The following is a 113,568-nucleotide window of genomic DNA, read 5'->3' on the forward strand; positions in this document are numbered from 1 at the left end:
GCCGATGGTCGACAGCGCCTATCGGGCCATCGGGCTTCTGCCTGCGTAGCGGACCGGTGCCGCTGACCGGATAGCCAGCCAGCCATCTGTCTAGCTAGCTGTTTCCGGAGGCCAGTTCGCGGCTGCGGTCGCGGGCTGCCTCCAGGGCGGCGATGAGTGCGGCGCGTACGCCGTGGTTCTCCAGTTCGCGGATGGCGTTGATCGTCGTGCCGGCGGGCGAGGTGACGTTCTCGCGGAGCTTCACCGGGTGCTCGCCGCTGTCGCGGAGCATGACGGCGGCGCCGATCGCGGACTGGACGATGAGGTCGTGGGCCTTGTCGCGCGGCAGGCCGAGCAGGATGCCGGCGTCCGTCATGGCTTCGACCAGGTAGAAGAAGTACGCCGGGCCGGAGCCGGAGAGGGCGGTGCAGGCGTCCTGCTGCGACTCGGGGACGCGGAGCGTCTTGCCTACGGCGCCGAAGATCTCGTCGGCGTACGCGAGATGGGCCTCGGTGGCGTGGCTGCCGGCGGAGATGACGGACATGGCCTCGTCGACAAGGGCGGGGGTGTTGGTCATGACACGGACGACGGGGGTGCCTGCGGCCAGGCGCTCCTCGAAGAAGGAGGTGGGGATGCCGGCCGCGCCGCTGATGATCAGGCGGTCGGCGGGGAGGTGCGGGGCGAGTTCGTCGAGGAGGGTGCCCATGTCCTGCGGCTTGACCGTGAGGATCAGGGTGTCGGCGGTCTTCGCGGCCTCCGGGTTGGTGACCGGGGTGACTCCGTGGCGGGTGCGGAGTTCTTCGGCGCGCTCCGGGCGGCGGGCGGTGACCAGCAGGTCGGCCGGGGCCCAGCCCGCTCGGATCATTCCGCTGAGCAGGGCCTCACCGATCTTGCCGGTGCCGAGGACTGCGACTTTCTGGCTCATGGGCCCATCCTCGCACCGGCCGTGGGGAGGGGTGGTGGCTGTCCGGCTGGCGGAACGAGACGTCCGTACTCCTCGCTCCTCGCTCCTCTATGCCGTACGCCTTCTCAGGGTGGCCGCGCCCAGGCACAGCACCAGCAGCGCGCAGCCGGCCACGATCAGGGCGTCGCGTACGAAGGTGGCGGTCATGTCGGTGTGCTTGAGGACCTCGTTCATGCCGTCGACGGCGTACGACATGGGGAGGACGTCGGAGATGGCCTCCAGGGCGGGGTGCATGTCGGAGCGGGGAGTGAAGAGGCCGCAGAGGAGGAGTTGGGGGAAGATCACCGCCGGCATGAACTGGACGGCCTGGAACTCGGATGCCGCGAAGGCCGAGACGAAGAGCCCGAGGGCGGTGCCGAGCAGGGCGTCGAGGAGGGCGACCAGGAGAAGGAGCCAGGGGCTGCCTGTGACGTCGAGACCCAGGAACCAGACGGCGAGGCCCGTCGCCAGGGCGGACTGGATGATCGCGAGGATGCCGAAGGCGAGGGCGTAGCCGGCGATCAGGTCGCCCTTGCCCAGGGGCATCGCGAGGAGGCGTTCGAGGGTGCCGGAGGTGCGTTCGCGCAGGGTGGCGATGGACGTGACCAGGAACATCGTGATGAGGGGGAAGATGCCGAGGAGTGAGGCGCCGATGCTGTCGAAGGTGCGCGGGCTGCCGTCGAAGACGTAGCGCAGCAGGACGAGCATCACGCACGGGATGAGGATCAGCAGGGCGATCGTGCGGGGGTCGTGGCGGAGTTGGCGGAGGACCCTGGCGGCGGTGGCGGTCGTGCGGGAGGCGCTGAGGGCGCTGGTCGGTGCGGGGGTGCCGGTCGTCGTGGCGGCCGTGTTCGTGGCCGTGTTCGTGCTCATCGGGTCGTCTCCTTCTGGCGGGCGGTGGCTGCGGCCTCGTCGACCAGGTGCAGGAAGGCGGCTTCGACCGTGTCGGAGCCGGTGCTGGTGCGGAGGGCGTCCGGGGTGTCGTCGGCGAGGATCTCGCCCTCGCGCATGAGGAGGAGGCGGTGGCAGCGCTCGGCCTCGTCCATGACGTGGGAGGAGATGAGGAGGGTGGCGCCGCGGGAGGCGGCGATGTCGTGGAAGAGGGCCCAGAGGTCGCGGCGGAGTACGGGGTCCAGGCCGACGGTGGGTTCGTCGAGGACGAGGAGTTCCGGGGTGCCGAGGAGCGCGACCGCGAGGGAGACGCGGCTGCGTTGGCCGCCGGAGAGGTTGCCGGCGAGGGAGTCGGCGTGGGTGGTGAGGTCGACGTCGGTGATGGCGCGGGTGACCTCGTCGTGGCGGCGGGTGGCTGCGGTGCGGCCGGGGTCGAGGATCGCGGCGAAGTAGTCCAGATTCTGACGGACCGTCAAGTCATCGTAGGCGGAGGGGGCTTGGGTGACGTAACCGATGCGGGTGCGGAGGGTGGGGTGGCCTGCGGGGCGGCCGAGGACGTTCAGGGTGCCGGTGACCTTGGCCTGGGTGCCGACGATCGAGCGCATGAGCGTCGACTTGCCACAGCCGGAGGGGCCGAGCAGTCCGGTGATCTGGCCGCGCGGGACGGTGAAGTCGAGGGCGCGGAGGACGGTGCGGGGGCCGCGGGCGACGGTGAGGGCTTCGGCTTGGACGGCGGGTTCGCGGTCCGTGCCCAGTGGGGTGTCCGGTGCGGTGTCCGGTGACGCGGACGGGCCGGGGAGGTAATTCATCATGTGATGAATAATGCTCCGGTACGGCATGGCCGTCAAGCGGGTTCGGTGGTGTCGTGCGGTGAGTTTCGGTGGTGTCGTGCGGCGGGTTTCGCTGGTGTCGTGTGGTGGGTTCGGTGGTGCCGTCGCGCGGGCGCGGTGATGCCCCGCGGCGGGCGCATGGGGCGGCGCAGGCGCGTGGTGGCGTGATCGGAGTGGGGTGCTCCGGTTTGGAGGGGTGGGTTGCTGGGCGGGAGAGGGGACGGGGGCGGGCGCGAGGGCCGGAGCGGGGTGAGGGGGTAACGGCTGTGAGGGGGGCGTGAGTTGGGGAGTCGGCGGCTGTTGGGGCGTGGCGTGGGGAGTCGGTGGCCGTCGAGGGCGGGATGTGGTCGCCGTCGGGCGACTGCCAGGGCGTGACGCGGCGAGCGGTGGCTGGCGAGGGGTGAGGTGGGCTCAGCGGGGGCGGGGCGGGGGCGATATGTGGCGATTTGGTGGCTGCCGAGGGCGTGACGGGGTGAGGCGTGGTTGCCAGGTGGTGACGCGGTGAGCAGTGGCTGCCCGGGGGCGCGAGACGTGGTGAGTCGGGGGCTGCCGGAGGCATGACGGGGTGAGGGGTGGCGCCCAGGGGCGTCACGCGGTGAACGGAGGCGGCGGGGACGGGGAGCGGTGGCTGCCAGGGGCGTCACGCGGTGGGCAGTGGCTGCCCCAGGGGCGCGAGACGTGGTGAGTCAGGGGCTGCCGGAGGCATGACGGAGTGAGGGGTGACACCCAAAGGCGTGACGCGGTGAACGGAGGCGGCGGGGGCCGTTGGCTGCCGGGGGCGACGTGTCGGGGTGGCCCTCAGGGGGTCATGGCGTGAGGGCTACGACGAGTTCCACGACGTAGGTCTCCTCCACGATCTCGTCCGGGAAGACCGTGCGCAGGTGGTCCCGTTCCTCGGTCAGGAAGGCGTCCGCGCTGGCCTTGTCGTGGACCAGGAAGGCCGAGTGGCTGCCGATGTTGGCCAGGTGGGTGTCGATCGGGATGCGGCGGCTCCAGCGGACCTTGCGGTGGGCGAAGTCGAGTCGGCCGGTGGGGTCGGCGAGGGCGGAACGTACGCCGCTGCCGTTCTGCTCCACGACGCGGTCGATGCCGAAGTGGATCCTGATGCGTTCCGACTGCTCGGAGATCCACGGGATGTCGAGGGCGTGGGTGTTCCACCACAGCGTCAGCGCGCCGCCCGGGCGCAGTACGCGGAGCGCTTCCGGGACCGAGCGGGTGGGGTCGGTCCAGTGCCAGGCCTGGGCGTAGGTGAGGAAGTCGACGGCGTGGTCGGTGAGGGGGAGGGCATTGCCGTTGCCCCGGACGATCGGGACGTCGGGGAGGGTTCGGCGGAACTGGGCCGCCATGCCGTCGCCGGGTTCGATCGCGACGACCTCGGCGCCGCGGGCGTGCAGCAGGGCTGTCGCGATGCCGGTGCCCGCGCCGACGTCTGCGACGCGGGCGCCGGTGAGGGGGTGGCCGGCGAGTTCCTCGATCGCGTCGAAGAGGGCGGGTGGGTAGGAGGGGCGGTTCTCGGCGTACTGGGCTGCGGCGGCGTTGAAGGAGTGGGCGCGGGTGGTGGGTGAGGGGGGATTGGGAGACGTGGTCATACGGCCATGGTTACTGGGGTCGGTGCGGGGTGCAGGTGGTTTTTGGTGAGAAATGGGGTTGGGGGTGGGAGGAGAGCAGGCGGGGTGGTGGGGTGGGGGTGGTTCGGCGGTCCGGTTGAGCAGCTCGGTCTGGTGGAGCAGTTCGGTTCGGTGGAACGGCTTGGTTCCGTGGAACGGCGTGGTTCGGGTGGGGTGGGGACGGTAGCGGGGCTTTGGTAGGGACTCGTGGGTCGGGGTCGTGGCGGTACGGCGAGCGCGCCGCCTGTTGCGCCCCACTGGTGTTGCCACAGTGGAACGGGTTGGTGCCGGGTACGCGGCGGGCTGCGCCGTACCGCCACGACCCGCTCCCGTTTCGTCGGCGGCTACGGGCGAGTGGGGCGAGTGCCCGGAGTACCCGGAGTACCTCGAAGCGTTATGCCCGGGGGGCGTGGCTGTTCCGGCCGAAGTCACGCGGGCCCGGGGTGTCCGTGTCCAAGGGGCCAGGGAGTGGGCAGCCTGCGCGCGCTAGCCGTGTGTGTCCAGAGGACGTAGGCCCCCGGGGCGGGGCGACCGAGACCATGCGCCCGGCGCGCCGCGAGCCATGCGCGCTCAGGAAATCGCGCAGCGCAGGAAGCCACCGTTACCCGCAGAGCCGCGAGTTGCGGTGAGCCGTGCGTGCCCAGGGAATCGCCGCTACCCGCAGAGCCGCGGGCTGCCGTACGGCCGACTCCCACGCGCCCGAAGTTCCGGGTACCCCAAGAGTTCCGCGTGCCCGGAGAACTGCCCGTACCCGAAGAGTTCCGGGTACCCGGAGGGCTGCCCGTACCTGAAGAGCTGCCCGCGCCTGGAGAGTTACCCGCGCCCGAAGACCTGCCCGTGCCCAGAGCCTCGCCCCGTAGCTCCCTCGGAACCCCTGCCCCGCCTCAGGCCCCGCGCCGCTTCTTCGACGGGTTGCGGGTGCGGCGGGATGTGCGCTTCTCGTACTGGGTCACGGCGGTCTCGTACTCCTGGCGGTGGAGTTTCTCGCCGGGGGCCTCTACCAGGGAGCGGGCGAAGTAGGCGAGGAGGGAGCCTACGAAGCCGATGGCCAGGAGGCCTCGGAGGGAGGCCTGGCGGTCGGGGTCGGGGCGTTTTTTGAAGGATTCCCAGGTGTGGCCGAAGGCGAGGGCGCTGCAGATCGCGAACATCACGATGACGAGGAGGGTGACGAAGCTGCCCACGTTGGCGATCTGGATGCCCTGGTAGGCGAAGCGGAGGATCAGGCAGGCGGCGGCTGCGGCGGCGAGGGAGCCGGCGGCCGTGGCGACGCGGCGTGCGGTGTAGCCGTCGTCGTGGTTCACCCAGGTGGTGCCGAAGAAGCGGAGGGGCTCGGGGCGGGGGCCTGTGGCCGTGGCCGTGCCTTCGCCTGGGGAGCCCGCGGGGGTGTCCTGGGTGCCGGTCGTCTCGTCGTTCACGGGACGATTATGGCTCCGAGGGTGGCCGCGGGCTCCGTTGGGGCTCAGGCGGGACGGGACGCTACGTAGCCGTCGCTACCGGTGTTCACGTACGCGTCCGCGATGAACTCACCGTTGCGGATGGTGACGGTGACAGTGACGGTGACCGCGGTCAGGAGCAGTGCGGGCGGACGTAGCCGTCGCTGCCCGTGTTCACGTACGCGTCGGAGATGTACTCGCCGTCGTCGATGTTGTCCCAGATGTTCGTCGTGCCGTAGTAGCCCGTCACCGTGGTGCCCGGCGTCTGGCAGTAGATCGGGACCTGGGAGCCCTCGGCCAGGACGCGGACGATGGTGTAGCCGGTGCCGGGGCCGCTGCGGACGTTGACGCGGGTGCCGGGTGCGATCGAGTAGTAGTGCAGCGCGGCTGCCGCGGTCGCCGCCGTGGTGACGGCTTCCGTGGTGCCCTCACCCTCTTCAATACGGTCAACAGACATGAAAAGCCTCCCCCGTTGGACCCCATGACTGCCATGGGGTCCCGTTCATTCCCCTAAAACACGCCATGAAACATATGTGCGCACCTCGCGCCCGAAGGCTGGCGAGCCACCTCTGTCCCGTAAGGGTCATCGACTAGGCTCCGTGCGTCGCGCGCGCGGACGATCAGCACGGGGGTGGTTCCATGGCGCCACAGCGCAACACCGGAGCGGGCGCGGAAGCGGAACTTCCCGAGTACGCCGGTCACTACCGTCTGGAGTCCTGCCTGGGCTCCGGCGGCATGGGCGTGGTGCATCTGGCGCAGAGCACCTCCGGGATGAAGGTCGCCGTGAAGGTCGTCCACGCGGAGTTCGCCCAGGACCCCGAGTTCAGGGGGCGGTTCCGGCAGGAGGTGGCGGCGGCCCGGCGGGTGAGCGGGGCCTTCACCGCGCCGGTGGTGGATGCCGACCCGGAGGCCGAACGGCCTTGGATGGCAACGTCGTTCATCCCGGGGCCGACGCTCTCCGAGCATGTGAAGCGGAACGGGCCCATGGCGCCCGGCGAGCTGCGCCGGCTGATGGCTGGACTGGCCGAGGCGCTGCGCGACATCCACCGCGTCGGCGTCGTACACAGAGATCTCAAGCCGAGCAACGTGCTGCTCGCCGAGGACGGGCCGAAGGTCATCGACTTCGGCATCTCTCGGCCAAAGGACAGCGAACTGCGTACCGAGACGGGCAAGTTGATCGGCACACCGCCGTTCATGGCACCCGAGCAGTTCCGGCGTCCGCGGGAAGTGGGTCCGGCCGCCGACATCTTCGCGCTCGGGTCCGTACTGGTGCACGCGGCGACGGGGCGCGGGCCGTTCGACTCCGACAGCCCGTACGTCGTCGCCTATCAAGTCGTCCATGACGAGCCGGACTTGGCCGGGCTGCCGGAGAACATCGCGCCGCTGGTGCTGCGTTGCCTCGCCAAGGAGCCCGAGGACCGGCCCACGCCCGACGAGCTGATGCGTGAACTCCGGTCCGTGTCGGCCTCGTACGACACGCAGGCGTACATACCGGCACAGCGGGCGAGTGTCGCGCCGCTGCCGGAGCACCGTACGGACGAGCCCGAACAGTCCGAACGGCCGCGCGGGCGGCGGCTGTTGGGCAAACGGTTCGCCCTCGGCGCGGGAGCGCTCGGCCTGGCCGCGATCGGCACGCTCGCCGCGCTCCAGTTGACCGACGAAGGCGAGGCGACGGCGAAGAGCACCACCCCGCACACCACGCCCAGCACCGGGTTCGGCGAGTGGAAGGCGACGCCGGTCTCCAGGAAGAGCACGCCCCAATGTTCGTACGGGGCAGGGAAGTTGCTCTGCGCGCAGCCCGGGGTGGTGTTCGCGCTGGACCCGTCCGACGGCCGTGAGCTGTGGCGGCACTCCGTCGTGACGACGCACCGCAGCGGGCCGCCGGTCCTCTCGGGCGGCCTGGTACAGCCCTCGTTGGACACCGGCCGGCGTCTGGAGGCGCTCGATCCCGCCTCGGGCAAGGTGCGTTGGCAGAGGACCGTCCCCGCGTACACCGGGCTCACGGACGCCGGCGGCATGCTCCTGCTCACCCACGCGGACGGGACGGTCACCGGCGTGGACGGCGCCTCGGGCGCCACGACGTGGAGCCACCGGATCCCGGGTCAACAGGCGCCGTACTTCACCTCGTTCGCCGGGGACACGACGGCGTACGCGACGAACACCTCGGACGACGGGACGACAACCCGCGTGACCGCGGTCGATCCGGAGACGGGCGCGGTGCGCTGGGACGCGCGGCTGAAGGGGTCGTTGAAGCCCGTCGGCGCGGCGGGCGGGTCCGTGTATCTCCTCTCGGTCGACGCCGTCTACGGGGCCACGGAGGCCGTGGTCCGCTACACCCCGGACACCGGGGCCACGCGGCGCGTGACGCTGTCCGTGCGAGTCGACCAGGCCCACGGAACCGTCCACGGGAACGTCGTCTACCTCATGGGGGCCGGCGGCTCGCTGAGGGCCGTGGACATGGCCGCGCGGAAGCAGTTGTGGAGCCTGGAGACGGCCGTGGCACGGAGTTCCGCGCCGGTCGCGGACGGACGGCAGGTGTACGTCTCCTCCGGCGACGGGCGGCTCCTCGCCGTGGACGCCCGCGCGGGACGACTCGTCGGGCAGACTCCCGCACGCCTCGACTCCAACTCCGACCGGGTCAGCGCGGCGCTGCCCGAACCCGTCGTAGCGAACGACCACGTCTACGCCGCCGCCCCCGACGGCACGGTCTTCGCCGTCAACTCCCTTGCTCCGGGCGCCTGGTAGCGGCCGTAAGCCCAGCAAGCCGAAGGGCCGTCCCACGAAGGGGGACGGCCCGAGGCCCAACGAGCTGCGGTACTACAGGAGTTACGAACTCAGCCCAGCTTGCTGACGTCCCGCACCGCTCCCCGGTCCGCGCTGGTGGCCATCGCCGCGTACGCGCGCAGCGCCGCCGACACCTTCCGCTCGCGCTGCTTCGGGGCGTACTGCCCGTCCAGCGCGGCCTCGCGGCGGGCCAACTCGGCGTCGTCGACGAGGAGTTCGATGGTGCGGTTCGGGATGTCGATGCGGATGCGGTCGCCGTTCTCGACGAGGGCGATCGTGCCGCCGGACGCCGCCTCGGGGGACGCGTGGCCGATGGACAGGCCCGAAGTGCCGCCGGAGAAGCGGCCGTCGGTGATCAGTGCGCAGGTCTTGCCGAGGCCGCGGCCCTTGAGGAAGGACGTCGGGTAGAGCATCTCCTGCATGCCGGGGCCGCCCTTGGGGCCCTCGTAGCGGATGACGACGACATCGCCGTGCGTCACCTGTTTGTTGAGGATCTTCTCGACGGCTTCCTCCTGCGACTCGCAGACGACCGCCGGACCCTCGAAGGTCCAGATGGACTCGTCCACGCCCGCCGTCTTCACGACGCAGCCGTCGACGGCGAGGTTGCCCTTGAGGACCGCGAGGCCGCCGTCCTTGGAGTACGCGTGCTCGGCGGAGCGGATGCAGCCCTCGGCCGCGTCCTCGTCGAGGGCCTCCCAGCGCTCGGACTGGGAGAAGGCCTCGGAGGAGCGGACGCAGCCGGGCGCCGCGTGCCACAGTTCCACGGCCTCCGGGGAGGGCGAACCGCCGCGCACGTCCCACGTCTTGAGCCAGTCCGCGAGGGACGGGCTGTGGACGGAGTGGACGTCCTCGTTCAGCAGGCCCGCGCGGTGCAACTCGCCCAGCAGGGCCGGGATTCCGCCCGCGCGGTGGACGTCCTCCATGTAGTACGTGCGGTTCTTCGCGACGTTCGGGGCGACCTTCGCGAGGCACGGCACGCGGCGCGAGACGGCGTTGATCTCTTCCAGGCCGAACTGGACGCCACCCTCCTGCGCCGCGGCGAGGAGGTGCAGGATCGTGTTGGTGGAGCCGCCCATCGCGATGTCGAGGGCCATGGCGTTCTCGAAGGCCGCGAAGGTGGCGACGTTGCGCGGCAGGACCGTCTCGTCGTCCTGCTCGTAGTAGCGGCGGGTGATGTCCATCACCGTGCGGGCCGCGTCCTGGTACAGGCCCTTGCGGGCCGTGTGGGTCGCGAGGACCGAGCCGTTGCCCGGCAGCGACAGGCCGATGGCCTCCGTCAGGCAGTTCATCGAGTTGGCGGTGAACATGCCGGAACAGGAACCGCAGGTCGGACAGGCGTTCTCCTCGATGTTGAGGACGTCCGCGTCGGAGATGCTGTCGTTGGCGGCGTCGACCATCGCGTCGATCAGGTCCAGCGTGCGGACCGTGCCGTCCTGCAGCGTGGCGCGCCCGGCCTCCATGGGACCGCCGGAGACGAAGACCGTCGGGATGTTCAGGCGGAGTGCCGCCATGAGCATGCCGGGCGTGATCTTGTCGCAGTTGGAGATGCAGATCAGGGCGTCGGCGCAGTGCGCCTCGACCATGTACTCGACCGAGTCCGCGATCAGGTCGCGCGAGGGCAGGCTGTAGAGCATGCCGCCGTGGCCCATCGCGATGCCGTCGTCCACCGCGATGGTGTTGAACTCGCGCGGGATGCCGCCGGCCGCGGTGATCGCCTCGCTGACGATCCGGCCGACGGGCTGCAGGTGGGTGTGGCCGGGCACGAACTCCGTGAAGCTGTTCGCCACCGCGATGATCGGCTTCCGGCCGATGTCCGCACCGGGTACACCGGAGGCCCGCATAAGGGCGCGTGCGCCCGCCATGTTGCGGCCGTGGGTGACTGTACGGGACCTCAGCTCGGGCATCGTCGATCGCTCCTTCAGGCAGATAGGGCTGCTGACGAGCGTACGCCGGTCATCCAGGGGTCGGACACGGTGTCCGCATCCCGGGACGAATGTCTCACCACGGAGACAGGTCCGAAGACAGGTCTACGGCCCGGTCAGATGCCCCTGCACCACCGGCGCCACCCGCGCGATGATCTGCTCCAGGTCCGCCGAGGCGAGCGGTTCCACCTTGATCACGTACCTCAGCATCGCCGTACCCACGAGCTGCGCCGCCGCCAGCTCGGCGCGCAGTTCGGCGTCCGGGAGGTCGAGCTGGGCGGCGACCCGGCCCAGCACCTGGGAGACCACGAGCCGCCGGAAGACGGCCGCGGCGGCTTCGTTGTTGACGGCGGAACGGACGACCGCCAGCAGGGGCTTACGGGTGGCGGGGTTCTCCCAGACACCGAAGATGAAGCGGGTCAGCCGCTCGCCGACACCGTCCAGCGGCCCGTCGGCCACCGCCGCCGGCGCGTTCGTCGCCGGGGCGAAGGCGACCTCGATCGCCGCCTCGAAAACGTGCTCCTTGGTACCGAAGTAGTGGTGCACGAGCGCCGAGTCGACCCCGGCGGCCTTCGCGATCCCCCGCACGGACGTCTTCTCGAACCCCCGCTCGGAGAACTCCTCCCGGGCCGCGGTCAGAATGCGGTCGCGGGTGTCGGCGGACTCCGTACGAGGGGGCCGGCCCCGGCGCTTGGCGGTGGCGTCGGTCACCGCCGGGGCACCTTCACGGCCGAGGCCAGATGCAGCCGCGTGAAGGCGAGCGCCTCCGCGAGGTCGGCCTCGCGTTCGGCGCTGGACATCGCGCGCCGGGTGTTGACCTCGATGACGACATGGCCGTCGAAGCCGGTCGTCGCGAGCCGTTCCAGCAGCTCGGCGCAGGGCTGGGTGCCGCGGCCGGGGACGAGGTGCTCGTCCTTGTTGGAGCCGTTGCCGTCCGCGAGGTGGACATGGCCGAGACGGTCCCCCATGCGCTCGATCATCTCGGTCGCGTCGGTGCGGGCGGTCGCGGTGTGGCTGAGGTCGATCGTGAAGTGCCGGTAGTCCTCACGCGTGACGTCCCAGTCGGGGGCGTAGGCGAGCATCTCGCGGTCGCGGTAGCGCCACGGGTACATGTTCTCTACGGCGAACCGCACATCCGTCTCGTTCGCCATCCGCCAGATCCCGCTGACGAAGTCCCGCGCGTACTGGCGCTGCCAGCGGAACGGCGGATGCACCACGACCGTGCTCGCGCCGAGCTTCTCAGCGGCCGCCTGGGCGCGCTGGAGCTTGATCCACGGGTCGGTGGACCACACCCGCTGCGTGATGAGCAGGCAGGGCGCGTGCACGGCGAGGATCGGGACCTGGTGGTGGTCGCTGAGCCGGCGCAGCGCGTCGATGTCCTGGCTGACCGGGTCGGTCCACACCATGACCTCGACGCCGTCGTAGCCGAGGCGCGCGGCGATCTCGAAGGCCGTCGCCGTCGACTCCGGATACACGGACGCCGTGGACAGCGCGACCTTCGCATCCGGGATGCGCACGACTGGTTCTGCCACGGAGGACAGACTACGGGTCGGCGCTTTGCGCGAGGGAGCCGGTTGCTGTGGCCGAGCTGTGCGGGAGACGGCAACCGGCCATCTCCGGCGCGGGGCCGCGTTGTGGCGATACTTCATGCGGATTCGATACGTCCCGTACCGTGCGGGCGTTCAGTACGGCCGGGCTGTGCCATGTGCCGGGTCGACGTTCGGTGCGGGCACGCGCGTGTGCGGTACGGGGGGCGGTACGGGGGCAGTACCCGCGCGTGCGTCGCGGACGAGCGGGCGGCGGGCGGCGGGCGGCGCGGAAGGCCACGCGCGCGTGCACCCCGACTACATGCTCACGCCTCCGCTACGGCCACACACGCGGCCCCGACGAACAACGGCACGCGCCTGCGCCACCGGCAACGGCCGCGCGCGCGTACGTCACGAGCGGCCACGCGCGCGTGCACCGCGAACGGCAGCGCACACCCCTTCCCCAACGCACCCGCACCTACGCCGACGGCATCTGATCCAGCCGTCGCAAAATGACGCCCTCGCGCAGCGCCCAGGGGCAGACCTCCAGCGTCTCGACGCCGAAGAGGTCCATCGCGCCCTCGGCGACCATCGCGCCCGCCAGGAGCTGTTCGGCGCGGCCCTCGGAGACCCCGGGGAGGACGGCGCGCTGGGCGGTGGTCATCCCGGCCAGGCGCGGGACCCAGGCCTCCAGGGAGCCGCGCTTGAGCTCGCGCTGGACGTAGAGGCCGTCGGCGGAGCGGGCGGCGCCGGCCAGGCGGGCGAGCTGCTTGAAGGTCTTCGACGTGGCGACGACGTGGTCGGGGGCGCCGAAACGGCTGAACTCCCCCACCGTGCGGGCGATCTGGGCGCGCACATGGCGGCGCAGGGCCCTTATCGCGTCCGGTTCCGGCGGGTCGCCGGGGAGCCAGCCGGCGGTGAGGCGGCCCGCGCCGAGCGGCAGCGAGACGGCCGCGTCGGGCTCCTCGTCGATGCCGTACCCGATCTCCAGGGAGCCGCCGCCGATGTCGAGGACGAGCAGCTTGCCCGCGGACCAGCCGAACCAGCGGCGGACGGCGAGGAAGGTGAGCCGGGCCTCCTCGGCGCCGGTGAGGACCTGGAGTTCGACCCCGGTCTCGGTCTGCACGCGCGCGAGGACGTCGTCCGCGTTGCTGGCCTCGCGGACGGCGGAGGTGGCGAACGGGAGGAGTTCCTCGACGCCCTTGTCCTCGGCGGCCTGCAGCGCCTCCTGGACGACGCCGACGAGTTTGTCGATCCCCTCGGGGCCGATCGCCCCGTCCTCGTCGAGGAGTTGGGCAAGGCGGAGCTCCACCTTGTGCGAGTGCGCGGGCAGCGGGCGTGCGCCCGGGTGTGCGTCCACCACCAGCAGATGCACCGTGTTCGATCCCACGTCGAGGACACCGAGTCTCATGTACGGAACGCTACTGCCACCTGCGGCTACCTCGGTCCCCGGAGCGGTGTCTCGGGCCGTCCCGGGCGACTTACCCTGGACGCGTGCCAAAGACGAAAAAGGCGAAGAACGACAAGGCGGCCAAATCACCCGGCGATTCTTCGCCGGTGACGTCGGCCAAGCCCCCGAAGCCGTCGAAGAAGGCCCTGAAAGCCGACGAGAAGGGGCTCGACTTCGCGCGCGCGTGGGTGGAGTTCCCGGATCCGGCGGACGAGGAGCAGCTGTTCCGCTGCGATCTGACATGGCTGACCTCTCGCTGGAACTGCATCTTCGGAAGCGGCTGCCAGGGCATCCAGGCGGGCCGCGCGGACGACGGATGCTGCACCCTGGGCGCGCACTTCTCGGACAAGGACGACGAGAAACGGGTCGCCGGGCATGTGGCGAGGCTCACGCCCGACATCTGGCAGCACCACGACGAGGGCGTGGCGAACGGCTGGATCTCCAAGGACGAGGACGGCGACCGCCAGACGCGCCCCTTCCAGGGCTCGTGCATCTTCCAGAACCGCCCCGGTTTCGCCGGCGGCGCGGGCTGCTCGCTGCACATCCTGGCCGTCAAGGAGGGCCGCGAGCCCCTGGAGACCAAGCCGGACGTCTGCTGGCAGCTGCCGGTGCGGCGGACGTACGAGTGGATCGACCGCCCGGACGACACGCGCGTGCTCCAGGTGTCGATCGGCGAGTACGACCGCAGGGGCTGGGGTTCCGGCGGCCACGACCTGCACTGGTGGTGCACGTCGGCGACCTCGGCGCACGGCGCGGGCGACCCCGTCTACGTGTCCTACGGCCCGGAGCTGACCGAGCTGATGGGCAAGGCCGGCTACGGCCGTCTGGTCGAGCTGTGCGAGCAGCGCCTGGCCTCGCAACTCCCGCTGCTGGCACCGCATCCCGCGGACCCGGTCGCCTGAGGGACCGCGCCTAGGACGAACTCGGGTCGCCGCCGTCGGGCGGCGGCGTCGAGCCCCCCGGGTCGGCGGAGGACGAGTCCGTCGGGGTCGGGGTCGGGTCGGCGGACGTGGGCGGCGGGTCGCTCGGCGTGGGGTCGGTGGGTGCCGTGCTCGTGGGCGTCGGGTCCGGGCTCGACGAGGGCGGGTCGCCGGGGTCGGTCGGGTGCGTGGGGTCGCCCGGGTCGGTCGGGGTGGGCGCGGTGCCGTAGCCCTCGATCGAGACGATGGCTCCGGCCGGTGAGACGGCCACGCGCGCGGTCCAGTGGCCGGAGGGCTCGCGCAGATGGTCGACGTACACCTTGATCGTCAACGATTCGCCCGGGGCGAGGGTTCCCGAGGACTGGCTGAGGTAGAGCCAGGGTGCCGCGGTGGTCGCGGACCAGCGGACCGGGGCCGAGCCGGACGCGGTGAGGGTGATGAGCGTGGTGTCGCTGCTGTTGGCGGCCGAGACGGCGAGGTGACCGGCGCCCTTCTGGCCGGCGCCGGTGACGCTGATGACCTCTACGGAGACATCGTTCTTGCCGTTCTTGCCGTTCTTGCCGGGCCGTGGGCTGGTGCCGGCGTTGCCGGTGTTCTCGTAGCCGCCGCTCGCGACCTCGCCCTCCAGGCTGCCGGGTCCGTGCCGCTCGCTCGCGGTGACGGCCCGGCCCTCGGCGCCCTCGCCGGTCGGTGTGCCCCGGTAGGCGGCCCACAGGGCGAGGACGGGCGCCGCGATGACGGTGGCGACGACGGTCGTCGTGACGGCACGCGCGCGTAGGCGGTCTCTCCGGGCGGCACGGTCCTTCGGGTCCATCGGGAAACCGCGCCGGTCGAAGCGCGGCGCGGCGGCGCCACGCGCGCGTGGGAGATGCGCCATCGCGACATGCAGGTCCGCGCGGGGTGCCTCCAGGACGGGCAGTTCGGCGGGCGTGACACTCGCGCCGGGCCAGTTGCCGGGCACCGCGCGCTCGGCGGTACGGCGGCAGTGCGGGCAGTCGTCGACGTGCCGGACGAGTTCACGGCGCAGGGCGCTGCTGAGCACCAGCTGATGGTCACCGGTGAGGCGGGCGACGCTCGGACAGCTCCCGGTCTCGACGACGGCGAGGGCGGCACGCGTGCGTTCCACCTCGCAGGCCGCGGCCGCCAGCAGCTCCCGCGCACTGGCGAGGTCCATGCCGAGTACGGCGGCGACCTCGTGGGCGGCGAGCCGGTGGCGCACGGCGAGTTCGAGCGCCTCGCGCTGCTCCGGGCTGGTCCCGGCGGCCTCCGGCCAGGCGAGCAGGGCGAGTTCACGCCCCCGCCGCTCCCTCGACTCCTCGGAAACAGCGGGCTCCTCCACCTCGCCACGCCCCACCGCGTGCGTGCCCTGACGTTTCTGCTTGGCCTCGGCGAGCTTGCGCAGGCAGGCCCAGCGGGCCAGCGCGTACAGCCAGGCCCGACGGTCACCGGCCGTCTCCGGCACCCGCGCGCCCCGGCGTTCGGCCAGCGCGAGCACGTCCCCCAGGGCGGCGGTCGCCGCGTCGTGGTCGCAGAGCACGGACAGGCAGTACGTGAACAGGCCGTCCAGATACGGCTCGTAGCGCGCGGGCGGGCGCTGCGCCAGCGTGCGCGCCGCAGCGCGGTCACGCGCCTCCCGATGCGCCCGGTGTGCGCCGGTGGTGCGGGTCGAGGTCTCCGGACTGCTGCTCATCACCCGTGCGACCGTAGGCGGCGGGCGATGCCCCCTTCCGCCCCCTTGAGTACATTTAATCCGTACGGGTGAAACGATCCCTCAAAAGGGGACAGGCACCCTGACCCGCATGGCTCGTTCCTGACGGGCAGTGGCCGGATACCGAAGAGGCACGTCCCGACCGCCGACCGCGTTGTCAGTGCGGGCGGTTACGGTTCACGCATGGCTGCCCGTACGAAGACCACCAAGGACCGACCGTCCTACCGCTGCACCGAGTGCGGCTGGCAGACGGCCAAGTGGCTCGGCCGCTGTTCCGAGTGCCAGGCCTGGGGCACGGTCGAGGAGTACGGCGCACCCGCGGTCCGGACGACCTCCCCCGGCCGCGTCACCAATTCCGCGGTACCGATCGGCCAGGTCGACGGCCGCACGGCCACCGCCCGCTCGACCGGCGTCCCCGAGCTGGACCGGGTCCTCGGCGGCGGCCTGGTCCCCGGAGCCGTGGTCCTCGTAGCGGGCGAACCGGGCGTGGGCAAGTCGACCCTCCTCCTCGACGTGGCGGCCAAGTCGGCGAGCGAGGAGCACCGCACGCTCTACGTCACCGGCGAGGAGTCGGCGAGCCAGGTCCGCCTCCGCGCCGACCGCATCAAGGCGATCGACGACAACCTCTACCTCGCCGCCGAGACCGATCTGGCCACGATCCTGGGCCACTTGGACGCGGTGAAGCCCTCCCTCCTGATCCTGGACTCCGTCCAGACGGTGGCCTCCCCGGAGATCGACGGCGCACCCGGCGGCATGTCCCAGGTCCGCGAGGTGGCCGGCGCCCTGATCCGCGCCTCCAAGGAGCGCGGCATGTCCACCCTCCTCGTGGGCCACGTCACCAAGGACGGCGCGATCGCGGGCCCCCGCCTCCTGGAGCATTTGGTCGACGTGGTGCTCTCCTTCGAGGGCGACCGCCACGCCCGCCTGCGCCTCGTACGGGGCGTCAAGAACCGCTACGGCACGACGGACGAGGTCGGCTGCTTCGAGCTGCACGACGAGGGCATCACGGGCCTGGCCGACCCGAGCGGCCTGTTCCTGACCCGCCGCGCGGAGCCCGTCCCGGGCACCTGCCTGACCGTCACCCTGGAGGGCCGCCGCCCCTTGGTGGCCGAGGTACAGGCCCTCACGGTCGACTCCCAGATCCCCTCCCCCCGCCGCACCACTTCGGGCCTGGAGACATCCCGGGTCTCGATGATGCTCGCGGTCCTGGAACAGCGCGGCAAGATCAGCGCCCTGGGCAAGCGGGACATCTACTCGGCGACGGTGGGCGGAGTGAAACTCTCCGAACCAGCGGCAGATCTGGCCATCGCGCTCGCCCTGGCCTCCGCCGCGAGCGACACCCCCCTCCCCAACAACCTGGTGGCGATCGGCGAAGTAGGCCTCGCGGGCGAGGTCAGAAGGGTCACGGGCGTCCAGCGCAGACTCTCCGAAGCACACCGTCTGGGCTTCACCCACGCCCTCGTTCCGAGCGACCCGGGCAAGATCCCGGCAGGCATGAAGGTCATCGAAGTAGCCGACATAGGAGACGCTCTCCGGGTCCTTCCAAGGTCCCGTAAGCGAGAGGCCCCACGGGACGCCGAGGACCGCCGGTAGACTTTGCCCTGGTCTCGCCTGTCCGTACGAACCAGGTACGCGAAAGGGGAGCACCGGAAAAACCTGCGACCGGAGGAGTGCAGTGGCAGCCAACGACCGGGCGTCAGCTCCCGGAAAGTCCGGCGGCGATGGCCTGATGCGCGCCTCATTGAGCGCCGCGGCCCCTGGCACGGCCCTGCGCGACGGCCTGGAGAGAATCCTCCGCGGCAACACGGGCGGCCTCATCGTGCTCGGTTCCGACAAGACCGTAGAAGCGATGTGCACAGGCGGTTTCATCCTGGACGTGGAGTTCACGGCCACGCGCCTACGAGAACTCTGCAAGCTGGACGGCGGCATCGTCGTCTCCTCGGACCTCTCCAAGATCCTTCGAGCAGGCGTCCAGCTGGTCCCCGACCCCAACATCCCCACCGAGGAGACGGGCACCCGCCACCGCACGGCGGACCGAGTGAGCAAACAGGTCTCCTTCCCGGTGGTCTCCGTCTCCCAGTCCATGCGCCTGATCGCCCTCTACGTAGACGGCCAACGCCGCGTACTGGAGGACTCGGCGGCGATCCTGTCCCGCGCCAACCAGGCCCTCGCCACCCTGGAGCGCTACAAGCTCCGCCTGGACGAGGTGGCGGGAACGCTGTCGGCCCTGGAGATCGAGGACCTGGTGACGGTCCGAGACGTATCAACCGTGGTCCAACGCCTCGAAATGGTCCGCCTGATCGCGACCGAGATCGCCGAATACGTCGTGGAGCTCGGCACGGACGGCCGCCTGCTCGCCCTCCAGCTGGAGGAGTTGATCGCGGGCGTGGAACCGGAACGCGAACTGGTAGTCCGCGACTACGTCCCCGAGCCCACGGCCAAACGCTCCCGCACGGTGAACGAAGCCCTGGCCGAACTGGACGCCCTCTCCCACGCGGAGCTCCTCGAACTCCCCACCGTGGCCCGCGCGTTGGGCTACACCGGCTCCCCCGAGGCCCTCGACTCGGCGGTGTCCCCCCGAGGCTTCCGCCTCCTGGCCAAGGTCCCGCGCCTCCCCGGCGCGATCATCGACCGCCTGGTGGAGCACTTCGGAGGCCTGCAGAAACTCCTGGCGGCAAGCGTCGACGACCTGCAGACAGTGGACGGCGTAGGGGAAGCAAGGGCACGCAGCGTCCGAGAGGGCCTCTCCCGCCTGGCGGAGTCCTCCATCCTCGAACGCTACGTGTAGCCCAACCGCCTACTGACTGAGCCCAACTGCCCCTAGTCGCTGGCCAGAACGAACGAGGTCTGCGCCTTGGCGAACCCGGAGGCCTGCGCCTCCACCAGATAGGTCCCGGTCCCGGCCGAACCAGCGGCCGGAGTGGCGCACTCGGGCGCACTCGGCTTGCGGTCCCACTTCAGGGTGTACGTGACGTTGCCCCCGGCGGACACCCGGTAGTAGACACTCCCGGCACTCTTCGGGCAGTCGGCGGACGACCAGAAATCAGCGCTGCCCCCCGCCTCCGTAATGGTCAACACGGCGCTCTTGGGCCCGAGATCGACCTTGCAGTCACTGCCGGAGGAGTTCTTGGCGGTGAGCACGAACGTAGGCGTCTGATCCGGCGAGTACGAGTTGTGCAGACTCCGCAGACTCAACTGCACAGCGCCGGCGGTGCAGTTGGGAAGCGTCGAGTCGGCGGGAACCGTAGTCCCCGTACTACTACCGCCGTTGGACCCGCCACCGGACCCACTGCCGCCACCGTCACCACCACCGGACCCGGCACTCGACCCACCGGAGCCGGACCCATCCCCACTACCACTGCCGGAGCTTCCACTGCTTCCGCCGCCCGAGTCATCGCGGCCGCCCGGGTGTTGACTGATGGCGGGACCGGATCCCGACGGCCCGGCAGTGATCGTAGGAGCGGGAGTCTTTCCGTTCTTCGCCCCATCGGCACCGTTCTTGCCGCTCCCGCCACCGGAGTTGACGATCCAGGTGATCAGCAGCGCCAACAAGGCGACCACGGACACCATGAGGACCCTCCGTCGCCAATAGATGGAGGAGGGAAGCGGCCCGACCGGATTGCGCAGTGATCCCACGGCGCAAACTGTACGAGAGATCGGCGAGTTACCTCGCCCCACCCGCCGCCCCCGCCCCAACTTTTCCGGATCATCATTCCGGCAACCCCGCCTGGAAGGGCCCGGGATGGACCACGAGCCCGCGGCCGCCGACGAAGCGGGAGCGGGTCGTGGCGGTACGGCGCAGCCCCGACCCCCCACCGGCCGTGGCAGGATCGGAACGCCATGACTGCGCCCACGAAACCCCCGCACACCACAGCCGCCACCACACCGGACGGAGGAGAGAACGGAGGCGCCCACCTCCACACCCCCGTCATCGACTGGTTCGAGGACAACGCCCGCGACCTGCCCTGGCGCCACCCCGACGCCGGCCCCTGGGGCGTGATGGTCAGCGAGTTCATGCTCCAGCAGACCCCGGTCAGCCGCGTCCTCCCGGTCTACGAACAGTGGCTCGCCCGCTGGCCCCGCCCCGCCGACCTCGCCCAGGACGCCCCCGGCGAAGCCGTCCGCGCCTGGGGCCGCCTCGGCTACCCCCGCCGCGCGCTGCGCCTCCACGGCGCCGCCACCGCCATAACGGAACGCCACGGCGGCGACGTCCCCACCGACCACGCCCAGCTCCTCGCACTCCCCGGCATCGGCGAGTACACGGCAGCCGCGGTCGCGTCCTTCGCCTACGGCCAGCGCCACGCCGTACTCGACACCAACGTCCGCCGGGTCTTCGCGCGCGCGGTCACCGGCGCGCAGTACCCCCCGAACGCCACCACCGCAGCCGAACGCAAGCTGGCCCGCGCGCTCCTCCCCCAGGACGACGACACAGCGGCCCGCTGGGCCGCCGCGTCCATGGAACTCGGCGCACTCGTCTGCACCGCGAAGAACGAGACGTGCCACCGCTGCCCCATCTCCGCCCAGTGCGCCTGGAACCTCGCCGGCAAGCCGGAACACGAGGGCCCGGCCCGCAAGGGCCAGACGTACGCGGGCACGGACCGCCAGGTCCGCGGCAAGCTCCTGGCCGTACTGCGCGAAGCGCACACCCCCGTCCCCCAGTCCGCGCTCGACCGCGTGTGGCACGAGCCGGTACAGCGAGCCAGGGCACTGGACGGCCTGGTCTCCGACGGCCTCGTCGAACCCCTCCCGGACGGCCTGTACCAACTCCCGGCGACCCGAGCCTGAAACAACCGGACACAGTCCGTCACGACCTGACACATGGTCACTTCACAGACAGAGCCCCCACCCCGACCCGCTCCACAGCCCACACCAAGCTCTTGCAACACTCCCGCACACCCACCCCGCCAGGCAAAACACCCCATAACCACCCCAACAACCCACCCCCCTTACCCCGGACCTACTTCCGTTACACAACTGACGGACAGCCGAGCGCTCTCCGCAGGCTGCTCCGCACAGTGCCGTGACAACCCCTCCGTAACTTCATTTGTGTACCGCAGACCGGCGGGACAGCAGCAGAGGACAACCGGCAGCAGGCGGGTCGGAAACGGGGATGGAGGCGGTTGATCATGGCGCAGGGCGAGGTGCTCGAATTCGAGGAGTACGTCCGCACCCGACAGGACGCGCTGCTGCGCAGCGCCCGCCGGCTGGTGCCGGACCCGGTCGACGCCCAGGACCTGCTCCAGACGGCGCTGGTACGGACGTACGGCCGCTGGGAGACCATCGAGGACAAGCGCCTCGCGGACGCTTACCTGCGCCGCGTCATGATCAACACCCGGACCGAGTGGTGGCGGGCCCGCAAGCTCGAAGAGGTCCCCACCGAGCAGCTGCCGGACGCGAGCGTCGACGACGCGACCGAACAGCACGCGGACCGGGCGCTTCTTATGGACATCATGAAAGTTCTCGCTCCGAAGCAGCGCAGTGTGGTCGTCCTGCGACACTGGGAGCAGATGTCCACCGAAGAGACGGCCGCCGCCCTGGGCATGTCGGCCGGTACGGTCAAGAGCACGCTGCACCGGGCGCTCGCCCGGCTCCGGGAGGAGCTGGAGGCCCGCGACCTGGACGCACGCGCGCTGGAGCGTGAGGAGCGGGAGCGTTGCGCGGCCTGAGCGGCGACACCCCTGGGCACGGCCCGAGCCACGACCCCCCGGGGTCGGGCCCGAGGGCGACCGCCGGGCCCGGGAGGGTGCGCGGAAGCCTGGAGGCGGCGTTCACGGCGATGGCCGTGCTCGCCGCCCTCGCCCTGTTGGTGTCCGGCTGCGCCACGGGCGGCACCGGTGCCCGTGACGAGGGCCCGGCGCACTCCGACTCGGTGGCGGGCGTGGCGGAGGCGTCCGCTCCCACCCCCTCCGCGACCGCCGACGACCATGTGAACGCGGTCAAGCTCGTCATGGACGACCCGAAGGTCTCGGCGGCGGTCAAGCAAGAGCTGAAGCCGTGCGTGGCCGACGAGTACGCGGTCGACGTGTCGTACGGCGTGCTGACCGGCGGCACCGCGACCGATGTCGTCGTCAACGTGATGACCTGCGGCGATGCGGTGGGGATCGGCTCGTACGTGTATCGCGACAAGGGCGGGACGTACGAGAATGTGTTCAAGGCCGAGGAACCCCCGGTCTACGCGGAGATAGACCGCGGCGATCTGGTCGTCACCAAGCAGGTGTACGAGAAGGGCGACCCGGTGTCGAGTCCCTCCGGGGAGAACGTGATCACGTACCGCTGGACGTCGGGCCGTTTCGTCCAGGAGTACAGCACCCACAACGAGTACAGCAACGCGGTCGGGGGCGACGCGTCGCCCACTCCGAGCAAGAACTGAACGGATCCGAACGGACCCTTTCGGAACCGAATCGATCAGACTCTTTCGGAACCGAACCGGCCGGGACTGAACCGATCGGCCGCCCCGATCCGATGCTTCAGTGAACGCGGACGCCGTCCCAGGCGTCCCATGCTTGAGAACGACCCACACGAGGACTGAGAGCACCGGGATGGCAGACCAGACCCACGTCCTGTTCGTCGAGGACGACGACGTCATCCGCGAGGCCACCCAACTCGCCCTGGAGCGGGACGGCTTCGTGGTCACCGCCATGCCCGACGGGCTGTCGGGCCTGGAGGCGTTCCGGGCCGACCGCCCCGACATCGCGCTGCTGGACGTGATGGTCCCGGGCCTGGACGGGGTGAGCCTGTGCCGCCGTATCCGGGACGATTCGACGGTCCCGGTGATCATGCTGTCGGCACGCGCGGACTCGATCGACGTGGTGTTGGGCCTGGAAGCCGGGGCCGACGACTACGTCACCAAACCCTTTGACGGGGCGGTCCTGGTGGCCCGCATCCGCGCGGTGCTGCGCCGCTTCGGACACGCGAGCGGCAGCGACCGTACGACGGACGCGGAGGCGGCCCCGGAAGGCGGCGGGGTGCTGACCTTCGGGGATCTGGAGATCGACACCGAGGGCATGGAGGTGCGCCGGGCCGGGCAGCCGGTGGCGCTGACGCCGACCGAGATGCGGCTGCTGCTGGAGTTCTCGTCGGCGCCGGGCACGGTGCTGTCCCGCGACAAGCTGCTGGAGCGGGTGTGGGACTACGGCTGGGGCGGTGACACCCGGGTCGTGGACGTCCATGTGCAGCGGCTGCGGACAAAGATCGGCCAGGACCGGATCGAGACGGTCCGCGGCTTCGGCTACAAGTTGAAGGCCTGAGCAGGGGTATGCGGGGGAATTCACGGCGCAGGGTCCCGTCGTTCATGGACAGAGCGGGCATCCGTACCGGACTGAGATGGAAGCTCAGCGCGGCCATCGCGCTGGTCGGCACGCTGGTCGCGATCGCGCTCAGCCTGGTCGTGCACAACGCGGCCCGGGTCTCGATGCTGGACAACGCGCGCGACCTCGCGGACGAGCGCGTCCAGATCGCGCAGCGCAACTACGAGCTGTCCGGGCGGCCGAACTTCCCCAGCATCAAGATCGACGACCCTCGTCTGCCGCCCGCGCTGCGCGAGAAGGTCGAGGAGGGCCGCCGGGCGACGTACGTCACCGACCGGCCGCACGGGGTGCCGGACATCTGGGCGGCCGTACCGCTCAAGGACGGTCACGTGATGTCCCTGCACACGGGGTTCACCGACCGCAGCACGGACATCCTCAAGGATCTCGACCAGGCGCTGGTGATCGGCTCGATCGCGGCCGTGCTCGGCGGCAGCGCGCTCGGCGTCCTGATCGGCGGCCAGCTCTCGCGCCGGCTGCGCAAGGCGGCGGCCGCGGCGAACCAGGTCGCCAAGGGCGAGACGGACGTACGGGTGCGGGACGCGATCGGCGGGGTCGTACGGGACGAGACCGACGACCTCGCGCGCGCGGTGGACGCGATGACGGACGCGCTGCAACAACGACTTGAGGCGGAACGCCGGGTCACCGCGGACATCGCGCACGAACTGCGCACCCCGGTGACGGGCCTGCTGACCGCGGCCGAACTCCTGCCCCCCGGCCGCCCGACGGAGCTGGTCCTGGACCGGGCGAAGGCGATGCGCACGCTGGTCGAGGACGTGCTGGAGGTCGCCCGGCTCGACGGGGCGTCCGAGCGGGCCGAGTTGCAGGACCTCATGCTGGGCGACTTCGTGAGCCGCCGGGTGCTCGCGAAGGACCCGGACGCGGTGGTGCACGTCGTGCACGAGTCGGAGGTGACGACGGACCCGCGCCGCCTGGAACGCGTCCTGTTCAACCTGCTCGCCAACGCGGCCCGCCACGGCAAACCGCCGATCGAGGTCTCCGTGGAGGGCCGGGTCATCCGCGTCCGCGACCACGGCCCCGGCTTCCCCGAGGAACTTCTCGCGGAGGGCCCGAGCCGCTTCCGCACCGGCAGCAAGGACCGCGCGGGCCACGGCCACGGCCTGGGCCTGACCATCGCGGCAGGCCAGGCCCGCGTCCTCGGCGCCCGCCTGACCTTCCGCAACGTCCGGCCTGCCGGCGCGCCTGAGTACATCCCGGCGGAGGGGGCGGTGGCGGTGTTGTGGCTGCCGGAGCATGCGCCTACGAGTACCGGGAGTTATCCGATGTTGCCGTAGGACTTTCAGGGTTCAGGGGGGCTACTCGGGACCTCGGACACCAGCCCCCCTCACGTACTCCCCACCATCACCTCCTCCCCCCGAGACGGCGCGGCCCCCTCCACCCGGCCCCCGAAATACCGCTCCGCAAGCTCTACGGCGGGCACATGCCGCACATCCCGGAACCCGCACTCCCGCCCCAGCGCCAGCATCTGTTCCGGGGTGAAGAAGCTCAGGAACGGGGTGCCCGCGGCCCGAGCCCCCCGCATCGCGACCTCCAACTGCGCGCGCTGTTCCGGTTCCACGTCGTCCACGGGTCGTAGGAACGTGGTGACCAGGGTGGAGCCCGGGGCGAGACTCGCGACCCGGCGGAACATGGTGGTGATCGCGTCCAGGGTGAGGTACATGGTCACGCCGGTCGCGGCCACGACGGCGGGGCGCCCGGTGTCGAGACCGGCGGCGGCCAGTTGCCCCCACCAGTCGCCCTCGAAGTCGACCGGCACGAAGCGCAGCCAGTCCGGGATGCCGTACCCCAGTTCCGTCAGCCGCCGCCGCTTCCAGGCCTGCGTGCCGGGCTGCTCGACCTCGAACACCCGGAGTTTCGCGCCGAGTTCGGGCCGCCGCTGGGCGAAGGTGTCGAGACCGGCGCCGAGGATGACGTACTGCTCCACACCCCTCCCGGCCTGCTCCTCCACCACGTCCTCGACGAAGCGCGCCCGCGCCACGATCGACGCACGGACCCGGCGCGTGGCCTCGACGTCCATGTCGGGACGCTCCCGCCAGTCGTCCCCGGGGTCCGCGAGCCGCAGCCCGACCTCGTCCTCGATGACATGCGGCGGCGGATCGGCCTGGACATGCAGGGCCCGCCACAGGGCGACCCGCACCGCCGTGTGGTCCGGCTCGACCTCGGCCACCGGCTGCTCCCGGGTCATCCGAAGTCCTTCGAGAAGTCCAGTTCCGCGCTGCGCTCGGTCAGCGAGTACCAGTTGCCGCTGTCGTCGCGGAAGATCGCCTCGATGCCGTACGGCCGCTCGGTCGGCTCTTGGAGAAACTCGACCCCGCGCGCCTTGAAGGTCGCGTGATCACCGCGGCAGTCATCGGTGGTGAACGCCCCGGCACCCAGCACCCCCTTGCTGATCAGCTTCTTCAGCGCCTCGGAGGACTCGGGGTCGAGGCCCGGCCCGTCCAGGCTCATCAGCGTGAGCGCGACGTCGGGCTGGCTCTTGGCGCCCACGGTGACCCACCGCATGTCGCCCATCGAGATGTCGTCGCGGATCTCGAAGTCGAGTTTCTCGGTGAAGAAGGCCTTGGTGCGCTGCTGGTCGAAGGTCCACACGGTGGCGATGCCCAAGCCTTGGATCATGACTCCGCACTCCTGTCGAACGAGGTTGATGTCGAACCGGCTTCCTGCTCATCACCGTAGGCAGGGCGGACATCGCGACGCTTCTTCAAAGTTGCGGTGGGGAAACCGCCGGCCCAGAGCATCGCGTAACACCCGGGGATCAGCGCGGCCCCGCGCCCCACATGCTTGGCTCGGTACTCACTCGGCGTGAGCCCGGTCCGCGCCTTGAACCGCGCCGAGAACGTACCGAGGCTGCTGAACCCGACCAGATTGCAGATCTCCGTCACCGACAGATCGGCGCTACGGAGCATCTCCTCGGCCCGCTCGATCCGCCGATGCGTCAGATACTGCCCGGGCGTCTCGCCGTAGGCCTCCTTGAAGGCCCGGATGAAGTGGTACCGCGAATACCCGGCATGCGCAGCCACCGCTCCCAGGTCGAGCTCCGGCTCGGCCCAGTCACGATCCATGGCGTCCTTGGCAAGACGCAACTGCCGCATTTTGTCCATGCACCCGATGGTGGCACGCGGCACTGACATCGACACCGGGCCGATGAATCCGACGGCTCCGGGGTCCGGCACCCCTCGACTCAGGCCGGCGCCATCCAGCCCGTCCAGCACCCCTCGACTCAGGCCGGCATTGATCAGCCCGTCCGGCGTTTGAGGACGAGGCCCCTTCAGGGCCGACGGGGGTCTGGGGGCGGAGCCCCCGGCAACGGCGCCGCAGACAGAGGAAGCACCCGCAGCCAACGCACGCACGCACGCGTGCCCGCACAAAAAGAAGGCCCCCCGGGGCGGACACCAACCGGGGGACCTCCAGCTCACTGTCGGCGAATCACACGGCCTCGACGATCGACGCCGGCGCCACCGCTTCCTCGCCAGGCTTAGGCGCAGCCGGCCCCGCCCCCTTCAGCGGAACCTCCTTCACGAACACCGAGGCCACCATCGCGACGACAGCGACAACCGCGCCCAGCAGGAACGCGGAGTGGACCCCCGCGGACACCGCGTGCTGATACGCCTCCCGAGCCACCGCCGGCAGCTTCGCCAGACTCGCCGCGTTGAGCGTCGCGGACTGCTCGGTCACCTTGGACCCCAGCGCACCCGCCCGCTCGGTCATGACGTGCTGCACCCGGTTGTTGAACAGCGCCCCCATGATGGCGACACCGAACGACGACCCGAGCGTCCGGGACAGGGTGCTGGTGGAGGACGCGACACCCATGTCCTTCATCTGCACACTGTTCTGCGCGACCAGCATGGTGATCTGCATCAGGCAGCCCATGCCGAGCCCGACGACGGCCATGAACACACCGGACATGAACCGGGTCGTGTCGGTGTCCATGGTCGACAGCAGATACAGCCCGACCACCATCAGCACGCTGCCGACCACCGGAAACACCTTGTACTTACCGGTGTTGGTGGTCACCCGCCCCGCGACCATCGAGGTCACGAGCATCGCGCCGAGCATCGGCAGAAGCAGCAGCCCGGAGTTGGTCGCGGACGCGCCCTGCACGGACTGCTGGTACAGCGGCAGGAACAAGGTCGCACCGAACATCACGAACCCGGTGATGAACCCGATGATCGCCATCAGCGTGAAGTTCCGGCTGCGGAAGATGTGCAGCGGTACGACCGGCTCGGCCGCCTTGGTCTGCCAGAACACGAACCCGACGAGCGCGGCCACACCGAGCCCGATCAGTTCCATGATCCGCGCGGACGTCCAGTCGTACTGCGAACCGCCCCACGTGGTGACGAGCACGATCGAGGTGATGCCGACGGTCAGCAGCCCGGCACCCAGGTAGTCGATCCGCGCCTGCGACCGCTTCTTCGGGAGGTGCAGTACGACACTGATCGCGGCCAGCGCGACGACGCCGAGCGGCAGGTTGATGTAGAAGGACCAGCGCCAGCCCCAGTTGTCGGTGATGGTGCCGCCGACCAGCGGTCCGCCGATCATCGCGAGCGCCATGACGCCGGCCATCATGCCCTGGTACTTGCCCCGCTCACGCGGCGGAATCAGGTCGCCGATGATCGCCATGACGCCGACCATCAGACCACCGGCACCGAGCCCCTGAATGGCCCGGAAACCGATCAACTGCCCCATGTCCTGCGCCATGCCGCTCAGCGCGGAACCGGCCAGGAAGATCACGATCGAGGTCATGAAGGCGCCCTTGCGCCCGTACATGTCACCGAGCTTGCCCCACAGGGGCGTGGAGCTGGCCGTGGCGAGCGTGTACGCGGTCACGACCCACGACAGGTGCTCCAGCCCGCCCAGCTCACCGACGATCGTCGGCATGGCCGTACCCACGATCATGTTGTCGAGCATCGCGAGCATCATCGTGATCATCAGCGCGAGCAGGACGACCCGCACGCTCCTCGGCTGTTTGCCGTCCACCTCTGGCCCGGGCGCCCCTGGCCCGGCCTCGACCGTCTGTGTGTCCGCCATCTTTCCCACTCCCCTAAGTACCGCTACCGTCCGGCTACTTACTTGCCGCCCGGCTAGTTGACTACACTCAGGGAAAGTAGACCCGTAACTAGCCGGGCGTCAAGTAAGTTTGCTGGAGCATGAAACGAATGGGCGGCACCATGGACGGCACCAAGCGGCAGCGTCGCGGAGACACCCGCCAGCGCATCCAGGACGTGGCGCTCGAACTCTTCGCCGAGCAGGGCTACGAGAAGACCTCACTGCGCGAGATCGCCGAGCATCTGGACGTCACGAAGGCGGCGCTCTACTACCACTTCAAGACCAAGGAAGAGATCCTCGTCGGCATCTTCGAGGACCTGACGAAGCCCATCGAGGACCTGATCGAGTGGGGCCGCGGCCAGCCCCACACCCTGGAGACCAAGCAGGAGATCGTACGGCGCTACGCCGTCGCACTCGACGGCGCGACCCCCCTCTTCCGCTTCATGCAGGAGAACCAGGCGACGGTACGGGACCTGCGCATCGGCGAGCGCTTCAAGGAGCGCATGAGCGGTCTGCGGGAGATCGTCATCGACCCGGAGTCGAGCCTGGTCGACCAGGTCCGCTCGCTCAGCGCGATCTTCACTCTGCACGCCGGCATGTTCGCCGTGCAGGACCTCGAAGGCGACCCCGAGGACAAGCGCAAGGCCGTCCTGGAAGTCGCCACCGACATGATCACGCAGGCCCACGCGGGCACGAAGCCCGCCCGGGACGGGTCCTAGACGGACACACCCTTGCCGCGCAGGAACGCGACCGGGTCTATGGCCGAGCCGTAGTTGGCGGTCGTACGGATCTCGAAGTGCAGGTGGGGACCGCTGGAGTTGCCGGTGCTGCCGGACCGCGCGATGTGCTGACCGGTGCTGACGACCTGGCCGACCTTCACGTCGATGCGCGAGAGGTGGGCGTACTGGGAGTACGTGCCGTTGCCGTGCTTGATGACGATGGCGTTGCCGTACGCGGCACCGTCACCCGCCCCGTTGCCGCCGGCCTTGACGACGGTCCCGCCGTGCGCGGCGACGACGTTGGTACCGCTGGCCACGGCGAAGTCCTGCCCGCTGTGGGTGGACTGCCACATGCTGCCGGCCTGGGCGAAGCTCGCGGACAGCGTGTACTTCTTCACCGGGTCGACCCAGGAGGCGGCGACCTTCGCACTGACGGCCTTCGGCGCGACGGTCGAGGAGGCGGCGCTGGCGACCCCGGTCCCCAGCACGGCGGTGGCCCCCAGTCCGACGGCCATGACGGCCACCCGGGTACGGAGCGAAGACGTACGGGAAGAACGGGACGTGGCGCGCTGGAACATCGAAACCTCACGGGGGACGGGGACAGAAAAACCACCCGGCACGCATACGGCCGCCGGATGGCACGTTCATTGGTAACCCCGGACCCCACGGACCCCCAAACCCCTCTTCTACGACGGAACCTAGTACTTCACCACAAAACTTCAGACTTCTTGACAGAGCACCCATGCATCCCGATTCAGCCCCCTGGAGGGCGAAATCGGTCATTCGGTTCCATGAATCCGAAGAAAAAAGTCCCTTTTGCCCCGATCGAGGCGTACGACTACCTCCCCTAGTAGGGGTCGAATCGCCTGTGCGGCTTGTCACCGGCGGGCATGATCGCCGGGCGCGGAAATGTGGCGCAGACCTCTATACACCTACCGTTCAGTAACCTTACGGTTCCCCTCACGCCACCCTCGCCCGCGACCATGCCTTCTGCACCGACCGGCAGCGCACAGACGTGAGAGGAACCCCCACCCCCATGACGAGACGACGCCCCTGGGCCCGCCGTACCGCCACAGTCACCGTGACCGCGGCCGCCCTCGCGGCGCTGACGGTCCCCGCGGAGGCCGCGACGACGACCAGCACCACGGCCGCCGCAACCGTCGACTACGCCACCTGGCAGGCCGACTGCCAGACGGTCATGAACCAGGCCCTGCCCTACCTGAAGCAGCGCATCGCGGCCACCGAGCCGGGCGAGAAGCAGGCGATCGTCTTCGACATCGACAACACCACCCTGGAGACCGACTTCGGCTTCAGCTGGCCGCAGCCCGCCAACAAGCCGGTCCTCGCGGTCGCCAAGTACGCCCAGGAGCACGGCGTTTCACTGTTCTTCGTCACGGCCCGCCCCGGCATCATCTACCTGCCGACCGAGTACAACCTCGAACACGACGGCTACGACGTCGACGGCCTCTACGCACGCGGCCTCTTCGACCTCTTCAAGGACGTCGCCGACTACAAGACGGCCCAGCGCACCGCGATCGAGAACAAGGGCTACACGATCATCGCGAACATCGGCAACAGCGCCACCGACCTGTCGGGCGGCCACGCCGAGAAGACCTTCAAACTGCCGGACTACGACGGCCAGTTGTCGTAAACCGTTAGGCTCCGTCCGTTCGCGCGACGACGGGGGTGGGGCGGCGGATGGAGCCCGCGGTACTCGGTGGCAAGCTGGCGTCAGGCCTGATCACACCGCTGCTGAAGAAGCTGTTCGTGCCCGATGCCCCCGGCGCGGGCCTGGTCGACAGACCGGTCCGCCTCTCCTCCCTCGTCTCCTTCAAGGGCGAGAAACGCACCCTGACGGAGAAGGACGTCCACAAGCTCGCCGCCCACCTGGTCGCGCGGGCGGTGGACTCCCCCGGCGAGGCCCCCTTCCCGCCCGACGAACAGACCGCCGTGGCCGACGCGTTGGCCCGCCGCCTGCTCGCCCTCGGCGACCTGGACATGGACGACCTCCAGGCCGTACGCCTCGGACACCGGGAACTGGCAAGGCAGTTGGAGTACGGCGCCCCGGCCCCCGCCGGACTCTCCACCGACGCCCGCTACTTCCTCGGCAACGCCACCGAGTGGGCCTGCCTCCAGATCCTGGAGTTCTTCACCCGCCGCTCCACATTCGTCGCCCGCACCCTGGTGGAACAGACCCGCACCCAGGCCGAACTGATCGCCCGCATCGACGAGTTGATAGCGCGCAGCCCCCGCCCCGGCTCCCAGGACCGCACCTTCGAACGCCGCTACCTCCCGTACGTCGCCGAGCGCCACAACCACATCACCATCTACGGCATCGACCTCCGCGACTCCCCGGACCGCTGGCCCCTGGAGGTGGCGTACCTGAGCCTGGAGGCAACGGCGACAGAGGAACGCCACCTCCCCGACGAACACCCCGGCGCCTCCTTCACCGTCCAACTCCCCGCCGAGGAAGCCCTGTCGACCCACGACCGCGTACTGCTGCGCGGCGACGCGGGTTCCGGCAAGACGACGCTGGTGCAGTGGCTGGCGGTGACGGCGGCACGGAACGGCGACCGCATCCCGTACGTCCTCCCCCTGCGCACCCTCATCCGAGCCGGCCAACTCCCCTCCCCCGCGGCCTTCCTGTCCTCCACCGGCTGCCCCCACAGCCCACCCGAAGGCTGGACGGAACGCGTCCTGACCGCCGGCCGCGCCCTGATCCTCGTCGACGGCCTGGACGAGATCCCGTCCGCCGACCGCCACCACGCCCGCGACTGGCTCCTGTCCCTGATCCGAGCCTTCCCGGGCAACCGCTGGCTCCTCACCTCCCGCCCTACGGCAGTCCGCCCCGACTGGCTGGCAGGGGAGGGCTTCCGTGAACTGACTCTGGCTCCGATGCGCCGCCCCGAGGTGAAGACCTTCGTCGAGCGCTGGCACACGGCGGCCCAGGCCCCGGAGTACGAGGGCCCACTCCTCGACTCCCTGCGCACGAAACGGGACTTGGCGCGGCTCGCCACGAACCCCCTTATGTGCGGCCTGATCTGTGCCCTGCACAGGGAGCGGAGGGGCTATCTCCCCACGGGGCGCAAGGAGTTGTACGACGCGGCCCTGACGATGCTGCTCGCCCGCCGGGACCGGGAGCGAGGCATGGGCGCGCTGGAGGGCGCGGAGCTGGGCGAGGAGGCCCAGCTGGAGATCCTGCAACGGCTCGCGTACGCGCTGGTGTTGAGCGGTCGTACGGAGATGGACCAAGAGACGGCCGAAGGAATCGTTGAACGATGTCTGCCCACGGTCGCCGGGCAGGGCGACGCCAGGACGGTGCTGCGGGACCTGCTGCTGAGAAGCGGCCTGCTGCGCCAACCTGCCGACGGTGTAGTCGACTTCGTCCACCGCACCTTCCAGGACTACCTGGGTGCGCGGTACGCGGTGGAGGAGGGCCACCTGGACGTCCTCACCAGCCATGCGGGCGACACCCAGTGGGAGGACGTCATCCGCATGGCGGTGGCCCACGCACGGCCGCGCGAACGGGTCGTAGTGCTAAGGCAGTTGCTGGCCCGGGACGAACCCCGGTTGACGCTGCTGGCGCTGGCCTGCCTGGAGCATGCGACGGCGCTGGATCCGGCGGTGCGCGCGGAGGTCGAGACCCGCGCGGCCACGCTGATTCCACCGCGTACGACGGAGGACTCGCTCGCGTTGGCGGAGGCGGGACCTCTGGTCCTGGAACTGCTGCCGGGGCCGGACGGGCTGACCGACGAGGAGGCGAGGGCCGTCACGGTCACCGCCTCGGTCCTGGGCGCGGGAGAGCCCGATGGCGCACTGGCGGTACTGCGCCGCTTCCGCGACCATCCGTCCCTCGACGTGCGACGCCAACTGGCTGGCACGTGGGACCGGTTCGACGTCCGGGAGTACGCGGTCGAGGTGCTCGACCAGTTGTGCCGCGACGACGACCTCTTCCTGCGTTGCTCAACCCAGGAACAGCTGAACGCGCTGCGGCTGATGCGGCCCTGGCACGGGCTGACGATCGAGGGTTCACCCACGGCGGCCGAGATCATCGACGCCGTCGACGATCCGGATGCGGTCACCGTCCTGGGTCTTGAGCGGAACGTCAGCCTCCAGGTTCTGGACGGACTGCTGGCCTTCCGGTCCCTGAACACACTGCGGCTTCAGGACTGCCCCGTCGTCCGGTCCCTTGAGCCGTTGTCCGAACTGCCCCTGACCGAGCTGACGTTCAATGGCGTCCTCGGAACGACGGGCCTGCGGAACCTGCACGGACTCACCCGCCTCTCCCTTGACCAGGTGCTCCCGAGCCCGCACCTGCGCGCCCACCTGCCGTGGAACGCGCGTCTGGAGTACCTGCACCTGGGCCGGTACACGCTCGCCTCCACGGACCTGTGCGATCTGGACCAGTGGCCGACCCTCACCACGCTCAGCCTCGGCCGGACGGACGGCGCCATGACGGCCGGGGACTGGCAGGAAGTGGGCCGGCTGCCCGCCCTGCGGAACCTCGTCCTGAACACGTCCCTCGACCGCTATGCCGTGCAGGAGATGCCGATCATCCCCTCCGTCGAGTACCTCCGCCTGCCGGCCCAGGACGCCACCCGGGACCAGCTCCTCACCCTGGCCTCCCGCCTTCCCGGCCTGCGCACGGTGAGCTTCAAGACGTACGGCCTGAAGATCCTCGACCGCTACGCCCCTCTTTTCCCCACCGCCGACGTAACCGACGACCGCTTCTGACCCCGCCCCGAACAAACGAAAAGGGGCCGGTGCCCAAATGGCACCGACCCCTTTCCCAGCCGTAAAACCCAAACCGCTGAGCCTTACGCCTCCTTGCTCAAATTCGGACCCGCGCCACCGGCGGCGGCATCCTCGATCGGCGGCACATCGGGAAGCGCCGACTTCTCCTCACCCCGGAAGGTGAAGGTCTTCGCGTCGCCCTCGCCCTCGACGTCCACGACCACGATGTGACCGGGACGCAGCTCGCCGAAGAGGATCTTCTCCGAGAGCGTGTCCTCGATCTCGCGCTGGATCGTGCGCCGCAGCGGACGCGCGCCCAGCACCGGGTCGTAACCCTTCTTGGAGAGGAGTTCCTTCGCGGCCGAGGAGAGCTCGATGCCCATGTCCCGGTCCTTGAGGCGCTCGTCCACCTTGCCGACCATGAGGTCGACGATCTTGAGGATGTCCTCCTGCGTGAGCTGCGGGAAGACGACGACGTCGTCGACGCGGTTGAGGAACTCGGGGCGGAAGTGCTGCTTGAGCTCGTCCGAGACCTTGTTCTTCATGCGCTCGTAGTTGGACTTCGTGTCACCCGTGGCCGCGAAGCCCAGGTTGAAGCCCTTCGAGATGTCACGGGTTCCAAGGTTGGTCGTCATGATGATGACCGTGTTCTTGAAGTCCACGACCCGGCCCTGGGAGTCGGTCAGACGACCGTCCTCCAGGATCTGGAGAAGGCTGTTGAAGATGTCCGGGTGGGCCTTCTCGACCTCGTCGAAGAGGACGACCGAGAACGGCTTGCGACGGACCTTCTCCGTGAGCTGGCCGCCCTCTTCGTAGCCCACGTATCCGGGGGGCGAACCGAAGAGCCGCGACACCGTGTGCTTCTCGCTGAACTCCGACATGTCGAGGGAGATCAGCGCGTCCTCGTCACCGAAGAGGAACTCGGCGAGAGCCTTGGAGAGTTCGGTCTTACCGACACCGGACGGGCCGGCGAAGATGAACGAACCACCGGGACGCTTCGGGTCCTTGAGGCCCGCACGCGTACGACGGATCGCCTTCGAGAGCGCCTTGACGGCGTCCTTCTGGCCGATGACCCGCTTGTGGAGCTCGTCCTCCATGCGGAGGAGCCGGGAGGACTCCTCTTCGGTGAGCTTGAAGACCGGGATACCGGTGGCGGTCGCGAGGACCTCGGCGATCAGCTCGCCGTCGACCTCGGCGACGACGTCCATGTCGCCGGCCTTCCACTCCTTCTCCCGCTTGGCCTTGGCGGCCAGGAGCTGCTTCTCCTTGTCGCGGAGGGAGGCGGCCTTCTCGAAGTCCTGCGAGTCGATCGCGGACTCCTTGTCGCGGCGGACGCCGGCGATCTTCTCGTCGAACTCGCGCAGGTCCGGCGGCGCGGTCATCCGGCGGATACGCATCCGGGAACCGGCCTCGTCGATCAGGTCGATCGCCTTGTCCGGCAGGAAGCGGTCCGAGATGTACCGGTCGGCCAGCGTGGCGGCCTGCACGAGTGCCTCGTCCGTGATGGAGACACGGTGGTGCGCCTCGTAGCGGTCGCGCAGACCCTTGAGGATCTCGATGGTGTGCGGCAGGGACGGCTCCGCGACCTGGATGGGCTGGAAGCGGCGCTCAAGGGCCGCGTCCTTCTCCAGGTGCTTGCGGTACTCGTCCAGCGTCGTCGCACCGATGGTCTGCAGCTCACCGCGGGCCAGCATCGGCTTCAGGATCGAAGCGGCGTCGATGGCGCCCTCGGCGGCACCCGCACCGACCAGCGTGTGCAGCTCGTCGATGAACAGGATGATGTCGCCGCGGGTGCGGATCTCCTTGAGGACCTTCTTCAGGCGCTCCTCGAAGTCACCGCGGTAGCGGGAGCCGGCGACCAGCGCGCCGAGGTCCAGGGTGTAGAGGTGCTTGTCCTTGAGGGTCTCGGGCACCTCGCCCTTGACGATGGCCTGGGCGAGGCCCTCGACGACGGCGGTCTTGCCGACGCCGGGCTCACCGATCAGGACCGGGTTGTTCTTCGTACGGCGGGACAGCACCTGCATGACCCGCTCGATCTCCTTCTCGCGCCCGATGACCGGGTCGAGCTTGGACTCACGAGCGGCCTGGGTGAGGTTCCGGCCGAACTGGTCGAGGACCAGGGACGTCGAGGGGGTGCCCTCCGCAGGGCCGCCGGCGGTGGCGGTCTCCTTGCCCTGGTAACCGGAGAGCAGCTGGATCACCTGCTGCCGCACACGGTTGAGATCAGCGCCCAGCTTGACCAGGACCTGGGCGGCGACGCCCTCGCCCTCACGGATCAGGCCGAGCAGGATGTGCTCCGTGCCGATGTAGTTGTGGCCCAGCTGAAGGGCCTCGCGGAGCGAGAGCTCCAGGACCTTCTTGGCTCGGGGAGTGAAGGGGATGTGACCCGACGGAGCCTGCTGGCCCTGTCCGATGATCTCCTCCACCTGCTGGCGGACCGCCTCAAGCGAAATGCCGAGGCTCTCCAGGGCCTTTGCGGCGACACCCTCACCCTCGTGGATCAGGCCCAGGAGGATGTGCTCGGTGCCGATGTAGTTGTGGTTGAGCATCCGGGCTTCTTCCTGAGCCAGGACGACAACCCGCCGCGCGCGGTCGGTGAACCTCTCGAACATCGTTAATCGCTCCTCAGAGCGGTCAGGCAGTAAGGGGACGCTCCCCTCCCTGTCCTTCCGCAGCTTAGTCCCGCAAGCGGGGACCGCTCATTCCAACTGCCGACACCGGACCGAGAACCAACACTGCCTCCTGAACCGTAACGCCGACATCTGCTCCAACCTGATGGTGCGAGACGATGTTCCCGCAGGCCAGGCAGTTACCCTCACCATGAGTACGCCGATGGCGAACGTGAGACGCCCTTTTCTGCGTGTCGCCCCCTCCCACTAGGGATTGTCTTACCCGTACGGACTGACACTCCATGCCGTTCGCACCGGTTCCCTCCGCTACGGGCGAACAACCTTGTGCCGCGCCGCACCCCCGAACGCCCCCGTTTCCCGTACCCAGCGCATTCGTTGGACCACCCAGCGTAACTCCCGGCCCGCTTCGGCGGTTGCTCTTGGCATGGTTCGCACAGTCCCCCCTCTCGGCACGGTCCCGCTCCCCCGCCGCCCGCTCGATCCGGACGACCGGCAGCGGGACTGGTACGAGAACGAACTGGGGTGGCGCACGGTGCCCGGAGAGCCGCTACGGCTCGTCACGGGCCTGCGTTTCGACGTCCTGGACGTGCCGGTCGAGGCCGGTGTCGCGGCGCTGTGGCGGCTGGGCCCCGACTCTCCGGTGGCCGTACGGGGCGACCGGATGCGGCTGCTGGTGGCCGCGGGCAGCGCGGAGGAAGTTCCGGGGCTGCTGGACTGGCTGGAGTGGGGCGCTCTGGCGCCGGCGCTGGATCTGGTGGCGCTCGGCGAGGGCGGGCACATGGAGGCGCCGTCGCTCCCCGGGGCGAGGCCCGCGGGGGCACCGCTGCCGGGCTCGGGGATCGCGAAGGGGCCACCGCTCCCCGCGGGCGGTCCGCGTCCCTTGCAGGGGGCCGCCGTATGGCTGCGACCCCCCGAGCCGGGGTGCGAGGTCGAGGCCTCGCTGCCGACAATGCCGGCCGTGGGGGGCGTTGGGCGCGCCCCTGATCTCGTACGACTTGTGGACACGGTGGCCACACAGTGCCACCGGGTACGGCTGCGGCGCTCGTGCGCTCAGCCGTTGGCCTTCTCGTAGGCCTCGCGAATGGCCGCCGGAACACGGCCGCGGTCGTTCACGTCGTGGCCGTTTTCCTTGGCCCACGCGCGAATCTGCGCGGTGTCCTGGCTGCCACCGGTTGCGGCGCGTGCCTTTCCACGACCACCCGAAGCGCGGCCACCGGTACGGCGCCCGCCCTTCACGTAAGCGTCGAGAAGTCCACGGAGCTTGTCCGCATTCGCGGTGGTGAGATCGATCTCGTACGTCTTGCCGTCCAGCGCGAACGTCACCGTCTCGTCCGCCTCACCGCCGTCGAGGTCATCGACAAGAAGGACCTGAACCTTCTGTGCCACCGGATTTCCTTTCATCGATTACTTGCGGGTCTGGGGTCTGCGGCGTCCGCCGTTTCGCCGTCCCCTGTTATATGCAGTACTGCAGTACGTCGGAAAGCAAACCGCTTTTGCTGGAAAAACACAAACCCCTGGGAGAGACCGAGCGACCTCCCTCGCCCAGAAAGATGCGCGTTTCGGACATAGGGAACCTGGGCAGGGCGACCCGGCCGAATTGGGGGCCGCGATCACAGATGCAGAAGCATCCGGCTGTTGCCCAAGGTGTTCGGTTTCACTCGTTCGAGACCGAGGAACTCCGCCACACCCTCGTCATAGGAACGCAACAGCTCCGCGTAGACATCGGTGTCAACAGGTGTCTCACCGATCTCCACGAAGCCGTGCTTCGAGAAGAAGTCCACTTCGAAGGTGAGACAGAAAACGCGACGAACGCCTAGCCAGCGAGCCGTGTGCAGCAACTTCTCCAGCAACTGATGGCCCACACCGGCACCCTTCAAGCCGGGCTTCACCGCGAGAGTGCGGACTTCCGCGAGGTCTTCCCACATGACATGCAGTGCCCCGCAGCCGACGACCTCGGCGTTGTCGTCCCGTTCGGCGACCCAGAACTCCTGGATGTCCTCGTAAAGAGTCACCGTCGCTTTGTCGAGCAGGATGCGACCGCGGACGTAGGCGTCAAGGAGTCGGCGCACCGCCTCGACATCGCCGGTCCGGGCCCGCCGGACGGTGATGGCTTTCGCGGTGACTTCGGGGTGCTCTGCTGACATGAGCGGACGCTATCGCCCGCCGCCCGAGGCCGCGGAGCCGGGGTTCTGGACGCCATCCGCGGGTTCGGGTGTTTCCGGTCCCTGGACGATGCGTACGGCGCTGCGGAGGGCCTCGCGCTGTTCGTCGCTCATCATCCCGAAGAAGGCGACGAGAGCGGCCGCGGGGTTGTCGCTCTGGGACCAGGCGTCGTTCATCAGGGCGGCGGAGTAGGCGGCTCGTGTGGAGACCGCCTCATATCGATAGGCCCGGCCTTCCGCCTCACGACGCACCCAGCCCTTCTGATGGAGATTGTCCAAAACGGTCATCACCGTGGTGTACGCGATGGACCGTTCCCGCTGAAGGTCTTCCAGGACTTCTCGAACGGTCACCGGGCGGTTCCACTTCCACACCCGCGTCATGACCGAGTCTTCGAGTTCTCCCAATGGGCGAGGCACAGCTCAGAACCATAGTGGAAAAGGAACAAAAAGGGCGTACGACTCGGAAAGCACGCGTGCGCGTGCGGGAGTCGTACGCCCTTGAAGGCGCCGCGGAAAACGGAAGGTTCAGGCGTCGGCGGCCGAAGAGGCCTGGCGGGCGCTCTCCGCGCGCGCGATGGCGGCGTCGACGGCCGCGTCCTCCTTGGCCTTCATGGCCCCGCCCTGGGTCTTCACGATGACCCGGATCAGTCCGATGAAGAACACGGCCATGACGACCGGAGGCACGAGCGCGGAGACATAGTCCATGCCCTCCAGAGTAGCCACGGGTCCCCAGGAGGACGGGGCGGGGTCGGTTCAGCCGGCGGCGAGTTGCTCCGACGGGTTCGCGGGAGGCGGTGCCGGTTTGCGCCGGGGGAAGACCTCGCCGGGGGTGGGGATGGGCCGGGACGGCTTCGGCGCCGCGGGCGAGGGCGTCGGCGCGGGCCGCTCCACGGGCTTGCGCACGGGCTCCTTGGCGCCCTCTCCGGAGAGGCCTCCGGGGAGCGCCAGAAGGCGGGTGCGCGAGGCGGGGACGGTCGGGGCGACGGCCCTGGCGGTCGTACGGCGGGCCAGGCGCGCGCGTACGTCCTGTTCGGCGAGAGTGAGGCAGCGGTCCAGGAGAACGGCGGCGGAGGGGTTCCCGCGCAGCGCTCTCAACGCGGAGAGGTCGTCGACGTCCGGGCGGTACCCGGCGCCGAGCGCCTCCTCAAGGAGCGTGAGGTAACCGGCGGTGGTGCCGGGCAGGGCGGCGCGGTACCGGGCGAGGTCGGCGACCAGGAAGGCACGCAGCCGAACCCCCTCGCGCACCGCCTCGTCGAGCGATTCGGCGAGCCGAAGACAGTCCTGGACATCCTCGGCCGAGGCGGTTCTGGGCTGAAGGGCGAGGGCGAGAGCGCGACGGAGCACACGCAGCTCCTCCGCACCGAACGCCATGCCGCCGCGGGATCCGTATGGCGTGGGCATGCGCCGACGATACGCGCTAATCAGACAAATTCGACATAGGGGGTGGGTGTGGCGCGGGGATTTCGCCCGGGGCGGGCGGCGGGGGCGCTGCTGCGTGCGGGGCAGGCGTACCGGGTCCCGGTAGTACGGCTCCGTCAGGCGCGACGGCACCGTGCTGGGGACGCAGTCGGCGGGAGCTCCTTGTTGGCGCGGCCTGAGCGACGCCTACGGGCAGCGAGTCGGCCCGGCACTCTCACGGCCCTCGCCGACGCGGCAGAGCTGTCGGGCGGCAACACCCTGTGGGCGAAAGCGGCGGGGGCTCCTCGTTGGCGCGTGCCTGAGCGACGCCTACGGAGTGATGTCTCCTCGGTGGGACCACGGCCCCATCGCGCGCATGCCGGCACCGTCACGCGCGGAGGCACCCTCTGCGGACGGAAGCTGCGGCGACACCCGCGGGCGCGCGTGAGCCAGGCCAGCGGGGTGGGAAGTTGCCCGCCCTGTGCGACGGCCTCATCCCGCCCCAGGAGCCGCCGTCAGACACGAGGGCACCCCGTGGGCGCAGCAGCACCCACACCACGCGTAGGCGCGCGCTTGAGCGACGCCGACAGGGCGCCACCCGCCGGTCATACGGCTCCGCCGAGCCCGGCAGCCGTCGTCAGGCGCGACGGCACCCGGTGTGCACAAGCGGCGCCAGCACCTCGTGGGCGCGCCCGAGCGACGCCGGCGAGGGCGCCGCCCGCCACCATGCAGCCTCGGCCGACACCCCGGCGCCGGTCACATCCGCGAGACGTTCCTCTCGTAGACCAACCGCAGGCCGATCAGTGTCAGCCAGGGCTCGTGTTCGTCGATGACCGAGGCCTCGCCCAGGACCATCGGGGCCAGGCCGCCGGTCGCGATGACGGTGACGTCTTCCGGGTCGTCGGCCAGTTCCTTGGCCATGCGGGTGACGACGCCGTCGACCTGGCCGGCGAAGCCGTAGACGATGCCCGACTGCATCGCCTCGACGGTGTTCTTGCCGATCACGCTGCGCGGGCGGGCCACCTCGATCTTGCGGAGTTGGGCGCCCTTGACGCCGAGGGCCTCGACCGAGATCTCGATCCCGGGGGCGATGACACCGCCGATGTACTCCCCGCGCGCGGAGACCGCGTCGAACGTGGTCGCCGTACCGAAGTCGACGACGATCGCCGGGCCGCCGTAGAGCTCGACCGCGGCGACCGCGTTGATGATGCGGTCCGCGCCGACCTCCTTGGGGTTGTCGGTGAGGATCGGGACGCCCGTCTTGACACCCGGTTCGACGAGGACGGCGGGCACGTCGCCGTAGTAGCGGCGGGTGACCTCGCGCAGTTCGTGCAGGACGGACGGGACGGTGGCGCAGATCGCGATGCCGTCGATGCCGTCGCCCAGCTCCTCTCCGAGGAGCGGGTGCATGCCCATCAGGCCCTGGAGGAGGACGGCGAGTTCGTCGGCGGTGCGGCGCGCGTCCGTGGAGATGCGCCAGTGCTCGATGATCTCCTCGCCGTCGAACAGACCGAGGACGGTGTGCGTGTTGCCCACGTCGATCGTGAGGAGCATGACTACTGCGCCTCACGGAGGTCGAGGCCGATGTCCAGGATCGGCGCGGAGTGGGTCAGGGCTCCTACGGAGAGGTAGTCCACCCCGGTGTCGGCGTACGCCTTGGCGTTGTCCAGGGTGAGCCGGCCCGAGGCCTCCAGGGCGGCGCGGCCGTCCACGATGCCGACGGCCTCCGCGCACTCGCCGGGCGTGAAGTTGTCCAGCAGGATCAGGTCCGCGCCGGCGTCCAGGACGTCGCGGAGCTGGTGCAGCGTGTCGACCTCGACCTCGATCGGCAGGTCCGGGAAGGCCTCCCGTACGGCCTTGAAGGCCTGGGCGACGCCGCCCGCGGCGACCACGTGGTTGTCCTTGACGAGGGCCGCGTCCGAGAGCGACATGCGGTGGTTGACGCCGCCGCCGCACCGGACCGCGTACTTCTCCAGGGAGCGCAGTCCGGGCGTCGTCTTCCGGGTGTCGCGGACCTTCGCCTTCGTGCCCTCCAGGGCGTCGGCCCACGCGCGCGTGGCGGTCGCGATGCCGGAGAGGCGGCACAGGATATTGAGCGCGCTGCGCTCGGCGGTCAGCAGGTCACGCGTGCGCGTGGTGACCGACAGGAGCTTCTGCCCGGCCTCCACGCGGTCGCCGTCCTCCACGTGCCGCTCGACCTCGAACTCGTCGGTGCAGACCACGGAGACCACCGCTTCGGCGACCCTCAGGCCCGCCACGACACCGGCCTCGCGCGCGGTGAAGTCCGCGGTGGCGACGGCCTCTTCGGGGATGGTCGCCACGGTCGTCACGTCGACGCCGCCGGCCAGGTCCTCCTGGAGGGCGACGTTGGCGATGTCCTCGACCTCCAGAGGGTCGAGTCCGGCGTCGGCCAGAAGCTCGGCGAGCGCGGGGTCGAGACCGCACACTACGTACGCTGCGGCCTCGGCATCGTCGCCCGCGCCACAGGCACAGCCGTCGCCGCAACCACCGCTGTCGACGAGGGGAAGGTCGTGGGTGCTCACTTCTGTCACTGCTCCTGGGGACGGTGCTGCCGGGTCGGGGGGAAGTCTGCGGTGTCCGTGGTGTGTACGGCCAGCGTGCGGTCGGGATTCAGCCGTACGACGATGTGGCGGCGCCAGGCGGTGTCGTCGCGCTCGGCGTGGTCCTCGCGCCAGTGGCAGCCCCGGGTCTCCTCGCGCTGCGCGGCGGCGGTGACCAGGACGCGGGCCACGCACAGGAGGTTGGTGGCCTCCCAGGTGTCGACGCCGGGCTCGGCGGTCTTGCCGTTCTCGTCGAGGGCGTCACGGGCGTCGCTGTGCAGCCGCTGGAGCTGTCCGGCGGCCTTGGCGAGGGAGTCGGCGGAGCGCAGGACACCCGCGCCCTCGGTCATGATCCGCTGGATCGCGAAGCGTGCCTCGGGGGCGAGCAGCGGATGCGCGGGCTTCTGGGGGTGCGGAACCGGCTCGGGCACACGCGCGTGGAGGGCGTTCTCGGCCTGGTTCCCGGTGATGTCCGCGACGATCCGCTCGGCGTAGACGAGGCCTTCGAGAAGGGAGTTGGAGGCGAGCCGGTTCGCACCGTGCACACCGGTGCAGGCGACCTCTCCGCACGCGTACAGCCCGGGGACGGTCGTACGGCCCCGTGAGTCGGTGCGGACGCCTCCGGAGGCGTAGTGGGCGGCCGGGGCGACCGGGACGGGCTCGGTGACCGGGTCGATGCCGTGGCTGCGGCAGGCGGCGAGGATCGTCGGGAAGCGGTGCTCCCACATGTCGGCGCCGAAGTGCCGGGCGTCCAGGAACATGTGCTCGGCGTCCTGCTCCAGCATGCGCCGCGTGATGCCCTTGGCGACGATGTCCCGGGGCGCGAGTTCGGCGAGTTCGTGCTGGCCCACCATGAAGCGCACGCCGTCGGCGTCGACCAGGTGGGCGCCCTCGCCGCGCACCGCCTCGGAGACGAGGGGCTGCTGGCCCTCCGCGTCGGCGCCGAGGAACAGCACGGTGGGGTGGAACTGCACGAACTCCAGGTCGGAGACCTCGGCACCCGCGCGGAGGGCGAGTGCGACCCCGTCGCCCGTCGACACGGACGGGTTGGTGGTCGCCGAGAAGACCTGCCCCATGCCACCGGTCGCGAGGACCACGGCGGGCGCGTGCACGGCGCCCACACCGTCGTGCTGGCCCTCGCCCATGACGTGCAGGGTGACGCCCGCCGTACGGCCCTCGGTGTCCGTCAGGAGGTCCAGCACCAGCGCGTTCTCGATCGTGCGCAGCCCACGCGCGTGTACGGCCTCGACGAGCGCCCGGGAGACCTCCGCGCCGGTCGCGTCGCCGCCGGCGTGCGCGATCCGGCGCCGGTGGTGGCCGCCCTCGCGGGCCAGCTCCAGTCCTCCTTCGGAGGACTCGTCGAAGTGGGCACCGGTCTCGATGAGCCGCCGTACGGCGTCGGGGCCTTCGGTGACGAGGATCCGTACGGCCTCCTCGTCGCACAGGCCCGCGCCGGCCACCAGGGTGTCGTCCAGGTGCTGTTCGGGGGTGTCGCCCTCCCCGAGGGCCGCGGCGATGCCGCCCTGGGCCCAGCGGGTGGAGCCGTCGTCGAGGCGGGCCTTGGTGACGACGACCGTGCGCAGCCCGGCCGCCTCGCAGCGCAGGGCCGCGGTCAGGCCGGCCACTCCGGAGCCGACGACCACGACGTCCGCGTCGATGGACCACCCGGGGGCGGGCGCGTGCAGTCGTATGCCTGTGCTGGTCACGAGGCGGCTCCGAGGGTTCCGAAAGCGAGTGGGATGTTGTCGATCAGCCGGGTCGTCCCGACCCGGGCGGCGACGGCGAGGACGGCCTCTCCCGTGAAGTCCTCCTCGACGTCGGTGAAGTCGGACGGGTCGACCAGGGCGAGGTAGTCCAGGACGAGCGGCGGGTCCAGGCGGGCGGCGTCGTCGAGGACCGGGCGGGCGGCCGCGCGGACGGACGCCGGGTTGCCGGGGCCGGGGGCGGCCTTGGCGACGGCGTGCGCGTCGGCCGCCGCGCGGGACTCCCCCAGGGCGCTGAGCGCCTCGGCACGCGCGTGCGTGGCGGGCACCTCGCGGGCCCGCGCGCGGAGCGCCTCCTGGGCGGCGTGCCGGTCGCGGCCCGCGAACAGGGCCTGGGAGAGGGCGAGCGCGGTACGCCGCTCCCGGGGGGACAGATAGCGGTTGCGGCTGGACAGGGCCAGGCCGTCGGCCTCGCGCACGGTCGGCACGCCGACGATCTCCATGCCGAAGTTCAGATCGCGCACCATGCGGCGGATCAGGGCGAGCTGCTGGGCGTCCTTCTGGCCGAACAGGGCGGCGTCGGGGCGGGTGAGGTGCAGCAGTTTGGCGACGACGGTGAGCATGCCGTCGAAGTGCCCGGGGCGGACCGCGCCCTCCAGGCGTTCGCCCATGGGGCCCGCCGAGATGCGGACCTGGGGTTCGCCGCCGGGATAGACCTCGTCCACAGAGGGCGCGAACACGACGTCCGCGCCCGCCTGTTCGGCGATCTTGAGGTCGGCGTCCAGGGTGCGCGGGTAGCGGTCGAGGTCCTCGCCCTTGCCGAACTGCAGCGGGTTCACGAAGACGGTGACCACGACCTCGCCGTCCGGTCCGGCGATCTCGCGGGCCGTGCGGACGAGCGTGGCGTGACCCTCGTGCAGGGCGCCCATCGTCATCACGACGGCCCGACGGCCGACACGCGTGCGTGCGTGGAGTTCGTCGGCGGTGCGCAGCAGGGTGGTGGTCATCCGGCATCTCCCTCGGTGCCGTTGGCGAGCACCCCGAGGAGGTCCTCGGCGAGCTCCGGCTTCAGCAGCCCGTGGGCCAGGGCGCGGTCGGCGGTCGCGCGGGCCATCGCCAGATAGCCGGCGACGGTCTGCGGGGCGTGCTTGCGCAACTCGGTGACGTGTGCGGCGACGGTGCCCGCGTCCCCGCGCGCGACGGGGCCGGTGAGCGCCGCGTCGCCGGAGCGCAGGGCGTTGTCCAGGGCGGCGCCCAGCAGCGGGCCGAGCATCCGGTCGGGGGCCTCGACACCGGCCGTGCGCAGCAGCTCCATGGACTCGGCGACCAGGGTCACCAGGTGGTTGGCGCCCAGCGCGAGGGCCGCGTGGTAGAGCGGGCGACTCTCCTCGGCGATCCACTCGGGCTCGCCGCCCATCTCGATCACCAGGGCCTCGGCGGCCAGCCGCAGCTCCTCGGGCGCGGTGACCCCGAAGGAGCACCCGGCGAGCCGCTGGACGTCCACAGGAGTGCCGGTGAAGGTCATCGCGGGGTGCAGGGCCAGCGGCAGCGCGCCGACCCGCAGAGCGGGGTCCAGGACCTTCGCGCCGTAGCGCCCGGAGGTGTGCACGAGCAGCTGCCCGGGGCGTACGGCCCCGGTGTCGGCGAGGCCCTCCACGAGCCCGGGCAGGGCGTCGTCCGGGACCGTCAGCAGCACCAGGTCGGAGCGCTCAAGCACCTGCGCGGGCGTGACGACCGGCACGTCCGGGAGCATCAGCGAGGCCCGTCGCCTGGACGCGTCGGACACCCCGGAGACGGCCACCGGGCGGTGCCCGGCCAGCTGGAGCGAGGCGGCCAGCGCGGGGCCCACCCGGCCGGCGCCGACGACACCGACGGCGAGCCGCGCGGGGCGGTCCTTGGGCTCTGGCTGTTGGAATGTACTCACGCGACGGCGGCCTTCCCGTTCCAGTCCGCTCCGGGTACCGGACGATTTCTCGTCATGTTAACGCGATCGGTTCGAGAGGCGTCCGGTTGTCCACAGGCTGTGGGTTGTCGCACAGCCGTGCCGTACGGGAAAGCCGGTGGAAATCCGGGTGCTCCCGCGGACCCGCGCCAGGCATGATCCGGGGCATGAGCGATACGGCGGAACAGGGCGAAGAGCAGGCGGAGCAGGACGAGCGGGGAGCCGGGGCGGCAACGGACGAGGAACGCGTCCTGGCGCTCCGCAAACGGCGCCTCAGCGCGAACCGGAACGCGGAGCGTGCCCTCGCACGCCTCGGCTTCCTGGGCACGCTCCGGGAACGGCTCGCCTTCGTACAGGAGGCGGCCGAGCTGTACGACCTCGACGAGACGTCGGACATGTACGGCGGCGGCATCGTCGAGACCCTGGAGAAGCGGGTCGCCGAACTGCTCGGCAAGGAAGCCGCGGTCTTCTTCCCCACGGGCACGATGGCGCAGCAGGTCGCCCTGCGCTGCTGGGCCGGCCGCACCGGCAACCCGACCGTCGCCCTGCACCCGCTCGCCCACCCCGAAGTGCACGAACGGGACGCGATCAGCCAGGTCAGCGGGCTCCGCCCGGTCCATGTGACGAGCGAGCCCCGACAGCCGACCGCCGACGAGGTACGCGACTTCCCGGAGCCCTTCGGGACGCTGATGCTCGAACTGCCCCTCCGGGACGCCGGTTTGGTCCTGCCCTCCTGGGAGGAACTCTCGGCCGTCGTCGAGGCCGCCCGCGAACGCGATGCGGTGGTCCACTTCGACGGCGCCCGCCTGTGGGAGTCCACCCCGCACTTCGGCCGCCCGCTCGACGAGATCGCCGGCCTCGCCGACAGCGTCTACGTGTCGTTCTACAAGTCCCTCGAAGGCCTCGGCGGCGCCGCGCTCGTCGGCCCGAAGACCCTGATCGACGAGGCGAAGACCTGGCGGCACCGCTACGGAGGCATGGTCTTCCAGCAGTTCCCCACCGCGCTGACGGCCCTCGCGGGCCTGGACCGGGAACTCCCCCGGCTCCCCGAGTACGTGGCCCACGCGCGCGTGGTCGCCGAGGCACTGCGCGAGGGGTTCGCGGCGGCCGGGGTGCCCTGGACACGCGTCCACCCCGAGCAGCCGCACACCAACGAGTTCCAGGTCTGGCTGCCGTACGACCTGGACACCGTCACGGAGGCCGCGATCCGTCAGGCCGAGGAGACGAAGACCGCCCTCTTCTCCAATCCCTGGGACGCGAAGGGCCCGGGCCTGGCGGTCACCGAGGTCTACGTGCGCGCCGCCGGCCTGGAGTGGACGGCCGACGACGTGAAGGCGGCGGTCGCGGACTTCGTGGTCCGGCTGAAGGAGGAGACGGCCGGCTAGAAGGCGGCGGGGTCGGGTCGGCAGCGGAATGCGTGCATGGCGGTCGAGGGCTGTCAGCCGGCGGAACGCGGGCACGGGCGGATCGTCCGCGGGCGGTCCGCGCGCGTTGTCACCCACCGGCACGCAGGGGCGGACAGCCATGAAGGCGTACGGAGCACGAGAAAGCCGCCGGCAGGCGGACCCGGCCGTCAGCAGGGCTGCACGCAAGCTCCGGTACCGGTGGCCGATTACGCGCGCGGGCCGACGGCAGCCGGAACGCCGACGCTGATGTCAGCCGGGCGGAACGCAAACAAGGGTGCCCATGGTCGGCACGCGCGCGGGTCGTCACGCGTAGCACCTGAACGTCTCGTGAACCCGGCGCCATGGTCGCCACGCGCGCGGGCCGTCACACGCAGCGCGTGAACGTCTCTTGGACCCGCCGCCATGGTCCGCCCGCGCGCCTGCCCTCACCAACCAGAACGCGCCCGCAGGCGCAGCCACCGGCCCAGAGCCCGCCGTAGCCGACCCTGAGCCGGACGTCCTGCGACGACCGCGCGGAACTGCCGGTACCCGCGCAGCTCGCGGGCCGTCCGCCAGTCGTGGGTGCCGGGCGGGGGCGGCAGGGTCTCGCCGAGGCGTTGGGCTCGGTGGGTGTCGAGGAAGTACTGCTGGGTGATGCTCACGACTCCACGCTGCGCCGCTCCCCCGTGGCTGTCGCGTCGATTGACGGGCGGCGTCAAACGAGGGGGCGTTGTCAGTGGCGGGGTGCACGATTGGGGACATGAGCGTGCACATCGACATCACCGGGCTGCGGCCGGAGCGGATCACCTTCGCGCCCTCGCCGCTGGGCGAGCTGTGCATGGCGCTGCACGCGATGTCCGAACCGGGGCACCACCCCGGCCTCCAGGGCTGGGTCACCGGCGTCACCGCGCGGCTCGATCCGCATCTGGCCGACCGGATGTGCGAGGCGGACTTCCTGTGGAGGTCGACGTTCTCCGACCTGTTCCTGCCGTACGCGGGCATCCCGGGCCGGAGCACGCTCCCCGGGGCCACGCTCGCCGAGGAGCTGGACCTGCTGGACAAGCTGACGGACGAACAGTTCGTGGACGCGGCAATGGAGTTCACCACCTGCGCGATCTCCTACAGCACGGGCGGGCCAGGCCCGCTCACCGACGCCGGGATCCGGCGGCGCGCCCTGGAGCAGGCAGCCGCGCGCGGGCCGCATCAACTGGCGTTCACCGAGCGGCTGTTGGCCGACCCGCCGCGGACCAGGGCGTGGCTGCGGCAGTTCCTTGAGGACTGCGACGAGGCGTTCTTCGCGGAGACCTGGTCCCGGACGCACCACCAACTCGTGGCCGACGCCCGCCACAAGACGGACCTCCTGCACCACAAGGGCCTGGCGGAGGCACTGACCTCGATGTCCACCGCGGTGACCCTCGACGAGGGCGCCACCCGCATCACGATCGACAAGCTCGGCACCGGCCGTACGGCGACGAAGGACGGCGGCCTCCTCCTGGTGCCCACGGCCCTGGGCTGGCCGCACCTGACGGTCCTGTACCGGTACGGCTGGCAGCCCGTCGTGCACTACCCCGTGCTCAACACCCCCAAGATCGCCGCACCGACCTCCCTGGAGCAGCTGACCCTGCGGATGACCGCCCTGTCCCACCCGGTCCGCATGCGCCTGTGCCGCAGCCTGGCCCGCAGCGCGTTCACCACCAGCGAGCTGACCCAGGTGCACGGCATGACCGCCCCCGAGATATCCCGCCACCTCGGCGTCCTGAAGAAGGCCGGCCTGATCACCACCCGCCGCCGCGGCCGCTACGTCCTGCACCAGCTGGACGTCACGATGGTGGCCCGCCTGGGCAGCGACTTCCTGGAGGGCATCCTCCGATGACCGCCCTCGGGCGCGGGCATCCTCCGACGCACCCCGGGTGATCGGGCGTCAGCCGTGCCCGCCCGCCCGCACCAGCCCCGTCTCGTACGCCAGGACGACGACCTGCACCCGGTCCCGCAGGCCGAGCTTGGTCAGGATGCGGCCGACGTGGGTCTTCACGGTCGCCTCGGACAGCACCAGGCGGGCCGCGATCTCGCCGTTGGACAGGCCCTGGGCGACGAGGATCATGACCTCGCGCTCGCGCTCGGTGAGGCGCTCCAGCTCCTTGTGCTGGGGCTCCTTCCCGGTGGCGGGCAGCATCGGGGCGAAGCGGTCCAGGAGGCGGCGGGTCGTCGAGGGCGCCACCACGGCGTCCCCGCTGTGCACCGAGCGGATCGCGGTGAGGAGTTCGCCGGGCGGCACGTCCTTGAGCATGAAGCCGGAGGCACCGGCCTTCAGCCCGGAGAAGGCGTACTCGTCGAGGTCGAAGGTGGTCAGGATCAGCACCTTCGGCGGGTTCTCGCCCTGGCAGATGCGGCGGGTGGTCTCCACCCCGTCCAGCTTCGGCATTCGGACGTCCATCAGGACCACGTCGACCGCGGTCGCGGCGAGCACCTGAAGGGCCTCGACGCCGTCGCCCGCCTCGGCGACGACCTCCATGTCCGGCTGGGCGGCGAGCACCATCCGGAACCCGGTGCGCAGCAGCACCTGGTCGTCGACGAGCATCACGCGGATCGCCATCGGGTCCTCTTCCGTTCCGTCAACAGGATCGTTCAACAATTGGTTCAACAGGTCGTTCAACAATTCGTTACAGGTGTCACTGCCCGGCCTACGACAGGTCAGTGCGCGGGTTTCAGCGGCAGCAGCGCGCTGATACGGAAGCCGCCGCCGGGCCGCGGTCCCGCGTCGAGCGTGCCCCCGACCATGCCCACCCGCTCACGCATACCGATCAGACCATGCCCCTGGCCGTCGGCGCCGCCCTCCTCGTACAGCTCGTGCGGGGCGCCCTTCCCGTCGTCCTCGACGAGCAGCCCGAGGCCGTCGTCGAAGTAGACCAGCCGCACACTGGCGCCCGTGTTCGGGCCGCCGTGCTTGCGGGTGTTGGTGAGCGCCTCCTGGACGATCCGGTACGCCGTCAGCTCGACGCCGCTGGGCAGCGGGCGCGGGGTGCCCTCGACCTTGAAGTCGACGGGCAGTCCGGACGTACGGCACTGCTCGACCAGGTCGTCGATCTGCTCGACGTCCGGCTGCGGCACGTACTCGCCGGCCTCCTTGTGCTCGCCGGTGCGCAGCACGCCCAGCAGGCGGCGCATCTCGGCGAGGGCCTGGCGGCCGGTGGAGGAGATCGTCTCCAGGGCCTTCTTCGCCTGGTCCGGCGCGGAGTCGAGGACATAGGCGGCGCCGTCCGCCTGGACGACCATCACCGACACGTTGTGCGCGACCACGTCGTGCAGCTCGCGGGCGATCCGGGCGCGCTCGGCGGCGACCGCGACCTTCGCCTGCGCCTCGCGCTCCTTCTCCAGCCGGGCGGCGCGCTCCTCCAGCTGCGCGAAGTACGCGCGCCGGGTGCGCATCGAGTCGCCGAGCACCCAGGCCAGCGCGAACGGCACCGTCTGGAAGATCGCCAGCGCGACCAGCCCGGCGGAACTGGTGTGCTCCTGCGGCCAGCGGATCTGCGCCAGGGTCGCCGCGGACAGACCGGCGGCCAGGGCGAAGCGGGAGGCCCAGCGGGCACCGATCGCGGCGACCGTGTAGACGATCACCAGCATGGCGAAGTCGGCCACCACGGGCTCGACGTCGAGAACCAGTTGCGCGAGGCCCGTCGCACTGGCCAGGACGAGCATCTTCTCCGGCCAGCGGCGGCGCAGCGCGATCGCCACACACATGACGGCGGACGCCGCGATCGCCCCGGCGGTCGTCCCGTGCCGGCCCGACTCGTAGCTGGTACTCGCGATGCTCACGCCGCTCAGCCCCAGCAGGAAGACAGCCCAGAAGGTGTCGACCCATGTCGGGTGTCTGCGGAGGAAGTCGTAGAGGCGCTGCACGTAACCCAGCGTAGGGATGCGTGCAGTGTGCCGGGGTCAACCGGAGGATCGATCCGTATACGTCCGGCGTACTCCCCAAGGTGGAGGCCCCGTTGTCCTGTGCACTTAGTCTGACCACGTGACGGAAGACACCACGGGCCGGTGGCGCGGCTGGCGGACGGCGGCCGAGGAGGCCCTGTACGGACCCGAGGGCTTCTACCGCAGGCCCGAGGGACCCGCCGGACACTTCCGTACGTCCGTGCACGCGTCGGCGCTCTTCGCGGGCGCCGTGGCACGGCTGCTGTGCCGCGTGGACGAGGCCCTCGACAAGCCGGCCGCGCTGGACTTCGTGGACCTGGCCGCGGGCCGCGGTGAACTGGTGACCGGCATGCTCGCCGCGCTGCCGCCCGAAGTGGCCGCACGCGTGCGTGCGTACGCCGTCGAGATCGCCGACCGCCCCGTAGGACTCGATCCCCGCGTCGAGTGGCTGACCGAGCCCCCGAAGGGGATCACCGGGCTGCTGTTCGCCAACGAGTGGCTGGACAACGTCCCCGTGGAGGTGGCCGAGGTCGACCCCGCCGGCGTACCGCGGCTCGTGCTCGTGAGGGAGGACGGCACCGAGCGGCTCGGGGAACCCCTCTCCGGCGCGGAGGCCGAGTGGCTCGCCCGGTGGTGGCCCCAGACGCCCGAGGAGGGGCTGCGAGCCGAGATCGGCCTCCCCAGGGACACGGCCTGGGCGTCCGCCGTCGCCACCGTCGACCGGGGGCTGGCGACCGCCGTCGACTACGCGCACACCCGGGACACCCGCCCCCCGTTCGGCACCCTCACCGGCTTCCGCGAGGGCCGCGAGACGGTACCCGTACCGGACGGCTCGTGCGACATCACGGCGCACGTCGCCCTGGACGCCTGTGCGGAAGCGGGCGCGACGGCGGCCAATGCGGCGGACCCGCTCCCCGGCGCACGCCTGCTCACCCAACGCGCCGGCCTGCGCGCCCTCGGCGTCACAGGCGTACGCCCCCCGCTCACGCTGGCCTCCACCGACCCCGTGGCCTACGTCCGGGCGCTCGCGGGCGCCGGTGAAGCCGCCGAACTCACCGCACCGGGCGGCCTCGGCGACTTCGGCTGGCTCGTGCAGTCGGTTGGAATTCCGGACCCGCTGCAGGAGCCGTAACGCGCCCTGCTGGCAGCCGATTTCGGCTACTTGTCGATGTCCCCGACCACGAAGAACAACGACCCCAGGATCGCCACCATGTCCGCCACCAGCGTCCCCGGCAGCAGCACCGCGAGCGCCTGGATGTTGTTGTACGACGCCGAACGCAGCTTCAGGCGGTACGGGGTCTTCTCGCCCTTGCTGACGAGGTAGTAACCGTTGATCCCGAGCGGGTTCTCGGTCCACGCGTACGTGTGCCCCTCGGGCGCCTTCAGGACCTTCGGGAGCCGCTGGTTGATCGGGCCGGGTTCCAGTTCGGCGAGCCGGTCGAGGCAGGCGTCCGCGAGATCGAGCGCGTTGTGGGTCTGCTCCAGGAGCACCTCGAAGCGGGCGAGACAGTCGCCCTCCTGGCGTGTGACGACCTTCAAGGTGTCCTGGAGGTCGCCGTACGCGAGGTACGGCTCGTCGCGCCGCAGGTCGAAGTCGACGCCCGAGGCGCGCGCGATGGGCCCGCTCACTCCGTAGGCGTGCACGGCCTCCGCCGACAGTTCGCCGACTCCGCGCGTGCGGCCCCGGAAGATCTCGTTGCCGAGCACCAGGTCGTCGAAGCGGTCCATCCGGGAGCGCACGGCGGCGACGGCCTCACGCGCGCGTGCCGTCCAGCCCGCGGGGACGTCCTCCTTGAGGCCGCCGACGCGGTTGAACATGTAGTGCATGCGCCCGCCGGAGACCTCCTCCATGACGTTCTGGAGCACCTCGCGTTCCCGGAACGCGTAGAACACCGGGGTGATACCGCCGAGTTCGAGCGGGTACGACCCCAGGAACATCAGGTGGTTGAGCACCCGGTTCAGCTCGGCAAGCAGGGTGCGCGTCCACACCGCGCGCGGGGGGACCTCCATGCCGAGCATGCGCTCCACGGCGAGGACGACGCCGAGTTCGTTCGAGAAGGCCGACAGCCAGTCGTGGCGGTTGGCGAGCATGATGATCTGGCGGTAGTCGCGCGCTTCGAAGAGCTTCTCGGCGCCGCGGTGCATATAGCCGATCACCGGCTCCGCCTGCTGGATGCGCTCGCCGTCCAGGACGAGCCGCAGGCGCAGCACACCGTGCGTGGAGGGGTGCTGGGGGCCGATGTTGAGCACCATGTCGGTGCTCTCCGCGGCGCCGCCGATCCCGACCATGGTCTCCGTCGTGGGAGTCATGGGCACAGTCTCTCGTACGTACGCTTGCGGCATGGAAACGGGGACTGCCGCCCAGGACGGCGCGGCGCGCGAGCCGGTGTGGACCGGGCTGCCGCCGGGGCTGCTGAAGATGCGACGGCTGTTGCTGGTGTTGTGGCTGGGGCTGCTGGCCGTGGCCCTGGGGGTGCCGCTGGGGCTGTTCGTCGGCTCCGGCTGGGCGGCGTTCGCGCTGCTGCCGCTCGCCCTGATGGCGTGGGGCTGGGTACTCCTGGGCCGCAACTGGCGCTCCTGGAAGTACGCCGAGCGCGCCGACGACCTGCTGATCAGCAGGGGCGTGCTGTGGCACCACGAGACGATCGTGCCCTACGGGCGGATGCAGCTCGTGGAGGTGACCTCGGGGCCCGTGGAGCGGCACTTCGGGCTGGCCAGCGTGCAGTTGCACACGGCGGCCGCGGCGACCGACGCGACCATCCCGGGGCTGGTCCCGGCCGAGGCCGAGCGGCTGCGCGACCGGCTCACCGAGCTGGGCGAGGCCCGATCGGCGGGGCTGTGACGACGCCGGGCGCCGACAAGGACGCACCCGGGGCCACCGAGGCCGTACGGGAGCAAGTGCCGGTCGTGGAGCGGCGGTTGCATCCGGTGACGCCGTTGCGCCGGGCGTGGGCGCCGGTCGCCGTCATCATCGGGTGGGCGGTGCACGACCCCAACCAGGCGCAGGAACAGCTGACGAGGCTGACCACCATCACCCTCCTGATCGGGCTGGCCGTGATCGTGCCGGCCGCCGGTCTGTACGGCTTCCTGACCTGGTGGTTCACGCACTTCGCGGTGACCGACACCGAACTGCGCATCCGTACAGGGCTGTTGTTCCGGCGCACCGCACACATCCGGCTGGAGCGCATCCAGGCCGTCGACGTGACACAGCCCCTCCTCGCGCGCGTGGCGGGCGTCGCCAAGCTGAAGCTGGACGTCGTAGGGGCCGACAAGAAGGACGAACTCGCCTTCCTGGGCGAGGGCGAGGCGCGGGCGCTGCGGGCCGAACTCCTCGCGCGGGCGGCCGGGTTCGCGCCCGAGACCGCGCACGAGGTCGGCGAGGCGCCCGCGCGGCAGCTGCTGCACGTGCCGGCCGGGGTCCTCGCGGTGTCCCTGGTGCTGACCGGCGCCACCTGGGGATCGCTGGCCGCCGCACTCGTCGTACCGCCGCTCCTGTGGTTCGCCACCCAGAGCGTGTGGACGGTCCTCGCGACCGCGCTGCCGCTGCTGGGCGCGGCGGGCGCGAGCAGCGTGGGGCGGTTCGTCGGCGAGTACGACTGGACGGTGGGCGAGTCCCCGGACGGGCTGCGCATCGACCACGGACTGCTGGACCGCACGCACGAGACGGTGCCTCCGGGGCGGGTGCAGACCGTGCGGATCGTGGAGCCGCTGCTGTGGCGGCGGCGCGGCTGGGTGCGGGTCGAGCTGGACGTGGCCGGGTCGTCCAACTCCGTGCTGGTGCCGGTCGCCCCGCGCGAGATCGCCGAGGCCGTCGTCGCGCGCGTGCTGCCCGGCGTGACCGTGCCGCCCCGTGAGGCACTGTCCCGCCCGCCGCGACAGGCGGGCAGGTGCATGCCGTTGTGGTGGCGCGGCTACGGCATCGCGGTCACCGACACGGTCTTCGCGTCCCGGCACGGCCTGCTCCGCCGGAGCCTGGCGCTGGTGCCGCACGCGAAGGTGCAGAGCGTACGGCTGAGCCAGGGGCCCTGGGAGCGCCTCTGGGGGCTCGCCGAGGTGCACGTGGACACGGGGGCCAACAAGACCGTCACAGCGCGTCTGCGGGGCGCGGAGGAGGCCGCGGAGCTGCTCCGCGGCCAGGCCGAGCGGTCACGGACGGGCCGCAGGGACGCGCGCCCGGACCGCTGGATGGCCTGAGGGTCGGTCAGGAGGCGGCGCTGCGCAGCCCGTGGAGGTTGATCTGCTCGGTCTCGTCGTGGGCCGTCAGGTCGATGACCTGGCCGGCGCCGACATCGCGCGACCGCTCGTCGGCCGGCTTGAACTGCGCCTCCGCCTCAGCCTTGTGCACGGCGATGGCCTCCTCGCCCACGACGTCGGCGAGATCCTGGTTCTGTACGGCGTCCATCGCGGCGGACGTCGTGCCCTTCTGCATGCCGAAGAAGTCGAAGCCCCCCTCGATCATCGGACGCCGTACGGGAGACGCCGGTACGACCGCCACCGCGGTCGGCACGGTGAAGTGCCCGGACGGCTTCGCGGACGGGGCGAGTTGGGCGGGCTGTGCGGGCTTCGCGGCCGGGGGGACGGCGGCCGCGTGCTCATGCCCGTCGACCGCCTCGGGCTTCCCCTCCGCCTCGTCCTCCTGCGCGGCCTCCGACTCGGTGCCACCGCTGTCGGCCCGCACCGGGGCGGGCTCGGGCCGCGCGGAGTCGTCGTCCTTCGGCGCGAGGCCCTTCGGAGCGAAGTCCTTCGGTGCGGGGTCGCTCGTCGCGGAGTCCTTCGGCGCGGGCGCCGGCGTCTCGTTGTCGTCGTCGAGCCGGACCAGCGCCGCCTTGGCGCGCAGGAACAGCTTGGACCCCTCCGGGGAGAACACCGTGGGCTCCGCGGGCTTCTCCGCGACGGCCTCGGAGGCCGCGACGACCTCGGCCGCCTCCGACTCCTCGTCCTCGGAGTCACCTTCGGCGTCGACGTCGGTCTCGCCCTCGGCGTCCGTCTCGTCCTCGGAGTCGGCCGAAGCAGCCACAGCCTCGGTGTCGTCCGTCTCGACGTCGTCGTCCTGGAGCTCCAGGTCCGCGTTCGCGTCCATGTCCGCCGAGGCGTCGTCGTCGCCGTCCGCCGGAACCGGTGGCAACGCGCGCGCGGGTTCCGCGGCCTCTATCTCCAGCAGGCGGCGGCCCTCCAGGGCGCTCGCTCGCTCGGTCTCGGCCGTGGCGTACCGGCGCAGCAGGGCCGCGTGTTCGTTGCGCAGGCCCGCCAGCTCGGTGCGCTTGGCGCGCAGCTTGTGCTCCAGCTTGACGCGGAGTTCGCGCGACTCGTCGAGGTCGGACTCAAGCTCGGCGAGCCGCTCCTCGTAGCGCCACTCGTCGCTCGTACGCGCGCGTATCAGGTCGGCCACCTGCTTGCCCGCCTGTGTGTCCCAGCGGCGCATGAACGCCGCACCGACGAGCGCGGTCGCGGCGGCGATCGCCGCGACTATGCGGAGCGCCGCCGGCTGCGAGAAGACCCAGGGCCCGAAGGCACAGACGAGCGACACGCCTGCGATCGCCGAGGGGGGCAACAACCGGTGCAACGGCGGGGAATGGCGGTGACGTCCACGTGGCATGGCCAGAAACTTACCGCGCGTAGGCGAATCATGGTGCCCCGCGCGGTAAAAACACAGCCACCCCTATTCCCTCGCACGGATTCAGCGGTCACTTCCACCAGTCGGTGAGCCGCCCGCTGATCCACTGGAGGGCCGGCGGGATCTCCCGTCGCCAGGTGTTGAAGTTGTGGCCGCCGCTGTCCAGGATGATCGACGCGATACGGGTGGAGTTCTTGGCCCTCACCTGGTCGATGAATTTCAGGGTCTCTTTGTAGTTGTGTTCCCCGATCCTGCTGCTGGTGACGAGCAGTGAGGTGGCGGGCGCTGGCCGGTGCTTGAGGTACCACGACAGGTTCGCCTCGTTCCGCAGCGTGCTGTTCCCCTGGAAGAGGTCGCCCGTGGTGGGGTCGCTCGGCGCCTTGTAGTACGGCGACAGGCCGACCCCTGCGGCGTACACCCCGGGGTGGTGCATGGCGAGCTTCAGGGCGCAGTAACCGCCCGTGGAATCGCCCATGATGCCCCAGCTCCCGGGCTTTTTGCCCACCCTGTAGTGGGCCGCCACAGCGTCGGGGAGGTCCTTGGCGAAGAACGACTCGGTCTGCGGCCCGCCCGGGACGTCCACGCACTCCGTGTCGCGCGGCGGCGCCACCGTGGGCCGCATCATCACCAGGATCATCGGCCGCATCCGGCCCGCCCTGGCCAACTGCAGGGCCGTGCGCGGGTAGTTCAGCTTGTCGACGAGCGCCTGGGCGGTGCCCGGGTACCCCGTGAGGACGACCGTCGCCGGGAACGAGCGCGTGCGGTACTGCGGCTGGAAGTACTCCGGCGGCAGGTACACGTACGCAGGGGTGGCGATGTGGGTCGTACGGCCGACTATGTCGACCCGCTGCACCTGGCCCACACTCTGTGGCCGCGAGGAGCCGCCCGGTGCGTCCACCCGCCGGGTCTCGACCACTTGGACCGGTCCGCCCTTGCCTTGGAGCGCCGAGTTGTCGACGACCACTCCCTGGTCGGTCTCCTTGCCGAACAGGTCGGCCCAGCTGGCGTAGAACCCGAAGGCCTGGTTGGCGCCGAGGCCGACGGAGACGAAAACCACCAACTGCGTTGCCAGCAGCAGGCCCACGCGTCCGCTGACGGCCCGCCAGTTGCGTCTGGCCAGGCGGGGCCACAGCCATACTGTGCCGATGAACAGCAGCACGGCGCAGACGACCGCCAGTACCAGCACTTTCCTGCTCGTGAGTCCCATCAGCTGTCCCCGCCTGCGCTTTCCGCCCATGGCGCACGCAAGTTTCGCGAACGCTTGCCCCGGGCTTTCCTCTGCCTTTGAACCGGCTTTTCGGTAAGGAAGGAACCTCCTTCCTCTAGACACCGTCCTAGAGGGCGCAATGTCGCCGGATGCCCGAATCGGGCCCGGATCCAAGGTCTCTCGCAGAACTACGGGATGCGATGTCTGTCAGGATAGATGGGGAATTGTCGGGTGGGGTTCCGAGCCGAACAGGTCGGGTCCGGCGCATAGTCCGAGGTCCGCGCCCCGAGGTCGTTCCCACGCTCGTCGCCAGGGCTTGCGCCCTCGTCGGCCTGCTGGACATCGCCGCGGGGGTGTTCCCGCGCTTCCGGCACAGCCGTATGCACACCATGGCGGAGGTGCTGCCGGGTGCGCTCGGTCCCTTCGCGGCGGCGCTCTCGCTCAGTGCCGGCGTGCTGCTGCTGCTCCTCGCGCACGGGCTCAGGCGGCGCAAGCGCCGGGCCTGGCGGGCCGCCGTCGCGCTGCTTCCGGCGGGCGCGGTGGCGCAGTTCGCGTACCGGCACTCCCTCATAGGAGTCGTCATCTCGGCGGCGCTGCTCGCGCCGCTGCTGCTGCACCGGGACGAGTTCCGGGCGCTGCCCGACCCGCGCAGCAGGTGGCGCGCGCTCGCCAACTTCGTGCTCATGGGCGCCGGTTCCCTCGTCCTCGGACTGGTCATCGTCAGCGTCCACTCCAAGCGCATGGTCGGCGACCCGAGCCTGGCCGATCGGATTACGCACGTCCTGTACGGCCTGTTCGGCTTCGAGGGCCCGGTCGACTACGAGGGCAGCACCTCCTGGACGGTCGCCTTCTCACTCGGCGCCCTGGGGCTGCTCACCGCCGTGACGACGATCTACCTCGCGTTCCGGCCCGAGCACCCGGCCGCACAGCTCACCCCGGAGGACGAGACGCATCTGCGCGCCCTCCTGGAGAAGCACGGCCGGCGCGACTCGCTCGGTCACTTCGCGCTCCGCCGCGACAAGGCCGTCGTGTTCTCGCCCAGCGGCAAGGCGGCGGTGACGTACCGCGTCGTCTCCGGAGTGATGCTCGCCAGTGGTGACCCCATCGGCGACGTGGAGGCCTGGCCGGGCGCCATCGAGCGCTTCATGGACGAGGCGAAGGCCCACTCCTGGACGCCCGCCGTCATGGGCTGCTCGGAGACGGGCGGCGAGGTGTGGACCCGCGAGACCGGTCTCGACGCCCTCGAACTGGGCGACGAGGCGGTGGTCGACGTGGCGGATTTCTCGCTCGCCGGGCGCGCGATGCGCAACGTACGCCAAATGGTGAAGCGCATCGAGCGGGCCGGCTACGAAACCCGGGTACGGCGTGTACGTGACCTCGGCGAGGGCGAGTTGGAGCGGATCCGGCTCGCCGCGGAGGCATGGCGGGGCACCGACACCGAGCGCGGCTTCTCCATGGCGCTCGGCCGTATCGGCGACCCTGAGGACGGTGACTGCTTCATCGCCACCGCCCACAAGACGGACGAACAGCCGGGCGAGTACGGCGACTTGAAGGCGATCCTGCACTTCGTGCCCTGGGGCACGGACGGCATGTCGCTGGACCTGATGCGCCGCGACCGCGCGGCGGACCCGGGGATGAACGAACTGCTGATCGTGGCCTCCCTCCAGGCGGCACCGAAGCTCGGCATCACGCGCGTGTCGCTCAACTTCGCCATGTTCCGCGCGGCACTCGCGCGGGGCGAGAAGATCGGCGCGGGCCCGGTGCTGCGCGCCTGGCGCGGACTCCTGGTCTTCCTGTCCCGCTGGTTCCAGATCGAGTCCCTGTACAAGTTCAACGCGAAGTTCCAGCCCCGCTGGGAACCCCGCTTCGTCGTCTACCGCGCCTCCGGCGACCTCCCCCGCATCGGCTTCGCCGCGATGCAGGCGGAAGGCTTCGTCAACCTGGCCCTCCCCCTCCCGCGCTTCCTCCGCCGCCGCACAGTCGCGGCCCCGGCCTGCACCCACGGGCTGGCGGAACGGGATGTACGCGCGGCCTGACCCACAGGCGCGGCCCGAGCGGGCCCCTCAGCTCCGGCTGGGGACACCGCTCGGGCCGGGCCAAGGGTTTCCGCCCGACCGCCCCGTAGGCCTCCACACGGACCACGGAGCCCTACGGCGACAGGCACGCTCCGGTCCGCCGAGAGCCACGGGCCGACGGCCGCCGACAGACCCTCCAAGGCCGCAGGCCAGCACCGCCAAGACGGGCCGCCAGCGAACGATCCACAGCCGAACGCCCCACTCACCGGCTATCGCGCCCCTCCCGCCGCGGAGCAGACCGCCCTCCGGAGCGCGGTCCGGTCCGCCGAAGGCCGCGAGCGACCGCTGCAGGGCAGGCGTCCGCCACCAGACACTCCAAGACCGCGAGCCAATACGGCGCAGCCGCGCACCACCCCCACCACCGCGAAGCCGGCCCACGGGCGAGGACCCCACCGACAGCCCCCCGCGCGCCCCTCAACCGCAACACCCCACACCCCGCCCCACCCCGAAGTCCCCCTCCCCCACCGGACCAGCCCGCCTCCACCCGGCCCGCAGGGCCGTGCCCCCTCCTCCTGGGCCTACGCTGAACGTATGAGCAAGCAGAGCGGGCGCGGGCGCGTCACGGGCCTTCCGGAGTGGGACCGGTGCGCGGTCATGGGGGTGGTGAACGTCACCCCTGACTCCTTCTCCGACGGCGGCCGCTTCTTCGACACCACGGCGGCCGTGAAGCGCGGCCTCGACCTGGTCACCGAGGGCGCCGACCTGGTGGACGTCGGCGGTGAGTCCACCCGCCCCGGCGCCTCCCGCGTCGACGAGGCCGAGGAACTCAAGCGCGTCATCCCCGTAGTGCGCGGCCTCGCCTCCGAAGGCGTCACCGTCTCCGTCGACACCATGCGCGCCTCCGTCGCCGAGCGCGCCCTCGCAGCAGGCGCCGCCCTCGTCAACGACGTCAGCGGCGGCCTCGCCGACCCCGCGATGATCCCGGTCGTCGCCGCCTCGGGCGCCCCCTTCGTCGTCATGCACTGGCGCGGCTTCCTGGAGGGCGGCAACGTCAGGGGGGTCTACGACGACGTCGTCACCGAGGTCGTAGACGAACTGCACGCACGCGTGGAGGCCGTTCTGGCCGGCGGTGTCGCCCCCGACCGGGTCGTCGTCGACCCGGGCCTCGGCTTCTCCAAGGACGCCGAGCACGACCTCGTCCTCCTCGCCCACCTCGACCGCCTGCTCGCCCTCGGCCACCCCCTCCTGGTCGCCGCCTCCCGCAAACGGTTCCTCGGCCGCGTCCTCGCAGGCCCCGCGGGCGCACCCCCGCCCGCGCGCGAGCGCGACGCCGCCACGGCCGCCGTCTCCGCGCTCGCGGCGCACGCCGGCGCGTGGGCGGTGCGCGTCCACGAGGTCCGCGCCACGGCCGACGCCGTACGCGTCGCACGCGCCGTCGAGGGAGCGCGCGCCCCGGCCGCCCGGGCGGCTTCGCACACCAGCTCCGAGGGAGCCCTGTGACCGCCCCGCACACCGACGTCGAGCAGGTGGAACTCGCCAACACCGCGTTCTACGAGACGCTGGAGCGCGGTGACTTCGACGAGCTGTCCGCGCTCTGGCTCACGCCGGCCGACCTCGGCGTCGACGAGGAGTACCACGACCCGGCGGACAGCGGCGTGATCTCCTGCGTGCACCCGGGCTGGCCGGTGCTGACCGGCCGCGGCGAGGTCCTGCGGTCGTACGCGCTGATCATGGCGAACACCGAGTACATCCAGTTCTTCCTCACCGACGTGCACGTCTCGGTGACCGGCGACACCGCGCTGGTCACCTGCACGGAGAACATCCTCAGCGGCGGCCCCTCCCCCGACGACAGCGACGAACTGGGCCCGCTGGTCGGCCAGCTCGTGGTCGCCACGAACGTGTTCCGGCGCACCCCCGAGGGCTGGAAGCTCTGGTCGCACCACGCGTCCCCCGTTCTGGCCGAAAACGACGAGGACGACAGCGAGGACACCCCCACCTGAGTGGGTAGGCGCCCATCAGGACCAAGAAGTGGTTGGAATCACGAACCCCGGGGTAGGGGCGGCTACCGACCCATGAGCCACCGGGTTCCCCAGGGGAAACACTCCATGAATCCTCTGACCCCGGGCGGCGCCCACGCCCTCGCGGCCGGGCGTTGTCAGTGCCCGCAGGTAGATTCGTTCGAGGCCGGGGTACCGCCCGCACACGGTACGAACCGGCCACCACCGACGATTGCAGGAGTGATTCGCGTGGATCGTGTCGCGCTGAGCGGCCTGAAGGCCCGCGGGCACCACGGCGTGTTCCCCAAGGAGCGCGAGGAGGGCCAGACCTTCATCGTGGACCTCGTCCTGGGCCTGGACACCCGGCCGGCCGCCGCCGACGACGACCTGGCGAAGACCGTGCACTACGGGATCGTGGCCGAGGAGGTCGTGGCCGTCGTCCAGGGCGAGCCCGTCAACCTCATCGAGACCCTCGCCGAGCGCATCGCGCAGACCTGCCTGAAGCACGAAGGGGTCGAGGAGGTCGAGGTCCGCGTCCACAAGCCGGACGCCCCGATCACCGTCCCCTTCGACGACGTGACCGTCACCATCACCCGGAGCCGAGTATGACCTTCTCGTTCACCGAGGGTCACAGCGACCCGACCGTCCAGCCGGTGCCCGCCTCCGTGGTGCAGCAGGTGGACGCCGCCGACACCACCCTCAGCAACCCGAGGCGCGCCGTGATCTCCATCGGCGCGAACCTGGGCAACCGCCTGGAGACCCTCCAGGGCGCCATCGACGCCCTGGAGGACACCCCCGGCGTCCGCATCAAGGCCGTGTCGCCGGTCTACGAGACGGAGCCGTGGGGCGTCGAGCCCGGCAGCCAGCCGTCGTACTTCAACGCGGTCGTCGTCCTCAAGACCACCCTGCCCCCGTCCTCCCTGCTGGAGCGGGCGCACGCGGTCGAGGAGGCCTTCCACCGGGTCCGCGAGGAGCGCTGGGGCGCGCGCACGATCGACGTCGACATCGTCGCGTACGCCGACGTCGTCTCGGACGACCCGGTCCTGACGCTCCCCCACCCGCGCGCCCACGAGCGGGCCTTCGTGCTCGCGCCGTGGCACGACGTGGAGCCCGAGGCGCAGTTGCCCGGCCGCGGCCCGGTCGCCATTCTCCTCGACACCGTCACGCGTGACGGTGTCGCGCCCCGCAAGGACCTGGAACTCCGGCTGCCCGAGTAGTCGTTAAGGTCGAGACGACCACAACGCCCGGACAGGGCACGGGGAGCTGAAGGGACACCGTGAGAGAGCTGCGGATCAGGGTACTGGCCGGCGTGTTCGTGATCGCCGGAGTGCTGTCCTGGGCGGGGGCCCGGCTGTGGAGCGCGGTGGGGACCCTGCCGAGCGTCCCGCTGGCCGCGCCCATCGTCCTCGCCGTGATCGCCGTGGTCCTGCTGGCCACGGCGCTCTCCCTGCGCGCCCGCCTCAAGGCCCAGCGCGAGCGCCGCGCCGGCGCCAAGGGCGTCGACCCCCTGATGGCCGCCCGCGCGGTCGTCTTCGGCCAGGCCAGCGCCCTGGTGGCCGCCCTCGTCGCCGGCATGTACGGCGGCACGGGCGCCTACCTCCTGGAGTCCCTGGACATCCCCGCCCGCCGCGACCAGGCCATCTACGCCGGCTTCTCGGTCCTGGCGGGCATCGCGGTCATAGCGGCGGCGATCTTCCTGGAGCGCGTCTGCAAGCTCCCGGAGGACGACGACAACAACGCGGCAGGGGCAACCCCGGTCACCTGATGGGATAGCGCCGGTCGCTTGAGCGCCCCGAAAGGGGCGCGGGGCTGTGTCTCTATGCGGCTCCGCCGCGTGGGCGCGACCAGCCACGACGAAGCCGCACCCGACCGACGGTCCCCCTCAGCGCGCCATGATGAGGCTCATCGCCTCGTTACGCGTAGCCGGATCCCGCAACTGCCCCCGCACCGCAGACGTGATGGTCTTGGCGCCAGGCTTCCGCACCCCCCGCATCGACATGCACATGTGCTCACACTCGACGACGACGATGACCCCCCGCGGCTCCAGGATCTCCATCAGCGAGTCCGCGACCTGCGTCGTGAGCCGCTCCTGCACCTGCGGCCGCCGAGCGTAGACGTCCACCAGCCGAGCCAGCTTCGACAACCCGGTGATCTTCCCGTCGGCGGACGGGATGTAGCCGACATGGGCGACACCCACGAACGGCACCAGATGGTGCTCACAGTTGCTCAGGACCTCGATGTCCTTCACCAGGACCATCTCGTCGTGCCCCAGGTCGAACGTCGTCGTCAGCACATCCTCCGGCTTCTGCCACAACCCCGCGAATATCTCCTTGTACGCCCGCGCCACCCGCGCCGGCGTCTCCCTGAGCCCCTCACGGTCCGGGTCCTCGCCGACCGCGATCAGCAGTTCGCGTACGGCGTTCTCGGCGCGCTTCTCGTCGAAGACGCCGATCGCTCCCTCGCCGTCGAGCGTCACGGGGTCGGTCATGTCGGTGCCTCGTTCCTGTGCGGGTCGCGCGTGTGCGGACACACGCCTCAGTTGCGGGCAAATGGAAAAGCCGCGCCCCCCAGGCTAAATCCAGGGGGGCGCGGCTTCCATTTCGAGCCGTGTGAGACTCGCGTCAGTTCTCGGGGCGGTCCTCCGGGGCCTTCTCCAGCGTGGGAGAGGACTCGGTGGTCGCACCGGCGGTGATCGCGGGACCCGCGCCGTTCGTCCCGTTCGTCAGTGACAGCTCCTTGGGGGAGAGCACCGGCGGGCGGGTGGACGGCGTACGGCGGGAGGAGCCGGTCCAGGAGGGACGGGCCGGACGCCGGATGATCGGAGTGAAGACCTCGGCGATCTGCTCCTTGTTCAGCGTCTCCTTCTCCAGCAGCTGGAGCACGAGCGCGTCGAGCACGTCACGGTTCTCGACCAGGATCTCCCAGGCCTCGTTGTGCGCGTTCTCGATGAGCTTCTTGACCTCTTCGTCGACGAGCGCGGCGACCTCTTCCGAGTAGTCGCGCGGGTGCGACATCTCCCGGCCCAGGAAGGGCTCGGTGTTGTCGCCGCCGAACTTGATCGCGCCGAGGCGCTCGGTCATGCCGTACTGCGTGACCATCGCGCGGGCCGTGGCGGTGGCCTTCTCGATGTCGTTCGCGGCACCCGTGGTCGGGTCGTGGAAGACCAGTTCCTCGGCCGCGCGACCGCCCAGCATGTAGGCCAGCTGGTCGAGCATCTCGTTGCGCGTGGTCGAGTACTTGTCCTCTTCCGGCAGGACCATCGTGTAGCCCAGTGCACGGCCTCGGGAGAGGATCGTGATCTTGTGCACCGGGTCGGAGTTCGGGGAAGCCGCCGCGACCAGGGCGTGTCCGCCCTCGTGGTACGCCGTGATCTTCTTCTCCTTCTCCGACATGATCCGGGTCCGCTTCTGCGGGCCCGCGACCACACGGTCGATCGCCTCGTCCAGCATGAAGTTGTCGATCAGCTTGCGGTTGCCTCGGGCGGTGAGCAGGGCGGCCTCGTTGAGGACGTTGCTCAGGTCCGCGCCGGTGAAGCCCGGCGTGCGACGCGCGACGGCCGACAGGTCGACGTCCGGTGCGATCGGCTTGCCCTTCTGGTGAACCTTGAGGATCTCCAGACGGCCCTGCATGTCCGGGCGGTCGACCGCGATCTGGCGGTCGAAGCGGCCGGGGCGCAGGAGGGCCGGGTCGAGGATGTCGGGCCGGTTCGTCGCGGCGATGAGGATCACGCCGCCCTTGACGTCGAAGCCGTCCATCTCGACGAGCAGCTGGTTCAGCGTCTGCTCGCGCTCGTCGTGACCACCGCCGAGGCCGGCGCCGCGATGGCGGCCGACCGCGTCGATCTCGTCGACGAAGACGATCGCCGGAGCGTTCGCCTTGGCCTGCTCGAACAGGTCACGGACTCGGGAGGCACCGACACCGACGAACATCTCGACGAAGTCGGAACCGGAGATCGAGTAGAAGGGCACCCCGGCCTCGCCCGCGACGGCGCGCGCCAGCAGGGTCTTGCCGGTGCCGGGGGGGCCGTACAGGAGTACGCCCTTGGGGATCTTGGCGCCGACGGCCTGGAACTTCGCCGGCTCCTGGAGGAACTCCTTGATCTCGTGCAGTTCCTCGACGGCCTCGTCGGAGCCCGCGACGTCCGCGAACGTCGTCTTCGGGGTGTCCTTGGTGATGAGCTTGGCCTTGGACTTCCCGAAGTTCATGACTCGGGAGCCGCCGCCCTGCATCTGGTTCATCAGGAACAGGAAGACGACCACGATGAGGACGAAGGGGAGCAGCGACAACAGGATCCCGACGAAAGCGTTCTGCTTCGTCGGCGACACCGTGTAGCCGTCCGGAATCTGCTTGTCCTGGTACTTGGTCTGCAGCGTGGCCGCGAGGTCCACGCCTTGGTCGCCGATGTAGCTCGCCTGGATCTTGGAGCTGCCCTCGACCTTTGCGCCGTCCTTGAGCGTGACCTTGATGGTCTGCTCGTCACCGGTGGTGATCTTGGCCGACTCGACCTTGTTGTCATTGATCGCCTGGACGACCTGGCCGGTGTCCACCGCCTTGTAGCCGCCGGACGAGCCGACGACCTGCATCAACACGACCACGGCAAGGACGGCCAGCACGATCCACATGACCGGCCCACGGAAGTATCGCTTCACGTCCATCCATACGGAGCGAGAACGCTCCGTCCCTCCTGCCATAGTGAGTTTGATAAAGACAGTTCTTCTGACCGTACCCCAGCCATGTTGCACGAAGTCGCACGGGACGGCTGGGAGACGCGTCTGCATGCTCCAACGGCGCGAGGCCCGCTGGGGTTCCCGATCGTCTTACGGGGCTTGGGCCGAGTGGCTCTAGCCGCCGTAGACGTGCGGCGCGAGCGTACCGACGAACGGCAGGTTGCGGTACTTCTCGGCATAGTCGAGGCCGTAGCCGACGACGAACTCGTTCGGGATGTCGAAGCCGACCCACTCCACGTCGATGGCGACCTTGGCCGCCTCCGGCTTGCGGAGCAGGGTGCAGATCTTCAACGAGTCGGGCTCACGCGAGCCGAGGTTGGAGATCAGCCAGGACAGGGTCAGACCCGAGTCGATGATGTCCTCGACGATGAGGACGTGCTTGCCCTTGATGTCGGTGTCGAGGTCCTTGAGGATCCGCACGACACCGGAGGACTGGGTGCCCGCGCCGTACGACGACACGGCCATCCAGTCCATGGTGACGGGGGTGGACAGCGCCCGGGCGAGGTCCGCCATGACCATCACCGCGCCCTTGAGGACGCCGACGATCAGCAGATCCTTGCCCGCGTACTCCGCGTCGATCTTCGCGGCGAGCTCCACGAGCTTCGCGTCGATCTCTTCCTTGGTGATGAGCACCGACTGGAGGTCGTCACCCATGTCTTTCGCGTCCACCCGCATCACTTTCGGTCGTCCAACCGGCTACTACCTGGCCCCTCCCCCGGAGGCCCGGAGGGGGTGTCGATTCAGCCTTGCCGAATCACCAGTCTGCCACCCTGGCGACGGGCGACGACCTTGCCCGGGAGATTGATGGCTCCCTGGCCGCGCCAGCCGGTGATCAGGCGGTCGACTTCCTCGATGTGACGGGCGAACAGCGAACCGGCCGGGGCGCCGGACTGGATGGCGGCCCGGCGCAGGATGCGACGGCGTACGGCGGGCGGCAGGGCGTAGAGCTTGGCGCACTCCAGGAGGCCGGTGGCGTCCCTTACGGAGGCCTCGGCCTGGCTGGCCCAGGTGTCGAGGGCGTCGGCGTCGTCCCGGGAGAGCTGCGCCGTACGGGCGAGCGCTTCCACGACCCCTTTGCCGAGCGCCTTCTCCAGGGCCGGCAGGCCTTCGTGGCGCAGACGGGAACGCGTGTACGCGGGGTCGGCGTTGTGCGGGTCGTCCCAGACGGGCAGCGACTGGACCATGCAGGCCTTGCGGGCGGTCTGCCGGTCGAGCTGCAGGAAGGGGCGGCGGTAACGGCCGTCGGCCCCCGAGACCGCGGCCATCCCCGACAGGGAGCGGATGCCGGAGCCGCGGGCGAGGCCCAGCAGGACGGTTTCCGCCTGGTCGTCGCGCGTGTGGCCGAGCAGGACGGCGGCGGCGCCGTGTCGTGCGGCGCAGTCGTCGAGGGCTGCGTAGCGGGCGTCCCGGGCGGCTGCCTCGGGGCCGCCCTCGCGGCCCACGGTCACGGAAGTGGCTTCCACGGGGTCCAGGCCCAGTTCGCGCAGGCGCAGGACGACCTCGTCGGCGCGCAGGTCGGAGCCGGCCTGGAGGCCGTGGTCGACGGTGATGCCGCCGGCCCTGATGCCCAGCTTGGGGGCTTCGAAGGCGAGGGCGGAGGCGAGGGCCATGGAATCGGCGCCGCCGGAGCATGCGACGAGCACGAGCGGCGAGGGCGGGCGCTCGTGCGAGGTGTGCCGGGAGGCGCCGGCGGTCTGCAGTGCCTCGTGGTCGGTGAGGATGTCGTGGAGGACGCGGCGGACCGCCAGGCGTATCGCCGCGACCGCAGGATGGGGACCCATGTCCGGTTCCCTTCATGAAGTTTTCGGGGGGTTGGCCCGAGGTTCGGTCACTCAGAGTGTGTAGATGGTGACAGAACCGGGGCGTTCCCCGAGCATCGCACGCCTACCCATCGCTCACGGTCCCTCGGACGGGTGATTGCGGGGGCGTTCGCCTGCCGTCGGCCGAATCCGTTTCACCACATCCGCGACCGGTTCACGACTCGGCCTTGCGGTGCACCCGCGCGACCCAGTCCGCCGGTTTGGCGATCTCCGTCTTCGTGGGCAACGTGTTCGGCGAGGTCCACACCCGGTTGAAGCCGTCCATGCCCACCTGTTCGACGACCGCGCGTACGAACCGCTCGCCGTCCCGGTACTGCCGCAGCTTGGCGTCGAGGCCGAGCAGCTTGCGCAGCGCCGAGTCCAGCCGGGAGGCGCCCTTGGCGCGGCGCTGCTGGAACTTCTCGCGGATCTCCGCGACGCTCGGCACCACGTCCGGACCGACGCCGTCCATCACGAAGTCGGCGTGCCCCTCCAGGAGGGACATCACGGCGGTGAGCCGGCCGAGGATCTCCCGCTGCGCGGGCGTCTGCACGATCTCCACGAGGGACCGGCCCTCGTCGTCCTCCTCGCCCTCGGGCCGCCCGCCCGCCAACGACTGGGCGGCCTCCCGGATGCGCTCCAGGACCGTCATGGGGTCGACCTCGGTCTCCCCCAAGAACGACTGGATCTCGCCCTCCAGGTGGTCCCGCAGCCAGGGCACGGCCGTGAACTGCGTGCGGTGCGTCTCCTCGTGCAGGCACACCCACAGGCGGAAGTCGTGGGGCTGTACGTCGAGTTCGCGCTCCACGTGCACGATGTTCGGCGCAACCAGCAGCAGCCGCCCGCCCTTCGCCCCCGCCGGCAGCTCGCGGGACGCCGGGGCGAACGTCTCGTACTGGCCGAGCACGCGCGAGGACAGGAACGACAGCAGCATGCCCAGCTCGACGCCGGTCACCTTGCCGCCGACCGCGCCGAAAACGGCGCCCCCGGGGGTGTTGCCGCGCCGCTCCTGCATCTTGTCGAGCAGCGGCTTGAGGACCTCCCGGAACCCGGCGACGTTCGCCCGCACCCAGCCGGGGCGGTCGACGACCAGGATCGGGGTGTCGTGGATGTCGTCCGTGCCCATCCGGGTGAACCCCCGGACATGTTGCTCCGAGGCCTTCGCATGCCGGCGCAGCTCCGCGACGACGGCCCGGGCCTCGTCACGGCTCACCTCGGGGCCCGGCCGCACAAGTCGGGTCGCGGTCGCCACCGCGAGATTCCAGTCGACCATCTCGGCACCACCGATGCTCGTCATGCGTCAACCGTACGTGGTCGCTCCCACTTGGGGCAGGCCGCGACGGTCGGTCAGGTGGACGTCGGTTGCGAGGGCACCCGGTGTTGATGGCTGTGCCCACCCGTTCCGCCTTGCGGAACGCCTGCCCACAGCGGTAGCGGCTGTCCGCCGAGCGCAGGCCGTCGACCAGCTGCGGCCGCAGGCCCTGGTCTAACTGCAGCCGCAGGCCGCCAGTGCCGTGGCCGTGTGGTCCAGGGCTGCCTGGGCCTCCAGGGTGTTCACGGTGTTGGAGGCCATGAAGGCGAAGGCGAGGAGTTGGCCGTCCTTGTCCACGACCGTTCCCGCGAGGGTGTTGACGCCCGTCAGGGTGCCCGTCTTGGCGCGCACCACCCCCGCCGCTCCCGTGGCGTCCGTGTAGCGGGTCGTCAGGGTGCCGGTGAAGGCGGCGACGGGGAGGCCGGTGAGGACCGGGCGGAGTTCGGGGTGGGCCGGGGAACCTGCCTTGACCAGGAGGGCGGTCAGGAGGTCGGCGGTGAGGCGGTCGTCGCGGTTGAGGCCGCTGCCGTCGTTGAACACGGCGCCCTTGACCGGGAGTTGGAGCTTCGTCAGCTGGGCCCGGATCGCGGCGGCGCCGCCGTCGAAGTCGGCCCGCCCGCCCGTCGCGACGGCGGTCTGGCGGGCCAGGGCCTCCGCGATGTCGTTGTCGCTGTTGGTCAGCATCCGCTCGACGATGTCGGAAAGCGGGGGCGAGGAGACCGTGGCGAGGGTGGCGGCGCGACCCGTCGCCTTGGAGGGCCCCGGGGACGTCGTCGTAATGCCGTGCTTCTTCAGGAAGCCCGCGAATTTCTCGGCCGCGTCCGCCGCCGGGTCCTTCACCCGCCGCACCGGCCCGCTGGACGAGTCGTCCGTACGCCCCTCGTCGGCCATCAGGGCGCTGACCGGGGCGAGGTTCTCGTTGACCCCGATCGGGTGGAGTTCGGCACCGGAGTACAGGGTCTTGTCGTACGACAGCGTCACCTCGCTCACGCCGCGCTTCTTCAGGGCCACCGCCGTCCTGTCGGCCAGGGTGCGCAGGCTGGCCCAGCCCTCGGCGTCCTTGTGCGCGGTCAGCGTCGGGTCGCCGCCGCCGACCAGGACGAGTTCCTTGGTGTCGGGCTCCAGGGCGGCGCGGGTGGTGAGGCGGTGGTCGGCGCCCATCGCGGAGAGGGCGGCCGTCGCGGTGGCGATCTTCGTCGTCGAGGCCGGGGTCAACGCGTCGTCGGCGCCGACTCCGTAGAGGCGCTTTCCGGTGGAGACGTCGACCACGGCGGCCGTGTGGCGGGTGCCGAGCGCCGAGTTGCCCAGGAGGGGCGTGAGGACGTCCGCGAGGGCCGTGCCGGTCGGGGCCGACTTCACGGTGCTGGCGGCGCCGCCGAGGCCGACGAGGACGGACGCGGCGCTGGGGGCGGGTCGGGGTGCCTTGGCGGACGTATCGGAACTACGTCCGTGATCTACGCCACCTGACTGTTCCTGTGCGGCTGCGTAGTCCCGCTCGGCCGTACGCTGACCCGAGGAGTCCCAGGGACCGGCGGCGGTCACCACACCCGCGGCCAGCGCCATTCCGGCGGTGGCGGCGACGGCGGTGAACTGCCAGGTCCTGTTCGGCCGTGGCAACTTCGCGACCTGAGGTGACACGGATCCGACGAGCCGGGCGACCTTCGGTTTCACGGCTTCGGTGAGCCGCGTGGCCTGTGGTCTCGCGGCTTCGGTGAGCCGCGTGAACTGAGGCTTCACGGCTTGCGTGACCCGTGTGACCTGCGGTTTCACGGATTGCGCGGCCCGCTTGAGACGGGGCCGGACGGCTCGCGCGACCCGCGCCATCTGCGGTCTCGCGGCCTGCCAAGGCCTCAGCTCCGGCACGACCACCAGCCCCTTTCGCGATCACACACCTGCGTGAGGGACACTTAACCACCAGAAACATGTGCTGATCATGGAGGAGCCACCGGTGGAGTTCGACGTCACGATCGAGATCCCGAAGGGTTCGCGGAACAAGTACGAGGTGGACCACGAGACCGGTCGGATCCGCCTGGACCGTCGACTCTTCACCTCGACCAGTTACCCGGCCGACTACGGCTTCGTCGAGAACACTCTCGGCGAGGACGGCGACCCGCTCGACGCGCTGGTCATCCTGGAGGAGCCGACTTTCCCCGGCTGCCTCATCAAGTGCCGCGCGATCGGCATGTTCCGGATGACCGACGAGGCCGGCGGCGACGACAAGCTGCTGTGCGTCCCGGCGTCCGACCCGCGCGTGGAGCACCTGCGTGACATCCACCACGTGTCGGAGTTCGACCGCCTGGAGATCCAGCACTTCTTCGAGGTCTACAAGGACCTGGAGCCCGGCAAGTCGGTCGAGGGCGCCAACTGGGTGGGCCGTACGGACGCCGAGGCGGAGATCGAGCGCTCGTACAAGCGACTCAAGGAGCAGGGCGGCCACTGAGCCCCCCGGCGCACTGACGGGCCGCACGCACACGCGTGCGGCCCGTTTCCATGTCTGTGCGCATACTGAGGATCACTGGAGGTGTCGTACAGGGAGTGCTACGGAGTGACGGAAGCCGAGGACCGCAAGCCGCAGTCGGACGAGGCCAGGAGTGCCTTCACGGCTCCGGTGGGCGTCGAGGCGGCGGTCGTGGCGGCAGCTGACGGGGAGTCGTCCACGACGTCCGAGTTCGCCGTTCCGAGCGGCCTCGACGTGACGCCCGCGCCTACCGTCGAGGACTCCGAGGGGTCGGCGTTCAGTCCGCCCATCCTCTACAGCGCGCGCAAGGCGCCGCCCGCCTTCACACCGCCGACCGGGATCCCCGTCGTCAGCCTCACCAAGGACGTGCCCTGGCAGGACCGCATGCGCACGATGCTGCGGATGCCGGTGGCCGAACGGCCCGCTCCGGAGCCGGTGCAGAAGCCCGACGACAGCGGCCCCGCCGCACCGCGCGTGCTCGATCTGACGCTCCGCATCGGCGAGTTGCTGCTCGCGGGCGGCGAGGGCGCCGAGGACGTCGAGGCGGCGATGTTCGCGGTCTGCCGCTCCTACGGCCTCGACCGCTGCGAGCCGACCGTCACCTTCACCCTGCTGTCGATCTCCTATCAGCCCTCCCTGGTGGACGATCCGGTGACCGCGTCCCGGACCGTACGACGTCGGGGCACCGACTACACGCGGCTCGCGGCCGTGTTCCGGCTGGTCCAGGACCTCAGCGACCCGGAAACCGCACTCTCCTTGGAGGACGCCTACCGGCGGCTCGCGGAGATGCGGCGCAACCGGCACCCGTACCCCGGCTGGGTGCTGACCTCCGCCAGCGGGCTGCTCGCCGGTGCCGCCTCCGTGCTCGTCGGCGGTGACATCATCGTGTTCTTCGCCGCCGCGCTCGGGGCGATGCTGGGCGACCGGCTGGCGTGGCTGTGCGCGGGGCGGGGGCTGCCGGAGTTCTACCAGTTCACGGTCGCCGCGATGCCGCCCGCCGCGATAGGGGTCGCCCTCACGGTCGCCAACGTCGACGTGAAGGCCTCCGCGGTCATCACCGGTGGGCTGTTCGCCCTGCTGCCCGGGCGGGCGCTGGTGGCGGGCGTACAGGACGGACTGACCGGCTTCTACATCACCGCGGCGGCCCGGCTCCTGGAGGTCATGTACTTCTTCGTCGGCATCGTGGCCGGCGTCCTCATCGTCCTGTACTTCGGCGTGAAGCTCGGCGCCCAGCTCAATCCAGACGTCGCCCTCGGCAACTCCGACCGCCCGCTGTGGCAGATCGGCGCGTCCGTCCTGCTGTCGCTGACCTTCGCCGTACTGCTCCAGCAGGAACGATCCACCGTGCTCCTGGTGGCCCTCAACGGGGGTGTCGCCTGGTCCGTCTACGGGGCGATGAACTTCGTCGCGGGGATCTCGCCGGTTGCCTCTACGGCTGTTGCGGCGGGGTTGGTCGGGCTGTTCGGGCAGTTGCTGTCGCGGTACCGGTTCGCGTCGGCGTTGCCTTACACGACCGCGGCGATCGGGCCCCTGCTGCCGGGGTCCGCCACGTACTTCGGGCTGTTGGCTATCGCCCAGAACGAGATCGACAAGGGGCTGGTGTCGTTGGCCACGGCGGCGTCTCTCGCCATGGCCATCGCCATCGGGGTCAATCTGGGGTCGGAGATCTCGCGGTTGTTTCTGCGGATTCCGGGGGCTTCTGCGGGGGCGCGGCGGGCGGCCAAGCGGACCAGGGGGTTCTGAGCGCCTCATAGCTCGGGGCGGGCTGTCTGTGGGCGAGTACAGGCTCGTTGTGGCTGGTCGCGCAGTTCCCCGCGCCCCTTAGGGCGTGTAGCTAACCCTGTGGATAGCTCTGGCCCTGGTTGTCGTACGGGGGGTACTGCTGGTTGCCGTACTGCTCGTTGCCGTACGGCTGTTGCTGCTGGGGCTGGTACGTCTGCTGGGGGTAGGGCTGCTGCTGTTGAGGCTGGGCGTAGTACTGGTCGTAGCCGTTGTTCTGGCCGTAGCCGTTGTTCTGGTCGTACCCGGTGTTCTGCTGGGGCTCTTCCACTCGCCGGAGTTGAGTCGTCGAGTCGTCCATGATCACGGGGAACGGCTGGGTCGCGGCCGGGTCGCCGGGCTGTTCCTGGGGGTCACGGGGGCCCTGGGGGTTCTTCTTGGCCTTGGAGCGGGCGCGCAGGAACTCGATGATGATCGGGACCACGGAGATCAGGACGATCAGGATGAGGATCGCTTCGATGTTCTTGTGGACGAAGTCGATGTTGCCGAGCCAGGAGCCGAGCAGGGTCACGCCCGCGCCCCACAGGACGCCGCCGATGACGTTGAACGTGATGAAGGAGCGGTACTTCATGCCGCTGACGCCGGCGATGATCGGCGTGAAGGTGCGCACGATCGGCACGAAGCGGGCCAGGACAAGGGACTTGGGGCCGTACTTCTCGAAGAACTCGTGCGCCTTGACCACGTTCTCCTGCTTGAAGAGGCGTGAGTCCGGGCGGTTGAAGAGCGAGGGGCCGACCTTCTTGCCGAAGACGTAGCCCGCCTGGTCGCCGAGGATCGCGGCGACGCAGATCAGCGCGACGGCCGCCCACAACGGGAAGTCGAGGGTGCCCGCGGTGATCAGCAGGCCGCAGGTGAAGAGCAGGGAGTCACCCGGCAGGAAGAACCCGATGAGCAGGCCGGACTCCGCGAAGACCACGAGCAGGAGGCCCCAGATTCCGAACCGGTCGAGCATGGTGTTCGGATCGAGCCAGCTCGGGCCGAGGGCGAGCGTCATCACGGTTCCGGGCTCCTGAGGGGTGGAGGGAGGTGCCAGCGTCCAGGTACAGCCGCACAAAGCTATCAACGCGATGTGTCCGTCCCAGGTTCCACCGGTGACTCCAGGATGCACTGTGCACCCCATAGGACAAAGCTGTGAGCCATGGGTATCGACGAATACGGCGGCGGCCAGGGGCCGCAGGCCGATGTACTGGTCGTGACGACGAACGACATCCCCGGCTACCGGGTCGAGCAGGTGATCGGCGAGGTCTTCGGACTGACCGTGCGCTCACGGCATCTCGGCAGCCAGATCGGCGCCGGTCTGAAGTCGATGGTCGGCGGTGAACTGAAGGGGCTCACCAAGACCCTCGTGCAGACCCGCAACCAGGCCATGGAGCGGCTGATCGAGCAGGCACGCGCGCGTGGGGCCAACGGCGTCCTGGCGTTCCGCTTCGACGTGACCGAGGCGGCGGACGTGGGCACCGAGGTGTGCGCCTACGGGACGGCGGTGGTCCTGGCCCGGGAGTAGCGGCACCCCCGGGCCAGGCTCCTAGGAGGAGGTGTGCCGGGACGCGTTCGCCAGGATCGCGTCCCTGAGGTGCTCGGCCAGGCCCGGGGCCATCGCGTCGTAGAACGCCTTGAAGCGCTCGTCGGAGACGTACATCTCGGCGAGGCAGCTGTGCATCTCGTAGGAGCACTCGTAGAACCAGCGGTCGATGTGCAGGCGGTGTTCCTCGGCGAGGTCCATCGCCGCGTCGGCGGTGGGGGGTTCGCCGACGGTCACCAGGGTGGCGTAGCGCTCGCTCCAGGCGTCGACCTCGGCCTGGAGTCGCTTCCAGTCGGCCTTCGTGTAGCGGGCGGCCCTGCGCTGCGACTCGGCGTAGGCCTCGGTGCCGCCCCAGCGCTGTTCCGCTTCCTCGGCGTACTGCTCGGGGTCCTTGTCGCCGAAGACCTCGAAGCGTTCCTCGGGGGTGAGGTTGATGCCCATCGTGCGTGCCTCCATGGCGTGTTCCACGGCCTCGGCCATCTTCTGGAGCTTCTCGATCCGGGCGGTCAGCAGCTCGTGCTGCCGGCGCAGATGCGCGCGCGGGTCCGTCTCCGGGTCGTCGAGCAGGGCCGCGACCTCGTCGAGCGGGAAGCCGAGTTCCCGGTAGAACAGGATCTGTTGGAGCCGGTCGAGGTCGGCGTCGCCGTAGCGCCGATGACCCGCGTGGCTGCGCTCACTGGGGACGAGCAGACCGATGTCGTCGTAGTGGTGCAGCGTGCGCACGGTGACCCCGGCGAACCCGGCGACCTGCCCTACGGAGTAGGAGTCGTCCCGCCCTACGGAGTAGCTCACTTCCCGCTCCCTTCTTCTGTCTGCGCTCCACGCTGAGGCCTCACGCCACGTGAGGTGCAAGCCCCACAAGCCGCACGGCCCTGCGGTGCTCGCCTCCTCAAGATGTTCGGTCCGTTTTGCCCGCTTATGGTGAGCCCGTGGCCCAGGACAGCGCGCGACAGGCACCCGTTGCCCCTACGACCCCGGCGCGCACCCTGCTGCCGTTGATCGTCCCCGCTCTCCTCGTAGGCGTGCTCGCGAGCCTGCTGTTCATCGGGGTCAGCGAGGCGGCCGAGCAGCTTCAGCACGTGCTCTGGAAGAACCTGCCCGACGCCCTGGGCATCGGGCGTTACTCGGTCCTCTGGATGCTCATCATGCTGACGGCCACCGGCATCGTGGTCGGGCTGGTGGTGTGGAAAGTGCCGGGGCACGCCGGTCCCGACCCGGCGACCACAGGCTTGGAGGCCGTACCGCTGCCACCCGCGGTGCTACCAGGTCTGGTCCTGGCGACCGCGCTGATGCTGGCCGGCGGACCGAGCCTGGGTCCCGAGAACCCGATCATCGCCGTGAACGTGGGGCTCGCGCTGTGGGCGGGGCGCAGGCTGGCGCCGCGGGTGCCGGGCGGGGCGTGGGGGGCGCTGGCCGAGTCGGCGACGATCGGGGCGCTGTTCGGGACGCCGGTCGCGGCGGCGCTGCTCATCTCGGAGGCGCTGGCCGGGCGGAACACCAAAGGGGCCCTCTGGGACAACGTGTTCGCGCCGCTCGCCGCGGCCGGTGCGGGCGCCATGACGACCACCCTGGTGGCCCATCCGACCTTCGACCTGCATCTGCCCGCGTTCGGCAGGCCCGGCTGGGGCGATCTGCTGACCGTCCTCTTGCTGGCGCCCCTGGCAGCGGCACTCGGCATGGTGGCCGTCTACCTCTTCCCGTACGCCCATGGCGCCTTCTCCCGCCTCAGGCACCCCATGCTGGCGCTGCCGGCCGGTGGACTGGTCCTGGGCCTTCTGGCGGCGCTGGGCGGCCATCTGACGCTCTTCAAGGGGCTGGACGAGGTCGGGGCGCTGGCGGCCGACCCCGAGGGCTGGTCGGCGGGCCAGTTCGCGACGATGACCGTCGTGAAACTCGCGGCACTGCTGATCGCCGCGTCCTGCGGCTTCCGGGGCGGCCGAATCTTCCCTTCCGTCTTCATCGGCGTCGCGTTCGGCCTCTTCGCCCACGCGGTCGTACCGGCCGTGGACCCGGCACTCGGGGTCGCCGCAGGCGTCCTGGGCATGCTCCTCGCGATCACCCGCCAAGGCTGGGTGAGCCTCTTCACGGCGGCGATCCTCGTGTCCTCCCCGGCGATCCTCGCCCTCCTGTGCATCGGCTCGCTGCCGGCCTGGCTGCTGGTGACCGGGAAACCGCAGATGCAGTTGCGCGCGGACGGAACTCCGGTTCGCTAGTACCCGTTGGTTCTTTTGATCCTTATCGGAGGCACGCCATGCCGTTGCACCAAGGTCCCGACCAGCCCGCCGAACGCCCCATGTCCGTGAACCCCTTCTACGGGGAGGCCAATCCGGTCGGCGGCATGACCGAGGCCCCGCCCAAGCACCGGCTCCCGGACGCGCCGCTGCCCCCGATGACGGCCGCCCAACTCGTGCACGACGAGCTGATGCTGGACGGCAACTCCCGCCTGAACCTGGCGACTTTCGTCACCACCTGGATGGAGCCGGAAGCCGGCGTCCTGATGGCGGAGTGCCGGGACAAGAACATGATCGACAAGGACGAGTACCCACGCACCGCGGAACTGGAGAAACGCTGCGTGGCCATGCTCGCCGATCTCTGGCACGCACCGGACCCGTCAGCCGCCGTCGGCTGTTCGACAACCGGCTCCAGCGAAGCCTGCATGCTCGCCGGCATGGCCCTCAAGCGCCGCTGGACACAACGCAACAAGGACCGCTACCCGGCCGCCCGCCCGAACCTGGTGATGGGCGTCAACGTCCAGGTCTGCTGGGAGAAGTTCTGCAACTTCTGGGAGGTCGAGGCCCGCCAAGTCCCCATGGAGGGCAATCGGTTCCACCTCGACCCCCAGGCCGCCGCCGAACTCTGCGACGAGAACACGATCGGCGTCGTCGGCATCCTCGGCTCCACCTTCGACGGCTCCTACGAGCCGATCGCCGACCTGTGCGCAGCCCTCGACGCACTCCAGGAGCGCACGGGCCTCGACATCCCGGTCCACGTGGACGGCGCGTCCGGCGCCATGGTCGCGCCCTTCCTGGACCCCGACCTGATCTGGGACTTCCGCCTCCCGCGCGTGGCCTCGATCAACACCTCGGGCCACAAGTACGGCCTGGTCTACCCGGGCGTCGGCTGGGCCCTGTGGCGCGACAAGGAGGCCCTCCCGGAGGAACTCGTCTTCCGCGTCAACTACTTGGGCGGCGACATGCCCACCTTCGCCCTCAACTTCTCCCGCCCCGGCGCCCAAGTAGTAGCCCAGTACTACACATTCCTACGCCTGGGCCGCGAGGGCTACCGCGCCGTCCAACAGTCCACCCGAGACGTGGCCCGAGGCCTGGCCGACCGCATCGAGGCCCTCGGCGACTTCCAACTCCTCACCCGGGGCGACGAGTTGCCGGTCTTCGCCTTCACCACCGCCCCGCACGTCACGACGTACGACGTGTTCGACGTCTCCCGCCGCCTCCGCGAACACGGCTGGCTGGTCCCGGCGTACACCTTCCCGGCCAACCGCGAGGACCTCTCGGTCCTCCGGATCGTAAGCCGCAACGGCTTCTCCGCGGACCTGGCCGAACTGTTCCTCGACGACCTGACCCGCCTCCTCCCCGAACTACGCCGCCAGCCCCACCCCTTCACCCGCGACAAGGGAGCGGCAACAGGCTTCCACCACTGATCCGGGCGGCACGGCCCGCCCCCCGCGTACGGCGCGAAGGCGACGTGTCAGGGGGTGTCCGCCCGCAGCGGTTGGCGCGTCAAGCACGGGCGAGCCGGTAGGCAACGGTCAGCGCGCCAATCCGAGGACGGACACCCCCCGACACGGCGCCGACCCCCAACAACGGCAGGGCGAACCACAACGCACCGGCACCCACCCACAAAGCCGGACCCCCAACCACCCAGGGGCGCGGGGAACGGCGCGACCAGCCACAACGCACCCGCACCCGACAACTCACCCTCCAAGCCCCCGAAACCGCCGCACAGCCAGCGGAAGGAAAACAACCAACAACCCCACCGGCCAGACCACAGCGGCCCAAACATGCCCCGCCTCTCCCCCGGGCCCACCAAATAGCTCCCGCACGGCAGTAGCGGTCTGAGACATCGGATTCCACTGAACAACCGCACCCAGCCACCCAGGCATGGCAGCCGGCGTAGCCAACGCATTGGACAGAAACCCAACCGGCCACACCAGAATCTGCACGGCCTGCACCATCTCAGGCCGCCCCGCCACCAAGGCCAGATAGATCCCGACCCACAACATGGCGAACCGGAAAAAGAGCAACAGCCCTACCGCACCCAGGAATTGCCCAGCCCCGGCATGCGGCCGCCACCCAAGCCCGAGCCCCACCCCGATCAGCACGACAAGACCGATCGCCGACTGCAACATGTCCGCAGCCGAACGCCCCACCAGAACGGCCCCGTCGGCCATAGGCATCGACCGAAACCGATCGATCACACCCTTGTTGAGATCCTGCGTGACGGCGACCATCGTCCCCTCAAGGCCGAAGGCCATGGTCAGCGCGAGCATCCCGGGCACCAGGTAGTCGACATAGTCCCCCTCGACCGCCCGCCCACCCCCGATCAGATACCCGAACATCAACAACAACATCACCGGGAAAACCAGACTCACCACAACCTGCACGGGCTGCCGCGCCCAGTGGGCGAGTTCACGCCGGGTCATGGTCCACGAATCGGTCAGAGCGTAGGCACTCACACGGCCTCCTTCACGTTCGCACCCGCACCCGCCCCGTCACCGTGCCCCGTCAGATGCAGGAACACCTCGTCCAAAGTCGGCCGCCGCAACGCCACATCCTCCGCATCGATCCCACCCTCCTCCAACGCCCGTACGACCCCGGACAGCGCCGCCATCCGGTCGGAGACCGGGGCACTGAGCAGCCGCCGATCGGCATCGACACGGATGTCGCCGGCAGGCAACGGCAACAGGGCGACAGCCGCCCCCAGTTGACCCGCGTCACGCAGAACGACATCGATACGGTCACCACCCGTACGAGACTTCAGCGAGTCCGGGGTCCCGTCGGCGATGACGCGCCCCAGGTCAACTACCGAGACCCGATCGGCGAGTTGATCGGCCTCCTCCAGGTACTGCGTGGTGAGCAGAACCGTCGTACCACCCCCGACCAGGGAGCGAACCGCCGTCCACACCTCGGCCCGGCCGCGCGGATCGAGGCCGGTCGTCGGCTCGTCCAGGAAAAGGATCTCCGGCGCGGTGACGAGCGAGGCGGCGAGATCCAGCCGCCGCCGCATGCCACCGCTGTAGGCGCGAACCGGCTTACGACCGGTGTCGCCGAGATCGAAGCGCTCCAGAAGCTCATCGGCACGCACGCGCGCGTGGCGAGCACCGAGGTGATGGAGACGCCCGAACATCTCCAGGTTCTGCCGCCCGCCCAACTCCTCATCCAGCGCGGCGTGTTGGCCGAGCAGCCCGATACGGAAGCGAACCGCGCGGGCCTCGCTCAGCACGTCGTGCCCCGCGACCTCGACACGACCGGAGTCGGGCCGCAGCAGGGTGGACAGGACACGGACCAGGGTGGTCTTGCCCGCACCGTTGGGCCCCAGCACCCCGTGCACGGTGCCGCGCGCGACCCGCAGATCGAGCCCGTCCAACGCCTTCTTGACCCCCTTGGAGCCGTCACCCCCCTCAGCCTTCCGGCTCTTCTTGTCGCCGTACGTCTTGTGCGCGTCCTCGACGATGATCGCCGCGTCGGCCACTGGACACCCCTTCGCTAGTCAAACTTGACTACGTGCTCGAAAGTAACGCCACACGCCTCGTTAGTCAAACTTGATTAGCTGGCATCCCCCGGGTGCCGCTCCCCCGTCGCGTACGGGTTCTCCTCGTCGTCCCTCAGGACACCGACGAACGGCTCACCCTCCCCCACGAAGGTGTACGCCCCGCCCTCGATGCGCTCGATCAGCCCCTGGGTCCACGCGGCCTCGGCGTCGGCCGTGTGGATCCAGAGGTTCATGATCTCGCCGATGTGGCCCAGCTGTTCGGGCCCGTCCTCGGGGATGTAGTGCTCGGTGACCGAGGCCCGCCACTGGGCGATGCCCCGGGTGCGCTCCTGGAGCAGTGCCACCGCCTCGGCCCTCGGCAGGTCCACGATGAAGCCGATCGCGGCGGACTTGACGTCCATCTGCTGGTCGTAGGACGTCAGCGCCTCGCGCAGCAGCCGGAAGTACTCCTCGGCGCCCCGGTCGGTGATCTCGTACTCGGTGCGGGGCGGGCCCCCGACGGTGGACGGCGCGACCTCGTGCGCGTGCAACAGGCCTTGCTTGGCCAGCTGCTTGAGGGCGTGGTAGATCGAGCCGGGCTTGGCGTTGGACCACTCGTGCGCGCCCCAGTATTCGAGGTCGTTGCGCACCTGGTAACCGTGGGCCCGCCCGTGCTGGCGCACCGCGCCGAGCACGAGGAGACGGATCGCTGACATGGGCTCAGCGTAGAACCCGCGAGGTCAGCCCCCGGTCGTGCCCCGTTCCTTCACGAACAGCTCGTAGGCGGTGGCCCCGTCCAGGGACTCGCGGATGATGTCGGCATGGCCGGCGTGCCGGGCCGTCTCGCGGATCAGGTGCAGACAGAGCCAGCGCACCGAGACGCGGCCCTCGGGCGGGAACCAGGGCTCGCTCGGGACCGGGAAGGTGTCGTCCAGGCTCGGCACCGAGCGGATGTACGCCTCGGTCTCCGCGGCGACCTTCTCCCAGTACGCGAGCTGCGACGCGACGGTCTCGCCGTCGACCAGCCGGAACGTCTCGTGCCAGTTGGCCTGGTCGCGCTGGACGGCCGGCGGCTCCTGCTTCGCCCGGGCGATCCAGCCCTGCTCGACGTCGGCGACATGCTTGAGCAACCCGGAGAGGGAGAGCTCGCTCGCGCTCGGCCTGCTCGCGGCCTGTTCCTCGGTCAGCCCGAGCAACGACCTGCGGATACCGCCCCGTTGGTCCTCGATGAACGTGAGCAGCGACCCGCGCTCGTCGCCCTGTGCGTCCGCGGACACGTGCGTGACCATGACCTTCGCCTTTCGCCGGTGCCGGCCGGGAGCCTGTCCCCCTGCCCGACGTCGATGAAGCTACGGGCCATCGAGGTCAGGTTCTGTCCTCAATGGCCCGCCGAAAGCACATGTCCAGAACCGGAAGCACCTGTCTAGAACGGGAACCCGCTCCGCCCGTGCTGCACCGAGATCCACTTCAGGCTGGTGAACGCGTCCAGCATCGACTCGCCGTTGAGGCGGCCCAGACCGGAGGCCTTCTCGCCGCCGAAGGGGACGATCGGCTCGTCGTGGACGGTGCCGTCGTTGACGTGGAACATGCCCGTGTCGATCTGCTTGGCGAAGTTCACGCCGCGCTCGATGTCGCCGGTGTGGACGGCGCCGCTGAGGCCGTACGGCGTGTCGTTGACGATGCTCACCGCCTCCTCCTCGCCGTCGAACGTAATGAGGAAGGCGACCGGGCCGAAGACCTCCTGGCGGAGCAGGTCGGAGCCGGCGGGGACGTCGGTGAGGACGGAGGGGGCGACCAGGTTGTCGGTGGTCGTGCCGTGGACCAGAGCCGTCGCGCCCTCGGCGATCGCCTGCTCGACGACACCCGAAAGGGCGTCCGCCTGCGAGGAGTTGATGACCGGGCCGATGACCGTCTGCGGGTCGCGCGGGTCGCCGACCTTGAGGGACTTGACCTTGGCGACGAACTTCTCGGTGAACTCGTCCCGGATCGACCGGTCGACGAGGACACGGTTCGCGGCCATGCAGACCTGGCCCTGGTGGACGTAGCGGCTGAAGACCGCCGCGTCGACCGCGTAGTCGATGTCGGCGTCGTCGAGGACCACGATCGCGCTGTTGCCGCCGAGTTCGAGCACCGTGCGCTTGAACTGCGCGGCGCAGACGGTCGCGACGTGGCGGCCGACCTTGTCGGAGCCGGTGAAGGAGATGACCTTCGGGATCGGGTGCTCGATGAACGCGTCGCCGATCTCGGCGATGTCCGTGATGACGACGTTCAGGAGACCGCCCGGCAGGCCCGCGTCCTCGAAGATCTTCGCGACCAGGGAGCCGCCGACGATCGGGGTGTTCTGGTGCGGCTTGAGGACCACGCCGTTGCCCAACGCCAGTGCGGGGGCTACCGACTTGAGGGAGAGGAGGAAGGGGAAGTTGAAGGGACTGATCACGCCGACGACGCCGACCGGGACGCTGTAGACGCGGTTCTCCTTGCCGTCCACCGGCGAGGGGATGATCCGGCCCTGGGGGCGCAGCGCGAGGTGGATCGCCTCGCGCAGGAACTCCTTGGCGAGGTGCAGTTCGAAGCCGGCCTTCAGGTGGGTGCCGCCGAGTTCGGCGATGATCACCTCGGCGATCTCCTGCTCGCGGTCCTCGATGAGCCGCAGGGCCTTCTCGAACACGGCACGGCGGGCGTAGGGGTTGGTCGCGGCCCACGCCTTCTGCGCGCGGGCGGCCGCCTGGTACGCCTCGTCGACCTCGTCGACCGTGGCTATGGTGATCGACGCGAGCTTCTCGCCGTCGTACGGGTTGAAGTCGATGATGTCCCAGGAGCCGGTGCCCGGGCGCCACTCACCGTCGATGTACTGCTGAGCCAGGTCGGTGAAGTAGGACGACATGTGATCCCTCAATCGCTCAAATCGTCAGCAGACACGATCAGTTGCAGACACGATCAACAGCAGACCGGGCGATCCCTCACGATCATCACGGTCTGATCACACGTCATCGTACTTGTGTTTCAAGAGAGTTGGAGCAGTCCCCGGAGAAGATCCCGGCTCTCGTCCGGGCCCGGACTGTCCTGCTGAAGCTCCTTCAGCGCCTTCTCGTACTGGGCCACGTCCTCGGCCTTGTCCAAGTAGAGCGCGCTGGTGAGCTGTTCGAGATAGACGACGTCCGAGAGGTCGGACTCGGGGAACGACAGGATCGTGAAGGCACCGGACTCACCGGCGTGCCCGCCGAAGCCGAACGGCATCACCTGGAGGCGGACGTTGGAGTGCTCGGAGACCTCGATCAGATGCTGCAACTGACCGCGCATCACCTCGCGGTCGCCGTACGGGCGGCGCAGGGCGGCCTCGTCCAGGACGATGTGGAAGTCCGGCGCGTTCTCGTTCACCAGGTACTTCTGCCGCTCAAGTCGCAGCGCCACCCGCCGTTCCACGTCGGCCTCGCTCGCGCCCTTCATGCCGCGCCGGACGACCGCGCGGGCGTAAGCCTCGGTCTGCAGCAGGCCGTGGACGAACTGCACCTCGTAGACGCGGATGAGGGAGGCGGCGCCCTCCAGGCCCACATAGGTGGGGAACCAACTGGGCAGGACGTCCGAGTAACTGTGCCACCAGCCCGCTACGTTGGCCTCCTTCGCGAGGGAGAGGAGTGAGATGCGCTCCGCCTCGTCCGTGATGCCGTACAGCGTCAACAGGTCCTCTACGTCCCGGGTCTTGAAGCTCACTCGCCCCAGCTCCATGCGACTGATCTTGGATTCGGAAGCGCGGATCGAGTACCCCGCGGCCTCCCGGGTGATCCCGCGTGCTTCCCGCAGTCGCCTGAGTTGCGAGCCGAGCAGCATCCGCCGCACCACCGATCCGGGCTCTCCCGCGCTCACGTTCGCCAGCCTCCCCAACCGTCTTCAGGGGCCGCAGTCTGCCACTAAAACACTTCGAGCAGTACTCGTTCGATTACAGAAATGGAAAGAAGAGGCGCCTGTTCACAGGAAGTTGTCAGGAAGACGTCAGGAAGATGCAAGACCGGGGCGCGAGAACGGCGCGAAGTTGGCGGAAAAAATGGCCAACAAGCGGTACGGGAGGGTCCAATTCGGTCAGCTGCACGTGCATCTGCCCTTGCATCTGCTGTACGCATCCGAAACCATGGTCTCGCGCCACCGCTGCATCGCAACGACCGCGAATTCCCGGGAGTGCCTCGCATGGGGACGAATGGATCGACCATGCTCGAGCCGTTACGGCAGGGCCTTCCGCCGCTGGACCCTTCGGCCGTGTCCAGCGCCGCGTCGTGTGCTCTGGCCGCCCGCTACGAAGCGGTGCGCGAGGCACGGCAGTTCACCCGCCGCACGCTCGACCAGTGGGACATAAGCGACCGCTTCGACGATGTCTGCCTCGTCGTCTCCGAACTGGTCACCAACGCGCTGCGGCACGCCCTGCCGGCCAACACCCCGCGCGTCCCGGAGCAGAACCCGCCCGTGCGGCTGCACCTGATGCGCTGGACCGAGCGGCTGGTGTGCGCCGTGCGCGACCCCAGTCACGACAGCCCCATCGCCTGCGAGTCGGAGGACTTCTCGGCGGAGTCGGGCCGCGGCCTGTTCCTCGTCGACTCGTTCGCCGACGGCTGGGGCTGGCACCCGCTGGCGGGCACGCTCAGCGGCAAGGTGGTCTGGGCGCTGTTCAGGCTGCAGGGCGGCGAGGCCGCGCAGCAGAACGCGTGAGGAACCGCGGCTCTTTTTTGATGCCGCGGTTCTACGCGCGTTCCCGCCGTTTCCGCAGGTCGGCGCGTTGTCCGGCTATCCCGCTATCAGGTGGTCGAACTCGCCGTCCTTGATGCCCAGGAGCATCGCCTCGATCTCGGCGCGGGTGTAGACGAGCGCCGGGCCGTCGGGGAAGCGCGAGTTGCGCACCGCGACGTCACCGCCGGGCAGCCGCGCGAACTCCACGCAGGATCCTTGCGAGTTGCTGTGCAGGCTCTTCTGCCAGGCCACTCCGTCCAGCTGCGTGGCAGCCATGCCGTTGTACACGTCGAACCCCAAGTACACGCTGTCAACGCGGTGGTCCACAGGTCGCTCCCGGTTGTGCACTGGCTGGTGTGGCCATTGATGCAGTGGTCAACTGTTCCGGATCATAGCCCTGTTCATGTGCAGATGCATGGGCAGATGCACGTGCACGGGGGGTGGTCCTCCGGTTACAGCTTTGACGACTGCTTTACCGATGCCGTTCCAGCGTCTGCCCAGGACCGGGCAGGACATGTACTAAGGAAGACGTGTACGGGGCCCCGCATGTTCCATGCGACGGGCAGCTATCGGGTCGAGTACGGCAACAATGCCATCTCCCGGGCGTTCTTGATCGCAGCCGCCAACTGCCGCTGCTGCCGCGCCGATACGCCGGTGACCCGACGGCTGCGGATCTTGCCGCGATCGGAGACGAAGCTCCGCAACAGCGCGGTGTCCTTGTAGTCGATGTACGTGACTCCGGCCGCGTCCAACGGATTACGGCGGGACTTGGCGGGCCGGCGCGCGGACTTGAGATCGGGCTTGCGGGGCACGGTCAGATCTCCAGAAGGGTGTCGAAGGCGGACGGGATGCGCTTCCAGGCGCTACGGCCCGCGGCGTACTCGATGTCGGTCAACAGGCAGGACTCCAGGAGCAGTTCGAGCCCGTCGCGGTCGAGACCGGGAGACGTGAAGACAAGGTGCTGACAGCAGTCCCCGTGCTCCGGATGCCAGTCGAGCGCGGCGGCGGCCCGACGCACCGCCGGCACCAACTCCCAAGCGGCATCCGGCAACGAGGCCAGCCACGGTCCCGCGCTCTCCACGCACAGCGCGCCCCCGGCCGCGTCCCAGTGCAGCAATGAGTCCGGCTTGTCCGCCAGCCAGAACCGCCCCCGGCTCCGGGCGGCGGCACAGGTGATGTCCTCAAGTGCCGCGTACAGCCGCTCCGGATGGAAGGGGCGGCGCCGGTGCCAGACGAGTGTGCTCACCCCGTGGGCATCGGCCTCGACGGGGAGGAGGGCGCAGGCGGGGTGTTGGGCTGCGGCTGCGGCTTCTACGTCGAAGCCGGCGAGGGCTGCGTGGGCGAGGACGCTGCGTGGGGCGGGGTTGGGGGACCGAGGTGGGGGTGGGTGGTTCGGGTTGTGTGCGGGGTGCGGGTCGGTGGGGGCTGGTCGCGCAGTTCCCCGCGCCCCTGGGGGGTTGGGGGTGGGCGGGGTGGGAGTCTGCGCCGGGGTGCGGGCGGGGTTGGCGGGGTCGTCGCGCGGAGGCGGTGCGGGAATCGCCCGGTCGCCGCGCAAGAGCAGGGCGGGGTTCGTCGGGGTGTCGTGGCCGGTCTGGGTGCTTCTGTTTCTCGGCAAGTCGGCGCCCCCGACCGGTACTTGGCGGGCCGTTGGGTGCAACTGGCCCAGTAGTTCACGGTCTTCGTCGTCGGCGTTGGGCGAGTCGAGGACGGCGAGGACCGGGGCGTACTCCAGTTGGCGGGCGAAGGTGTCCGCGACGGTTCGCTGGTCCGTGGCCGCCGCCGCGAGGCCGGTTTCGGCGAGGTCGTCGCCGTTGCCGAGGTACGGGAGGAGCAGGGACGGGTCCACGGCGGTGATGACGGCGGTGACCGTGAGGCCGCCGGCGGTGATCACCTCGGCCATCGCCTTGGGTTCGACGGAGTCCCACAACTCGACCACGGCGAGCCGGACTTGACCGGCTGCGGCGAGTCGGCGGAGTTCCGGGACCAGGTCCTCGCGGAGCGCGCAGCACGCGCAGTCGTTGACCAGCGGGGTCTCGCCCGCGTCGAGGATGCCCGTGGCGTCCCTGACCGTGCGGACGACCGTGCCGGCAGCGGCCGTAGCGAGGTCGTGGTGGAGTACGACGCTGCCGGGGACGTCGTGGAGGAGTTGGGCGACAGTCGCCCTGCGGGCGTCGGCGTGCAGGCCGGCGACGATCGCGACGGAGAGGTCGGGCACGGTCAGGCCTGCTTCCCGTACCGGCGCTCGAAGCGCTCCACGCGGCCGGCCGTGTCCAGGACGCGGGCCGTGCCGGTGTAGAAGGGGTGGCTGACGTCCGAGATCTCGACGTCGACGACGGGGTAGGTGTTCCCGTCCTCCCACTCGATCGTCTTCGTGCTCGTCATCGTCGAGCGGGTGAGGAAGGCGTGGTTCGCGGCGCGGTCCCGGAAGACGACGGGGCCGTAGGGCGGGTGGGTGTTCTCGCGCATCTCGGTCAGCGCTCCTCTCGGAAGTCGACGTGGCGGCCGACGGCCGGGTCGTACTTGCGCAGGGTCAGGCGGTCGGGGTCGTTGCGGCGGTTCTTGCGGGTCACGTAGGTGTAGCCGGTGCCGGCTGTGGACCTGAGTTTGATGACCGGGCGGAGTTCGTTGCGAGCCATGCCTGATACCTTACTGAAAATGAATTCCATTAGCAGCACCGGCTACGGCCCCGATCGAGGAGAGGTACGTCACTCGTGTCCGCCCACTGCATGCTGACCGGCGCACAGCCCGGCTTCGGCAACCGCATCTCCCACTCCCACCGGCGCACCTCGCGCCGTTTCGACCCGAACATCCAGTCCAAGCGCTACTGGCTGCCCGGCGAGGGCCGGTACGTACGGCTGCGGCTGAGCACGAAGGGGATCAAGACCGTGGACGCGATCGGCGTCGAGGCGGCCGTGGCCAGGATCCGCGAGCGCGGGGTGCGGGTCTGATGGCGAAGAAGAGCAAGATCGCGGCGAACGAACGACGGCGGGAGATCGTCGCGCGGTACGCGGCGCGGCGGGCCGAGCTGAAGGAGATCGTCCGGCGGCCCGGTTCGACGGAGGCCGAACGGGCCGCCGCGCAGCGGGAGTTGCGGAGCCAGCCGCGCGACGCGAGCGCCACGCGGGTCCGCAACCGCGACCAGGTCGACGGGCGGCCCCGGGGCTACTTCCGCGCCTTCGGGCTGTCCCGGGTGAATCTGCGCGGGCAGGCTCACAGCGGATACCTACCCGGTGTCCGCAAGTCCTCCTGGTAACCACTGGTAGCTTGCTGCGGTCGTACCGGCCGAGGCCGAGGCCGAGGCCAACGCCGATCGGGCGGCCGTCCGCGTCCGGCTACAGCTTGGGAGCTACGAGTGACTACGGCGAATTCGACGGTGTCGGCAGCGTCCAGGGTTTCGGCGGTACGGATCGTGGCCGTCGCTGCCGGTCTGGCGGGGGCGCTCGCGTTGACCGCGTGCAGTGGCGGGGACTCCAAGGACGACTCCTCGTCCACGCCGAGCGCGTCCGCGACGTCCACGGCGTCCGCGGGCTCCGGGAGTTCCGGGGGTTCCAGCAGCGGCCCGTCGGCCGCGTCCGACGGGCTGCAGGGCAGTTGGCTCGCCACGACGGACGGCAAGGCGGTGGCCCTGGTGGTCACCGGCAAGCAGGCCGCGATGTTCTCCACCGGCGGGAGCGTGTGCAGCGGGACCGCCGGTGAGGAGGCGGGCATGCAGATGATCCACCTCAAGTGCACCGACGGCAGCAAGACCCGAGCCACCGGAATGGTCGACTCCGTCAGCAAGTCGGCGCTCGCGGTCACCTGGTCGGGGAGCCTCGGCAAGGAGACGTACACGCGCTCCGAGGGCGGACAGTGGCCGTCGGGGTTGCCTACGGCGAGCTTGGGGTCGTAGGGGTGATCCCGGGGGGCATGGGGCTGGGGTGATCCCGGGGTCGTAGACCCGTCATGGCCCTGAGGTTGTAGGCCTTGGGGTGGGGGCCGTGCGTAGCTCCCGGGGTGTAGGCCGGTCGGCGGAGGGGGGTTCGGTGCGGGATGATCCCCTCATGCGCACTGTTCCCCTCGCCGTCGCCGCACTCGCGTCGGCTCTGCTTCTGACCGCCTGCGACAGTGGCGGCGGCGGTGGTTCCTCCGACAGCAAGAACGGGTCGGCCTGCTCGTTCGACGGGGTCGCCGTCCAGGTCGGGCCGGCCAGTACCGCTCCGGCCGCCGGTGACACCGGTGAAGTCCCCGTCTCGCTCACCAATCAGAGCAAGCCGTGCGACCTGAACGGGTTCCCGGGTGCCACGCTGGCGGGCGGCGGCACCAAGGTCGTCCTCTCCACCCAGAAGGGCGCCAAGGCGCAGAAGCTGAAGCTCGCCAAGGGCGACGCGGCCTCCTTCACCATCACCTACGTGCGCGGCAAGGCGGGCGACAAGCTGAGCCTGGCCGCGACGAAGGTGGTCATCACGCTGCCCGGCAGCAGCGACACCGCGAGCTACAAGTGGTCGTACGGCCCCGTCCAGGGCAAGACCTCCGTGAGCGACTCGGACGCCTCGGTCAGCGCGTTCACTCAGGCCGGCGACTGACGGCCGTCAGTCCAGCGGCGGTCGGGCCCTGACCTGGGCCCGGTCCGCCGCCTCGGCGCCCTGCGTCCAGCCCGCCTCGTCGGTGACACCGCGCAGGCGGGTCGTGGTCGTCTCCGGGAACATCGCGTCGACGCGGTCGGTGACGGCGACCTCGCGGGTGGCGAGCACCGGGAGCAGGTCGTCGGTCACCTGCGTCCCGGCGGCGCGTGCCAGCCGGTCCCCGATGCGGTGGGCGTAGGCCGCGAGGAAGGACTGCCGGAAGGTCTTGGTCCGCCGGCGGCCACCCGCCCGCTGGGCCGCCTCCGCCCGCGTCATCGCGGTCGTGGCCTGCACGAGGAGCGAGGTGTAGAGGAGTTCGACCACCTCCAGATCGCCCTCGAAACCGACGACGGTCGAGAAACCGAAGGCCTCGTTCCAGACGGCCCGGCAGTGGTTCGCACCGGCGACCGCGTCCAGCAGCACCGCCTTCGCCTGCTCGTACGGCGCCTCGACCCCGATCCGGCACGCGCCGGGCGCGTCCTTCGCCGGCGCCTGCGCGTCGAGCAGCGCCTCGTCGATACTGTGCCGCGCCATCAACTCCTGCGCCTTGGCACTCAGCGCCTCCGCCTCCTCCGGAAACCCGGTCGCCTCCGCCTTCGCGAGCAGCGCGCGGATCCGGGTGAGCATGCGGGAGGCCGGCCGACGGTTCTCGTGCCGTTTCGGTTCGTGTCCGTCGTCCAGGGGTTCGAGGCTCGGCAGCCGCAGGAGCAGACGGTACAGCTCCAGCACGGTGGTGGCGTGCGTGAAACGGTCCGTGCGGGCCGGCTCTTCGGCGCTCAGTTCGTCGACCTGCGCCGCCCAACGGGGGCCGCGCGCCCGGTCGTCCGGCGCCTGCGCGCGGATCAGCGCCGAGACGAGCCGTACGTGCACGTCGTCCAACTCCCGCCGAACCAGCCGTACGACATCCGCCGGCTGCCAGCCGCGCCGCCATGCCGCCGCCACGAACTCCCTTCCCCGGCCGGCCAGTTCGGGGTCCGCGGCGGGGTCGGCGGCGAGGATCGAGGCGCCTGCGTCGAGGGCGTCGTGGGTGTCGGTGTAGAGGGCGGCCTCGAAGGCTCGCTCGACGGTGGGGGTCTTGCTGGTCACGGGGTGATCGTGTCATGGGGTGGGGGGCTGGTCGCGCCCGCGCGGCGGAGCCGCATATCGATACAGCCCCGCGCCCCTATGGGCATCGGGGTGGGCGGGGTGCCGGGGATCGCCTGGTCGTCGCGGGGCCTGAGGGGATCCGGTGCTCGGCGAGAGCCCGGAGCGGTGTGGGCGTTGATCACATGCTTGGCGGTGCTGTTCGGGGATGGGGCGGCGGTACTGGACTCGATGGCCTGCCGCCAAGTACACGCGCGGCTCGGTGAGTTGGCGGATCGGTAGGCCCTGACGCCGGTGTTCGTCCCGCGCGATCCGGTGACCTCGTCGTACGGCGACCGGGTCGTTTTCCTCTTCGGCGGGCGGGGAGCAGGGAGTTTCGCGGGCCGACGACGGCCGAAGGGTGGCGGGCCCGTCGGGGCTGGGAGAAGTGCCATGCTGATCCTTTCTTCGTTGCCGCACGCGTTGGCCTCGCCGTTCCGTCGCTTCGTCTTTGTGGCGCTCGGGGTTGCCGGCCTCGCCCTGCGGTGGGCGTGCCGGTCCGAGTACCGCGGGGCGCCGAAGCGGCTCACTCATCCACACCCTGTGGACAACCAACTCCTCGCGTGAATCGGGGCGTTGGGCCGCGCATGGGTGAACGGTGGCGGCCGACGGGTGCGCGGAACACGGTCGGGAGCCGCGCGCCGGTCGCTGCGGTGCAGGCGGTGGTGAGTGATCGGGCGCTCGTCCTGACGGTGGACGGGCGCCGGCTCGCCGACCTGGCGGCAGCACGCGGTTCCGCGCAACTGGGCTCTGTCGTCGCTCTGTTCGGCACGGCCGCCCGGGTGCACGCCCTCGCCTCTGTGCGCGTCTCCGCGTTCTTACGGCGTCGGCCTTGGCCTTGGCCTTGGCCTTGGCCTTCGTGATCGTGGCGCATTGCGCTGCGGCGAAGGGAGTTGGGGCTGATGCGGATGACAGGGGCGAAACGGGGCAGGTGCAGGGGATGCCACTCAGGGAGGCGGGGGTACGTAACTGAGGAGGCCCGGTGACGAGGCCAGGCGCGTGTGCCTCTCAACTCGCCAGTCGTGCAGGCGCGTTGGAGCTCCGAGCACCGGCTGGCAAGATCGCGTCGTATGGAGACCTTGCCGTTTGACGCCGTGCTGTGTGACTTCGATGGAGTCGTGCACGTGTGGGATCCGGACGGGATGAACGCGTTGGACCGGGCCTGGGGACTGGCCGAGGGGACGTTGGCCGGGGTCGCGTTCGAGGGTGAGCTTCTGCAGGCGGCTGTGACGGGGCAGTTGGGCGATGAGGAGTGGCGGTGCCGGATCGCCGACGACCTGGCGCCCGTCTGCGGATCGGCCGAACGGGCCCGTGAGTTGGTGGCCGCGTGGAGCGCGCTCACTGGCCGGGTCGACCCCGACGTCGTGGAACTGCTCGCCGAAGTCCGCCGCACTGTGCCCGTGGTCCTGGTCTCCAACGCCACTACCCGGCTGGAGACTTACCTCGCCGAGGTCGGGCTGGCCGGGTCGTTCGACGCGGTGGTCAACACCGCCCGCGTCGGGGTGGCCAAGCCGGACCCGCGTGTCTTCGAGTTGGCCGCGCGGCGCGTCGAAGTCGAGGCCAAGCGCTGCCTGTTCGTCGACGACACCGTCGGCCATGTGATCGCCGCCCGGGAGGCGGGACTGACGGGGCTGCACTACGAGCACGTCGGTCAACTGCGTGACGCGGTCGCGCCGTTGCTGCGTCGAGAGTGACGCCGGTGCTCGACACCGTGCCCGTCCGGCGGATCGCCGGGGAGTTGAAGGCCCAGCCGATGAGTCCTTGCGCGCAGATCGACAGGAAGGGCGACCTCTTCGAGCTCGTGCACGACACCGCCGTAGAGGAGACCCTCGTAGGGGACGTCCCCTACGACTGGCGGGAGGCGTTGCGCGTGCTCGCGCGGTACAACGAACGGGCCCGGAGTTCCGATCGGGTCCGCCTCGCTCAAGCGCATGGGTGAATCCGCGGCGGCGGTGCGGGGGTTGGATGCGAAGGGTGCCGTTCTGCGGGCGCTCATTCGCCGTGGACACCGTCATGCTGGGCCGCGTGATGGCCGAACTGTCGGGCGGGATCCGGCACCGGGCCACCGAGGCCGTCAGCAGTGCGCGTGCCGCGAGGCCACCACGGAGTACATCCGGACGCGGATCGGCGCCGGCAAGCTCCCCCATCTCACCGACGCCCGTTTCTCCGAGCTGCTCTACAACGACGATCCCGAGGCGAGTTTCGAGTGCGGTGTCGCCGGATCACTCGCGCAGTAGCGGCTCACGCAGTGGAATTCCGCGACCACTCACCGCCACACGCTTCTAGAAGGCGCTCGCAGCCGCCGCTTCCGCCGCCGGTAGCAGTTCCTTGCTCTGCTGGATCATTCTCTCGTACGTGCGGTCGTGGTCCGCATTGTCGAGAGCGAATCGCAGGAGGGAGCCGGACCAGGCGTCGAAAAGGGCGAACGTGCGGTCCACCATGCGCTTGGATTCCTCGCGCTGGGCGTCGTCGAGGGAGGGCAGGCTTGTTTCTTCGACTTCCGGGGACTTGATGCTGTGCGACGCTTCCGCCATGTAGTGCTTCGTACCGAAGAATTCGCATTCACGGCCGTCCCGCAAGGCGATTCCGCGACAGTGGGTGAAGATCGTGATGGAGACGGCCTCGATGGACTCGACCATGGCGAAGACGGCGTACGTGGGTGCGTCGGCGGCGAGTGCGGCCAGTTCCAGGACGAGGCGTCGGGAGTGCTGGAAGTCCGCGCTCCACAGGACGCGGGCGGCGTCCGAGAGCGGCATTTCGCGATCGGCACCCAGCTTCTCCAGGTCGGTCAGCATCCACTGCCAGTGGAAGTCCTCCTCGTACGTGTGGGCGTTCAGCAGGGCCTGCAACCGGTCGAGTTCGGCCTCTTCCTCGCCTTTGCGGAAAACGTACTTGTTCAGGTCGGAGTAGCCCATGATGAACGGAATCACACTGGGGCCCCACGCCAGGCGCTTTTCGCCGGGGAGTGACTCGTCGGCCAATAAGTCGGTGAAGAACTCATGCCCTTCGTACGATGTCCGACATTCCTCTATGTAATCGATGACCTTTTGCACGATAACTCCATTGGGGAGGCAGGGATGTCGGAGATGTTGGGGATGTCGGAGGTGACGACCCGCCATATCTATCATTATCGAAATCGCCGCAGGTCGGCTTTTACTTGATCACGCCCTCACCTTCACCCCACGGACAGGTGTCAACCCGGAGTTGACACCCCGACGGTGTCAACCTAAGGTTGACACATGACGACCAACCCGAACGTCACCTCATCCGTACGTCTCGACGACCTCATCGCGGCCATCAAACTGGTCCACCCCGCACCGCTCGACCAACTCCAGGACGCGGTCATCGCCGCCGACCACCTGGGCGACGTGGCCGACCATCTGATCGGGCACTTCGTCGACCAGGCCCGGCGTTCCGGCGCGTCCTGGACGGACATCGGCAAGAGCATGGGTGTCACCCGGCAGGCCGCCCAGAAGCGCTTCGTGGCGAAGGAGTCGGCCGACCTCGACCCCAGTCAGGGGTTCGGCCGGTACACGCCGCGCGCCCGCAACACGGTGATGGCCGCCCACAACGAAGCCATCGCCGCCCGCAACCCCGAGGGCCGCCCCGAGCACCTGGTCCTCGGTCTCCTCGCCGAACCGGACGGCCTCGCGGCCAAGGCGATCATCGCGCAGGACGTCCTCCTGGACGCCGTACGCCAAGCCGCCACCGCCGCCCTCCCCCCGGCCGCCGACGAGGTCCCGGACCTCGTCCCCTACGGCCCCGGCGCCAAGAAGGTCCTCGAACTCACCTTCCGCGAGGCCCTGCGTCTCGGCCACAACTACATCGGCACCGAACACATCCTGCTGGCCCTCCTGGAGCATGAGAACGGCGAGGGCGTCCTCAATGGCCTCGGCATCGACAAGCCGACGACCGAACAGCACATCGCGGAGATGCTCAGCGGGTTTCAGGGCTGAGACGGGCAGCCCGCCGCTCGGGTCAGAACTGGCTCGTGTCGAGGTCGAACCCGAGCGGCTCGGGCAGCGCCACGGTCTTGGAGATCTCGATCTCGGCGGCACGCGTGTAGCGGTCGCCGGTGGGCTCGCTGTAGACGATGACCGTCCCGGCCTCGCGGTCGATCAGCAGGTAACAGGGGATGCCGGCACGGGCGTAGCCGCGGAGTTTGGGACCGCGGTCGTTGTGGGCGGTGGACTCGGAGGTCACCTCGCCGACGAGCACGATGGGCGCGGGGTCGTGATAGCGCCGGTCGTCGGCGAAACTGCCCTTCGGGGCGATCACCAGATCGGGGACGACCTTGCCGGTGAGGGACGCGTCCGGAACGTCCAGGCCGATACCGGTATACGTACGCAGATCGCCGTCGTGACGGTTGAGCGTGACCTGCTCCGCCGTCTCGGACACGATCTCCTCATGCTCCCCATTGGCCGGAGGCACCACGTGGATCTTCCCTTCGATCAACTCCACGCGCCAACCCTCCGGGGCAGCGGCGTCGAACGTGTCGAAGGCGGCCTCGACCGAAGCGTCCATGCGCCTCTCCTCAGTCGGACTCGGATGAGGACTCATCGGACTCGGATTCGGATGAGGACTCAGTCGGCGTTCTGGGGCGGTCAGTGCCACGGCGGACCTCCTTCGTACGGAGCGACCCTGTCAGCGTAGGCGAGAGGGCCGTCCGTGATCTCGTGACGCGTCACCCGTACGAGTGTGCGCGTGACGTTTCTTCGCTCGGAGACGCTGTGCGGGCGACGCGATTCGCGCAGGTCGGGGGCGTTGTCAGACCCGCGTGCCACACTCGCCAACATGACCGATCGCTGGGCGCTCGCGCCGGCCGAGGGCGGTGGTGTGGAGGTCGCCGCCCTCGGTCCTGACGGGCTGCCCACGGGGGCGGTGGGGCGGGAGGCGGATCTTGTCGAGGCCGTGCGGGGGCGGCCCGACGTGGGGCGGTGGGTGTGGCGGTCCACGGCCGAGGTGTATCCGGCGCTGCTCGCCGCGGGGGTACGGGTGGAGCGGTGCTACGACGTCGAGGACGCCGAGACGCTGCTGCTCGGGCACGAGGGGCGGCACGGCGAGCCGCGGTCGGCAGCGGCCTCGCTGGCCCGGTTGCGGGGCGTGGCCGTACCGCCGGATCCGCCGCAGCGGGCCGCCGAACCGGGCGCGCAGCCTTCGCTCTTCGAACCGCAGAGCGTCCATCTCCCCCTGGCCGACCTGCTCGCCGTGTACGCCGAGCAGCAGCGGCGGCACGACGCCACCACCCACCCCGACCGGATGCGGCTGCTCACCGCCTCCGAGTCGGCGGGGATGCTGGTCGCCGCCGAAATGAACCGGGCGGGGCTGCCGTGGAGCGCCGACGTGCATCGGGAGATGCTGCACGAGTTGCTGGGCGAGCGGTACGCGGGCGGGGGTGAGCCGCGGCGGCTCGCCGAACTCGCGGACGAGGTGTCCGTCGCCTTCGGGAGACGGGTGCGGCCCGATCTGCCGGCTGACGTGGTCAAGGCGTTTGCCGAAGCCGGGATCAAGGTCAAGTCCACCCGGCGCTGGGAGATCCAGTCCCTCGACCATCCGGCCGTGAAACCGCTGCTGGAGTACAAGAAGCTGTACCGGATCTGGGTGGCGCACGGGTGGTCCTGGCTGCAGGACTGGGTGCGGGACGGGCGGTTCCGGCCGGAGTTCCTCGCCGGCGGGACCGTCACCGGGCGCTGGGTCACCAACGGCGGGGGCGGGCTGCAGATCCCCAAGATCATCCGGCGGGCCGTGGTCGCCGACCCGGGCTGGCGGCTCGTCGTCGCCGACGCCGACCAGATGGAACCGCGGGTGCTCGCCGCGATCTCCCGCGACCCCGGGCTGATGGAGGTGGCCGGACGCGCCACCGACCTCTACCAGTCCGTGTCCGACCGCGCCTTCTCCGGCGACCGCGACCAGGCCAAGATCGCCGTGCTCGGCGCGGTCTACGGCCAGACCTCCGGCGACGGCCTCAAGAACCTCGCCGCGCTCAGACGCCGGTTCCCCAAGGCGGTGGCGTACGTCGACGATGCCGCGAAGGCCGGCGAGGAGGGGCGGCTCGTACGGACCTGGCTGGGGCGGACCTGCCCGCCGGTGGCCGGGGGCGAGGACGCGGCGGAGGAGGCGGGCATCCCCCAGGACGAACCCGTCACGACCCCCGCCGACCAGGGCTGGGTGCCGGGTTATGCCTCCACCAACTCCCGCGCCCGGGGCCGTTTCGCCCGCAACTTCGTCGTCCAGGGCAGCGCGGCGGACTGGGCCCTGCTGATGCTGGCCGCGCTCCGGCGGTCCTGCGCCGACCTTGCGGCCGAGCTGGTCTTCTTCCAGCACGACGAGGTGATCGTGCACTGCCCGGAGGCGGAGGCCGATACCGTCGCCGCCGCGATACAGGAGGCGGCCGACCTCGCCGGGCGGCTGACGTTCGGGGAGACGCCGGTGCGGTTTCCCTTCACGGTGGCGGTGGTTGAGTGTTACGCCGATGCCAAGTAGGGCGGGGGAAAGATTCGGGTTGTCAACGCGCGTCACGCTGTGACAACAGCTCGCCGAGTTCCTGGACGACGGCCTTCTCGTCCGTCCCGTCGAGCGCGTCGAGGGCCGCCCGCCATGCGTCGTACGCCTCCTCCGCGCGGCCCTGTTCCCGTAGCAGCAGGCCGAGTTGGTGCCGGGCCAGGCCGCCCATGTAGCGGTCGGCGCGGGCGTCCGCGCGGCGGAGCAGTTCGGCGCACTCGGTGCCGGCGCGTTCGGTGTGGGCCTGTGCGGTGTCGGCCCGTTCCGTGTCGGCCCGTTCCGTGCGGCCGAGGAGGCGGAGGGCGCGGACCAGGCCGAGGCGGGTCTGTGACTCGCCGTGCCAGTCGCCGTGGCCGCCGAGGATGCGCAGGCTCTCCTCGAAGTGCGGTACGGCGGCGGCCGGTTCGCCGAGGGTGAGGTGGGCGTAGCCGATGTTGCAGTGCGCGGAGTGCTGCACGATGACCGCGCCGATCTCGTCGCCGATGGCGAGGGAGCGGCGGTGCTGTTCGATGGCGGCGCGGGGGTCGGTGTGTTCGTACAGGTTGCCGAGGTGGCTGTGGGTCACGGCCTCGCCGTACGGGTCGTTCAACTGCCGTGAGTGGGCGAGGCTTTGGCGCAGGGCGACCCCGGACTCGGCGTAACGGCCCAGGCCTTCGAGGAGCAGGCCGCGGTTGTTCAGGCAGCGGCGGATCCAGGAGACCGTGTCGAGCCGCCACCAGATCGCCAGGGCCTGGTCGTTGAGAGCGAGCGCCTCGTTCTGCCGGCCGGCCAGGAAGTGCAGCCCGGCGAGATCGCCCAGCGCGTACGCCTCCGCCGCCGCGTCCCCGAGCCGCCGGGCCGCGCCGAGGGCGGCCCGGCCGAGCACCTCCGTCTCGGCGACGCGGCCGCTGCGCAGGACGTAGGGGAAGAGGAGCCGGACGAGGGTCGAGACGTGGGCGGTCCGGCGGAGATCGGGGGTGTCGCGGTACCGGGTCACCAGCGTCACCACGTTCTCCAGCTCCAAGTCGCCCCAGGCGAAGGCGTCTTCGGGGCGGGGGAAGGGGGTGGTGGACGCCACCTCGGTTGCGTGGCCGGGGAGTTGGGCCGCTGTCGGCCGGCGGCGGTCGTCCTGGTCGAGGCCTGGTTCGACGATCGCGGTGAGGGTGCGTTCGGCGTGGGCGGCGTACCAGGCGAGGGCGGTTGTTGTGGGGTCGGGTTCGGCGGGGGTGGGTTCGGAGGAGAGGGGGGCTCGGGAGAAGGGGGCGTCTACGGGGCCGGTGTCAGCGGGGTTCGTCGCCACGAAGGCGGAGTCGGCGAAGGCGCCCTTCCCTTCCCTGCCGCCTCCCTTGGCCCCCTCCCCCTCCAACTCCCCTCTCCCATAAGCCAGTTCGCGGGCGAAGTCGCGGACCAGGTCGTGGGGGGCGTAGCGGCCGTACGACGTCTCCTCCAGGAGGGCTACGTCGACCAGGCGGTCGAGGGCTGCCTCGGCGCGGCGTTCGTCGGTGTCGGCGAGGCGGGCGAGCAGGGGGGCACCGTAGGCCGGGAGGTCGAGGGTGCCGATGTGGTGCAGGGTGCGGGCCGCGTCGCGGTCGGTCTCGCGGTCCGAGGCGGCGAGGGCGTCGTGGGCGACGGCCAGGGAACGGCGGACGCTGAGGTCGTCGTACTCCAGGTGGTGCAACCGGCCTTCTGTGGCGGCGAGTTGACCGGCCAGGACGTCCGGGGTGAGGGCCCGGCGGGCGGCCAGTCGGGCCGCGACGATGCGCAGGGCGAGCGGGAGGCGGCCGGTGAGTTCGACGAGCGGGTGGGCCGCGTCGAGGCCGTCGCGACCGGAGACGGCGCGCAGCAGCGCGGCGCTGTCCTCGCCGGACAGGGGGGTGAGCGGGAAGCGGCGGGCGCCGTCGAGCGCGGTCAGCGGCGAACGGCTGGTGACGATCACCGCGCAGCCGGTGCCGGCCGGCAGCAACGGCCGTACCTGGGCGGCGTTCTCGGCGTCGTCCAGCACCATCAGCGTGCGGGTGGGGGCGAGCAGGGAGCGGAGCAACGCGCTTGCCGCGTCCGGGTGTTCGGGGATGTGACGCGGTTCGGCGCCGAGGTCGCGGAGCAGGGCGCGCAGTGCCTGGCCGGAGGTGAGGGGGGTCATGCCGGGGGTGGCGCCGTGCAGGTTCACGTACAACTGCCCGTCGGAGAAACGGTTCCTCAACCCATGGGCCGCGTGCAGCGCGAGCGCGCTCTTGCCTACGCCGGCCATGCCGCTGATGACGGCGAGGGGTTGCGCTCCGGGGTCGGCGGAGAGGGGGGCGAGGGTGTCGTGCAGGGCGTGGAGGGTTTCGGCGCGGCCGGTGAAGTGGGCTGGTGGGGGCGGGAGTTGGGCGGGGCGGGGGGTGGGTTGACCTCGGGAGTCGGGGGCGGTGGGGTGGGAGGTCGTGGGCACGTCAGGTGCGGAGGGTGCGCCGGGCACGTTCACCGGCTCGTCCGCGTAAGCGGCCTCGGCGGCTCCGGCACGACCCGGAGCCCCGATGTGATCTGCGTCCCCGATGTGACCGGCATCCTCGATGTGACCGGCATCCCCGACCCGACCGACGTCCTCGATATGCCCGGCGTCCGCCGCCCGTCGCATGGCCGCGTCCCGCGCCGCCGCCGTCCCTCGCGGCAGTTTCCACGCCTCCCGCACCTCGGTGCCCTGCGGCATCTCCGCACGCGTCTCCCAGGCCGGGGCCCTCCGCGGCACATCCCCGTCCTGGGCTGCCGCCCCCTGCGCCCCTTCCCCACCCGCCTCACGAGCCACCTCCCCAACCCCCACCCCCCGCAACACCTCCGCATGCGCCCCCCGAACCCCCGCCCCCGGCTCGATACCCAGCTCCTCGATCAGGCGGTTGCGCAGGTCCCGGTGGACGGCGAGGGCCTCCGCCTGGCGGCCGGTGTGGTGGAGGGCGAGCATCAGCTGGCGGTGGTAGGACTCGCGGAGGGGGTGGTCGGCGACCAGGGCCGCCAACTCCGGTACCAGCGCGCCGAGTCGGGGGCTGCCCAGGGCCAGCTCCGCGTCGTAGCACCATTCGAGGGCGAGGAGACGGGCCTCGGTCAGGCGCTGGGCGAAGGCGTAGCCGCCGAGTTCGGCGGGGAGGCCGGTGAGCGGGGTGCCGCGCCAGAGGGCGAGGGCCGCCGTGCAGGCGCGGACGGTCGCGGGCCAGTCCTTCGCCGCGTGCGCGGTGCGGGCCGTGGCGACGTGGGACTCGAAGACGTGGACGTCCAACTCGCCCTCGCCGACGCGGAGTACATAGCCGGGCGGTACCGCCCGCAACCGTTCGGGGTCGTCGAGGAGGCGGCGGAGGCGGGTCACGTGGTTGTGCAGGGAGGCGTGTGCCGACGCCGGCGGTGACCCGCCCCACAGGGCGTCCTTCAGGGCCTCTACGGAGACCACCCGGCCGGGTTCGAGAAGCAGCGCGGCCAGCAGCACCCGCACCTTGGGGCTGCCGATGGGGTGCACGGCATCATCGTCGGCAGGGTCGAAAAGCACGGGCGTGCCCAGCAGTCCGAACCGCAGCTCGTCCCGCATCACACCGAACCCGTCACCCTTCCGCGCGGTCTCTCATGGCCGCGCCTGCCCCTTGGCGGATATCCGCCCTGTTCACGACGGTTTCCCGCCACCCTGCACCGGCCGCCGAACGCCGGAACCGTTGCCGTACCGGGCGTCTCCCGTCGCCGTCCGGCGGCTTCAGGCCACGCGGCCCTGGAGCGTCGTGCGCACCATTGGCCACATGTTAGCGATTCGTTGGTGCGACCTGATGTGATCACATCATCGGATCTGGCCCGACGGCGCGCGCGTACGACGCGCAGCTCGGGGGAGTGTCGCCGTCGCGGCCGGGTCCGGGGACGCGAGAGGGCCCCGGTCGGCGGAGGCGAACGACCGGGGCCCTCGTCCCTTACATCCGAGGTACTACGGGACGGTCAGTGACACCTGAGGTACTACGGGTCGGCCAGAAACCTCAGAGGTACTACGGGGTACTACGGGTGCTACGGGGCCTACGGGGCCTACGGGGCCGTCAGATGACCGGCGGGCGCCCCAGCCGCGTCAGCCGCCACACCGTCCGCCACCGCATCGCCCGCCGCTCCCCCGCCGGTTCGCGCACGCCCTCCACGAACCCGCCGAACCACGCCCGCAGCCCGGCGACCGACCGCGTCCGTACGAGCGTGAGCAGCGTCCAGATGCCCAGGTGGACCGGGATCAGCGCGAGCGGGAGGCGGCGGCGGGCCAGCCAGACGCGGTTGCGGGCGGTGACCCGGTAGTAGATGGCGTGCCGGGCGGGCGAGGTCTTGGGGTGCTGGAGGAGCAGCTCGGGGGCGTACAGGATGCTCCAGCCGGCGTCGGCGGCCCGCCAGGCGAGGTCGGTCTCCTCGTGCGCGAAGAAGAACTCGGCCGGCCAGTCCCCCGTCTCGGCGAGCATGGCCATGCTCAGCGCGTGCCCGCCGCCGAGGAACCCGGTGACGTACCCGCCCTCCATCGGATCCCCCGCGCCGACCCGCGGCACATGGCGCCGCTGGGTCTCCCCGTGCTCGTCCGCGATCCTGAACCCCACGATGCCCAGGCGGGGTTCGGCCGCGTACAGATCGCGCACGCGGCGCAGCACGTCCGCGTCGACGAGCAGTCCGTCGTCGTCGAGTTCCACCACGACGTCCACGTCACCGAACGCGCGGAGCCGGGCCAGACCCACGTTGCGGCCGCCGGGGCAGCCGAGGTTCTCGTCGAGGTCGATGGTGGTGACCTCGCCGGGGAGGGAGAGCCGGTCGGTGAACTCCGGGAGCCGGCAACCGTTTCCGACGATCACGATCCGGGTCGGCGGGAGGTCCTGTTTGGCCACGGATTCGAGCAGCGCGTCGACCTCGGCGGGCCGGTTTCCCATGGTCACCACGGCGACGGCGATCCTCGGTCCGACCACGTCGCTCACTCCATCCGGCACGTCTCTGGCTCCATCCGGCCATCCGGCGATGCCCGCGCCCTGACCGCGCAGCACTCACCGTTCACCAAGATGTTGCCTCAGGTCGGCCGGTTACTCCGACCCAAGTTCATTTTGCGGGACCTTTGTTGTGGCTTTGCCGGATTTCCGCCGGGCGCCACACAGACGCAGGCCGGAGAAATCTCTCTACGACAACGACGGCGCCCCGTCTCGATCGAGACGGGGCGCCGGGCCACAAGTGACCGCGTACGTGCCTTCGGGTCAGCCGGCGACGTCGAAGGTGGCCGCCTTGGACACGAACGTCGTGTCGCCGTCCTTGGCGGTGGCGAGCGCCGAGACGTACCAGGTGCCCTTGGCCGCCTCGGCCGCCTCCTTCTTGGTGACCTTGAACGTGTAGGTGCAGCGGGAGGTGTCGTCCGAGGTGCTCTTGCACGTGGCGGACTCGACGTCGCGCAGGTCCGCCGCGGTCGGCTTTAGCTTCGAACTCGCGGGCCAGGCAACGACCTTGAGGCCCTTGATGCCCGAGTTGTCACTGACGTCCACGGTGTAGGTGAAGGAGCCGGCGCCGCTCGCGGACGGGGCGGTGTAGTGGGCCGAGCCGTTCTCCAGGGCCGGCTTCTCCGGGGCCGCGGAGGCGGCGGACGCGGCGAGACCGCCGGCGACGACTCCGCCGACAGCGGCGACACCGGCGAGCGAGAAGAGGAGAGTGCGCTTGGTCATGGACATGGGAGATCCCCCTGTGTGATGTGGATGGTGTGGTGTGGATGACGTGGGAGGCGGTGGTCGACCGCTTCCCTCGATGTGATCGAGCCTAGGAGCGGGCCGGGGTCCGGTCCTCGGGCTGAAGGACGGTTGCCGCGTCGAACCAGAGATAGAGAGGGACGGGGCCGGAATCCCCCCTCAGCCTGAGCCGGGCCGTTCACCTGCGCCCATAGCCTTTGAGTGTCATGAAACGAACCGACGACCGGCTGCTCCCGGTCCTGCTGATCTGTGCCCAGGCCCTGGTGTGGCCGGTGGCTCCGCTGCTGCGCGGCACCGTGCCGACCGCGGCCGACCTGCTCGTGGCCGCGCTGGTCGCGGGAACCGTGACGGCCGCGCTCGCCCTGCGCCGTACCCGCCCGGTGATCACGCTCATCGTGGTCGCCGCGGCCTGCGCGGTGGGCGCCGGCCCGCTGCCCACCGGGGCGATGGCGGTCTTCGGCACCGCGGGCGTCGCGCTCGCCCTGTTCACGGTGGCGGCCGAGCGCGACACCTTCACCACGGTCCTGTGCGTGGTCACGCTCGCGCTCTGGCAGTTCCTGCAGAACATCACCCTGCACGGACTCAGCGACAACAACGGCCTCGACCTGGTCCTGATCACCCTGCTCTACGCCACCGCGTGCGGCGCGGGCTTCTCCGTACGACGCACCCGTCGCGCCCGGCAAGCGGCCGAACTCCTCCTGAACCGCGCCGAGACCGAGCGCCACCGGCTCCCGGCGGCCGAACGGCGCCGTATGGAAAGGGAGTTGCACGACGTCAGCGCCCACCACCTGACCGCCGTGGTCGTCACCGCCGGCGCCGCACTCGGCCTGCGCGAACGCCGCCCCGAACTCGCCGCCGAGGCACTGGAGTTCGCGACGGAGACCGGCCGCGAGGTCACCCGGGCACTGAGCGCGGTCCGCGCCCCGGCCCCCTCCCGCGAGGAACTCCCGTCCCCCGAGGAGCGGTTGCACTCCCTGATCGCCGGCTTCCGCCGCCTCAACCAACCCGTCGAGTACGAGATCGACCCCCTCCCCGACGGCGCCGTAGCCGACGCGGCCTACGGCATCGTCCGCGAGGCCCTCACCAACGTGGCCCGCCACGCCCCCGGCGCCCACACCACGGTGACCGTCCGCTACGGCGACACCCGCACCGACGTCGTGGTCACCAGCGCGGCCCCGCCGTCCGGCACCCCGGCCCACGGCGCTGGCCTGGGCGGTGGCCGCGGCCAGGGTTTCCTCCGCTCCCGGGCCAGGGAAACAGGCGGCACCCTGACCACCGGCCCGACGCCGGAGGGCGGTTGGGAGGTCAGCGCGATCCTCCCCGGCCGCACAGCGGCCCCGATAGAACACTCCCTCCCCCGCAGCTACCGCGCGGCCCAGGTCGTCGCCGCGATCGGCCTGTGCTTCCAGCCCCTGCTACCGGTCCTGATCATCCACGCGGACTCGACATCGACCGGCACGCATGTGTCGGCGGGGGTCCTGTTCACCTTGCTGGCAGCGGCCCAGGCGGTAGCTCTGCTGTGGCTGCGCAGAGCCCCGAGGACTGTCCAACTCGCCTTGCTGACAATGGCGTTGCTATGGCCGATGGCCATGTCGGTGGGCCACTACACCGGCCCAGTACTGCTCCCACCAACCCTGAGCATGCTGCCAACATGCGCCTCGCTCGTGGCTTTTAGGGGGCGCGGGGCTGTATTGGTTTGCGGCTCCGCCGCGGGGCGCGACCAGCCCCCACCGGCTCGCACCTACCGACTACCTCAGGTCCCTCTCTCCGTCTTCCCCATCGCAGCCACAGCCGCACACACCACCGCCCTGACGATCGCCATCCTGCACCGAGGCACAACCACCCCCACCTGGGCGGTGGCCACGGCAGCGACTACCGCTACCGCACTGGCAATTGGCGCGTCCTACTACGCCGGATCCCTGATCGCCCACCGCAACAAGGCAACCCAGGGCGCCCAATCGGAACAACTGGCCACCTGGACCGAGGAAGCCGTAAGAGACGCCTGGGCAGAACGCCGCCGTATCGCAGCGGGACTGGAAACCACCGTCCTCGCCCGCACCGCAGACATGATCACCGAGGCAGAGGCAGGCCATCTGGACGAAACAGCCACCCGCGCCCGAGAGGCCCTCGCAGCGATGCGCGCCCTCCTGGACACGGTCCGAGACGGCGAAGAAACAACAACCCCCGCCCTACGCCCCCAACCCACCGTCCAGGCCCTCGACTTGCTCGCCCACCAGTGCCGGGCCACCGGCCGGGACGTACAGATACGCGTGACGGACCGGGTACCGGAAAGGCTCCCCACCGAAGTGGACCTCGCCGCCTACCACGTCACCGAAACCCTCCTCGCGACCGGCGACAACGACCCCGCCGTACTCGAACTCGACGCGGACGGCGGTACGTTGACGATCACGGCCACCGGCGTACCCCGCGCCACCGAACCCGCCGTACAGGCCCGCCTGACGGCAAGGATCGCGCCGCTCGGCGGCACCCTGACGGCCGGCCGGCCACCGGGCACGGTCCACCTCCGGCTGCCGCTCACGGCACCGGACGACGAGGAGAGAGAACGATGAGCCTCAGGGTGCTGGTCGTCGACGACCAGGGCATCGTCCGGGCGGGCTTCGCCGCCGTGATCGACGCCGAGGACGACATGACGGTCGTGGGCGAGGCAGCCGACGGCGCCACCGCGGTGGTCCTGGCCGCCGAACTCGCCCCGGACGTCGTCGTGATGGACGTACGGATGCCCGAACTCGACGGCATCGCCGCCACCCGGATCATCACCGGCAAGGAGAACGCGCCGCGCGTCCTCGTGCTGACCACCTTCGACCTCGACGCCTACGTCTTCGACGCCCTGCGCGCGGGAGCCTCCGGCTTCCTCCTCAAGGACGTGCACGCCTCCGAACTCCTGGACGGCATCAGGGTGGTGGCGAGCGGCGAGAGCGTGCTCGCGCCGTCCGCGACCCGCAGGCTGATCGGCCACTACGCGTCCGGCGCGGGCACGGGTTTCCGTTCCGCCGCCAAGAACGGCCCGCGCGAGCTGGAGAGCCTCACCGGCAGCCAGCGCAACGTCCTCGCCCTGCTCGCCTCGGGCCTCAACAACGCGGAGATCGCGGCGGAGTTGGACATCACCGTCGGCACCGTCAAGTCCCACGTCAACGCCCTGCTCCGCAAACTCGGCCTGCGCGACCGCGTCCAGGCCACGATCCTCGCCTACGACCTCGGCATCACCCGCCCGAACCCGCCGGGCGCCGACCACCTCTGACGTCCTGTCACCACCCGCGTCCGTCCAACAACCCTTCACTCACCGTCACTTAGGAGTACAGCCATGCCCAGTACCGACGCCAACGCCGCCCGTTCCCCGCTCCACCGGCTCGGCCAGAACCTCCGCGACCCCTTCGCCCTCGGCTACCTCGGGATCTGCGTGGCCATCGTCATCTGGATGGTCGTCGTGACCGTCATGGACGACGAGGGCGGGTCGATGGCGGCCGTCGTCCCCCTCCTGGCCACCGCCCCGGCCAGCCTCGTGGTCCTCGCACTGCCGGGCGGCAAGGCGACGTTGATCGTCGCCGTCGTCATCGGCGCTCTGGTGAACGCCTCGATCATCGGCTGGTGCGCCCGCGCACTGAAGCGCGGCAACCAGCCGGACGCGACCCGCTGAGCCCCGGGCAGGACTAGGCTGGGGGCGCGGTGTTCGCCCTGCTTCGCATCGGGCACAACCACCGCGTCGAAGGACTGCGGCATGAGGCACGCGCCCTGCACCACGTACCAGCCGACCACGACCCATGAAGAACGGCCCCTGCGCCCCCTGTTGACGGCCGTTCCCCCTCCCTCCGACCCGGACCTGCTGACCGAACTCGTCCAACTACGTGTCCAGAACGCACAGTTGCTGCTGGCCCTGGAGACCCGGGCGGTGATCGACCAGGCGCGCGGCATGGTGATGGCCCTCGCACCGTGCACCGGCGACAGGGCCTGGGACCTGCTGGTGGGCGTCTCCCAGCACTGCAACATCAAGCTCCGGGTCGTGGCGGCGGCACTGGTCGCCACGACGGAGGACCACACGCTCCCGGCCGACATCCAGCGGGAGTTGCGCCGCGCGCTGCGCCGCCTCCACGCGGCGGACCGGCCGTAGCACGTACAGGATGGGGACGGCACCGGGAGCTGTGGTTCCAACTCTCCGGTGCCTTCGTCCAGAACGGCCGACGGACGCCCCTGCTGGGTAGCCCGGCCCGGCGAACCTAAACAGTTCGAAAACTACGTGAACTGCGGGACCCGCCCGGAACCTATTCCGGACGTTGCGTCCGGTCGTTGTGCGCCAGCCCGTCCGGATGGTCCTCCGTACGCTCGCCGAGCGGAAGTACCAGTACCCGTACGGGAGTTGCGTCGTCCTCGCGCTGTATCCGACCGACTTCCCGCCATCCCCAGCCCCTGAGGGCGGCCAGGGTCCACCGGGCGGACTCGTCCACCAACGTGACGCCCAGCGAAGCCTGGTGGTCGGTGAGCAGCCGCTCCTGCATCAGCCGGGCGAGGCCGCGTGCGTGCTGGTGCGGATGGACGAGGGTCTCCAGGATCGCGAACACATGCCCGGACGCGGTGAGTTGTTCCAGGTTCTGCGGCAACGGTCCCTCGAACCCCTGCCACCACGACCCGTCGCGCGACACGGAGAAGCCGCAGACACACCCCGCCAGGGCTTCCGCCTCGGCGACGAGCATGTCGAAGCCGGGCAGTTTCACGTCGTCGGCGAGCCGGAGCAGGAACTTCTGCCGGTCGTTGAACTCCTCGCCCGCCTCGGCGTCGGAGGACTCCACGTACAGATCCGCGAGATCCTCCCGCAGGCCCTCGGCCTGCCAACGGTTCAGCCGGCGGAGCCGCACCGTGTCCATGGCGTCCGCCACGCCCATGACGGTCGGCGCCGGGTTCTGGCCTTCGGGTTCGTGCGCTTGCAGCGGGCTGCTCATGAGACGCCTCGGTTCGGAAAGACCGGGAGGGATACGGGCGATGCGGCGCCGGGGTCTGGGACGTCTGTACACCAGCATAGCCACGGGTATCACGAAAACCCGTTCGAATGAGCCTGTTTGAAAGCTGTCCCCCCGGGCACTCGTCCGGTGTGCTTCGGACCGGAGGCACCCCCGTGGGAGCGGTGTTCGCTGCTCCCCAGTGTGCTGCGGTCCCCCGACCCCACGGTGAGTGACACCACCGAAGAGGGAGCACGTCCCCATGCAGGCCGAACGCACCCGTAAGACCCGTACCACCAAGCGTTCCTACGACGACTCCCCCGACACCGCCGAGTCGTTCCGGCGTATCGCCGCCCTGCCGAACGGTCCGGAGCGGGCCGCGTTGTGCCAGGAGGTGGTGTGCGCGTGGATGCCGATGGCCGTACGGCTGGCCCGGCGCTTCCGGCACCGCGGCGAGTCCGCCGAGGATCTCACGCAGGTCGCCCAACTCGGCCTGGTCAAGGCGGTGTCCCGCTTCGACCCGAGTCTCGGTACGGCCTTCCCCAGCTTCGCCATTCCGACGATCCTCGGCGAGGTGAAGCGGCACTTCCGTGACGAACTCTGGGTCGTGCACGTCCCGCGCCGGGTGCAGGAGCTGCGCGGTCAAGTCCGCTCCGCCGACCACGAGTTGAGCGCCACACGGGGCGGGACGATCTCCGCCGTCGGCGAGATCGCCGCGCACACCGGGCTGACGGAGGCCGAAGTGCGGCTGGGCCAGGGGGCGTTGGAGGCGTACACCGCCTGGTCCCTGGACGCCGTACCGGGCCATCCCACGGACGGCCACCCGCTGACCGACACCCTCGGCGACGTCGAGCCCGACTTCGACCTGATCGTCAACCGCGAGGCCCTGCGCCCCCTGTTGCGGGCGCTGCCCGAGCGGGAGCGCGAGATCCTCTACATGCGGTTCTACTGCGAGATGACCCAGGCCCGCATCGGCGCGCAGCTCGGTGTCTCCCAGATGCACGTCTCCCGCCTGATCACCCGCACCTGCGCCCGCCTGCACGACCAGGTGATGGCCGAACCCCGCGCGTTCAGGAGGGCGTCGTAACGACACCCGGCATGTCCGCCGCTTCGGCGACCAGCTCACTCCCGGTCGACGTACGCAGCGGATCGCTCGCGGCGGTCATCAGCCACGCCGCGGTGGTCGGGTCCGTCTCAGGGGGTACGACCAGCAGGTCCCAGCGGCTCGTCCGGTACGACAGGAGCAGCAGCTGGTGCGGATCCTGCTCTGCCAGGAACCAGCCCACCTTCACGATGTGCCCGTCGACCGGCACCTTGCGCGGAAAGTCGGACGGCCAGTGCGTGGGATTCACCGTGACCCGCGTGATCCGCCCCCACAACGAGTCGAGCACGGCGACCAGCGAGGGAAGCTCCGCCGCGAGATCCCGGGACCGCGGCCACCAGGCCCCGTCGAGCACAGCCGGCGCGGAATCAAGGGGAGCGAGCGACATACGGAGTGCGGGGGCGGACGAAACGGGGGCAACAGGCGCAACGGGCGCAGTCATGACGCGAACCCTGCTCTGGGCCGGTCGCAACCGGCCCGGCGTAATCAATCGCCGAAAACGACACGGGCATGGAGGCCGGTGCGCGAAATACCCTCGGTGACTTCGAGCGTACTCCTCAGGTACTCACCGACCGCCCTCCGTTCCCGCTACTCCGCCTGCTCAGGCACCTCCCCAGCAGGTCGAGTGGTCGTCCGGAAATCGACCGGCCCACCCCTGGCGTCATCATCCCGTACGACTACGGTACGGAAGTTGTACCGCCGAACGACCCTCGTACTTCCGGCCGAGGCACGGCCCAGGAACCGGCCGCCCGGCCGAGGCGGCGGGCCTCCGCGCGGGAGGAAGCTCTGAGGACAGCAGCCGGTGAGGACCGGCCGCACCGCGAATCGAGGAGCTCCCCATGAAGCGCATCGTCATCGCCCTGGCCGCGGCCGCCGTCCTGGCCGGCGGCGTCGTCGTGGCATGGAACGTGTTCGAGAACTCGTCGGTCGCCACCGCGAGCGGCCCGGACCACACGGTGCCGCGCGCCGAGGTCGAGAAGCAGGCCAAGGAGAACTACGCCATCCCCTTCGTCCAGGACGGCCCGCAGTCCGTGAGCTGCCCGAGCGGGCTGCGCGCGAAGATGGACTACACGGTGGCGTGCACCGCCGTCTTCAAGGGCCAGACCAAGAAGATGCTGATCTCCGTCACCGGAGTGCACGGCGACCGCGTGAGCTTCGACTACGGCCTGGCGAAGTAGGCGGTGTGGCGCAGCAGTTGGTGCGGGGCACGGCGACCGACCGGCTCAACGGTCGCCGACCACGCCGCACCGCCACGCCCAGGCGGCGATCTCCACCCGGTTCCGCAGCTTCAACTTGCCCTGGACGCTGGCCATATGCGTCTTGACGGTGGAGAGCGACACGAACAGCTCGGCGCAGATCTCCTGATTGGTCCGCCCTTCGGCGACCAGCCGCACCACGTCAAGTTCCCGTCCCGTCAGGGGACTTGAGGACACCTCGGCCCGCCGGGCGGCCTCCGCCGCGGGCCGTTGCTCACCGATCCGCTCCAGCAGCCGTACGGTCACGGCGGGCGACACCAGCGCGTCACCGCGCGAAGCAGCGCGTACGGCCTCCACCAGCAGCCCGGGACCCGCGTCCTTCAGCAGGAACCCGCAGGCGCCCCCGTGCAACGCCCCGTAGACGTAGTCGTCTTGGTCGAAGGTCGTCACGACCACCACGCGCAACGGATCGACGGCCTTCGGCCCGGCGAGCAGACGGGTGACCTCCAGCCCGTCGAGTTTGGGCATCCGGATGTCGACGAGACACACGTCGGGCCGCAGTTGCCTGGCCAGCTCCACGCACTCCGCGCCGTCCGCCGCCTCGCCCACCACGTCGATGTCGGGCTGTAGTTGGAGGATGAGCCGGAACCCGGTGCGCACCATCTCCTGGTCGTCGGCGATCAGCACCCGGATCCGCCGCCCTGAACCACCCGCGCCGGCACCGCCGTTGGCATCGGTCATGCGGGCGATCCTGCCACAGCCCCGCGCAACGGAAACTCCGCCGTCAGCCGCCACCCCCCGTCCTCCGCCCGGCTCGCGTGCAGAGTGCCCCCGACCGCCTCGGTCCGCTCGGCCAGCCCGACGAGCCCCAACCCGCCCCGCCCGCCGATCGGTTCGGCGTTCGGCGCGGCCCGCCGCGAGGACGGCGCGTTGTGCACCTCGACCCGAAGCCACCGCCCGTCCCCGTCCCCCTCCCCCGCCAAGGCGACCCGCACGGACACGGACGGCGACCCCGAAGCATGCCGCCGTACGTTGGTCAGCCCCTCCCGCACCACGTTCCGCACGGACGTCTCCACCTCGGGATCGGGCCGCGCCTGCCGCACCTCGGCCGCGACCTGGAGGGTGGCGGGGGCATCACGTTCGGCGAACGCCGCGACCAGTTCGCCGAGTTCGGCGAAGAGATCCCCCGGCCGCACCGCCCGCCCGTCGTCCTCGCGCAGCACCCGCACCAACTTCCGCATGGACTGCAGGGTTTCGGACCCGGCCCGCTCGATGTGCCCCAACAACACGTCCACTTGCTCGGGCGCACTCTCCCGGATCGCCCGCGCGGCCTGCGCCTGCACGACGATCCCGGTGACGTGGTGAGCGACGAAGTCATGCAGTTCCCGAGCGAGTTCAAGCCGCTCGCTCTGTCGCACATCGGCGACCGCACGCCTTCTACGGTCGTCAAGGCTCCGCAGATAGCAACCGAGCCCGACGGCGGCCCCCGTGGGAAAGGTCAGCAGGAAGGAGAAGACGACCCCGTTCACGTCCAACCGCATGGGCGCCGCGATCACGGCAACTCCAAGCGCACCGCTCAGCGTTGCGGCAGCCCAGGGCGACGACACGTCCTTCGCCGTACGGACCAACAGGAGCAGCAGACACAGCGTCTCCAACAGCCCCCAGCCGCCGAACGTCGACGTCACTGACCCGAACATCCCCACCGTGACCGCCCAGGAGACGACCACGGCGACCCCCGCACCCCAGGTCCACGCGCGCACCTTGGCACCGGGCAACAACAGCGCCACGGCGGCCACGACACCGGGCACCACCCGCCACCACACCCCGTTCCCTTCGAGCCCGGCGGTGGTGACGACGGAGGTCACATCGAGCACCCACAACAACGCCATGACCAGGGCCAACGCGGTGAGCGCGGTACGGCGGGACAGCCGGGAGAGGGGCGTGTGGTCGTCGGCCGGGTTCTGTTTGCCCGGGTAGTGTCCGCGTGGGTTTCGTCCGCGTGGGTTGTGTCCGCGCAGGTTGCGTTCGTCCAGTTCTCGCACAACTCGCAGCGTAGG

108 protein-coding genes and 1 pseudogene (1 of these 109 cut by a window edge) are annotated in these 113,568 nt (G+C 70.3%); 46 read left to right on the plus strand and 63 right to left on the minus strand.

Translation table 11 applies throughout. The features are described 5' to 3' along the window. Positions 1-49: the end of a tryptophan--tRNA ligase gene (gene trpS, locus OG407_RS23345; RefSeq protein ID WP_405860850.1), read on the plus strand. The gene continues 947 nt to the left of window position 1, outside the view; only the last 49 of its 996 coding nucleotides appear in the window; the start codon falls outside the window, past its left edge; its stop codon occupies positions 47-49. 45 nt (positions 50-94) lie between these two features. On the opposite strand, the gene proC is transcribed toward trpS, so the two are convergent. The 6 genes from proC to OG407_RS23375 all read right to left on the minus strand — a co-directional run bounded on the left by proC (position 95) and on the right by OG407_RS23375 (position 6,140). Continuing rightward, complete coding sequence (gene proC / locus OG407_RS23350) at positions 95-904, minus strand: pyrroline-5-carboxylate reductase (protein WP_033287344.1); 810 nt, start codon at positions 902-904, stop codon at positions 95-97. Positions 905-991: 87 nt separating this feature from the next. Further along, a complete protein-coding gene (locus OG407_RS23355) occupies positions 992-1,795 on the minus strand; it encodes an ABC transporter permease (protein WP_403605439.1) in 804 nt (267 codons plus the stop codon). Beyond that, complete coding sequence (locus OG407_RS23360; protein ID WP_405860852.1) at positions 1,792-2,625, minus strand: ABC transporter ATP-binding protein; 834 nt, start codon at positions 2,623-2,625, stop codon at positions 1,792-1,794. The genes OG407_RS23355 and OG407_RS23360 overlap by 4 nt, the downstream gene beginning before the upstream one ends. An 824-nt stretch (positions 2,626-3,449) precedes the next feature. Beyond that, entirely contained in the window at positions 3,450-4,232 is a 783-nt protein-coding gene (locus tag OG407_RS23365; protein WP_405860854.1) for a class I SAM-dependent methyltransferase, read from the minus strand. Between the two features lie 902 nt (positions 4,233-5,134). Continuing rightward, the gene (locus tag OG407_RS23370; RefSeq protein ID WP_405860856.1) at positions 5,135-5,665 is read right to left on the minus strand and encodes an EamA/RhaT family transporter; all 531 of its coding nucleotides are present in this window, start codon (positions 5,663-5,665) and stop codon (positions 5,135-5,137) included. A 151-nt stretch (positions 5,666-5,816) separates the two neighbouring features. Next, positions 5,817-6,140 carry an SH3 domain-containing protein gene (locus tag OG407_RS23375; RefSeq protein WP_403605451.1) on the minus strand — a complete coding sequence of 108 codons (324 nt, stop codon included), beginning with the start codon at positions 6,138-6,140 and terminating at the stop codon, positions 5,817-5,819. 182 nt (positions 6,141-6,322) lie between these two features. Between OG407_RS23375 and OG407_RS23380 the strand changes: the two genes are divergently transcribed. After that, the gene (locus tag OG407_RS23380; protein ID WP_405860858.1) at positions 6,323-8,428 is read left to right on the plus strand and encodes a protein kinase domain-containing protein; all 2,106 of its coding nucleotides are present in this window, start codon (positions 6,323-6,325) and stop codon (positions 8,426-8,428) included. 89 nt (positions 8,429-8,517) lie between these two features. On the opposite strand, the gene ilvD is transcribed toward OG407_RS23380, so the two are convergent. The 4 genes from ilvD to OG407_RS23400 all read right to left on the minus strand — a co-directional run bounded on the left by ilvD (position 8,518) and on the right by OG407_RS23400 (position 13,326). Beyond that, positions 8,518-10,371: a dihydroxy-acid dehydratase gene (gene ilvD, locus OG407_RS23385; protein ID WP_405860860.1), complete on the minus strand. Its 1,854-nt coding sequence runs from the start codon at positions 10,369-10,371 to the stop codon at positions 8,518-8,520. Positions 10,372-10,494: 123 nt separating this feature from the next. Further along, positions 10,495-11,100, minus strand: coding sequence for a TetR family transcriptional regulator (locus OG407_RS23390; protein ID WP_405860862.1), 606 nt, complete (start codon positions 11,098-11,100; stop codon positions 10,495-10,497). Then, on the minus strand, positions 11,097-11,921 hold the full coding sequence (locus tag OG407_RS23395) for a sugar phosphate isomerase/epimerase family protein (RefSeq protein WP_403605463.1): 825 nt from the start codon (positions 11,919-11,921) through the stop codon (positions 11,097-11,099). The genes OG407_RS23390 and OG407_RS23395 overlap by 4 nt, the downstream gene beginning before the upstream one ends. A 472-nt stretch (positions 11,922-12,393) precedes the next feature. Continuing rightward, positions 12,394-13,326 (minus strand): Ppx/GppA family phosphatase, encoded by a 933-nt coding sequence (locus OG407_RS23400; protein WP_403605466.1) that lies wholly within the window; start codon positions 13,324-13,326, stop codon positions 12,394-12,396. 83 nt (positions 13,327-13,409) lie between these two features. On the opposite strand from OG407_RS23400, the gene OG407_RS23405 reads away from it, so the two are divergent. Next, the gene (locus OG407_RS23405; RefSeq protein ID WP_405860865.1) at positions 13,410-14,267 is read left to right on the plus strand and encodes a hypothetical protein; all 858 of its coding nucleotides are present in this window, start codon (positions 13,410-13,412) and stop codon (positions 14,265-14,267) included. Between the two features lie 10 nt (positions 14,268-14,277). Here the strand turns inward: OG407_RS23405 and OG407_RS23410 are convergent, their stop codons facing one another. Further along, entirely contained in the window at positions 14,278-15,978 is a 1,701-nt protein-coding gene (locus tag OG407_RS23410; protein WP_405860867.1) for a BACON domain-containing protein, read from the minus strand. 198 nt (positions 15,979-16,176) lie between these two features. On the opposite strand from OG407_RS23410, the gene radA reads away from it, so the two are divergent. Continuing rightward, positions 16,177-17,586 (plus strand): DNA repair protein RadA, encoded by a 1,410-nt coding sequence (radA, locus tag OG407_RS23415; RefSeq protein ID WP_405860869.1) that lies wholly within the window; start codon positions 16,177-16,179, stop codon positions 17,584-17,586. Positions 17,587-17,722: 136 nt separating this feature from the next. Next, positions 17,723-18,781 carry a DNA integrity scanning diadenylate cyclase DisA gene (gene disA / locus OG407_RS23420; RefSeq protein ID WP_366497643.1) on the plus strand — a complete coding sequence of 353 codons (1,059 nt, stop codon included), beginning with the start codon at positions 17,723-17,725 and terminating at the stop codon, positions 18,779-18,781. Positions 18,782-18,813: 32 nt separating this feature from the next. Here disA and OG407_RS23425 read toward each other — a convergent pair whose 3' ends face one another. Beyond that, positions 18,814-19,629: a hypothetical protein gene (locus OG407_RS23425; protein ID WP_405860871.1), complete on the minus strand. Its 816-nt coding sequence runs from the start codon at positions 19,627-19,629 to the stop codon at positions 18,814-18,816. A gap of 204 nt (positions 19,630-19,833) precedes the next feature. On the opposite strand from OG407_RS23425, the gene OG407_RS23430 reads away from it, so the two are divergent. The 5 genes from OG407_RS23430 to cseC all read left to right on the plus strand — a co-directional run bounded on the left by OG407_RS23430 (position 19,834) and on the right by cseC (position 24,592). Further along, complete coding sequence (locus tag OG407_RS23430) at positions 19,834-20,778, plus strand: A/G-specific adenine glycosylase (protein WP_405860873.1); 945 nt, start codon at positions 19,834-19,836, stop codon at positions 20,776-20,778. Positions 20,779-21,119: 341 nt separating this feature from the next. Next, positions 21,120-21,659: a SigE family RNA polymerase sigma factor gene (locus OG407_RS23435; protein ID WP_019064956.1), complete on the plus strand. Its 540-nt coding sequence runs from the start codon at positions 21,120-21,122 to the stop codon at positions 21,657-21,659. After that, the gene (locus OG407_RS23440; protein ID WP_403605484.1) at positions 21,647-22,363 is read left to right on the plus strand and encodes a hypothetical protein; all 717 of its coding nucleotides are present in this window, start codon (positions 21,647-21,649) and stop codon (positions 22,361-22,363) included. The genes OG407_RS23435 and OG407_RS23440 overlap by 13 nt, the downstream gene beginning before the upstream one ends. A gap of 169 nt (positions 22,364-22,532) precedes the next feature. After that, a complete protein-coding gene (gene cseB / locus OG407_RS23445; RefSeq protein WP_328680456.1) occupies positions 22,533-23,240 on the plus strand; it encodes a two-component system response regulator CseB in 708 nt (235 codons plus the stop codon). A gap of 8 nt (positions 23,241-23,248) precedes the next feature. Next, a complete protein-coding gene (gene cseC, locus OG407_RS23450; RefSeq protein WP_405860875.1) occupies positions 23,249-24,592 on the plus strand; it encodes a two-component system sensor histidine kinase CseC in 1,344 nt (447 codons plus the stop codon). A 50-nt stretch (positions 24,593-24,642) separates the two neighbouring features. Here cseC and OG407_RS23455 read toward each other — a convergent pair whose 3' ends face one another. The 4 genes from OG407_RS23455 to OG407_RS23470 all read right to left on the minus strand — a co-directional run bounded on the left by OG407_RS23455 (position 24,643) and on the right by OG407_RS23470 (position 28,346). After that, entirely contained in the window at positions 24,643-25,503 is an 861-nt protein-coding gene (locus OG407_RS23455; protein WP_405860877.1) for a class I SAM-dependent methyltransferase, read from the minus strand. Continuing rightward, positions 25,500-25,934: a VOC family protein gene (locus tag OG407_RS23460; protein ID WP_405860879.1), complete on the minus strand. Its 435-nt coding sequence runs from the start codon at positions 25,932-25,934 to the stop codon at positions 25,500-25,502. The genes OG407_RS23455 and OG407_RS23460 overlap by 4 nt, the downstream gene beginning before the upstream one ends. Then, the gene (locus OG407_RS23465) at positions 25,931-26,410 is read right to left on the minus strand and encodes a helix-turn-helix transcriptional regulator (protein WP_405868552.1); all 480 of its coding nucleotides are present in this window, start codon (positions 26,408-26,410) and stop codon (positions 25,931-25,933) included. Before OG407_RS23465 ends, OG407_RS23460 begins: the two co-directional genes overlap by 4 nt. Before the next feature lie 334 nt (positions 26,411-26,744). Continuing rightward, on the minus strand, positions 26,745-28,346 hold the full coding sequence (locus OG407_RS23470) for an MDR family MFS transporter (RefSeq protein ID WP_405860881.1): 1,602 nt from the start codon (positions 28,344-28,346) through the stop codon (positions 26,745-26,747). A 128-nt stretch (positions 28,347-28,474) separates the two neighbouring features. Here OG407_RS23470 and OG407_RS23475 point away from each other — a divergent pair, with 128 nt between their 5' ends. Beyond that, positions 28,475-29,083, plus strand: coding sequence for a TetR/AcrR family transcriptional regulator (locus OG407_RS23475; protein WP_405860883.1), 609 nt, complete (start codon positions 28,475-28,477; stop codon positions 29,081-29,083). Here OG407_RS23475 and OG407_RS23480 read toward each other — a convergent pair. Then, on the minus strand, positions 29,080-29,661 hold the full coding sequence (locus OG407_RS23480; protein ID WP_405860885.1) for a M23 family metallopeptidase: 582 nt from the start codon (positions 29,659-29,661) through the stop codon (positions 29,080-29,082). The genes OG407_RS23475 and OG407_RS23480 overlap by 4 nt on opposite strands. 458 nt (positions 29,662-30,119) lie before the next feature. Between OG407_RS23480 and OG407_RS23485 the strand changes: the two genes are divergently transcribed. Both OG407_RS23485 and OG407_RS23490 read left to right on the plus strand, forming a co-directional pair. Continuing rightward, positions 30,120-30,734, plus strand: coding sequence for an HAD family acid phosphatase (locus OG407_RS23485; RefSeq protein WP_405860887.1), 615 nt, complete (start codon positions 30,120-30,122; stop codon positions 30,732-30,734). A 47-nt stretch (positions 30,735-30,781) separates the two neighbouring features. Further along, complete coding sequence (locus tag OG407_RS23490; protein WP_405860889.1) at positions 30,782-33,817, plus strand: NACHT domain-containing protein; 3,036 nt, start codon at positions 30,782-30,784, stop codon at positions 33,815-33,817. An 83-nt stretch (positions 33,818-33,900) separates the two neighbouring features. On the opposite strand, the gene OG407_RS23495 is transcribed toward OG407_RS23490, so the two are convergent. Then, a complete protein-coding gene (locus OG407_RS23495; protein ID WP_019064247.1) occupies positions 33,901-36,429 on the minus strand; it encodes an ATP-dependent Clp protease ATP-binding subunit in 2,529 nt (842 codons plus the stop codon). 442 nt (positions 36,430-36,871) lie between these two features. Here OG407_RS23495 and OG407_RS23500 point away from each other — a divergent pair, with 442 nt between their 5' ends. Continuing rightward, on the plus strand, positions 36,872-37,519 hold the full coding sequence (locus tag OG407_RS23500) for an SCO3374 family protein (RefSeq protein WP_405860892.1): 648 nt from the start codon (positions 36,872-36,874) through the stop codon (positions 37,517-37,519). Here the strand turns inward: OG407_RS23500 and OG407_RS23505 are convergent. The 10 genes from OG407_RS23505 to OG407_RS23550 all read right to left on the minus strand — a co-directional run bounded on the left by OG407_RS23505 (position 37,498) and on the right by OG407_RS23550 (position 46,195). Further along, entirely contained in the window at positions 37,498-37,833 is a 336-nt protein-coding gene (locus tag OG407_RS23505) for an Lsr2 family protein (RefSeq protein WP_033286117.1), read from the minus strand. The two genes, OG407_RS23500 and OG407_RS23505, sit on opposite strands and share 22 nt — an antisense overlap. Before the next feature lie 224 nt (positions 37,834-38,057). Continuing rightward, on the minus strand, positions 38,058-38,591 hold the full coding sequence (locus OG407_RS23510; RefSeq protein WP_019064250.1) for an amino-acid N-acetyltransferase: 534 nt from the start codon (positions 38,589-38,591) through the stop codon (positions 38,058-38,060). A gap of 9 nt (positions 38,592-38,600) precedes the next feature. Beyond that, entirely contained in the window at positions 38,601-39,014 is a 414-nt protein-coding gene (locus OG407_RS23515; protein ID WP_405868554.1) for a BlaI/MecI/CopY family transcriptional regulator, read from the minus strand. Positions 39,015-39,134: 120 nt separating this feature from the next. Continuing rightward, a complete protein-coding gene (locus OG407_RS23520; RefSeq protein WP_033286119.1) occupies positions 39,135-39,314 on the minus strand; it encodes a hypothetical protein in 180 nt (59 codons plus the stop codon). Positions 39,315-39,362: 48 nt separating this feature from the next. Then, positions 39,363-39,980 (minus strand): hypothetical protein, encoded by a 618-nt coding sequence (locus tag OG407_RS23525; protein ID WP_327407143.1) that lies wholly within the window; start codon positions 39,978-39,980, stop codon positions 39,363-39,365. Positions 39,981-40,763: 783 nt separating this feature from the next. After that, positions 40,764-41,561 carry a type III pantothenate kinase gene (locus OG407_RS23530; RefSeq protein WP_200680630.1) on the minus strand — a complete coding sequence of 266 codons (798 nt, stop codon included), beginning with the start codon at positions 41,559-41,561 and terminating at the stop codon, positions 40,764-40,766. 2 nt (positions 41,562-41,563) lie between these two features. Beyond that, complete coding sequence (gene nadC / locus OG407_RS23535; RefSeq protein WP_405860894.1) at positions 41,564-42,550, minus strand: carboxylating nicotinate-nucleotide diphosphorylase; 987 nt, start codon at positions 42,548-42,550, stop codon at positions 41,564-41,566. Between the two features lie 5 nt (positions 42,551-42,555). Continuing rightward, positions 42,556-44,274 (minus strand): L-aspartate oxidase, encoded by a 1,719-nt coding sequence (locus OG407_RS23540; protein ID WP_405860896.1) that lies wholly within the window; start codon positions 44,272-44,274, stop codon positions 42,556-42,558. Continuing rightward, positions 44,271-45,278: a pantoate--beta-alanine ligase gene (gene panC, locus OG407_RS23545; RefSeq protein ID WP_405860898.1), complete on the minus strand. Its 1,008-nt coding sequence runs from the start codon at positions 45,276-45,278 to the stop codon at positions 44,271-44,273. Before panC ends, OG407_RS23540 begins: the two co-directional genes overlap by 4 nt. After that, positions 45,275-46,195, minus strand: coding sequence for a Rossmann-like and DUF2520 domain-containing protein (locus tag OG407_RS23550; RefSeq protein ID WP_405860900.1), 921 nt, complete (start codon positions 46,193-46,195; stop codon positions 45,275-45,277). Before OG407_RS23550 ends, panC begins: the two co-directional genes overlap by 4 nt. A gap of 185 nt (positions 46,196-46,380) precedes the next feature. Between OG407_RS23550 and OG407_RS23555 the strand changes: the two genes are divergently transcribed. Further along, on the plus strand, positions 46,381-47,598 hold the full coding sequence (locus tag OG407_RS23555; RefSeq protein ID WP_405860902.1) for a threonine aldolase family protein: 1,218 nt from the start codon (positions 46,381-46,383) through the stop codon (positions 47,596-47,598). Positions 47,599-48,044: 446 nt separating this feature from the next. Here OG407_RS23555 and OG407_RS23560 read toward each other — a convergent pair whose 3' ends face one another. Beyond that, positions 48,045-48,260, minus strand: coding sequence for a hypothetical protein (locus tag OG407_RS23560; protein WP_405860904.1), 216 nt, complete (start codon positions 48,258-48,260; stop codon positions 48,045-48,047). A 98-nt stretch (positions 48,261-48,358) separates the two neighbouring features. On the opposite strand from OG407_RS23560, the gene OG407_RS23565 reads away from it, so the two are divergent. Next, positions 48,359-49,471 (plus strand): DUF5937 family protein, encoded by a 1,113-nt coding sequence (locus tag OG407_RS23565; RefSeq protein ID WP_405860906.1) that lies wholly within the window; start codon positions 48,359-48,361, stop codon positions 49,469-49,471. 48 nt (positions 49,472-49,519) lie between these two features. On the opposite strand, the gene OG407_RS23570 is transcribed toward OG407_RS23565, so the two are convergent. Next, positions 49,520-50,191: a response regulator transcription factor gene (locus tag OG407_RS23570; protein ID WP_026151569.1), complete on the minus strand. Its 672-nt coding sequence runs from the start codon at positions 50,189-50,191 to the stop codon at positions 49,520-49,522. 98 nt (positions 50,192-50,289) lie between these two features. Further along, the gene (locus OG407_RS23575; RefSeq protein WP_328680501.1) at positions 50,290-51,495 is read right to left on the minus strand and encodes a sensor histidine kinase; all 1,206 of its coding nucleotides are present in this window, start codon (positions 51,493-51,495) and stop codon (positions 50,290-50,292) included. A gap of 118 nt (positions 51,496-51,613) precedes the next feature. Here OG407_RS23575 and OG407_RS23580 point away from each other — a divergent pair, with 118 nt between their 5' ends. Then, positions 51,614-52,645, plus strand: a complete 1,032-nt coding sequence (locus tag OG407_RS23580) for an SAM-dependent methyltransferase (protein WP_405860908.1) — start codon at positions 51,614-51,616, stop codon at positions 52,643-52,645. 26 nt (positions 52,646-52,671) lie between these two features. Here OG407_RS23580 and OG407_RS23585 read toward each other — a convergent pair whose 3' ends face one another. Continuing rightward, positions 52,672-53,823 (minus strand): NADH-quinone oxidoreductase subunit D, encoded by a 1,152-nt coding sequence (locus OG407_RS23585; protein ID WP_405860910.1) that lies wholly within the window; start codon positions 53,821-53,823, stop codon positions 52,672-52,674. A 31-nt stretch (positions 53,824-53,854) separates the two neighbouring features. On the opposite strand from OG407_RS23585, the gene OG407_RS23590 reads away from it, so the two are divergent. Further along, complete coding sequence (locus tag OG407_RS23590) at positions 53,855-54,355, plus strand: PH domain-containing protein (RefSeq protein ID WP_405860912.1); 501 nt, start codon at positions 53,855-53,857, stop codon at positions 54,353-54,355. Then, on the plus strand, positions 54,352-55,707 hold the full coding sequence (locus tag OG407_RS23595; protein WP_405860914.1) for a PH domain-containing protein: 1,356 nt from the start codon (positions 54,352-54,354) through the stop codon (positions 55,705-55,707). The genes OG407_RS23590 and OG407_RS23595 overlap by 4 nt, the downstream gene beginning before the upstream one ends. 7 nt (positions 55,708-55,714) lie before the next feature. Here the strand turns inward: OG407_RS23595 and OG407_RS23600 are convergent, their stop codons facing one another. Both OG407_RS23600 and OG407_RS23605 read right to left on the minus strand, forming a co-directional pair. Continuing rightward, positions 55,715-57,109 (minus strand): hypothetical protein, encoded by a 1,395-nt coding sequence (locus OG407_RS23600; protein WP_405860916.1) that lies wholly within the window; start codon positions 57,107-57,109, stop codon positions 55,715-55,717. Positions 57,110-57,197: 88 nt separating this feature from the next. Next, positions 57,198-58,334: an alpha/beta hydrolase gene (locus OG407_RS23605; RefSeq protein ID WP_405860918.1), complete on the minus strand. Its 1,137-nt coding sequence runs from the start codon at positions 58,332-58,334 to the stop codon at positions 57,198-57,200. A gap of 200 nt (positions 58,335-58,534) precedes the next feature. On the opposite strand from OG407_RS23605, the gene OG407_RS23610 reads away from it, so the two are divergent. The 6 genes from OG407_RS23610 to OG407_RS23635 all read left to right on the plus strand — a co-directional run bounded on the left by OG407_RS23610 (position 58,535) and on the right by OG407_RS23635 (position 64,111). After that, positions 58,535-60,370: a phosphatidylglycerol lysyltransferase domain-containing protein gene (locus tag OG407_RS23610; RefSeq protein WP_405860920.1), complete on the plus strand. Its 1,836-nt coding sequence runs from the start codon at positions 58,535-58,537 to the stop codon at positions 60,368-60,370. Positions 60,371-60,940: 570 nt separating this feature from the next. Continuing rightward, the gene (gene folP, locus OG407_RS23615) at positions 60,941-61,849 is read left to right on the plus strand and encodes a dihydropteroate synthase (protein ID WP_405860922.1); all 909 of its coding nucleotides are present in this window, start codon (positions 60,941-60,943) and stop codon (positions 61,847-61,849) included. Next, positions 61,846-62,349, plus strand: coding sequence for a nuclear transport factor 2 family protein (locus OG407_RS23620; RefSeq protein ID WP_266860398.1), 504 nt, complete (start codon positions 61,846-61,848; stop codon positions 62,347-62,349). Before folP ends, OG407_RS23620 begins: the two co-directional genes overlap by 4 nt. A 246-nt stretch (positions 62,350-62,595) precedes the next feature. Continuing rightward, complete coding sequence (gene folB / locus OG407_RS23625; protein WP_033286136.1) at positions 62,596-62,955, plus strand: dihydroneopterin aldolase; 360 nt, start codon at positions 62,596-62,598, stop codon at positions 62,953-62,955. After that, positions 62,952-63,563, plus strand: coding sequence for a 2-amino-4-hydroxy-6-hydroxymethyldihydropteridine diphosphokinase (folK, locus tag OG407_RS23630; protein ID WP_365302116.1), 612 nt, complete (start codon positions 62,952-62,954; stop codon positions 63,561-63,563). The genes folB and folK overlap by 4 nt, the downstream gene beginning before the upstream one ends. A gap of 59 nt (positions 63,564-63,622) precedes the next feature. Continuing rightward, positions 63,623-64,111: a DUF3180 domain-containing protein gene (locus OG407_RS23635; protein ID WP_405860925.1), complete on the plus strand. Its 489-nt coding sequence runs from the start codon at positions 63,623-63,625 to the stop codon at positions 64,109-64,111. 117 nt (positions 64,112-64,228) lie between these two features. Here OG407_RS23635 and folE read toward each other — a convergent pair whose 3' ends face one another. The 6 genes from folE to dacB all read right to left on the minus strand — a co-directional run bounded on the left by folE (position 64,229) and on the right by dacB (position 72,008). After that, positions 64,229-64,834, minus strand: a complete 606-nt coding sequence (gene folE / locus OG407_RS23640; protein WP_318017968.1) for a GTP cyclohydrolase I FolE — start codon at positions 64,832-64,834, stop codon at positions 64,229-64,231. Between the two features lie 133 nt (positions 64,835-64,967). Further along, positions 64,968-67,001 (minus strand): ATP-dependent zinc metalloprotease FtsH, encoded by a 2,034-nt coding sequence (ftsH, locus tag OG407_RS23645; RefSeq protein WP_405860926.1) that lies wholly within the window; start codon positions 66,999-67,001, stop codon positions 64,968-64,970. A 186-nt stretch (positions 67,002-67,187) separates the two neighbouring features. Then, a complete protein-coding gene (gene hpt, locus OG407_RS23650; protein WP_019064278.1) occupies positions 67,188-67,748 on the minus strand; it encodes a hypoxanthine phosphoribosyltransferase in 561 nt (186 codons plus the stop codon). 65 nt (positions 67,749-67,813) lie between these two features. Beyond that, positions 67,814-68,854, minus strand: a complete 1,041-nt coding sequence (tilS, locus tag OG407_RS23655) for a tRNA lysidine(34) synthetase TilS (protein WP_405860929.1) — start codon at positions 68,852-68,854, stop codon at positions 67,814-67,816. A 193-nt stretch (positions 68,855-69,047) separates the two neighbouring features. Next, entirely contained in the window at positions 69,048-70,169 is a 1,122-nt protein-coding gene (locus tag OG407_RS23660) for a zinc-dependent metalloprotease (RefSeq protein WP_359613970.1), read from the minus strand. A 189-nt stretch (positions 70,170-70,358) separates the two neighbouring features. Continuing rightward, positions 70,359-72,008: a D-alanyl-D-alanine carboxypeptidase/D-alanyl-D-alanine-endopeptidase gene (gene dacB, locus OG407_RS23665; protein ID WP_405868557.1), complete on the minus strand. Its 1,650-nt coding sequence runs from the start codon at positions 72,006-72,008 to the stop codon at positions 70,359-70,361. Between the two features lie 124 nt (positions 72,009-72,132). On the opposite strand from dacB, the gene OG407_RS23670 reads away from it, so the two are divergent. Next, positions 72,133-72,624, plus strand: a complete 492-nt coding sequence (locus OG407_RS23670; protein WP_019070224.1) for an inorganic diphosphatase — start codon at positions 72,133-72,135, stop codon at positions 72,622-72,624. A gap of 105 nt (positions 72,625-72,729) precedes the next feature. Next, positions 72,730-74,385, plus strand: a complete 1,656-nt coding sequence (locus OG407_RS23675; protein WP_405860931.1) for a threonine/serine exporter ThrE family protein — start codon at positions 72,730-72,732, stop codon at positions 74,383-74,385. 91 nt (positions 74,386-74,476) lie between these two features. Here OG407_RS23675 and OG407_RS23680 read toward each other — a convergent pair whose 3' ends face one another. After that, entirely contained in the window at positions 74,477-75,418 is a 942-nt protein-coding gene (locus tag OG407_RS23680; protein ID WP_405860933.1) for a DedA family protein, read from the minus strand. A gap of 141 nt (positions 75,419-75,559) precedes the next feature. Between OG407_RS23680 and OG407_RS23685 the strand changes: the two genes are divergently transcribed. Continuing rightward, positions 75,560-75,925, plus strand: a complete 366-nt coding sequence (locus tag OG407_RS23685; RefSeq protein WP_363101818.1) for a YbjQ family protein — start codon at positions 75,560-75,562, stop codon at positions 75,923-75,925. A gap of 21 nt (positions 75,926-75,946) precedes the next feature. On the opposite strand, the gene OG407_RS23690 is transcribed toward OG407_RS23685, so the two are convergent. Further along, complete coding sequence (locus OG407_RS23690) at positions 75,947-76,735, minus strand: MerR family transcriptional regulator (RefSeq protein WP_405860935.1); 789 nt, start codon at positions 76,733-76,735, stop codon at positions 75,947-75,949. A 137-nt stretch (positions 76,736-76,872) separates the two neighbouring features. On the opposite strand from OG407_RS23690, the gene OG407_RS23695 reads away from it, so the two are divergent. Together OG407_RS23695 and OG407_RS23700 are read left to right on the plus strand one after the other, a co-directional pair. Next, the gene (locus OG407_RS23695) at positions 76,873-78,156 is read left to right on the plus strand and encodes an ion channel protein (protein ID WP_405860937.1); all 1,284 of its coding nucleotides are present in this window, start codon (positions 76,873-76,875) and stop codon (positions 78,154-78,156) included. A gap of 38 nt (positions 78,157-78,194) precedes the next feature. Further along, positions 78,195-79,601 carry a glutamate decarboxylase gene (locus tag OG407_RS23700; RefSeq protein ID WP_405860939.1) on the plus strand — a complete coding sequence of 469 codons (1,407 nt, stop codon included), beginning with the start codon at positions 78,195-78,197 and terminating at the stop codon, positions 79,599-79,601. Positions 79,602-79,874: 273 nt separating this feature from the next. Here the strand turns inward: OG407_RS23700 and OG407_RS23705 are convergent, their stop codons facing one another. From OG407_RS23705 to OG407_RS23730, 6 genes are all read right to left on the minus strand, one after another. Further along, the gene (locus OG407_RS23705) at positions 79,875-80,636 is read right to left on the minus strand and encodes an ABC transporter permease (protein WP_405860941.1); all 762 of its coding nucleotides are present in this window, start codon (positions 80,634-80,636) and stop codon (positions 79,875-79,877) included. Continuing rightward, on the minus strand, positions 80,633-81,652 hold the full coding sequence (locus OG407_RS23710; RefSeq protein ID WP_405860943.1) for an ATP-binding cassette domain-containing protein: 1,020 nt from the start codon (positions 81,650-81,652) through the stop codon (positions 80,633-80,635). The genes OG407_RS23705 and OG407_RS23710 overlap by 4 nt, the downstream gene beginning before the upstream one ends. A 74-nt stretch (positions 81,653-81,726) precedes the next feature. Continuing rightward, a complete protein-coding gene (locus tag OG407_RS23715) occupies positions 81,727-82,368 on the minus strand; it encodes a PadR family transcriptional regulator (protein WP_405860945.1) in 642 nt (213 codons plus the stop codon). A gap of 24 nt (positions 82,369-82,392) precedes the next feature. Next, the gene (locus OG407_RS23720) at positions 82,393-82,941 is read right to left on the minus strand and encodes a DinB family protein (protein WP_405860947.1); all 549 of its coding nucleotides are present in this window, start codon (positions 82,939-82,941) and stop codon (positions 82,393-82,395) included. A 134-nt stretch (positions 82,942-83,075) separates the two neighbouring features. Next, positions 83,076-84,536 (minus strand): aldehyde dehydrogenase family protein, encoded by a 1,461-nt coding sequence (locus tag OG407_RS23725; protein WP_405860949.1) that lies wholly within the window; start codon positions 84,534-84,536, stop codon positions 83,076-83,078. 119 nt (positions 84,537-84,655) lie between these two features. After that, positions 84,656-85,480, minus strand: coding sequence for a helix-turn-helix domain-containing protein (locus OG407_RS23730; protein ID WP_405868559.1), 825 nt, complete (start codon positions 85,478-85,480; stop codon positions 84,656-84,658). 354 nt (positions 85,481-85,834) lie between these two features. On the opposite strand from OG407_RS23730, the gene OG407_RS23735 reads away from it, so the two are divergent. After that, complete coding sequence (locus OG407_RS23735) at positions 85,835-86,350, plus strand: ATP-binding protein (RefSeq protein WP_403600674.1); 516 nt, start codon at positions 85,835-85,837, stop codon at positions 86,348-86,350. A 75-nt stretch (positions 86,351-86,425) separates the two neighbouring features. On the opposite strand, the gene OG407_RS23740 is transcribed toward OG407_RS23735, so the two are convergent. From OG407_RS23740 to rpmG, 5 genes are all read right to left on the minus strand, one after another. After that, positions 86,426-86,644 (minus strand): DUF397 domain-containing protein, encoded by a 219-nt coding sequence (locus OG407_RS23740; RefSeq protein ID WP_403600784.1) that lies wholly within the window; start codon positions 86,642-86,644, stop codon positions 86,426-86,428. 290 nt (positions 86,645-86,934) lie between these two features. Continuing rightward, positions 86,935-87,180: a 30S ribosomal protein S18 gene (rpsR, locus tag OG407_RS23745; protein ID WP_405860951.1), complete on the minus strand. Its 246-nt coding sequence runs from the start codon at positions 87,178-87,180 to the stop codon at positions 86,935-86,937. A 2-nt stretch (positions 87,181-87,182) separates the two neighbouring features. Then, on the minus strand, positions 87,183-88,583 hold the full coding sequence (locus OG407_RS23750) for a GTP-binding protein (RefSeq protein WP_405860953.1): 1,401 nt from the start codon (positions 88,581-88,583) through the stop codon (positions 87,183-87,185). A 2-nt stretch (positions 88,584-88,585) separates the two neighbouring features. Beyond that, positions 88,586-88,834, minus strand: a complete 249-nt coding sequence (locus OG407_RS23755) for a type B 50S ribosomal protein L31 (RefSeq protein WP_405860955.1) — start codon at positions 88,832-88,834, stop codon at positions 88,586-88,588. Positions 88,835-88,839: 5 nt separating this feature from the next. Next, positions 88,840-89,004 carry a 50S ribosomal protein L33 gene (gene rpmG, locus OG407_RS23760; protein ID WP_189326552.1) on the minus strand — a complete coding sequence of 55 codons (165 nt, stop codon included), beginning with the start codon at positions 89,002-89,004 and terminating at the stop codon, positions 88,840-88,842. 75 nt (positions 89,005-89,079) lie between these two features. Between rpmG and rpmB the strand changes: the two genes are divergently transcribed. From rpmB to OG407_RS23780, 4 genes are all read left to right on the plus strand, one after another. Then, on the plus strand, positions 89,080-89,316 hold the full coding sequence (gene rpmB, locus OG407_RS23765) for a 50S ribosomal protein L28 (RefSeq protein WP_403600661.1): 237 nt from the start codon (positions 89,080-89,082) through the stop codon (positions 89,314-89,316). Further along, positions 89,316-89,621 (plus strand): 30S ribosomal protein S14, encoded by a 306-nt coding sequence (gene rpsN / locus OG407_RS23770; RefSeq protein ID WP_329349903.1) that lies wholly within the window; start codon positions 89,316-89,318, stop codon positions 89,619-89,621. The genes rpmB and rpsN overlap by 1 nt, the downstream gene beginning before the upstream one ends. 99 nt (positions 89,622-89,720) lie before the next feature. Then, complete coding sequence (locus OG407_RS23775) at positions 89,721-90,257, plus strand: hypothetical protein (protein ID WP_405860959.1); 537 nt, start codon at positions 89,721-89,723, stop codon at positions 90,255-90,257. Between the two features lie 151 nt (positions 90,258-90,408). Then, positions 90,409-90,930, plus strand: coding sequence for a DUF4232 domain-containing protein (locus OG407_RS23780; protein ID WP_405860961.1), 522 nt, complete (start codon positions 90,409-90,411; stop codon positions 90,928-90,930). Between the two features lie 6 nt (positions 90,931-90,936). Here the strand turns inward: OG407_RS23780 and OG407_RS23785 are convergent, their stop codons facing one another. Beyond that, positions 90,937-92,055: a DUF2786 domain-containing protein gene (locus OG407_RS23785; RefSeq protein ID WP_405860963.1), complete on the minus strand. Its 1,119-nt coding sequence runs from the start codon at positions 92,053-92,055 to the stop codon at positions 90,937-90,939. 1,106 nt (positions 92,056-93,161) lie between these two features. Between OG407_RS23785 and OG407_RS23790 the strand changes: the two genes are divergently transcribed. From OG407_RS23790 to OG407_RS23800, 3 genes are read left to right on the plus strand one after another with little or no spacing between them, the layout of a single operon-like run. Next, positions 93,162-93,785, plus strand: coding sequence for an HAD family hydrolase (locus OG407_RS23790; protein ID WP_405860965.1), 624 nt, complete (start codon positions 93,162-93,164; stop codon positions 93,783-93,785). A gap of 5 nt (positions 93,786-93,790) precedes the next feature. Further along, on the plus strand, positions 93,791-94,030 hold the full coding sequence (locus OG407_RS23795) for a hypothetical protein (protein WP_405860967.1): 240 nt from the start codon (positions 93,791-93,793) through the stop codon (positions 94,028-94,030). Next, positions 94,023-94,328: a hypothetical protein gene (locus tag OG407_RS23800; RefSeq protein WP_405860969.1), complete on the plus strand. Its 306-nt coding sequence runs from the start codon at positions 94,023-94,025 to the stop codon at positions 94,326-94,328. Before OG407_RS23795 ends, OG407_RS23800 begins: the two co-directional genes overlap by 8 nt. Positions 94,329-94,373: 45 nt before the next feature. Here OG407_RS23800 and OG407_RS23805 read toward each other — a convergent pair whose 3' ends face one another. Beyond that, positions 94,374-95,021, minus strand: a complete 648-nt coding sequence (locus tag OG407_RS23805; RefSeq protein WP_405860971.1) for a hypothetical protein — start codon at positions 95,019-95,021, stop codon at positions 94,374-94,376. Between the two features lie 309 nt (positions 95,022-95,330). Here OG407_RS23805 and OG407_RS23810 point away from each other — a divergent pair, with 309 nt between their 5' ends. Then, positions 95,331-96,047: a Clp protease N-terminal domain-containing protein gene (locus tag OG407_RS23810; protein WP_405860973.1), complete on the plus strand. Its 717-nt coding sequence runs from the start codon at positions 95,331-95,333 to the stop codon at positions 96,045-96,047. A gap of 22 nt (positions 96,048-96,069) precedes the next feature. On the opposite strand, the gene OG407_RS23815 is transcribed toward OG407_RS23810, so the two are convergent. Further along, positions 96,070-96,615, minus strand: a complete 546-nt coding sequence (locus tag OG407_RS23815) for a Uma2 family endonuclease (RefSeq protein WP_405860975.1) — start codon at positions 96,613-96,615, stop codon at positions 96,070-96,072. A 270-nt stretch (positions 96,616-96,885) separates the two neighbouring features. Here OG407_RS23815 and OG407_RS23820 point away from each other — a divergent pair, with 270 nt between their 5' ends. After that, entirely contained in the window at positions 96,886-98,574 is a 1,689-nt protein-coding gene (locus OG407_RS23820) for a bifunctional 3'-5' exonuclease/DNA polymerase (protein ID WP_405860977.1), read from the plus strand. Positions 98,575-98,596: 22 nt separating this feature from the next. On the opposite strand, the gene OG407_RS23825 is transcribed toward OG407_RS23820, so the two are convergent. From OG407_RS23825 to OG407_RS23835, 3 genes are all read right to left on the minus strand, one after another. Then, on the minus strand, positions 98,597-102,124 hold the full coding sequence (locus tag OG407_RS23825; RefSeq protein ID WP_405860979.1) for a BTAD domain-containing putative transcriptional regulator: 3,528 nt from the start codon (positions 102,122-102,124) through the stop codon (positions 98,597-98,599). Between the two features lie 487 nt (positions 102,125-102,611). Beyond that, complete coding sequence (locus OG407_RS23830; protein ID WP_403600781.1) at positions 102,612-103,505, minus strand: glycosyltransferase family 2 protein; 894 nt, start codon at positions 103,503-103,505, stop codon at positions 102,612-102,614. 279 nt (positions 103,506-103,784) lie between these two features. Then, positions 103,785-104,243 (minus strand): DUF5707 domain-containing protein, encoded by a 459-nt coding sequence (locus tag OG407_RS23835; RefSeq protein WP_403600627.1) that lies wholly within the window; start codon positions 104,241-104,243, stop codon positions 103,785-103,787. Between the two features lie 227 nt (positions 104,244-104,470). Here OG407_RS23835 and OG407_RS23840 point away from each other — a divergent pair, with 227 nt between their 5' ends. The 4 genes from OG407_RS23840 to OG407_RS23855 all read left to right on the plus strand — a co-directional run bounded on the left by OG407_RS23840 (position 104,471) and on the right by OG407_RS23855 (position 108,390). Next, the gene (locus OG407_RS23840) at positions 104,471-106,834 is read left to right on the plus strand and encodes a histidine kinase (RefSeq protein ID WP_405860981.1); all 2,364 of its coding nucleotides are present in this window, start codon (positions 104,471-104,473) and stop codon (positions 106,832-106,834) included. Then, positions 106,831-107,523, plus strand: coding sequence for a response regulator (locus OG407_RS23845; RefSeq protein WP_405860983.1), 693 nt, complete (start codon positions 106,831-106,833; stop codon positions 107,521-107,523). Before OG407_RS23840 ends, OG407_RS23845 begins: the two co-directional genes overlap by 4 nt. 63 nt (positions 107,524-107,586) lie before the next feature. After that, a complete protein-coding gene (locus tag OG407_RS23850) occupies positions 107,587-107,919 on the plus strand; it encodes an SCO4225 family membrane protein (RefSeq protein ID WP_405860985.1) in 333 nt (110 codons plus the stop codon). A gap of 81 nt (positions 107,920-108,000) precedes the next feature. Continuing rightward, positions 108,001-108,390, plus strand: a complete 390-nt coding sequence (locus tag OG407_RS23855) for an ANTAR domain-containing protein (protein ID WP_405860987.1) — start codon at positions 108,001-108,003, stop codon at positions 108,388-108,390. Between the two features lie 151 nt (positions 108,391-108,541). On the opposite strand, the gene OG407_RS23860 is transcribed toward OG407_RS23855, so the two are convergent. After that, positions 108,542-109,216, minus strand: coding sequence for a hypothetical protein (locus tag OG407_RS23860; protein ID WP_405860989.1), 675 nt, complete (start codon positions 109,214-109,216; stop codon positions 108,542-108,544). A gap of 259 nt (positions 109,217-109,475) precedes the next feature. Here OG407_RS23860 and OG407_RS23865 point away from each other — a divergent pair, with 259 nt between their 5' ends. After that, positions 109,476-110,300, plus strand: a complete 825-nt coding sequence (locus OG407_RS23865; protein WP_405860991.1) for a SigB/SigF/SigG family RNA polymerase sigma factor — start codon at positions 109,476-109,478, stop codon at positions 110,298-110,300. 16 nt (positions 110,301-110,316) lie between these two features. Here OG407_RS23865 and OG407_RS23870 read toward each other — a convergent pair. Continuing rightward, positions 110,317-110,757: pseudogene (locus OG407_RS23870) on the minus strand (DUF5994 family protein); the annotation flags it as partial. Positions 110,758-111,154: 397 nt separating this feature from the next. Here OG407_RS23870 and OG407_RS23875 point away from each other — a divergent pair. Further along, positions 111,155-111,493 (plus strand): DUF4333 domain-containing protein, encoded by a 339-nt coding sequence (locus tag OG407_RS23875; RefSeq protein WP_403600618.1) that lies wholly within the window; start codon positions 111,155-111,157, stop codon positions 111,491-111,493. Between the two features lie 45 nt (positions 111,494-111,538). Here OG407_RS23875 and OG407_RS23880 read toward each other — a convergent pair whose 3' ends face one another. Continuing rightward, positions 111,539-112,252 (minus strand): response regulator, encoded by a 714-nt coding sequence (locus tag OG407_RS23880; RefSeq protein ID WP_405860993.1) that lies wholly within the window; start codon positions 112,250-112,252, stop codon positions 111,539-111,541. After that, positions 112,249-113,553 carry a sensor histidine kinase gene (locus OG407_RS23885; RefSeq protein ID WP_405860995.1) on the minus strand — a complete coding sequence of 435 codons (1,305 nt, stop codon included), beginning with the start codon at positions 113,551-113,553 and terminating at the stop codon, positions 112,249-112,251. Before OG407_RS23885 ends, OG407_RS23880 begins: the two co-directional genes overlap by 4 nt. Between the last annotated feature and the right edge of the window lie 15 nt (positions 113,554-113,568).

The organism is Streptomyces sp. NBC_01515 (assembly GCF_045040345.1).
GTDB lineage: Bacteria > Actinomycetota > Actinomycetes > Streptomycetales > Streptomycetaceae > Streptomyces.

Bases quoted from the DNA above. Each gene is read 5' to 3' on its own strand.
- OG407_RS23610 (WP_405860920.1), top strand. From the start codon at position 58,535: ATGTCTGTCAGGATAGATGGGGAATTGTCGGGTGGGGTTCCGAGCCGA.
- OG407_RS23485 (WP_405860887.1), top strand. From the start codon at position 30,120: ATGACGAGACGACGCCCCTGGGCCCGCCGTACCGCCACAGTCACCGTG.
- OG407_RS23840 (WP_405860981.1), top strand. From the start codon at position 104,471: ATGAAACGAACCGACGACCGGCTGCTCCCGGTCCTGCTGATCTGTGCC.
- OG407_RS23360 (WP_405860852.1), bottom strand. From the start codon at position 2,625: ATGATGAATTACCTCCCCGGCCCGTCCGCGTCACCGGACACCGCACCG.
- panC (WP_405860898.1), bottom strand. From the start codon at position 45,278: ATGACCACCACCCTGCTGCGCACCGCCGACGAACTCCACGCACGCACG.
- OG407_RS23510 (WP_019064250.1), bottom strand. From the start codon at position 38,591: ATGTCAGCAGAGCACCCCGAAGTCACCGCGAAAGCCATCACCGTCCGG.
- cseB (WP_328680456.1), top strand. From the start codon at position 22,533: ATGGCAGACCAGACCCACGTCCTGTTCGTCGAGGACGACGACGTCATC.
- folP (WP_405860922.1), top strand. From the start codon at position 60,941: ATGAGCAAGCAGAGCGGGCGCGGGCGCGTCACGGGCCTTCCGGAGTGG.
- OG407_RS23815 (WP_405860975.1), bottom strand. From the start codon at position 96,615: ATGGACGCTTCGGTCGAGGCCGCCTTCGACACGTTCGACGCCGCTGCC.
- OG407_RS23715 (WP_405860945.1), bottom strand. From the start codon at position 82,368: ATGTCAGCGATCCGTCTCCTCGTGCTCGGCGCGGTGCGCCAGCACGGG.
- OG407_RS23355 (WP_403605439.1), bottom strand. From the start codon at position 1,795: ATGAGCACGAACACGGCCACGAACACGGCCGCCACGACGACCGGCACC.
- OG407_RS23480 (WP_405860885.1), bottom strand. From the start codon at position 29,661: ATGTTCCAGCGCGCCACGTCCCGTTCTTCCCGTACGTCTTCGCTCCGT.
- OG407_RS23835 (WP_403600627.1), bottom strand. From the start codon at position 104,243: ATGACCAAGCGCACTCTCCTCTTCTCGCTCGCCGGTGTCGCCGCTGTC.
- OG407_RS23525 (WP_327407143.1), bottom strand. From the start codon at position 39,980: ATGGCGTTCGGTGCGGAGGAGCTGCGTGTGCTCCGTCGCGCTCTCGCC.
- OG407_RS23605 (WP_405860918.1), bottom strand. From the start codon at position 58,334: ATGGGACTCACGAGCAGGAAAGTGCTGGTACTGGCGGTCGTCTGCGCC.
- OG407_RS23740 (WP_403600784.1), bottom strand. From the start codon at position 86,644: ATGGCTGCCACGCAGCTGGACGGAGTGGCCTGGCAGAAGAGCCTGCAC.
- folK (WP_365302116.1), top strand. From the start codon at position 62,952: ATGACCTTCTCGTTCACCGAGGGTCACAGCGACCCGACCGTCCAGCCG.
- OG407_RS23725 (WP_405860949.1), bottom strand. From the start codon at position 84,536: ATGTCGTCCTACTTCACCGACCTGGCTCAGCAGTACATCGACGGTGAG.
- OG407_RS23845 (WP_405860983.1), top strand. From the start codon at position 106,831: ATGAGCCTCAGGGTGCTGGTCGTCGACGACCAGGGCATCGTCCGGGCG.
- OG407_RS23495 (WP_019064247.1), bottom strand. From the start codon at position 36,429: ATGTTCGAGAGGTTCACCGACCGCGCGCGGCGGGTTGTCGTCCTGGCT.
- OG407_RS23735 (WP_403600674.1), top strand. From the start codon at position 85,835: ATGGGGACGAATGGATCGACCATGCTCGAGCCGTTACGGCAGGGCCTT.
- OG407_RS23880 (WP_405860993.1), bottom strand. From the start codon at position 112,252: ATGACCGATGCCAACGGCGGTGCCGGCGCGGGTGGTTCAGGGCGGCGG.
- OG407_RS23825 (WP_405860979.1), bottom strand. From the start codon at position 102,124: ATGCGGGACGAGCTGCGGTTCGGACTGCTGGGCACGCCCGTGCTTTTC.
- OG407_RS23470 (WP_405860881.1), bottom strand. From the start codon at position 28,346: ATGGCGGACACACAGACGGTCGAGGCCGGGCCAGGGGCGCCCGGGCCA.
- OG407_RS23500 (WP_405860892.1), top strand. From the start codon at position 36,872: ATGGTTCGCACAGTCCCCCCTCTCGGCACGGTCCCGCTCCCCCGCCGC.
- OG407_RS23800 (WP_405860969.1), top strand. From the start codon at position 94,023: ATGGGTGAATCCGCGGCGGCGGTGCGGGGGTTGGATGCGAAGGGTGCC.
- hpt (WP_019064278.1), bottom strand. From the start codon at position 67,748: ATGCGGGTGGACGCGAAAGACATGGGTGACGACCTCCAGTCGGTGCTC.
- OG407_RS23700 (WP_405860939.1), top strand. From the start codon at position 78,195: ATGCCGTTGCACCAAGGTCCCGACCAGCCCGCCGAACGCCCCATGTCC.
- OG407_RS23755 (WP_405860955.1), bottom strand. From the start codon at position 88,834: ATGCGCGAGAACACCCACCCGCCCTACGGCCCCGTCGTCTTCCGGGAC.
- ilvD (WP_405860860.1), bottom strand. From the start codon at position 10,371: ATGCCCGAGCTGAGGTCCCGTACAGTCACCCACGGCCGCAACATGGCG.
- rpmG (WP_189326552.1), bottom strand. From the start codon at position 89,004: ATGGCTCGCAACGAACTCCGCCCGGTCATCAAACTCAGGTCCACAGCC.
- OG407_RS23570 (WP_026151569.1), bottom strand. From the start codon at position 50,191: ATGGCGATCCGCGTGATGCTCGTCGACGACCAGGTGCTGCTGCGCACC.
- folE (WP_318017968.1), bottom strand. From the start codon at position 64,834: ATGACCGACCCCGTGACGCTCGACGGCGAGGGAGCGATCGGCGTCTTC.
- OG407_RS23820 (WP_405860977.1), top strand. From the start codon at position 96,886: ATGACCGATCGCTGGGCGCTCGCGCCGGCCGAGGGCGGTGGTGTGGAG.
- OG407_RS23555 (WP_405860902.1), top strand. From the start codon at position 46,381: ATGAGCGATACGGCGGAACAGGGCGAAGAGCAGGCGGAGCAGGACGAG.
- OG407_RS23490 (WP_405860889.1), top strand. From the start codon at position 30,782: ATGGAGCCCGCGGTACTCGGTGGCAAGCTGGCGTCAGGCCTGATCACA.
- OG407_RS23790 (WP_405860965.1), top strand. From the start codon at position 93,162: ATGGAGACCTTGCCGTTTGACGCCGTGCTGTGTGACTTCGATGGAGTC.
- OG407_RS23460 (WP_405860879.1), bottom strand. From the start codon at position 25,934: ATGATCCAAGGCTTGGGCATCGCCACCGTGTGGACCTTCGACCAGCAG.
- OG407_RS23585 (WP_405860910.1), bottom strand. From the start codon at position 53,823: ATGACTCCCACGACGGAGACCATGGTCGGGATCGGCGGCGCCGCGGAG.
- radA (WP_405860869.1), top strand. From the start codon at position 16,177: ATGGCTGCCCGTACGAAGACCACCAAGGACCGACCGTCCTACCGCTGC.
- OG407_RS23780 (WP_405860961.1), top strand. From the start codon at position 90,409: ATGCGCACTGTTCCCCTCGCCGTCGCCGCACTCGCGTCGGCTCTGCTT.
- OG407_RS23590 (WP_405860912.1), top strand. From the start codon at position 53,855: ATGGAAACGGGGACTGCCGCCCAGGACGGCGCGGCGCGCGAGCCGGTG.
- OG407_RS23435 (WP_019064956.1), top strand. From the start codon at position 21,120: ATGGCGCAGGGCGAGGTGCTCGAATTCGAGGAGTACGTCCGCACCCGA.
- ftsH (WP_405860926.1), bottom strand. From the start codon at position 67,001: ATGGACGTGAAGCGATACTTCCGTGGGCCGGTCATGTGGATCGTGCTG.
- OG407_RS23810 (WP_405860973.1), top strand. From the start codon at position 95,331: ATGACGACCAACCCGAACGTCACCTCATCCGTACGTCTCGACGACCTC.
- proC (WP_033287344.1), bottom strand. From the start codon at position 904: ATGAGCCAGAAAGTCGCAGTCCTCGGCACCGGCAAGATCGGTGAGGCC.
- OG407_RS23865 (WP_405860991.1), top strand. From the start codon at position 109,476: ATGCAGGCCGAACGCACCCGTAAGACCCGTACCACCAAGCGTTCCTAC.
- OG407_RS23375 (WP_403605451.1), bottom strand. From the start codon at position 6,140: ATGTCTGTTGACCGTATTGAAGAGGGTGAGGGCACCACGGAAGCCGTC.
- OG407_RS23600 (WP_405860916.1), bottom strand. From the start codon at position 57,109: ATGCCACGTGGACGTCACCGCCATTCCCCGCCGTTGCACCGGTTGTTG.
- OG407_RS23475 (WP_405860883.1), top strand. From the start codon at position 28,475: ATGGGCGGCACCATGGACGGCACCAAGCGGCAGCGTCGCGGAGACACC.
- OG407_RS23400 (WP_403605466.1), bottom strand. From the start codon at position 13,326: ATGAGACTCGGTGTCCTCGACGTGGGATCGAACACGGTGCATCTGCTG.
- disA (WP_366497643.1), top strand. From the start codon at position 17,723: ATGCGCGCCTCATTGAGCGCCGCGGCCCCTGGCACGGCCCTGCGCGAC.
- OG407_RS23365 (WP_405860854.1), bottom strand. From the start codon at position 4,232: ATGACCACGTCTCCCAATCCCCCCTCACCCACCACCCGCGCCCACTCC.
- OG407_RS23530 (WP_200680630.1), bottom strand. From the start codon at position 41,561: ATGCTCCTCACGATCGACGTGGGCAACACGCACACCGTCCTCGGTCTG.
- OG407_RS23730 (WP_405868559.1), bottom strand. From the start codon at position 85,480: ATGCTGCTCGGCTCGCAACTCAGGCGACTGCGGGAAGCACGCGGGATC.
- OG407_RS23720 (WP_405860947.1), bottom strand. From the start codon at position 82,941: ATGGTCACGCACGTGTCCGCGGACGCACAGGGCGACGAGCGCGGGTCG.
- rpsN (WP_329349903.1), top strand. From the start codon at position 89,316: ATGGCGAAGAAGAGCAAGATCGCGGCGAACGAACGACGGCGGGAGATC.
- OG407_RS23860 (WP_405860989.1), bottom strand. From the start codon at position 109,216: ATGAGCAGCCCGCTGCAAGCGCACGAACCCGAAGGCCAGAACCCGGCG.
- OG407_RS23455 (WP_405860877.1), bottom strand. From the start codon at position 25,503: ATGACCCGGGAGCAGCCGGTGGCCGAGGTCGAGCCGGACCACACGGCG.
- OG407_RS23850 (WP_405860985.1), top strand. From the start codon at position 107,587: ATGCCCAGTACCGACGCCAACGCCGCCCGTTCCCCGCTCCACCGGCTC.
- dacB (WP_405868557.1), bottom strand. From the start codon at position 72,008: ATGGCGCGGGTCGCGCGAGCCGTCCGGCCCCGTCTCAAGCGGGCCGCG.
- tilS (WP_405860929.1), bottom strand. From the start codon at position 68,854: ATGGGTCCCCATCCTGCGGTCGCGGCGATACGCCTGGCGGTCCGCCGC.
- OG407_RS23660 (WP_359613970.1), bottom strand. From the start codon at position 70,169: ATGACGAGCATCGGTGGTGCCGAGATGGTCGACTGGAATCTCGCGGTG.
- OG407_RS23465 (WP_405868552.1), bottom strand. From the start codon at position 26,410: ATGCGGCAGTTGCGTCTTGCCAAGGACGCCATGGATCGTGACTGGGCC.
- OG407_RS23685 (WP_363101818.1), top strand. From the start codon at position 75,560: ATGGGTATCGACGAATACGGCGGCGGCCAGGGGCCGCAGGCCGATGTA.
- OG407_RS23520 (WP_033286119.1), bottom strand. From the start codon at position 39,314: ATGGACTATGTCTCCGCGCTCGTGCCTCCGGTCGTCATGGCCGTGTTC.
- OG407_RS23565 (WP_405860906.1), top strand. From the start codon at position 48,359: ATGAGCGTGCACATCGACATCACCGGGCTGCGGCCGGAGCGGATCACC.
- cseC (WP_405860875.1), top strand. From the start codon at position 23,249: ATGCGGGGGAATTCACGGCGCAGGGTCCCGTCGTTCATGGACAGAGCG.
- OG407_RS23380 (WP_405860858.1), top strand. From the start codon at position 6,323: ATGGCGCCACAGCGCAACACCGGAGCGGGCGCGGAAGCGGAACTTCCC.
- OG407_RS23430 (WP_405860873.1), top strand. From the start codon at position 19,834: ATGACTGCGCCCACGAAACCCCCGCACACCACAGCCGCCACCACACCG.
- OG407_RS23875 (WP_403600618.1), top strand. From the start codon at position 111,155: ATGAAGCGCATCGTCATCGCCCTGGCCGCGGCCGCCGTCCTGGCCGGC.
- OG407_RS23855 (WP_405860987.1), top strand. From the start codon at position 108,001: ATGAGGCACGCGCCCTGCACCACGTACCAGCCGACCACGACCCATGAA.